This window comes from Ornithinibacillus liuyingii (genome assembly GCF_055550225.1).
Genome location: NZ_JBPWOS010000006.1, coordinates 1 through 115,343 on the forward strand (window position 1 = coordinate 1; position 115,343 = coordinate 115,343).

Annotated in this window: 117 protein-coding genes, 3 tRNA genes, 1 rRNA gene, 1 other RNA gene and 1 other annotated feature (1 of these 123 running past the window's edge); of the genes, 37 read left to right on the plus strand and 85 right to left on the minus strand. The window is 37.8% G+C overall.

All coding sequences use genetic code 11. The annotated features are described in order from the left end of the window. The 18 genes from ACSKT4_RS09075 to ACSKT4_RS09160 form a co-directional block, all read right to left on the minus strand. Positions 1-70, minus strand: a 16S ribosomal RNA gene (locus ACSKT4_RS09075); the annotation flags it as partial. A 457-nt stretch (positions 71-527) separates the two neighbouring features. Next, positions 528-2,009: a lysine--tRNA ligase gene (gene lysS / locus ACSKT4_RS09080; protein ID WP_186871142.1), complete on the minus strand. Its 1,482-nt coding sequence runs from the start codon at positions 2,007-2,009 to the stop codon at positions 528-530. Positions 2,010-2,211: 202 nt separating this feature from the next. Further along, positions 2,212-3,201 carry a tRNA dihydrouridine synthase DusB gene (dusB, locus tag ACSKT4_RS09085; RefSeq protein WP_186871141.1) on the minus strand — a complete coding sequence of 330 codons (990 nt, stop codon included), beginning with the start codon at positions 3,199-3,201 and terminating at the stop codon, positions 2,212-2,214. Between the two features lie 3 nt (positions 3,202-3,204). Further along, the gene (locus ACSKT4_RS09090; protein WP_186871140.1) at positions 3,205-3,417 is read right to left on the minus strand and encodes a helix-turn-helix domain-containing protein; all 213 of its coding nucleotides are present in this window, start codon (positions 3,415-3,417) and stop codon (positions 3,205-3,207) included. Continuing rightward, complete coding sequence (gene folK / locus ACSKT4_RS09095; RefSeq protein ID WP_186871139.1) at positions 3,399-3,899, minus strand: 2-amino-4-hydroxy-6-hydroxymethyldihydropteridine diphosphokinase; 501 nt, start codon at positions 3,897-3,899, stop codon at positions 3,399-3,401. The genes ACSKT4_RS09090 and folK overlap by 19 nt, the downstream gene beginning before the upstream one ends. Before the next feature lies 1 nt (position 3,900). Continuing rightward, a complete protein-coding gene (folB, locus tag ACSKT4_RS09100) occupies positions 3,901-4,260 on the minus strand; it encodes a dihydroneopterin aldolase (protein WP_186871138.1) in 360 nt (119 codons plus the stop codon). Continuing rightward, complete coding sequence (gene folP, locus ACSKT4_RS09105; RefSeq protein ID WP_211740759.1) at positions 4,260-5,081, minus strand: dihydropteroate synthase; 822 nt, start codon at positions 5,079-5,081, stop codon at positions 4,260-4,262. The genes folB and folP overlap by 1 nt, the downstream gene beginning before the upstream one ends. A 228-nt stretch (positions 5,082-5,309) precedes the next feature. Further along, complete coding sequence (cysK, locus tag ACSKT4_RS09110) at positions 5,310-6,236, minus strand: cysteine synthase A (RefSeq protein WP_186871136.1); 927 nt, start codon at positions 6,234-6,236, stop codon at positions 5,310-5,312. Positions 6,237-6,367: 131 nt separating this feature from the next. Beyond that, positions 6,368-7,267 (minus strand): peptidylprolyl isomerase, encoded by a 900-nt coding sequence (locus ACSKT4_RS09115; protein ID WP_186871135.1) that lies wholly within the window; start codon positions 7,265-7,267, stop codon positions 6,368-6,370. A 28-nt stretch (positions 7,268-7,295) separates the two neighbouring features. After that, the gene (gene hslO / locus ACSKT4_RS09120) at positions 7,296-8,171 is read right to left on the minus strand and encodes an Hsp33 family molecular chaperone HslO (RefSeq protein ID WP_186871134.1); all 876 of its coding nucleotides are present in this window, start codon (positions 8,169-8,171) and stop codon (positions 7,296-7,298) included. Positions 8,172-8,196: 25 nt separating this feature from the next. Continuing rightward, positions 8,197-8,964: a type III pantothenate kinase gene (locus tag ACSKT4_RS09125; RefSeq protein ID WP_211740761.1), complete on the minus strand. Its 768-nt coding sequence runs from the start codon at positions 8,962-8,964 to the stop codon at positions 8,197-8,199. 269 nt (positions 8,965-9,233) lie between these two features. Further along, positions 9,234-11,204: an ATP-dependent zinc metalloprotease FtsH gene (gene ftsH / locus ACSKT4_RS09130; protein ID WP_186871132.1), complete on the minus strand. Its 1,971-nt coding sequence runs from the start codon at positions 11,202-11,204 to the stop codon at positions 9,234-9,236. 111 nt (positions 11,205-11,315) lie between these two features. Continuing rightward, entirely contained in the window at positions 11,316-11,864 is a 549-nt protein-coding gene (gene hpt, locus ACSKT4_RS09135) for a hypoxanthine phosphoribosyltransferase (RefSeq protein ID WP_186871131.1), read from the minus strand. A gap of 10 nt (positions 11,865-11,874) precedes the next feature. Further along, positions 11,875-13,269: a tRNA lysidine(34) synthetase TilS gene (gene tilS, locus ACSKT4_RS09140; RefSeq protein WP_186871130.1), complete on the minus strand. Its 1,395-nt coding sequence runs from the start codon at positions 13,267-13,269 to the stop codon at positions 11,875-11,877. A 48-nt stretch (positions 13,270-13,317) separates the two neighbouring features. After that, the gene (locus tag ACSKT4_RS09145) at positions 13,318-14,247 is read right to left on the minus strand and encodes a protein kinase domain-containing protein (protein WP_186871129.1); all 930 of its coding nucleotides are present in this window, start codon (positions 14,245-14,247) and stop codon (positions 13,318-13,320) included. Continuing rightward, on the minus strand, positions 14,222-14,956 hold the full coding sequence (locus ACSKT4_RS09150; protein WP_186871128.1) for a vWA domain-containing protein: 735 nt from the start codon (positions 14,954-14,956) through the stop codon (positions 14,222-14,224). The genes ACSKT4_RS09145 and ACSKT4_RS09150 overlap by 26 nt, the downstream gene beginning before the upstream one ends. Positions 14,957-15,045: 89 nt before the next feature. Beyond that, positions 15,046-17,493 (minus strand): stage II sporulation protein E, encoded by a 2,448-nt coding sequence (gene spoIIE, locus ACSKT4_RS09155; RefSeq protein ID WP_186871127.1) that lies wholly within the window; start codon positions 17,491-17,493, stop codon positions 15,046-15,048. A gap of 376 nt (positions 17,494-17,869) precedes the next feature. After that, entirely contained in the window at positions 17,870-18,334 is a 465-nt protein-coding gene (locus ACSKT4_RS09160; RefSeq protein ID WP_186871126.1) for a DinB family protein, read from the minus strand. A gap of 160 nt (positions 18,335-18,494) precedes the next feature. Between ACSKT4_RS09160 and ACSKT4_RS09165 the strand changes: the two genes are divergently transcribed. Continuing rightward, positions 18,495-18,568 (plus strand) — tRNA-Met (locus ACSKT4_RS09165). Between the two features lie 213 nt (positions 18,569-18,781). On the opposite strand, the gene ACSKT4_RS09170 is transcribed toward ACSKT4_RS09165, so the two are convergent. From ACSKT4_RS09170 to metG, 27 genes are all read right to left on the minus strand, one after another. Continuing rightward, positions 18,782-19,165, minus strand: a complete 384-nt coding sequence (locus ACSKT4_RS09170) for a S1 domain-containing RNA-binding protein (protein ID WP_186871125.1) — start codon at positions 19,163-19,165, stop codon at positions 18,782-18,784. Between the two features lie 71 nt (positions 19,166-19,236). Then, the gene (locus tag ACSKT4_RS09175; protein WP_186871124.1) at positions 19,237-19,614 is read right to left on the minus strand and encodes an FtsB family cell division protein; all 378 of its coding nucleotides are present in this window, start codon (positions 19,612-19,614) and stop codon (positions 19,237-19,239) included. A 4-nt stretch (positions 19,615-19,618) separates the two neighbouring features. Next, complete coding sequence (yabQ, locus tag ACSKT4_RS09180; RefSeq protein WP_186871123.1) at positions 19,619-20,218, minus strand: spore cortex biosynthesis protein YabQ; 600 nt, start codon at positions 20,216-20,218, stop codon at positions 19,619-19,621. After that, positions 20,215-20,517 carry a sporulation protein YabP gene (yabP, locus tag ACSKT4_RS09185; protein WP_186871122.1) on the minus strand — a complete coding sequence of 101 codons (303 nt, stop codon included), beginning with the start codon at positions 20,515-20,517 and terminating at the stop codon, positions 20,215-20,217. Before yabP ends, yabQ begins: the two co-directional genes overlap by 4 nt. A gap of 53 nt (positions 20,518-20,570) precedes the next feature. After that, entirely contained in the window at positions 20,571-20,834 is a 264-nt protein-coding gene (locus tag ACSKT4_RS09190) for an RNA-binding S4 domain-containing protein (protein WP_186871121.1), read from the minus strand. A gap of 5 nt (positions 20,835-20,839) precedes the next feature. Beyond that, positions 20,840-22,288 carry a bifunctional methyltransferase/pyrophosphohydrolase YabN gene (yabN, locus tag ACSKT4_RS09195; protein ID WP_186871120.1) on the minus strand — a complete coding sequence of 483 codons (1,449 nt, stop codon included), beginning with the start codon at positions 22,286-22,288 and terminating at the stop codon, positions 20,840-20,842. A gap of 13 nt (positions 22,289-22,301) precedes the next feature. Continuing rightward, positions 22,302-23,837 carry a putative polysaccharide biosynthesis protein gene (locus ACSKT4_RS09200; protein WP_186871119.1) on the minus strand — a complete coding sequence of 512 codons (1,536 nt, stop codon included), beginning with the start codon at positions 23,835-23,837 and terminating at the stop codon, positions 22,302-22,304. Positions 23,838-23,989: 152 nt separating this feature from the next. After that, complete coding sequence (gene spoVT, locus ACSKT4_RS09205; RefSeq protein ID WP_186871118.1) at positions 23,990-24,526, minus strand: stage V sporulation protein T; 537 nt, start codon at positions 24,524-24,526, stop codon at positions 23,990-23,992. Further along, positions 24,526-24,675: a hypothetical protein gene (locus ACSKT4_RS09210; RefSeq protein WP_186871117.1), complete on the minus strand. Its 150-nt coding sequence runs from the start codon at positions 24,673-24,675 to the stop codon at positions 24,526-24,528. Before ACSKT4_RS09210 ends, spoVT begins: the two co-directional genes overlap by 1 nt. Positions 24,676-24,750: 75 nt before the next feature. Then, positions 24,751-28,269: a transcription-repair coupling factor gene (mfd, locus tag ACSKT4_RS09215; protein ID WP_465823217.1), complete on the minus strand. Its 3,519-nt coding sequence runs from the start codon at positions 28,267-28,269 to the stop codon at positions 24,751-24,753. 125 nt (positions 28,270-28,394) lie between these two features. After that, positions 28,395-28,625 carry an anti-sigma-F factor Fin family protein gene (locus ACSKT4_RS09220; protein ID WP_186871115.1) on the minus strand — a complete coding sequence of 77 codons (231 nt, stop codon included), beginning with the start codon at positions 28,623-28,625 and terminating at the stop codon, positions 28,395-28,397. 150 nt (positions 28,626-28,775) lie between these two features. Then, entirely contained in the window at positions 28,776-29,339 is a 564-nt protein-coding gene (pth, locus tag ACSKT4_RS09225) for an aminoacyl-tRNA hydrolase (protein ID WP_186871114.1), read from the minus strand. Positions 29,340-29,819: 480 nt separating this feature from the next. Continuing rightward, positions 29,820-30,443: a 50S ribosomal protein L25/general stress protein Ctc gene (locus tag ACSKT4_RS09230; RefSeq protein WP_186871113.1), complete on the minus strand. Its 624-nt coding sequence runs from the start codon at positions 30,441-30,443 to the stop codon at positions 29,820-29,822. Positions 30,444-30,572: 129 nt separating this feature from the next. Next, the gene (locus ACSKT4_RS09235; protein WP_281413729.1) at positions 30,573-31,523 is read right to left on the minus strand and encodes a ribose-phosphate diphosphokinase; all 951 of its coding nucleotides are present in this window, start codon (positions 31,521-31,523) and stop codon (positions 30,573-30,575) included. 19 nt (positions 31,524-31,542) lie between these two features. Beyond that, positions 31,543-32,928 (minus strand): bifunctional UDP-N-acetylglucosamine diphosphorylase/glucosamine-1-phosphate N-acetyltransferase GlmU, encoded by a 1,386-nt coding sequence (glmU, locus tag ACSKT4_RS09240; RefSeq protein ID WP_186871111.1) that lies wholly within the window; start codon positions 32,926-32,928, stop codon positions 31,543-31,545. 280 nt (positions 32,929-33,208) lie between these two features. Beyond that, positions 33,209-33,496, minus strand: a complete 288-nt coding sequence (gene spoVG, locus ACSKT4_RS09245) for a septation regulator SpoVG (RefSeq protein ID WP_010094877.1) — start codon at positions 33,494-33,496, stop codon at positions 33,209-33,211. A gap of 223 nt (positions 33,497-33,719) precedes the next feature. Further along, the gene (gene purR / locus ACSKT4_RS09250; RefSeq protein WP_186871110.1) at positions 33,720-34,529 is read right to left on the minus strand and encodes a pur operon repressor; all 810 of its coding nucleotides are present in this window, start codon (positions 34,527-34,529) and stop codon (positions 33,720-33,722) included. A 67-nt stretch (positions 34,530-34,596) separates the two neighbouring features. Continuing rightward, entirely contained in the window at positions 34,597-35,448 is an 852-nt protein-coding gene (gene ispE / locus ACSKT4_RS09255) for a 4-(cytidine 5'-diphospho)-2-C-methyl-D-erythritol kinase (protein WP_186871109.1), read from the minus strand. Positions 35,449-35,554: 106 nt separating this feature from the next. Then, positions 35,555-35,710: a small, acid-soluble spore protein, alpha/beta type gene (locus ACSKT4_RS09260; RefSeq protein ID WP_186871108.1), complete on the minus strand. Its 156-nt coding sequence runs from the start codon at positions 35,708-35,710 to the stop codon at positions 35,555-35,557. A 123-nt stretch (positions 35,711-35,833) separates the two neighbouring features. Beyond that, positions 35,834-36,181: an SCP2 sterol-binding domain-containing protein gene (locus ACSKT4_RS09265; protein WP_186871107.1), complete on the minus strand. Its 348-nt coding sequence runs from the start codon at positions 36,179-36,181 to the stop codon at positions 35,834-35,836. Positions 36,182-36,254: 73 nt separating this feature from the next. Beyond that, on the minus strand, positions 36,255-36,521 hold the full coding sequence (gene veg, locus ACSKT4_RS09270; protein WP_186871106.1) for a biofilm formation stimulator Veg: 267 nt from the start codon (positions 36,519-36,521) through the stop codon (positions 36,255-36,257). A gap of 211 nt (positions 36,522-36,732) precedes the next feature. Continuing rightward, a complete protein-coding gene (gene yabG / locus ACSKT4_RS09275) occupies positions 36,733-37,623 on the minus strand; it encodes a sporulation peptidase YabG (protein ID WP_186871105.1) in 891 nt (296 codons plus the stop codon). Positions 37,624-37,740: 117 nt separating this feature from the next. Beyond that, positions 37,741-38,625, minus strand: a complete 885-nt coding sequence (gene rsmA, locus ACSKT4_RS09280) for a 16S rRNA (adenine(1518)-N(6)/adenine(1519)-N(6))-dimethyltransferase RsmA (RefSeq protein ID WP_186871104.1) — start codon at positions 38,623-38,625, stop codon at positions 37,741-37,743. Further along, the gene (gene rnmV / locus ACSKT4_RS09285) at positions 38,618-39,184 is read right to left on the minus strand and encodes a ribonuclease M5 (RefSeq protein ID WP_186871103.1); all 567 of its coding nucleotides are present in this window, start codon (positions 39,182-39,184) and stop codon (positions 38,618-38,620) included. Before rnmV ends, rsmA begins: the two co-directional genes overlap by 8 nt. Before the next feature lie 194 nt (positions 39,185-39,378). Next, on the minus strand, positions 39,379-40,560 hold the full coding sequence (locus ACSKT4_RS09290) for a G5 and 3D domain-containing protein (RefSeq protein ID WP_186871102.1): 1,182 nt from the start codon (positions 40,558-40,560) through the stop codon (positions 39,379-39,381). A 248-nt stretch (positions 40,561-40,808) separates the two neighbouring features. Continuing rightward, positions 40,809-41,579 carry a TatD family hydrolase gene (locus ACSKT4_RS09295; protein WP_465823219.1) on the minus strand — a complete coding sequence of 257 codons (771 nt, stop codon included), beginning with the start codon at positions 41,577-41,579 and terminating at the stop codon, positions 40,809-40,811. A gap of 174 nt (positions 41,580-41,753) precedes the next feature. Next, positions 41,754-43,706 carry a methionine--tRNA ligase gene (gene metG, locus ACSKT4_RS09300; protein WP_465823221.1) on the minus strand — a complete coding sequence of 651 codons (1,953 nt, stop codon included), beginning with the start codon at positions 43,704-43,706 and terminating at the stop codon, positions 41,754-41,756. 358 nt (positions 43,707-44,064) lie between these two features. Between metG and ACSKT4_RS09305 the strand changes: the two genes are divergently transcribed. Further along, on the plus strand, positions 44,065-44,340 hold the full coding sequence (locus ACSKT4_RS09305; protein WP_186871099.1) for an AbrB/MazE/SpoVT family DNA-binding domain-containing protein: 276 nt from the start codon (positions 44,065-44,067) through the stop codon (positions 44,338-44,340). 117 nt (positions 44,341-44,457) lie between these two features. Here the strand turns inward: ACSKT4_RS09305 and rsmI are convergent, their stop codons facing one another. The 12 genes from rsmI to ACSKT4_RS09365 all read right to left on the minus strand — a co-directional run bounded on the left by rsmI (position 44,458) and on the right by ACSKT4_RS09365 (position 52,321). After that, the gene (gene rsmI / locus ACSKT4_RS09310) at positions 44,458-45,327 is read right to left on the minus strand and encodes a 16S rRNA (cytidine(1402)-2'-O)-methyltransferase (protein WP_465823222.1); all 870 of its coding nucleotides are present in this window, start codon (positions 45,325-45,327) and stop codon (positions 44,458-44,460) included. After that, complete coding sequence (locus ACSKT4_RS09315; protein WP_186871097.1) at positions 45,305-45,598, minus strand: GIY-YIG nuclease family protein; 294 nt, start codon at positions 45,596-45,598, stop codon at positions 45,305-45,307. The genes rsmI and ACSKT4_RS09315 overlap by 23 nt, the downstream gene beginning before the upstream one ends. Next, positions 45,591-46,331: a tRNA1(Val) (adenine(37)-N6)-methyltransferase gene (locus ACSKT4_RS09320; RefSeq protein ID WP_186871096.1), complete on the minus strand. Its 741-nt coding sequence runs from the start codon at positions 46,329-46,331 to the stop codon at positions 45,591-45,593. The genes ACSKT4_RS09315 and ACSKT4_RS09320 overlap by 8 nt, the downstream gene beginning before the upstream one ends. A 187-nt stretch (positions 46,332-46,518) precedes the next feature. Beyond that, positions 46,519-46,857: a DNA replication initiation control protein YabA gene (yabA, locus tag ACSKT4_RS09325; protein ID WP_186871095.1), complete on the minus strand. Its 339-nt coding sequence runs from the start codon at positions 46,855-46,857 to the stop codon at positions 46,519-46,521. A gap of 14 nt (positions 46,858-46,871) precedes the next feature. Continuing rightward, positions 46,872-47,699, minus strand: coding sequence for a PSP1 domain-containing protein (locus ACSKT4_RS09330; RefSeq protein WP_186871094.1), 828 nt, complete (start codon positions 47,697-47,699; stop codon positions 46,872-46,874). A gap of 5 nt (positions 47,700-47,704) precedes the next feature. Further along, the gene (holB, locus tag ACSKT4_RS09335; RefSeq protein WP_465823223.1) at positions 47,705-48,691 is read right to left on the minus strand and encodes a DNA polymerase III subunit delta'; all 987 of its coding nucleotides are present in this window, start codon (positions 48,689-48,691) and stop codon (positions 47,705-47,707) included. 119 nt (positions 48,692-48,810) lie between these two features. Then, entirely contained in the window at positions 48,811-49,251 is a 441-nt protein-coding gene (locus ACSKT4_RS09340) for a YaaR family protein (protein WP_186871092.1), read from the minus strand. A 27-nt stretch (positions 49,252-49,278) separates the two neighbouring features. Then, entirely contained in the window at positions 49,279-49,608 is a 330-nt protein-coding gene (locus tag ACSKT4_RS09345; RefSeq protein WP_186871091.1) for a cyclic-di-AMP receptor, read from the minus strand. Positions 49,609-49,621: 13 nt separating this feature from the next. Continuing rightward, positions 49,622-50,257 carry a dTMP kinase gene (tmk, locus tag ACSKT4_RS09350; RefSeq protein WP_186871090.1) on the minus strand — a complete coding sequence of 212 codons (636 nt, stop codon included), beginning with the start codon at positions 50,255-50,257 and terminating at the stop codon, positions 49,622-49,624. A 22-nt stretch (positions 50,258-50,279) separates the two neighbouring features. Further along, positions 50,280-51,692, minus strand: a complete 1,413-nt coding sequence (locus tag ACSKT4_RS09355) for an aminotransferase class I/II-fold pyridoxal phosphate-dependent enzyme (RefSeq protein ID WP_465823225.1) — start codon at positions 51,690-51,692, stop codon at positions 50,280-50,282. A gap of 88 nt (positions 51,693-51,780) precedes the next feature. Further along, positions 51,781-51,975 (minus strand): sigma factor G inhibitor Gin, encoded by a 195-nt coding sequence (locus tag ACSKT4_RS09360; protein WP_186871088.1) that lies wholly within the window; start codon positions 51,973-51,975, stop codon positions 51,781-51,783. 79 nt (positions 51,976-52,054) lie between these two features. Continuing rightward, positions 52,055-52,321: a pro-sigmaK processing inhibitor BofA family protein gene (locus tag ACSKT4_RS09365; RefSeq protein WP_186871087.1), complete on the minus strand. Its 267-nt coding sequence runs from the start codon at positions 52,319-52,321 to the stop codon at positions 52,055-52,057. Between the two features lie 356 nt (positions 52,322-52,677). Between ACSKT4_RS09365 and ACSKT4_RS09370 the strand changes: the two genes are divergently transcribed. Further along, on the plus strand, positions 52,678-53,529 hold the full coding sequence (locus ACSKT4_RS09370) for an MBL fold metallo-hydrolase (protein ID WP_186871086.1): 852 nt from the start codon (positions 52,678-52,680) through the stop codon (positions 53,527-53,529). Positions 53,530-53,670: 141 nt separating this feature from the next. Here the strand turns inward: ACSKT4_RS09370 and ACSKT4_RS09375 are convergent, their stop codons facing one another. The 6 genes from ACSKT4_RS09375 to tadA all read right to left on the minus strand — a co-directional run bounded on the left by ACSKT4_RS09375 (position 53,671) and on the right by tadA (position 57,609). Then, on the minus strand, positions 53,671-53,907 hold the full coding sequence (locus tag ACSKT4_RS09375) for a YaaL family protein (protein WP_366481265.1): 237 nt from the start codon (positions 53,905-53,907) through the stop codon (positions 53,671-53,673). A gap of 6 nt (positions 53,908-53,913) precedes the next feature. Beyond that, positions 53,914-54,510 carry a recombination mediator RecR gene (recR, locus tag ACSKT4_RS09380; RefSeq protein ID WP_186871085.1) on the minus strand — a complete coding sequence of 199 codons (597 nt, stop codon included), beginning with the start codon at positions 54,508-54,510 and terminating at the stop codon, positions 53,914-53,916. A 17-nt stretch (positions 54,511-54,527) separates the two neighbouring features. Further along, the gene (locus ACSKT4_RS09385) at positions 54,528-54,848 is read right to left on the minus strand and encodes a YbaB/EbfC family nucleoid-associated protein (protein ID WP_186871084.1); all 321 of its coding nucleotides are present in this window, start codon (positions 54,846-54,848) and stop codon (positions 54,528-54,530) included. A 98-nt stretch (positions 54,849-54,946) separates the two neighbouring features. Continuing rightward, positions 54,947-56,638 (minus strand): DNA polymerase III subunit gamma/tau, encoded by a 1,692-nt coding sequence (gene dnaX / locus ACSKT4_RS09390; protein ID WP_186871083.1) that lies wholly within the window; start codon positions 56,636-56,638, stop codon positions 54,947-54,949. A 177-nt stretch (positions 56,639-56,815) separates the two neighbouring features. Then, an RNA gene (gene ffs / locus ACSKT4_RS09395) (signal recognition particle sRNA large type) lies at positions 56,816-57,082 on the minus strand. Between the two features lie 65 nt (positions 57,083-57,147). Then, a complete protein-coding gene (gene tadA / locus ACSKT4_RS09400) occupies positions 57,148-57,609 on the minus strand; it encodes a tRNA adenosine(34) deaminase TadA (RefSeq protein ID WP_186871082.1) in 462 nt (153 codons plus the stop codon). A 90-nt stretch (positions 57,610-57,699) separates the two neighbouring features. Between tadA and ACSKT4_RS09405 the strand changes: the two genes are divergently transcribed. The 3 genes from ACSKT4_RS09405 to ACSKT4_RS09415 all read left to right on the plus strand — a co-directional run bounded on the left by ACSKT4_RS09405 (position 57,700) and on the right by ACSKT4_RS09415 (position 60,770). Next, on the plus strand, positions 57,700-58,233 hold the full coding sequence (locus ACSKT4_RS09405) for a cysteine hydrolase family protein (RefSeq protein WP_186871081.1): 534 nt from the start codon (positions 57,700-57,702) through the stop codon (positions 58,231-58,233). Positions 58,234-58,313: 80 nt separating this feature from the next. Further along, a complete protein-coding gene (locus ACSKT4_RS09410; RefSeq protein ID WP_465823227.1) occupies positions 58,314-59,603 on the plus strand; it encodes a glycoside hydrolase family 18 protein in 1,290 nt (429 codons plus the stop codon). A gap of 129 nt (positions 59,604-59,732) precedes the next feature. Continuing rightward, on the plus strand, positions 59,733-60,770 hold the full coding sequence (locus tag ACSKT4_RS09415) for an aldose epimerase family protein (RefSeq protein ID WP_465823229.1): 1,038 nt from the start codon (positions 59,733-59,735) through the stop codon (positions 60,768-60,770). 276 nt (positions 60,771-61,046) lie between these two features. Here ACSKT4_RS09415 and xylB read toward each other — a convergent pair whose 3' ends face one another. Further along, a complete protein-coding gene (gene xylB / locus ACSKT4_RS09420; protein ID WP_465823230.1) occupies positions 61,047-62,546 on the minus strand; it encodes a xylulokinase in 1,500 nt (499 codons plus the stop codon). Between the two features lie 57 nt (positions 62,547-62,603). Further along, entirely contained in the window at positions 62,604-63,926 is a 1,323-nt protein-coding gene (gene xylA / locus ACSKT4_RS09425) for a xylose isomerase (protein ID WP_465823231.1), read from the minus strand. 140 nt (positions 63,927-64,066) lie between these two features. Between xylA and ACSKT4_RS09430 the strand changes: the two genes are divergently transcribed. Next, a complete protein-coding gene (locus ACSKT4_RS09430; protein WP_465823232.1) occupies positions 64,067-64,687 on the plus strand; it encodes a YesL family protein in 621 nt (206 codons plus the stop codon). Between the two features lie 37 nt (positions 64,688-64,724). Here the strand turns inward: ACSKT4_RS09430 and ACSKT4_RS09435 are convergent, their stop codons facing one another. The 3 genes from ACSKT4_RS09435 to ACSKT4_RS09445 form a co-directional block, all read right to left on the minus strand. Then, complete coding sequence (locus ACSKT4_RS09435) at positions 64,725-65,546, minus strand: carbohydrate ABC transporter permease (protein WP_465823234.1); 822 nt, start codon at positions 65,544-65,546, stop codon at positions 64,725-64,727. 13 nt (positions 65,547-65,559) lie between these two features. Continuing rightward, the gene (locus ACSKT4_RS09440) at positions 65,560-66,438 is read right to left on the minus strand and encodes a carbohydrate ABC transporter permease (protein ID WP_465823370.1); all 879 of its coding nucleotides are present in this window, start codon (positions 66,436-66,438) and stop codon (positions 65,560-65,562) included. 382 nt (positions 66,439-66,820) lie between these two features. Beyond that, on the minus strand, positions 66,821-68,119 hold the full coding sequence (locus ACSKT4_RS09445) for an extracellular solute-binding protein (RefSeq protein WP_465823235.1): 1,299 nt from the start codon (positions 68,117-68,119) through the stop codon (positions 66,821-66,823). Between the two features lie 158 nt (positions 68,120-68,277). Between ACSKT4_RS09445 and ACSKT4_RS09450 the strand changes: the two genes are divergently transcribed. Next, on the plus strand, positions 68,278-69,453 hold the full coding sequence (locus ACSKT4_RS09450) for an ROK family transcriptional regulator (RefSeq protein WP_465823236.1): 1,176 nt from the start codon (positions 68,278-68,280) through the stop codon (positions 69,451-69,453). A gap of 417 nt (positions 69,454-69,870) precedes the next feature. Beyond that, positions 69,871-71,481, plus strand: a complete 1,611-nt coding sequence (locus ACSKT4_RS09455; RefSeq protein ID WP_465823237.1) for a glycoside hydrolase family 43 protein — start codon at positions 69,871-69,873, stop codon at positions 71,479-71,481. A gap of 52 nt (positions 71,482-71,533) precedes the next feature. Here ACSKT4_RS09455 and acsA read toward each other — a convergent pair whose 3' ends face one another. Next, entirely contained in the window at positions 71,534-73,249 is a 1,716-nt protein-coding gene (gene acsA, locus ACSKT4_RS09460) for an acetate--CoA ligase (protein WP_186871079.1), read from the minus strand. A gap of 493 nt (positions 73,250-73,742) precedes the next feature. Between acsA and ACSKT4_RS09465 the strand changes: the two genes are divergently transcribed. Next, positions 73,743-74,297, plus strand: coding sequence for a phage immunity protein (locus ACSKT4_RS09465; protein ID WP_186871078.1), 555 nt, complete (start codon positions 73,743-73,745; stop codon positions 74,295-74,297). Positions 74,298-74,498: 201 nt separating this feature from the next. On the opposite strand, the gene ACSKT4_RS09470 is transcribed toward ACSKT4_RS09465, so the two are convergent. Continuing rightward, positions 74,499-74,571, minus strand: a tRNA-Arg gene (locus ACSKT4_RS09470). Between the two features lie 177 nt (positions 74,572-74,748). Here ACSKT4_RS09470 and ACSKT4_RS09475 point away from each other — a divergent pair. From ACSKT4_RS09475 to ACSKT4_RS09485, 3 genes are all read left to right on the plus strand, one after another. Continuing rightward, positions 74,749-75,393, plus strand: a complete 645-nt coding sequence (locus ACSKT4_RS09475) for a deoxynucleoside kinase (protein ID WP_186871077.1) — start codon at positions 74,749-74,751, stop codon at positions 75,391-75,393. Positions 75,394-75,426: 33 nt separating this feature from the next. After that, positions 75,427-76,110, plus strand: coding sequence for a deoxynucleoside kinase (locus ACSKT4_RS09480; protein WP_186871076.1), 684 nt, complete (start codon positions 75,427-75,429; stop codon positions 76,108-76,110). Positions 76,111-76,302: 192 nt separating this feature from the next. Beyond that, positions 76,303-76,980, plus strand: coding sequence for a GTP pyrophosphokinase (locus tag ACSKT4_RS09485; protein ID WP_222619084.1), 678 nt, complete (start codon positions 76,303-76,305; stop codon positions 76,978-76,980). A gap of 72 nt (positions 76,981-77,052) precedes the next feature. On the opposite strand, the gene ACSKT4_RS09490 is transcribed toward ACSKT4_RS09485, so the two are convergent. The 4 genes from ACSKT4_RS09490 to guaB all read right to left on the minus strand — a co-directional run bounded on the left by ACSKT4_RS09490 (position 77,053) and on the right by guaB (position 82,245). Beyond that, positions 77,053-77,145, minus strand: a tRNA-Ser gene (locus ACSKT4_RS09490). Positions 77,146-77,403: 258 nt separating this feature from the next. Next, positions 77,404-78,678: a serine--tRNA ligase gene (gene serS, locus ACSKT4_RS09495; protein ID WP_186871074.1), complete on the minus strand. Its 1,275-nt coding sequence runs from the start codon at positions 78,676-78,678 to the stop codon at positions 77,404-77,406. Between the two features lie 45 nt (positions 78,679-78,723). Further along, positions 78,724-78,940 (minus strand) — a binding site (T-box leader). Positions 78,941-79,093: 153 nt separating this feature from the next. After that, positions 79,094-80,428, minus strand: a complete 1,335-nt coding sequence (locus ACSKT4_RS09500) for a D-alanyl-D-alanine carboxypeptidase family protein (RefSeq protein WP_465823238.1) — start codon at positions 80,426-80,428, stop codon at positions 79,094-79,096. A gap of 341 nt (positions 80,429-80,769) precedes the next feature. Next, positions 80,770-82,245, minus strand: a complete 1,476-nt coding sequence (gene guaB / locus ACSKT4_RS09505; protein WP_186871072.1) for an IMP dehydrogenase — start codon at positions 82,243-82,245, stop codon at positions 80,770-80,772. Positions 82,246-82,434: 189 nt separating this feature from the next. Here guaB and ACSKT4_RS09510 point away from each other — a divergent pair, with 189 nt between their 5' ends. Next, positions 82,435-83,391 (plus strand): YaaC family protein, encoded by a 957-nt coding sequence (locus ACSKT4_RS09510; protein ID WP_186871071.1) that lies wholly within the window; start codon positions 82,435-82,437, stop codon positions 83,389-83,391. A gap of 10 nt (positions 83,392-83,401) precedes the next feature. Here the strand turns inward: ACSKT4_RS09510 and ACSKT4_RS09515 are convergent, their stop codons facing one another. The 8 genes from ACSKT4_RS09515 to dnaA form a co-directional block, all read right to left on the minus strand. Next, positions 83,402-84,490: an HD-GYP domain-containing protein gene (locus ACSKT4_RS09515; RefSeq protein WP_186871070.1), complete on the minus strand. Its 1,089-nt coding sequence runs from the start codon at positions 84,488-84,490 to the stop codon at positions 83,402-83,404. A 70-nt stretch (positions 84,491-84,560) separates the two neighbouring features. After that, on the minus strand, positions 84,561-87,062 hold the full coding sequence (gyrA, locus tag ACSKT4_RS09520; protein WP_186871069.1) for a DNA gyrase subunit A: 2,502 nt from the start codon (positions 87,060-87,062) through the stop codon (positions 84,561-84,563). 106 nt (positions 87,063-87,168) lie between these two features. Further along, the gene (gene gyrB, locus ACSKT4_RS09525; protein ID WP_186871068.1) at positions 87,169-89,088 is read right to left on the minus strand and encodes a DNA topoisomerase (ATP-hydrolyzing) subunit B; all 1,920 of its coding nucleotides are present in this window, start codon (positions 89,086-89,088) and stop codon (positions 87,169-87,171) included. A gap of 23 nt (positions 89,089-89,111) precedes the next feature. Next, positions 89,112-89,390, minus strand: coding sequence for an extracellular matrix regulator RemB (gene remB, locus ACSKT4_RS09530; protein ID WP_186871067.1), 279 nt, complete (start codon positions 89,388-89,390; stop codon positions 89,112-89,114). Between the two features lie 32 nt (positions 89,391-89,422). After that, on the minus strand, positions 89,423-90,535 hold the full coding sequence (gene recF, locus ACSKT4_RS09535) for a DNA replication/repair protein RecF (RefSeq protein WP_186871066.1): 1,113 nt from the start codon (positions 90,533-90,535) through the stop codon (positions 89,423-89,425). Between the two features lie 20 nt (positions 90,536-90,555). After that, entirely contained in the window at positions 90,556-90,777 is a 222-nt protein-coding gene (yaaA, locus tag ACSKT4_RS09540; RefSeq protein ID WP_465823240.1) for a S4 domain-containing protein YaaA, read from the minus strand. 479 nt (positions 90,778-91,256) lie between these two features. Next, positions 91,257-92,393: a DNA polymerase III subunit beta gene (gene dnaN / locus ACSKT4_RS09545; protein ID WP_186871064.1), complete on the minus strand. Its 1,137-nt coding sequence runs from the start codon at positions 92,391-92,393 to the stop codon at positions 91,257-91,259. 189 nt (positions 92,394-92,582) lie between these two features. Further along, complete coding sequence (dnaA, locus tag ACSKT4_RS09550) at positions 92,583-93,923, minus strand: chromosomal replication initiator protein DnaA (RefSeq protein ID WP_186871063.1); 1,341 nt, start codon at positions 93,921-93,923, stop codon at positions 92,583-92,585. 809 nt (positions 93,924-94,732) lie between these two features. Between dnaA and rpmH the strand changes: the two genes are divergently transcribed. The 7 genes from rpmH (at position 94,733) to ACSKT4_RS09585 (ending at position 98,226) form a co-directional block, all read left to right on the plus strand. Then, positions 94,733-94,867, plus strand: a complete 135-nt coding sequence (gene rpmH, locus ACSKT4_RS09555) for a 50S ribosomal protein L34 (RefSeq protein WP_010094630.1) — start codon at positions 94,733-94,735, stop codon at positions 94,865-94,867. 176 nt (positions 94,868-95,043) lie between these two features. Further along, positions 95,044-95,388, plus strand: coding sequence for a ribonuclease P protein component (gene rnpA, locus ACSKT4_RS09560; protein ID WP_186871062.1), 345 nt, complete (start codon positions 95,044-95,046; stop codon positions 95,386-95,388). Between the two features lie 111 nt (positions 95,389-95,499). Then, entirely contained in the window at positions 95,500-96,264 is a 765-nt protein-coding gene (spoIIIJ, locus tag ACSKT4_RS09565) for a YidC family membrane integrase SpoIIIJ (protein ID WP_211740796.1), read from the plus strand. Next, positions 96,261-96,875 (plus strand): RNA-binding cell elongation regulator Jag/EloR, encoded by a 615-nt coding sequence (gene jag, locus ACSKT4_RS09570; RefSeq protein WP_186871060.1) that lies wholly within the window; start codon positions 96,261-96,263, stop codon positions 96,873-96,875. Before spoIIIJ ends, jag begins: the two co-directional genes overlap by 4 nt. 400 nt (positions 96,876-97,275) lie before the next feature. Then, positions 97,276-97,497 (plus strand): hypothetical protein, encoded by a 222-nt coding sequence (locus ACSKT4_RS09575; protein WP_465823242.1) that lies wholly within the window; start codon positions 97,276-97,278, stop codon positions 97,495-97,497. Positions 97,498-97,725: 228 nt separating this feature from the next. Next, a complete protein-coding gene (locus tag ACSKT4_RS09580) occupies positions 97,726-97,977 on the plus strand; it encodes a hypothetical protein (RefSeq protein ID WP_211740797.1) in 252 nt (83 codons plus the stop codon). Positions 97,978-97,995: 18 nt separating this feature from the next. Beyond that, positions 97,996-98,226, plus strand: coding sequence for a YozQ family protein (locus tag ACSKT4_RS09585; protein WP_186871057.1), 231 nt, complete (start codon positions 97,996-97,998; stop codon positions 98,224-98,226). A gap of 52 nt (positions 98,227-98,278) precedes the next feature. Here the strand turns inward: ACSKT4_RS09585 and ACSKT4_RS09590 are convergent, their stop codons facing one another. After that, positions 98,279-98,578, minus strand: a complete 300-nt coding sequence (locus ACSKT4_RS09590; RefSeq protein WP_465823244.1) for a YfzA family protein — start codon at positions 98,576-98,578, stop codon at positions 98,279-98,281. Positions 98,579-99,221: 643 nt separating this feature from the next. Here ACSKT4_RS09590 and mnmE point away from each other — a divergent pair. The 7 genes from mnmE to ACSKT4_RS09625 all read left to right on the plus strand — a co-directional run bounded on the left by mnmE (position 99,222) and on the right by ACSKT4_RS09625 (position 107,227). Then, a complete protein-coding gene (gene mnmE / locus ACSKT4_RS09595; protein WP_281413734.1) occupies positions 99,222-100,601 on the plus strand; it encodes a tRNA uridine-5-carboxymethylaminomethyl(34) synthesis GTPase MnmE in 1,380 nt (459 codons plus the stop codon). Between the two features lie 67 nt (positions 100,602-100,668). Continuing rightward, complete coding sequence (mnmG, locus tag ACSKT4_RS09600) at positions 100,669-102,555, plus strand: tRNA uridine-5-carboxymethylaminomethyl(34) synthesis enzyme MnmG (protein ID WP_186871222.1); 1,887 nt, start codon at positions 100,669-100,671, stop codon at positions 102,553-102,555. Between the two features lie 137 nt (positions 102,556-102,692). Then, complete coding sequence (gene rsmG / locus ACSKT4_RS09605; RefSeq protein ID WP_465823245.1) at positions 102,693-103,409, plus strand: 16S rRNA (guanine(527)-N(7))-methyltransferase RsmG; 717 nt, start codon at positions 102,693-102,695, stop codon at positions 103,407-103,409. Between the two features lie 266 nt (positions 103,410-103,675). After that, on the plus strand, positions 103,676-104,533 hold the full coding sequence (gene noc / locus ACSKT4_RS09610) for a nucleoid occlusion protein (protein ID WP_186871227.1): 858 nt from the start codon (positions 103,676-103,678) through the stop codon (positions 104,531-104,533). 229 nt (positions 104,534-104,762) lie between these two features. Further along, the gene (locus tag ACSKT4_RS09615; RefSeq protein WP_186871220.1) at positions 104,763-105,536 is read left to right on the plus strand and encodes a ParA family protein; all 774 of its coding nucleotides are present in this window, start codon (positions 104,763-104,765) and stop codon (positions 105,534-105,536) included. After that, positions 105,517-106,353, plus strand: a complete 837-nt coding sequence (locus tag ACSKT4_RS09620) for a ParB/RepB/Spo0J family partition protein (RefSeq protein ID WP_465823246.1) — start codon at positions 105,517-105,519, stop codon at positions 106,351-106,353. Before ACSKT4_RS09615 ends, ACSKT4_RS09620 begins: the two co-directional genes overlap by 20 nt. A 169-nt stretch (positions 106,354-106,522) precedes the next feature. Next, a complete protein-coding gene (locus ACSKT4_RS09625) occupies positions 106,523-107,227 on the plus strand; it encodes a DUF554 domain-containing protein (RefSeq protein WP_186871218.1) in 705 nt (234 codons plus the stop codon). Between the two features lie 93 nt (positions 107,228-107,320). On the opposite strand, the gene yyaC is transcribed toward ACSKT4_RS09625, so the two are convergent. Next, positions 107,321-107,938, minus strand: coding sequence for a spore protease YyaC (gene yyaC, locus ACSKT4_RS09630; protein ID WP_186871217.1), 618 nt, complete (start codon positions 107,936-107,938; stop codon positions 107,321-107,323). A 149-nt stretch (positions 107,939-108,087) separates the two neighbouring features. Here yyaC and ACSKT4_RS09635 point away from each other — a divergent pair, with 149 nt between their 5' ends. The 8 genes from ACSKT4_RS09635 to ACSKT4_RS09670 all read left to right on the plus strand — a co-directional run bounded on the left by ACSKT4_RS09635 (position 108,088) and on the right by ACSKT4_RS09670 (position 114,284). After that, a complete protein-coding gene (locus tag ACSKT4_RS09635; RefSeq protein ID WP_186871216.1) occupies positions 108,088-109,104 on the plus strand; it encodes a YkvI family membrane protein in 1,017 nt (338 codons plus the stop codon). A 40-nt stretch (positions 109,105-109,144) separates the two neighbouring features. Continuing rightward, positions 109,145-109,342: a DUF951 domain-containing protein gene (locus ACSKT4_RS09640; protein ID WP_186871215.1), complete on the plus strand. Its 198-nt coding sequence runs from the start codon at positions 109,145-109,147 to the stop codon at positions 109,340-109,342. Positions 109,343-109,554: 212 nt separating this feature from the next. Next, the gene (ychF, locus tag ACSKT4_RS09645) at positions 109,555-110,655 is read left to right on the plus strand and encodes a redox-regulated ATPase YchF (protein WP_186871214.1); all 1,101 of its coding nucleotides are present in this window, start codon (positions 109,555-109,557) and stop codon (positions 110,653-110,655) included. A 194-nt stretch (positions 110,656-110,849) separates the two neighbouring features. Next, a complete protein-coding gene (gene rpsF, locus ACSKT4_RS09650) occupies positions 110,850-111,137 on the plus strand; it encodes a 30S ribosomal protein S6 (RefSeq protein WP_186871213.1) in 288 nt (95 codons plus the stop codon). Between the two features lie 18 nt (positions 111,138-111,155). Further along, entirely contained in the window at positions 111,156-111,644 is a 489-nt protein-coding gene (ssb, locus tag ACSKT4_RS09655; protein WP_186871212.1) for a single-stranded DNA-binding protein, read from the plus strand. Positions 111,645-111,693: 49 nt separating this feature from the next. Then, positions 111,694-111,927, plus strand: coding sequence for a 30S ribosomal protein S18 (rpsR, locus tag ACSKT4_RS09660; protein WP_186871211.1), 234 nt, complete (start codon positions 111,694-111,696; stop codon positions 111,925-111,927). Between the two features lie 439 nt (positions 111,928-112,366). Then, complete coding sequence (locus ACSKT4_RS09665; RefSeq protein WP_465823249.1) at positions 112,367-112,810, plus strand: carboxymuconolactone decarboxylase family protein; 444 nt, start codon at positions 112,367-112,369, stop codon at positions 112,808-112,810. Between the two features lie 226 nt (positions 112,811-113,036). After that, entirely contained in the window at positions 113,037-114,284 is a 1,248-nt protein-coding gene (locus tag ACSKT4_RS09670) for an MFS transporter (protein ID WP_465823251.1), read from the plus strand. Here ACSKT4_RS09670 and ACSKT4_RS09675 read toward each other — a convergent pair. After that, positions 114,221-115,048 carry a helix-turn-helix transcriptional regulator gene (locus ACSKT4_RS09675; protein ID WP_465823252.1) on the minus strand — a complete coding sequence of 276 codons (828 nt, stop codon included), beginning with the start codon at positions 115,046-115,048 and terminating at the stop codon, positions 114,221-114,223. The genes ACSKT4_RS09670 and ACSKT4_RS09675 overlap by 64 nt on opposite strands. Positions 115,049-115,266: 218 nt before the next feature. On the opposite strand from ACSKT4_RS09675, the gene ACSKT4_RS09680 reads away from it, so the two are divergent. Continuing rightward, positions 115,267-115,343, plus strand: partial view of a hypothetical protein gene (locus ACSKT4_RS09680; protein WP_465823254.1) — the beginning only. 271 nt of this gene lie beyond the right edge of the window; only the first 77 of its 348 coding nucleotides appear in the window; it begins with the start codon at positions 115,267-115,269; its stop codon lies beyond the right edge, outside the window.

Below are 115,343 nucleotides of genomic sequence, written 5' to 3' on the forward strand. Positions count from 1 at the left end.
CTCGCTCGACTTGCATGTATTAGGCACGCCGCCAGCGTTCGTCCTGAGCCAAGATCAAACTCTCCAAAAAAGTTTGTCTATGATTGACACCAATCAATCATAGGTAAATTCTTAGCAAAGAAGCTGCTAGCTTCTGTAATTCTTTAATAGAAAAAACAGGGTATGTTTTTTCTTGACATACTGGTTGTTTTGTTCAGTTTTCAAGGAGCAAAAAGTTTGTTTAGCTTTTCGCGTCAACTCTTATATTATACTATTTCTAAATTCCATTGTCAACAGTTTTTTATAAAAGTTTATCGCTTTGTTTTATCGCTTTTCAAATTAGCGACTTTATTAATATATCACGCTGTTAATTTAAAGTCAACAACTTTATTAAATTAATTTGAGTAGCTATATTCTGCAAAAGCAACGTTATTTACTTTACCATGATTGTGGCCATTAATCAAGACTTTATTACTGGAAAATAGTGGATTAAAAAAAGAGACAAGCCACTCTAAATTTAAGTGCTTGTCTCTTCACCTTCTTGCAAATTATCTATTACGCATTTGCGGGAATAATAATACATCACGAATAGATGGTGAGTTCGTTAATAACATAACTAATCTATCAATACCGATACCAAGTCCACCTGTTGGTGCCATACCATACTCCAATGCTTCTAGGAAATCTTCATCCATTAAATGTGCTTCATCATTTCCTTCTGCTCTTTCTTTAACCTGTGCTTCAAAACGTTCACGTTGATCAATTGGATCATTAAGCTCACTGAACGCATTAGCATGCTCACGAGCGACAATGAATAATTCAAAACGATCTGTGAAGCGCTCGTCTTCTTCATTTTTCTTCGCTAAAGGAGAAATCTCCACTGGATGCCCGTATACAAATGTCGGTTGAATTAGTTTTTCTTCTACCTTTTGCTCAAAGAACTCATTTACAACATGTCCAAATGTCATATTGTCTTTAATTTCTACTCCATGTTCTTTCGCTAGCTCTCTCGCCTTTTCGTCACTCATATGCTCCCAGAAATCTACACCAGTATGTTCTTTTACTGCGTCAACCATGTGCACTCGTTTCCACTCAGGCTTTAAGTCTATTTCGTAGTCTCCATAGGTTACAGTTGTCGTACCTAGTACTTCTTCTGCAATATGAGCAACCATATTTTCAGTAAGGCTCATAATATCATGATAATCAGCATATGCTTCATATAACTCTAACATAGTAAATTCCGGGTTATGTCTAGTAGATACCCCTTCATTTCGGAATACTCTTCCTATTTCATATACCTTCTCCAGACCACCAACAATTAGTCGCTTCAGATGCAGCTCAATTGCAATACGCATATATAGTGGAATGTCTAACGCATTATGATGTGTAATGAATGGTCTTGCAGATGCACCACCTGGAATGCTATGCATCATCGGTGTTTCTACTTCTAGGAACCCTTGGCCATCTAAATAGTTTCGCATTGCACGAATAATTTTACTGCGCATTACAAAGGTTTCACGACTTTCCATATTCGTGATTAAGTCTAAATAGCGTTGACGGTATCGTTGTTCCACGTCTTTAAGACCGTGATACTTTTCAGGAAGTGGTCTAAGTGACTTCGTAAGTAGTTGGAATTCAGTTACTTTAATAGATAATTCACCAACATTGGTTTTGAACATTAGTCCAGTAACCCCAACAATATCTCCAAGATCAATGGAGTTGAACACTTCATACGCTTCTTCTCCAATTGCATCTTTACGTACATACAATTGAATTTGTCCACTTAAATCTTGAACATGAGCAAAGCCGGCTTTCCCTTTGCCACGCTTTGTCATAATTCTACCTGCAATCGTAACTTGATATTTTGCTTCTTCTAATTCCTCTTTAGAGAATTGTTCATATTTTTCATGTAGTTCCTTCGCTAAATCTGTTCGGACAAATTTACCTCCAAAAGGATCAAGGCCTTGATTACGGTATGTATCGAGCTTTTCGCGCCGAACGCGCATATGATCATTTAATTCTTCTGACATTAGTATCAACTCCATTAATCAATTTTTTAAGATAAAGGTATAATTGGTTCGACCTTATAAATTCATTAAACAGTATCTCAACATAACCTTCATTTTACACCCGAAATGGCTTTATAATCAACTTATCACACTATATCGTGAACTAAAAGAAAAAACTGCTGGTTTTACGCCAGCAGATTTCTTCCAATATACATTTATACATTTAGGAAACTTTCATTTCCGCTTCTACTTCTCTTACAAATTCAAGTAATATATTCACTAGCTCATCACGAGTCTCCGCTTTGTTAATTTGCTTACGCGCCTTACCATTGCCTTCAATATCTTTTAAATACCAAGCTGCATGTTTACGCATTTCCATAATCGCTACTTTTTCACCTTTTAACTTAATTAAACGATCCATATGAAGCAAACATATATCTACCTTTTCTTGTGGGGTTGGATTATCGATTAAGACACCGGTTTCTAGGTATTGAACAATTTGGTAGATAATCCATGGATTTCCTAGTGCTGCACGTCCGACCATCACAGCATCTACTCCTGTTTCCTCTAGTCGCTTCTTCGCAATTTCAGGACTATCAATATCACCATTTCCGATTACGGGAATATTAACAGCTGCTTTTACCTCTTTAATGATATCCCAGTTCGCATAACCTTCATACATTTGCTTTCTAGTACGTCCATGGAGACCGATGGCACTTCCGCCTGCCGCTTCGATAGCTTTTGCGTTATCAATAGCGTATATATGATCTTCATCCCATCCGGTACGCATTTTTACCGTTACTGGTTTATCAACATTCTCTACAACGGCCTTCACCATGTTATAAATTTTATCTGGGTCTAATAGCCAGCGAGATCCAGCATCTATCTTGGTGATCTTCGGTGCTGGGCATCCCATATTAATATCAATAATAGACGCATTTGTGTTTTGGTCAACATATTGTGCTGCTTGAACAAGGGAATCTTTATCTCCGCCAAAAATTTGGAGACTCATTGGCATCTCTTGTTCATCGATATATAGCATTTTCATTGTTTTTTGGTTTCGATTTAAGATTCCTTTATCACTAACCATTTCAGCTGTAATTAGTCCTGCACCGAATTCCTTCACGGTTAAACGAAATGCCCAGTTACTTACTCCAGCCATTGGGGCAAGTGTTACGCGGTTTGGGATCGTGATGTTCCCGATATTCCACATATCTTATTCCTCCTTCCTACCTGTTAATTCTTCTATATCTATGTTTAGCGTTTCCGCTATCTGTTGGATTAATTTTTCGGACACCTCACGTGTACCTCTTTCAATTTTACCAAGCGTATTAAGGGATATATTCAGTTCCTTAGCTAGACGGACCTGTGTATAACCTTTTAGCTTCCGGAATGCCTTTATTCTTCTTCCTATTCGGCCTTTTTCCATATACGAATCTCCTCTTTATCTTGTTCTGGAAGATTGCGTAATAACTCAGCTACTGTTTTGCTTAATACTGGTACATTCAGACCCGGTGCAATCTCGTGAAGTGGGATTAATACAAATCCTCGCTCTCCCATTCTCGGATGTGGAATAGTTAATCGATCTGTTTCCCTATTTTCGTTATTATAGACCAAAATGTCAAGGTCGATTGTTCTCGGCCCAAACCGAATCGTTCGCTCTCGTCCAAGTTCGGCTTCAATTCCTTGGCATACATCTAATAATTTTTCTGAAGGTAAATCGGTATTTACTTCTACTACCATATTTAAAAAATCGGCTTGATCGGTATATCCAACTGGCGCAGTCTCATAAATAGATGAGGCTTTGAGTAGCTGGATATGTTCATTCTGCTCTAATAGATTAATCGCTTTATCTAAATACTCTGCTCTTGGTTCTATGTTTGTTCCTAATGCGATATATGCTTTATTCATTTCATTTCTCCCGATAGATTTCAACAGCTACAGATTGGTAATGCCCTGGTATTGGTGGATCTGGCTTTATTACTTTCACTCGACATGCTTCTAGTAGGGAGAATGAACCTAATAAATCAGACGCCACTTCCTCTGCAATTGCTTCTATTAAATTTTTTGAACTGCCTTCGACGATTTTTTTTACATGCGCATAGGCTTGGCTATAATCAATCGAATCGTACATGTCATCACTTTTACCTGCTTTTTTCGTATCTAAATAGAGCTCTGCATCTACTAAAAAACGTTGTCCTAACTTTTTTTCCTCTGGTAACAGCCCGTGGTACCCATAAAATTGCATATTGGTTAAAATAATTTTATCCATTACTTATCCTCCACCCTTATCATCGCATCCATCATTTTAGCTAGCTCCACATTAACTTTCACATTATGTACTCGTACCATATGTGCGCCTTTAGCAATTCCAAGACATGTCGTTGCTCCTGTACCTGTATCTCTTTCGGCAGGTGGTACATCTAATACACTACCTATAAATCGTTTGCGTGAAGTTGCTAGTAAAAGCGGGAATCCCATTGCGGTTAATTTTTCTAGATTCTTCATAACAACGAGATTGTCTTTAGGACTTTTCGCAAAGCCAATCCCCGGGTCAAGGATGATATTTTCCTTTGGGACACCTGCTCTAAGAGCAATATCAATACTTTCCTCTAAATCCTGTTTCATATCATCGATAAGAGAAGTATAATTCTCATTCGTACGATTATGCATTAAAATAATCGGAACGTTATAATTTGCAGCAACAGAAGCAATCTCCGGATCTCGCTTTGCTCCCCAAACATCATTAATGATTTCTGCACCGGCTTCTACAGCCTGTCTTGCGGTTTCTGCTTTATAGGTATCAATAGAAATTGGTATATGGATAGACTCCTTGACCGCGTTAATCATAGGTAGTACTCGGCTGAGCTCTTCTTTAATAGAGATTGGATCATGATCCGGTCGGGTTGACTCTCCGCCAATGTCGATAATATCTGCACCTTGTTGTTCCATCACAACTGCTTGTTCAACAGCCTTTTCAACAGTAGTATAATTTCCCCCATCAGAGAAGGAATCCGGTGTGACATTTAATATACCCATGATATGTGTTCTATCGAATAAGTTATATACTTTTGATTTTGTCTTTAATATCATACCAATCGTTTCCTTTCACCCCGAAATATCTAGTATCATTCTATCATATAACAAATTAAGGTATTAATTTAATGCCGTCTTAAGTTTCCAAAACGGTTAGAGAACTTATGGTAGTCGAATTGAGGGTGTGAGTTAATTCGGATAAATATAGTTCGATATTCTATAAGAGAGAAGTAAAAATGAATAAAGGCTAGCATCAAAGAATGATGCTAGCCTCCATCTCATTGTTTATTCTTCATCAAATTGATAAAGCGCAGTGGATAAATAACGCTCCCCATTATCTGGGAATACCGCAAGTACTTTTTTCCCTTTTCCTAGTTGTTTGGCAATCTTCTTCGCAGCAGCAACCGCAGCACCTGCAGAGATACCACCTAGGATACCATTTGTTTTCGCAACTTCACGGGATGTTGCGAATGCTTCTTCATTTTCGATTTGAATAACGTCATCATAAACCGCTGTATCTAGTACACCCGGAACAAAGCCCGCCCCAATTCCTTGGATTTTATGAGGTCCAGGAGTTCCACCGGATAATACTGGTGAATCAACAGGCTCAACTGCATAAATTTTGATATCTTGGAAATGTTCTTTTAGTACTTTACCAGCACCAGTTACCGTTCCACCTGTTCCGACACCAGAAACAAATGCATCAAGACCGTCCTTCATTTGTTCCACAATTTCGTTACCTGTTGTACGAGCGTGAATTTCTGGATTAGCTTGGTTCTCAAATTGCTGTGGCATGAAGTAACCCTCTTCTTTCACAAGCTCTTCCGCCTTTTTAATCGCACCTTTCATCCCTTCAGCACCAGGAGTAAGTACTAAGTTTGCTCCATATGCACGTAATAAATTTCGGCGCTCCTGACTCATTGTATCAGGCATAACGAGTACTGCCTTATATCCTTTCGCTGCAGCCACCATCGCTAAACCAATACCTGTGTTTCCGCTAGTTGGTTCGACAATAGTGTCTCCTTCTTTTAGCTTTCCTTCTTTTTCTGCAGCTTCAATCATTGCAAGTGCAATACGATCCTTTACCGAGCTACCCGGGTTGAAGAACTCTAATTTCACATAAATGTCCGCACTGTCTCCGTCTGTTATTCTGTTTAATTTAACAATAGGTGTATCGCCGATTAAGCCAGTAATATTATCTGCAACTCTCATTCCAAATTACCTCCTCATAATTCCCACTAAACAGATAGGATTTATATATAATGTAATTCTTAAGCCAAATAATGTCAATCCAAACGCCTAGAAATGGGCTATGGAGTATACAAATAAGTTCCTACTCTAGTTTATTCGTCGTATACCCATTCTATATCAAATTTTTCCCATAACGGGTCTGCAACCAAGTTCTGATTGATTGATTGTAATGCAAGCTCATTTCGAATATATGGTTTCAACTCTTCATAACTAAATGTGATGTCCGGTAATTTTTTATGAAGGAATAAAATCGCTACACCATTGGATGTAACAAATGGTTCACTATAAGTGTATTCTTCCAGTCCCTTTGCAATATCAAAGTAATTACTAGGGATAAATTCTGTGCTCGATGAATTAAATCCTAAGTAGCCACCATTTTCTCTCGTATCCTCATCGATGGAATATTCCTTAGCAAGTAAGGAAAATGAAGCCCCTGCTTCTAATTCTTCATATACTTTATTAGCTGTTTCTCTGTTGGCAACTAGAATATGAGATAGCTGAAAGGATTCGGAAAACTGATATTGATTATCATATTTGGTGAAATATGCTTGGACATCTTCTTCAGGCACTTGAACGTCCTGGGCTAGCATTGCTTCTAATTGATAGCGATAGATGATGTCCTCTCTCCAGTTTTCTTCTAACTCTTTTAACTCTTCTTCTGTTGTCAATCCTTGCATCGTCGTTAATAAGGCAATATCACGCTCGATTACTTTTTCACTCACGGTTATATTTTGCTCTTGTGCTAGCTTTTTTACAACCTCTTGATCAATTAAAGTTTTTAGCTCTTTCTTACCATAACTTTCTCGTAACGATTTCATCCAATCTTGAAAAGAAATTTCCGTGCCACCAATAGATGCAACTGGTTTTTGAGTATCAACTTCTTCATCTTCAACTATCGATTCGTCTGACCTGTCGTTCTTCCAAAGCAACATGGTTGCGACATTTGTTATGAGAAGAACAACAATAACACTTAGTAGTAGTTTATTTGACATAGTTTACTCCTTCCAATTACCTGGTAGCTCATAGCTGTTCCATTAACTCATTTAGCTCTTCTTCTGAGAAGTGATAGTTCTCATTACAAAAATGACAAGACGCTTCCGCCCCGTGATCTTCATCAATCATGGCTTGTATTTCTTCTTTCCCTAGTCCCATAATGGCATTTGCTAACCTTTCTTTTGAACATTTACACTTAAATTGAACTGGCATCTTTTCGTGTATTTTCACTTCTTCGCCTTCAAATAGTTCGGTTAAAATTTCCTCTGGTGTTTTACCTGCTTGCACAAGAGAAGAAATAGGAGGAAATGATGTAATACGGCTCTCTAATTTATCGACAATTTCATCATCTGCACCAGGCATTACCTGTACAATAAATCCACCGCTTGCAAGAATGGTATGGTCAGGATTCACCAGCACCCCTGCACCTACTGCTGAAGGAACCTGTTCTGATGTAGCAAAATAGTACGTAAAATCTTCACTAATTTCTCCAGATACAATAGGGACTTGGCCGGTAAAGAATTCACGAAGTCCAAGATCTTTCACAACACTTAAGCTTCCTGTTGTACCAACTGCTCTTGCAACATCTAACTTACCCTTACTATTTAAATCAAAATCCACATGCGGATTCGTTACATAGGCTCTAACTTCACCCTTTGCATTTGCATCTGCAATAATAGCACCGATAGGGCCACCACCTTCAACCTTTACCGTTAAAGAATCATTCCCCTTTAGCATGGCACCCATCATAGCAGAGATTGTCATCGTACGCCCCATTGCTGCTGAAGCTGTTGCCCACGTGTCTTGTCGTCTTCTTGCTTCCTCTACCATATTGGTGGAACGAATGGCATATGCACGAACCATTCCGTTAAATGTTGTTGCTTTTATTAAGTAATCTGACATGTTGTGTTTTGCTCCTTTTCATTTGTTATTGATTAATTTTATAAATTTCATATAAGCCCTTTAATGTTAAATATGGATCAACATAATCTATCGTCTCCGAAGCTTCACCAATTAATGAGGCTAACCCACCAGTAGCGATTACTTTTGCTTCTTGACCAGCAGTTTGTTTGATTCTATTCACAATACCATCCACTTGACCAATATATCCATAAAACACGCCAGATTGCATCGCTTCGACGGTTGATTTACCAACGACATTATCTGGTGCTTCTATTTCTATTTTAGGGAGCTTAGAGGCTCGTTGATACAATGCTTCCATGGAAATATTTATTCCTGGAGAAATGATGCCGCCACAATATTCCTTCGATTCATTGATATAGCAATAGGTTGTTGCCGTTCCAAAATCGATAATAATAAGCGGTGTATCGTGCTCCTGGATTGCTCCGACTGCATTTACTATCCGGTCGGCACCAATTTCCTTAGGATTAGGGTATCGCATTTTTAAATTGGTCTTTACGGTATCTTTACCGACGATAATCGGGTTAATCTGAAAGTACGTGTTACACATTCTTTCTAAGGCAAACATAATGGGAGGTACTACGGAGGAGATAACCACGCCATCGATATCGGCAAATTTGATTCCACTAAAGTCAAATAATGATTTGATAAGCATGCCGAATTCATCTTCTGTTTTATAGCGGTCGGTTTTGATTCGCCAGTGATATGCTAGTTCTTTATCATTAAAAACGCCTAATACTGTGTTTGTATTTCCTACATCTAGAACAAAAAGCATGTTACAAGTCCTTCCTACCAAAAATATGGTCCCTTAAGAATTTAGAACCAGCTGACTTAAGGTAATGTGACATTTTCCGTACAGGACTACACTCGTACAAAAATATGAGCGAAGTGTACTTAGGCCTGAGAGTATCAATATTATTACCAGCCAGCGCTAGTGTAAAAAATTTAAGTCCTTAATAATATACCAAAATCAATTACGTAAGTGAAATTTCCTAACCCAAAACAAAAGGTAGCCTCATTAGAAGGCTACCTTTTTCGATATTGTTAGTCGTTTTTGTTCTTATCTTCTTCTATTTCTTCGCGAAGTTTTTCGTCTACTTTTTCTTTTGCTTCTTCAAAAGAGTCAACCGTTTCGTCATCTTTCTTCGCATTAATATTTACTTTCACATCATCCACTTCTTCGTATTCTTCTGGATCTGGAAGAACACCTTTATCAAATAGAGACTTAATTTGTCTTGCATCCAATGTCTCAACCTCTAGAAGTGTTTGTGCTATTAATTCTAGCTTATCGCGATTTTCTGTAAGGATTGTTTTCGCACGATCATAGCAATAGTTGATGAAGTTTTGCATTTCTGTATCGATATCATGTGCAACTGCATCACTATAGTTTTGTTCGTTATTAATATCTCTACCTAGGAACACTTCTCCACCACCACTACTGTATTGAAGAGGTCCTAGCTTGTCGCTCATACCATATTCTGTAATCATTTTGCGTGCAATGTTTGTTGCACGTTGGAAGTCATTGGATGCCCCAGTACTTACTTCGCCAAAGACGATTTCCTCGGCAACACGACCACCTAATAATCCGGTAATCTTATCGAATAGCTCTGGCTTCGTCATGAAGTAACGGTCTTCTTTCGGAAGCATTACTGCATATCCACCAGCTTGACCACGAGGGACAATCGTTACTTTATGAACAACATCTGCCTCATCGAGCACCATTCCAATAATCGTATGGCCACTTTCATGATAAGCAACGATATTTCGTTCTTTTTCTGATATAACACGTGTTTTCTTGGCAGGTCCAGCTATGACACGGTCAATTGCTTCATCCACATCGGTCATATCAATTTCCTTCTTATCTTGACGGGCCGCAACTAGTGCAGCTTCGTTTAGAAGGTTTTCTAAGTCCGCACCCGAGAATCCAGGTGTACGCATTGCAATTGTTTTTAGATCAACTGAAGCATCTAATGGTTTATTTTTCGCATGTACTTTAAGTACTTCTTGACGACCTTTTACATCTGGACGATCAACAGTAATCTGTCTATCAAAACGTCCTGGACGTAATAATGCAGGGTCTAGAATATCTGGTCTGTTCGTTGCAGCTACGATGATAATTCCTTCGTTTGCCCCGAAACCGTCCATTTCTACTAGTAGTTGGTTTAGTGTTTGCTCACGTTCATCATGACCACCACCAAGACCCGCTCCACGTTGACGACCTACCGCATCAATCTCATCGATAAATATAATACAAGGTGCATTTTTCTTCGCATTTTCGAATAAATCACGCACACGACTTGCTCCGACACCCACAAACATCTCAACAAAGTCTGAACCACTAATAGAGAAGAAAGGAACTCCTGCTTCCCCAGCAACAGCACGTGCAAGTAATGTTTTACCAGTACCTGGAGGTCCAACTAAAAGAACCCCTTTTGGAATTCTTGCCCCAATTGCTGAGAATTTACGTGGGTCTTTTAAGAATTCAACTACTTCTACTAATTCTTGCTTTTCTTCATCTGCACCAGCAACATCGGTAAAGCGAACTTTTTTCTTTTCTTCATTATACATTTTCGCTTTACTCTTACCGAAGTTCATCACTCGGCCGCCACCGCCGCCTTGTGCTTGACTAAGCAAGAAGAAGAATAAAAGACCAATAATTAAGAACGGAATCATCGTAGTTAGGAGTGTAACCCAAATACTAGGCTGATCCATTTGTTCTGTTTTTAAGGCACTTTGTTCTCTTGCCTTTGTTGTAATATCAGTAACGATATCGTTATTATCAGGTACTTGAGCAACAAATTGTTTGTCGTCTTTTAACGTACCAGTGATACGCATAATGCCATTCACAGGCTTCATCGTCATTTCTTTGACATTACCTGCTTCAAGTGATTGCATGAAATCATTCACATTTAATTCTTCTGCTTGATCATGCTGACCACTTAACATACTAATTACGGCTATAATAACCAGAAATATAATTAAGTAAAAAAACGCACTACGGAAAACTCGGTTCAATGCCCTACCTCCTCCCAAACGGGAAAAACTATTAACAATAGTATCACATGAAATTTAAATTTTACAACTAATTGCTCTTTGCATTTCAAACAATATTCATTAGACCACTTTTTATTCTTCGCCACCATAAATTTCCGGTTTTAATACCCCGATATATGGTAGGTTTCGATATTTTTCATCATAATCTAACCCATACCCAACTACAAACGCATCTGGAACCTCAAACCCAACTAGGTCGGCTTCAATTTCTGCCGTTCTTCCAGAAGGTTTATCGAGTAAGGTTACAATTTTTACTGAATTTGCTTTGCGATATTTAAATAGATCCACTAAATAGCGTAATGTATTACCACTATCAATAATATCCTCGATAATTAATACATCGCGACCTTCTACTTTCGTATTTAGGTCTTTTAAGATTTTTACCTCTCCAGAGGAAACCATACTCGTTCCACCATAACTAGATACATCCATGAAGTCCATCTCTAGATGTGTTTGTACTTGTCTTAACACATCAGACATAAATGGTAATGCTCCCTTTAATACACCAATTGCTAATGGAAAACGCCCTTCGTACTCTTTTGTTAATTGTTCTCCTAACTCTTTACACTTCGCCGCTATTTCTTCTTCTGTAATAAGTATTTCCTTAATGTCGTTATGCACGATAATCCTCCTACAATTTACCTTGTTGATAATTTAGTTGTATATATAAGGAATGTTTTTGCTTTGGTATAGAGTCGCGTTTCTTTATACCAATAAGCCATAGTATATCCCCATTATTATCCGTTACTACTGGCCATCTATTCCGATCATGTAAGGGTACTTTTGCATCAATAAAAATATCTTTTAACTTTTTACTTCCATTTAACCCATTCCATGTCATTCGGTCTCCGTCCTGCCGGTTCCTAATATGTAAAGGCAGTACTACTTGGCTTGCCAAACAAATATATGTATGTTCATTCTGTATAGCAACTTCATTTGTATATGTAGCACGTATTGTATCACCATTAGGTAATAGCACCTCACCCGGTACTGCTAACACTTCATGGAAAGGTTCATTTTCTTCTTTCTGCTGAAAATAAAAGATAAGTTTATTATATGCTTTTTCTACCTTTAAATGACGGGGAAAATCAATTTGGACATTTCCCTTTTCTTTATTCATTAACATAAAGAATTGCTCTTCATGGACATAGGATAAATCTTTTGGTACGTCCTCATGATATAGATAGTTTAATATTAGATGAAAGGCCCGCCTTTGTAAAGCAGATGCACGTGATTGAAACTGATCAATACGAAACATGACTTTTATTGGTTTTTTCTCTGCAATAACAACATCCTCAAACATCTTTTTTGCTTCCGATTGTAGGAACGTCTCATCCATTTCTAGTGATTCATTTAAATGTTGCATCGTTTTGTGTAAATTAGGGTTCTTTTCCTTTAATAAAGGGAGTACCTTATGACGAAAATAGTTCCGGGTATAATCGACAGTTTCATTCGATGGATCAAGGCGTGGTACGATGTTATTCTCCTTACAGTAATCCTCAATAGCTTTCTTTGTTACACATAGGAATGGTCGTATGATAAACCCACCAGCAAATTCTCGTTTAACTGGGATACCGGCAAGGGAGCTGGAATCAGCCATACGAACCATTCGCATTACCATCGTTTCTGCTTGGTCATCACCATGATGACCAAAAGCCAAATAATCAGCTTGGAAATGCTGCATTTTCTCTGCAAAAAAGGCATAGCGCAACTCTCTAGCTGCTATTTGTGTGCCTAAGTGCATTTTCTTTTTATATTCGTTCACATCAATCGATGTTCCCACAAATTCTATATTCCACTTTCTGCAGATATTCTCCACATAGTGAAGATCCTCCACACTTTCCTCTCCACGAAGTCCATGGTCTACAGAAAGTGCAACTATCCGTAATCTCCATTGTTTCTGCATCCTGTTGAGAAAATGTAAAAGTGCCAAAGAATCCGGCCCACCTGATACAGCAACTAATACAGTAGACTCTGGGGAAAGTAGTTGATGCTTATGAATAAAGGATTCTACTACTTCATTCACTCATGTCCACCTTCTTATTCTTAAGTACTTCTCATTTTACCACTCTAATTAAGGGATGAACAACGAAGAAAGATAAAACCCTAGCGCCACTATTAAAAACCCTACAGACTCTACTGCTAGTGAGGGATTGTCTTCTTTCCTTCTCGTTGTAGATGCTTTGGATTGCTTCTGCAATTGATAAATTACAGCAGATACTTCTTGTTTCATTTCATCACTGGTATGATATTTCCCGAGCAATGCTTTCTTGAAACATGGACTATACGGTTGAAGTGCTTTGACGTCATTAATTTTCTTAAATAACGTAGCTTGTGGATTGGACCCCTTAGGAAAATGCCTTGGATAATAAACGCTAATAAACACCATAACTAACGCAAATAGGTCATAGCTTGGCTCAGCCTTTCTCGTACCTAGCCCCCAATAGCCACGGTCGTAGAACTCCGTGTATTCTTTTATCGCTCGACCAACTTGTGTGGTACCACCTACATCAATCCATCTAAGACGCGGCGGTGCATGGCTAACCAATAAATTGTCTACCTTTAAGTCACCAAATATCCAGCCAGATTGATGTAAATTCCCAAGGTCGTCTAATAACTGCAGCATAAATACGCCAATCCATTCGTTTCCATGTTGCTTAATAAATTCTGGTAAGGTTCTCCCTTGGATATATTCCATGACATAAAAAGAAAATGTCATACCTTGGGGCGTTACCCAATCATCCACATCCAATAAATAAGGTCCAAGACTTTTCGCTTGGACCTTCCCTAGTGATTTTAACACATTGACCTCCATTGTAATGGAAGAGCTTTTATCACTAATCTTCAATGCAGCCTTTTTTCCACCTGCATCACATAGATAAACCGTCCCAATCGCACCATTTCCAATCTTTCGGATGATAACGTATCGTTTTTGATGCCATTTACCGGTGATTGTCATCCCAGGCTTTAGAAAAGTATCATGCGTTCTCGATGTCTTGTTCATGGTTTCCTCTAAAGCTCCTTAACAAGCTTTTCTTACCAAACTGATACATTGCCTCACGGATAGCTGGCCCTGTTGGCGTAATTCCACCACTTGTAAGCTTCGGAAATACAGATGAAATCGAATCCAACTTCGGAGACCAGTCTAGTACTTTATCAATATCCTTACGTTTTCCTGGGAAGTTATAAATTGCAAAGCGATTTCTTCCAACTCTGGAGTTAAGGCTGATGGATAAATCAATTAACGCTTCCTTAACGGTTGGTAATTTATCATGCATACTTGCACTTGTATCAATGAGCACCAACACCTCTAGGTCACTTGTTTCACCCAAGTCCTCCACTACTTCCATTATTTCTCCTCGTTTTTCAGGGTCTAAATCTTCTATCGTTTGCTCTTTACCTAATATTTGCTTCAGCTCCATATTAACAAATCCCTGGATTGTTTGCGTCATGGCTTGTTTAGTTACGGTTTGTACGGTTTGTGATAATGCCTGCTTATATACTAGCTGGCTTACTCCGCCACCTGATAAGGCAATTTCTTCTACCTCTTGTAGACCCTCAGGATCTTCTGTTTGATCGTCTTCCAATATACCAATGACATTAACTGTTATCCCTTGCTGAAATGCTAATGCAGCTGTTGCCGCTGGGTCTTCCCCTTTATTCGAACACCCATCTGTAATTAATAGAATTTGCTTTAAAGTCCCCTTCTTCATACGAAACACCTCCATATTATTCCTTTACCATCATTGACAACAATGCTTCGAGATATACCTTTTTCAAAGAAGGAATCTAGCAATTCTATTTAGAGCGCCTCTGTTTGGTAGATTGGAAACGTCGCCCAACGAGGAACATTCTTTTTCAACTTAGCAACTAACACGGTCATATCATCCTCTATTTCACCGGAGCGTGTCCGAATCACTTCTTCTAGTAATAGATCGGCTATCTCCTGCGGATGATCCGTCTCCATCTCGCGGATCTTTCGTTTCAGCCAAACATCTGTGTTCTCTACATGCTTAGGACCATCAAAAATACCATCACTCATCATAATCAGGATATCCTCTGACTGTAATTGTTCATTGACAATATCAACATCGAACTCCCTAATGATTCCCATTGGCAGGTTGCTCGCCTCTATTTTTAACAGCTGGTCGCCACGCTTGACAAAGCTAGGTGTCGACCCAATCTTTAGGAAGCGGACAAACGCATTATGTAAGTTAATTACAGCTAAATCTAGGGTTGCAAACATTTCATCCGTTGTCCGTAATGCTAAAATAGAATTGATTGATTTTATCGCAACTTTTTCCGGGATACCGGTTTGGAGTATTTGTTGTAATAACCGTAATGTTTCTTTACTCTCCTCATTAGCCCGTACACCATTGCCCATGCCATCACTGATGGCCATAGCATATTTTCCTTCTCCAAGCTCCATCATCGTATAACTATCTCCAGAAATAATACCTCCACCTTTTGCTGCGTGGGCGACACCGGTTTCTACCGTGTATTCCTTTGCTGAGCCAAATGCAAGGAAGGAATAACCATTTGGAAACGGCGAAATATCCTCCTCTTTGACAACAATCGTCTCATTTAAAATATCCGATAAAACTGGGGCAATTAATTTTTCTCCCTCGCCGCGATAATCATAGAATAGGGCTGTTATCTCAATATCAACGTTTCCTTTATCTAATCGATAGACATCTAGTTTCTCTAGTTCAATTCCAATCGATTTTAGTGCATGAACAATTTGTATTTCTTGTTTTTCATGGTGCTCCCGCTCCTTTAATATTTCTTTAGCAAAGTCCTCCATCACATCGGATACTCCTTGAAGCTGTTCGGCAACAAGCTTCTTACTTTCCACCACTTGCTTTCTTAGCTTGCGATTTGCTTCAAAATAGGACATTTCTTCCTTCATCGTATCGATTACCTTTCGCGATTTAATACAATGGTTTTCAAACTCACGAAGAACCTTTCTGTTCGGTTCATTTCCAGTTTCAACATTTTGTTTCAGCATATCCATTAACGAATATGTCGTGTCAAATTGCTGTTGCCAACACCTTTCTTTCATAAAGCAGGTTTGGCAGGTTTTTTCTGTAACGTTACTTAGGAAGTAATCGGTCTCTCGCTGCGATTCCTCTTCCTCAAGAGAGTAATTTTCCGCTGAGCTGAAGCTCTTGGATAACGCTTCAAAGACCTCAGAAAATTGCTCTACTCGTTTAGCAGTTACATTGCGGACCTTTTGCAAGTATTGTTGTTGTTCATTGGCATGCTCCTCTGTCCCCGGAATATATCGTGATAATTGTTTAAACCAGCTACCTGGAGTAAGTAGAAATAATAGGATAGCTACTGTTGACTCCATTAAGGAAGGAATTAATGAACTAGAATCGCCATAAATTCCTACCAAACATGTTCCGACTAATAGACCTGCTCCAACACCTATTTTTTTCCCTTCTTTTAATAGACCTCCGAGTAAGCCAGAAAAGGCTAGTAAACTCATTTGATATAAGTTTGCTACATTTGCTAGCGATAAAATTAAACCTGCCACAACCCCAACAGTAGATCCAATGGCTGCCCCACCTACAAAGCCAAATAATAAGACAAAATATCGTGATAAAACTTGTTCAATGGATGCGCCATAAAGTTCCCACCCAACAGTTCCGGTTAGAATGGAGGCGATTAAAATAATCATACAGACAATTTCTTCATTTTTTAAGGTTGGCCGGTACCTTCTTTTGGAAAGCAATGGGACACTCTGCATAAAGATTAGGACTAATACTGTTCCAAGTACTCCCTCTACTAGTATTAGCATCCATTCATAAGAAGTAAGCTGTCCATAAATAGAATATAAGAAGATTCTTGGTGCAACAGTTGCAAGAAACACAAATATAGGAATTTTGGTTTGTTCACTTTTCACGCTTTGAAAGATAGTAGAAATAATGATGAAGAAAAATAGGGAAATACCGACAAATACACCATGTGTTAACGATATAGTAAATGCACCAATCATGGTTGCTAAGAGTGTTTTAGCGGCTTTATCCTTATGCATTAGCCATAAGGTTGCTAAAAAGGCTACTGCGAAGGGTGAGACCACTGATAGAATAACAGCTCGTCCGAGTAAAAAACCTACCAGCACAAATAATAGTCCGTGATCAAGTAAGATTTTTTTCCCTTGCGTATATAATCTCATTCTTATGTTTTCCAAGAATGTGCTCTCTACTTCAATTGCTTTTGTCTGGACTCTAGTTACCGATTCCATTCAACCACTCCTCTTTGACGGTTTATTTATTTCATTTTTTTGTTCTAATTTGAGGGATTATATGCATATACTCATTATGGACAGGTGTTCTTTCATAACAGTAAACCATAAAAGGTTATTTTTTTTTGTCAAAAGAAGAGGATAGATTTTAAAAATCGTTCGACTGAAATCTAGTGGGTGATGGGTGATTCTACATATTCTTTATATTGAAGTGTCATTTTTGTCATAGACCGTCGGTGCCTTTAACGGGAGATCTCTTGTAGGTTTGTTACTAGAATATAGGGGGAATGACTAGAGAATAACCACTTCTTAAATTGGCAAATAAAAAAGAATCACGTCAGATACGAGATTCTTTTTTCGCAAATACATGAACTTATTATTGGTTTATAAACCGTTTTAGATATTGTATAGCGGTAGTATGTAGCCCTTCGTGGTAGATGGTTCGGGTTAGGACTTGTTCGATGGTGTACATGCCCATTTCGGTTGGAGGAAATTCTTCTTCTAGTCGCTCTTCATATTTCGCTTTAATATCGGTGATTTGATATGTTAATCGTTCCTTTAATTCTGCTAGATTAGGTGTTTCCTCGGTAAAGTTATTAGGACTAGTCCCAAAACTAAACCATTGATTTAATTGTTTCGTCTCTTCAGATGTTTCTTTGGTTAAAACATGAATCCAGAGATATTGATCTAAATAAATATGACCTAAGTTCCATCTAATATTGTTATGAAACCCCTCCGGTATAATGTTTGCTTCTTCCTCTGTCAAATCCTCTACTAGTCGTAATGTTTCTTTTCGGTATGCATGCAGCTGGTTAAATAATACTTCATGACGTGCCTTCACCTGTTTTCACCTCGTTTTATAACGTTTTGCTAATATATTCGACATTATCTGAAAATATCCTCTTTATTTAAAAATATTGACATGAATCGAAACGTATTGTATGATGATTTTTGTTGACTCAAAGAAACCGTCTTTGACATCAACTTAATATAGATTATATGGCGGCGTAGCTCAGCTGGCGAGAGCGTACGGTTCATACCCGTGAGGTCGTGGGTTCGATCCCCTCCGCCGCTATCATTTAAAAAACCTGTTATCTCTTTTGATAACAGGTTTTTTACTTTAAACCTACTAGCCCGCATCCACTCTACACTGTGCTATTACTTCCCACACGATGAATCATTCTTTGCGGTACATACATAAAAAAATAGCTACCTTGATGATAGCTATTTTTTCGTAACTAACCTATATGATAAAAATTCTAGAGCATTATCTGGTAGACAGCATCTACTATCCTCTTTTAGCACCTCGACCTCCACGTCTGGATTCTGTGTGCTTTTTCAAAGAGGCTAGGCGATCTTCAGAGTCCTTGAGAAAACGGTTCATTTTAGCTTCGAATGTTTCCGTACGTTCTCTAGGATTTTGACGGACTGGCTTCTTTTCCTTTGCTTTCTTTATGGATAAACCAATCTTACCATCTTTTTCAACATTAATTACTTTAACCTCTACTTGATCACCAACAGAAAGGTGTTCATTAATGTCTTTGACATAATTGTCGGCAACCTCACTAATATGAACAAGTCCTGTTGTTCCTTCACCAAGCTCAACAAAAGCCCCAAAATTAGTGATACCGGTTACCTTACCTTGCAGCTTGCTGCCTACTTCAATTGACATAAAAAAAATGCTCCTCCTTAAGAAATTAAAATACTTTACTTATATATTATAGCGAAGCCAGTAAAAGTGTGTCAATAAGACGAGTCCTCATCCGGAGTTTTAAAAATTAGCTCTCCTTCTTTTGATAGGAAGTATTTCGTACGTGCTATCTCTAGAATATAATCCTCATCATTAAGTAATTGTATCTCTTCTTTGAACTTCTTCTCTTTTTGTTCTAAATCTGCTAGTTCTTCTTGCAACTGCTTATATTCTTCCATTTTTTCCGTATGTAAGGCTCGTTGTTGAAAGTGATAGACCGCCATGCTGCCAGCAATTAATACGATAAGCGTCATAAAAAGAACCAGCCTGCGAACAAGTCTTTTCTTTTTCCGCTTCTGTCTTTCTACATGCGCATCGTATTGCTCCATATATTGAGAGTTCAGTTTCGTCACTGTTTTCTTCTTTTGCATAGCGTCACCTCCTCTTTGATGTGATATATCTTAAGCCTTTTCTACATATATTCTGTATTTTACTATAAAATCCTGCTAAATGGTGTAAAAATAATTTGAACTTTTTAGGTAGTAGCTGATATATCTTCATCAAAACCCATTTTATCGGTATAAAGAGGCATTTCATGATAAAACCAAAAACTAGCATAATCATATTAAAGAGGAAGAGTACGCTAGCTATGATTATCTTCACGATATATTTAATTGGCGTAATAAGTAGCCCATTTACTAGACTACGAACAACTTGATAAATTTTATTAACCAGGATAATTAGACTTTCCAGTACACGTTTATAGAGCTTTGCGGCAAATACTTGATATGCCGCAAACCCTAAAAAACATGCAGCGAAAACATACAATCGTAGCTCCCCAGCGTTCACTTGAAATAAAATAAAATATAAAATAAACATCTGGGTGAGCCAAAAGCTTACTTCCATCACATACACTAAAAACACATTCTGTTTCCAGTGCTTATGGAATCGGCGAAAGGTATCTAATGCCATACCAAGATAAAAGCCTCCACCTATCATGGAAACCATGGTTAAAAATTGGACACTAAGTGTCATCGGAATAGCTTGCTAAAGAACCCTTTAGCCTTCTCCTGGTGATGTTCATCTACATAGGACATCTCATAAATCTTCCCTTTAATGGAGACAACACCTTCGCCAACATCTAGATTTTTTAACTGGAGGTTTTGACCACGAATGATAAGATATCCCATCACAGTTTCTAGCAGAAATTCTTCATTATCAAAACTATCCACTTCTTTTACACCAGTAATTTCTAATAGTCTACGATTATTCAGTTTTAATTGATGATCTTGCTGTTGTACTCTTGTACTATTTTCTTTTTCATAATAGTTCATATCCGCTTCCTCCTTATCACTAATAACTTATGAAAGGAGGGACAAGTATAGAACTACTCTGATTCGATTTTTTCTTCTTTTACAATTCTATAAAGCATACTAGCTTCATCTTTTCGTACGGTTTCTTTTAATGATGTAACCTCAACCGTTACTAGTTTTTGACCGAATCGTATTTGTAACGTATCCCCTACTGCTACAGTTGAAGAAGCTTTTGCCTGATTACCGTTAATCGTGATTCTACCTTGGTCGGCTACTTCCTTTGCTAATGTTCTTCTTTTAATTAAACGAGATACCTTTAAAAATTTATCTAAACGCAATGATCTCACTCTCTTTCCTTTGCTTGATTCCAATAGTAATCCATTTCTTCTAAACTAGTTTCCATTATATCTAAGCCTCTTTCTTGTAATTGTTGCTCTATATAGGAAAAGCGTTCGATGAACTTCTGGTTCGTCAGGCTTAGGGCATTCTCTGGATTTACTCTATAATATCTTGTTAAGTTGGCTAGTACAAATAGTACGTCACCAAATTCTTTTTCTATTTCCACTTTATCATCCGCTTCAATGACCTTTTGTACTTCTTTTATTTCCTCCTCAAGCTTGTCCCAAATATCCGCTGCTTGATCCCAGTCAAACCCTACCTTTGCTGCCTTCTTTTGCAATTTATAGGCCTTTAGTAGAGCTGGTAGAGCTTTTGGTATACCATCTAATATCGACTTCCGTGTTTCTCCTTTTTCCACTCGCTTTAATGCCTCCCAATTGGACAAGACATCATCAACAGAATCGACCGTTTCATTGGAAAAAACATGGGGATGGCGGTGAATCATTTTATCGGTAATGGATTGAATGACATCATCGATCGTGAAATACCCGTCATCTTCACCGATCTGGCTATGAAGCATTATTTGCAAGAGTACATCTCCTAGTTCCTCGACAATTCCTTCGTCATCTTCCTCATTGATTGCATCGATTAGCTCATACACTTCTTCTATCGCATATTCTCTTAATGATTCATGGGTCTGCTCTTTGTCCCATGGACATCCATTTGGTCCTCTTAACGTAGCAATCACTTCTCTAAGTCGATTGAAGGTGTGATTTAATAACTGCTTCGGTGCCGGTGGAACATATACACTCGTTAAATTACTAACTTCTACAGAATGATCTAATTCCTCTAATGGAATGGTTATCTTCTTCTCCTGATCACTTCCTGCTGCATCAATAATGGTAATCTCATAGTCCGGTGGTAAATCCTCTAATAACGCTAGCTTCACCTCAGAGGCGGTAAAGCGATCGTATACCTGACAAAATACAAGATGGTGCTGGTAAACGAGCTGGCTTCGTTCAAATCCAGTTGCATCTACAAATTGGAACCCATCGATTGGATCTATTTGTAAGGAGGTAAATAATGCATCTAAATAGCTTTGTCCCCCAATAATGTCCACTTCTACTTCATCTTGCTCTAACAAAAGCTGAACGGTCTTTTCTGCTAACATAGGATGGCCTGGTACGGTATAAATTAATGAATTTTCTTTTGCCTTTTCTAAAAGAACACGAACAATCTCTTGGTAAACCGATGCAAACTCCTGATTCTGCTCATATAAAGAATCAAATGAAATAAACTGGACACCCTCTTTTTGTAACGATTCTATTACTGGGTGATCTAGTGTTCTTGCATAAAGAACCGTATTCTCCTTTGTTAGCTTACGATAAATGCCAAGCGGTAGCTGATTTATATCCCCTGCCCCAAGACCGATTACTTGAATTTTTTTACTCATAGGTAGACCTCCTTTAACGTCCTGTCAATCTCTTTCCAAACGGTATAAGCTCTATTTCCTTATCAGTAAACGCCTTAAATCGCACTAATAAAACTAAATAGATTACTGCTCCAACTCCCGATAGCATTAAAACGGTGAAAAGCAACGCCAATCTAGAGAATGATTCTGTCGGAAGAAGCCAATCAGCAATGACTAAAAAGGCGACCATGCTACTATTCGCTATCATAAAGGCCTTCCAATTGATAGAAAATACATGATGGCTATTTTTCTTCAGTTTTCTAATGGTACAGATGGCTAGAAACAACAGGCTAGCCACTGTACCAATTGCACTTCCTATAATGCCCCAATACGGAACGAGTAAGGTATTCATAACCCACTTTACGATAAATGCCATTGCAATATATAATGCTGTCCATTTAATAAAACCTAGTCCTTGTAAAATAGAGCTAGCGGTAATCACCATCGCACTTAAAAGCACCGCCACCATCAGAATCATTAACGCTACTTCCCCTTGATTGTCCTGATATAATAAGCGGTTTGTTTCCGGAAATAGGAAGATTAATCCTATACTTGCACCCCAAGCTAAATAAAAGCTAATCTTTAATGAGCTGGTAATATGGGCACGTATTGGTGCTTGATCCAATGACTGCATGCCTATTGTAATACTTGGGATTAAGGCTAAGCCAAATGATGAGCCCAATACAGCACCAATTTGTATCAGTGGCTGTCCTCGATCAAATACACCTTTTGCTTCCATTGCCTCCTGATCCGATAACCCACTTTCGATTAACCCAGGTACAACGGTAAATGAATCCGCAAATTGAATAATTAACAAAATCATATGACTTAATGCTGCAATAAACCCATATACAATAATTGTTTTACTATAGTATCTCCAAGGAACCGGACCGATTACCTTCTTCACTGGCTTATTCTTTACAAAGAAAAAAATTAATATCAAAAAAGCAATCACAGATCCAACGATAGCAGCAACCCCAGCAAAGATTCCTACCCAGTAGACATCCAGTCCATATATAGCGATTAAGCAGGCAATCCCGATAATTATCGAAACACGAGAAATTTGCTCACCAAGCTGGGAATAAGCAGTTGATTTCATTTCGGACTTCCCTTGAAATATTCCACGTAACAATGCGGTAAAAGGAATAACAATCCATAATAGACTTGCAACTTGATATCCCGTAGTAAGCTGTTCATCCCCTACGAATAGTGCCATTTCATCCGCATTTATGTATAAGAGTAGCGCAAACATCCCACATATCCCGAACAGGATCGTCAAAATAGGAAGCATAAAATACTTCATGGAAATGTCTTCTGTTTCTGCTGTTAGCTTCGAAATAGCTGTTGGAAACCCATATAAAGCTAGTATCAAAATGATACCAATAATCGGATAGATTTGTTGATAAATATAAAAACCTATATCGCCTGTAAGGTTTTGCAATGGAATTCGATACCCTGCACTTAATACCTTACTAATCACTCCTGCTAATGTAAGGATTAAAGCACCCTTAACAAATTTATTCGATTCCATTATCCATAACTTCCTTTATCACAATTCTCATGCTGGTAAAATTCCACTACATTATACCATACGTATTACAAAACACAGGGAACCGACTTGTTGACATGAAAAAAGAGTAAAAATTAGTTGCTTCATAACTAATTCTTACTCTTTTAAAAAATTTACTCCATTTGCTTCGCCAAAAAGCTAGATGCGGTTTCTAATGCCTTTTGCTCCACTTCACTTAATTTACCCCCGTCACGTGAAAACATGACGACACAGCCAATCGGGTCTCCATTCGCTATAATCGTACTGATACAGTAAGAGTTTACTTCTTCCTCTTTCCCCGGAAGTAATTCTAATGTACTTGCATCGGTTTCCAGTGTTTGCAATCTACTCTCAATTGCCTTTTCGATTTTAGGTCCAATGTTTTTGTTTAAGTAATCTTTTTTCGATTCTCCTGCTACCGCAATGATTTCATCACGATCACAAATAAATACTGGGTGATGAAGAGAATCGAATAGCGCTTGGGCATATTCTGTGGCAAAATTGCCTAATTCATTGATTGGTGAGTATTTCTTTAGAATAACCTCGCCTTCACGATCAATGAATATTTCTAATGGATCTCCTTCACGAATTCGTAAAGTTCTTCTGATTTCTTTCGGGATGACTACTCTACCTAAATCATCAATCCGTCGTACAATTCCTGTTGCTTTCATTAAAGAAGCCTCGCTTTCTTATGATGATTTCTCGTGCCAAATATAGAAGCTAAGCCTATTATGTCACTCGTACGGTAATAAATGTTGGTTAGGATGCAAAGGTTGCTCATAACCGGTACGTACACAACTTCATGCTTATTATCTGTCATGAGAAATTCTCCAGTTGTGTTTTAGTAGTATGAATCATCTTGGAAGAACTATACATGAAATACCATTTATTGTACTTAGCGATTAATTTTATCCATTTTACCAATAAAATCTTTTATTGTATCGTATCGAGTGAAGGAGGAATCTCTTGAGAAACGATAAATAACCTTTAGTTTCGTTTGCTCGGTTCCTAATAAAATTTCTCTCCCATATTCATTCGCCAGTTCAAATACTTTCGCACCATCTACTAGCTTGCTTCTCTCGTCCGATACAAGTAATTCAATTTTATTGCTTTTCTCCGTAATGGATTCGATTCGCTCTCTTTTAGCTAACCATCTAAGCTCTGAAACGATGAATAGATTTTCCACCTCGGTAGGAAAATCACCAAAGCGATCGAGTAACTCGTCCTGTAAATCTTGTATATCTTCTTTCGACGATATCGTCTGGAACTGTTTATACATATCGATTTTCTGTCTTTCATCTTCAATATAGGTATCCGGAATATACGCATCGATTGACAAGTTTAATTCTGGATCAAATGGCTTAACATCCTCAATTTCTTTCCCTTGTTTTCTTGCCTCGATTGCTTCCGTTAGCATTTGGTTATACATATCAAATCCGACAGAATCAATAAATCCATGCTGCTGGGATCCGAGTAAATTCCCTGCACCACGTATCGATAAATCACGCATGGCAATCTTGAAGCCTGAGCCTAGTTCAGTAAATTCTTTTATAGCTTGTAGTCGCTTCTCCGCCACTTCATTGAGAACTTTGTCTTTCTTATAAGTGAAATATGCATAGGCCACGCGATTAGAGCGTCCTACCCTTCCTCTTAGCTGGTAGAGCTGACTAAGCCCCATGCGATCAGCATCATAGACAATTAAGGTATTCACGTTCGGTATGTCAACACCAGTTTCAATAATGGTTGTGCTGACAAGGACATCAAATTCCCCTTCTAAAAATCCAAACATCACGTTCTCTAGCTCAGTCTCATTCATTTGACCATGAGCAAAGGTTACGCGAGCCTCTGGAACTAACATGCCAATATCGCGAGCCATCTTATCGATGTTCTCTACACGATTGTACAAGAAAAATACTTGACCATTACGAGCCATCTCTCTTTCAATCGCTTCTCGAATTAGCACCGGATTATATTCCATGACATAGGTTTGTATTGGAAAGCGGTTTTCTGGTGGTGTTTCGATAACAGACAAATCACGAACCCCTAGCATAGACATATGAAGGGTACGCGGTATTGGGGTTGCGGTTAAGGTTAACACATCAATATTCGTCTTCATCTGTTTTACTTTCTCTTTGTGCTTCACACCAAAACGCTGCTCTTCATCGACAATTAATAACCCTAGGTCATGATAGACAACATCTTTGGAAAGAAGGCGATGTGTTCCGATTACGACATCCACTACGCCACGTTTTAAGCCCTCAATCGTCTCCTTTTGTTGCTTGGGTGTTCTAAATCTACTTAATAATCCAATATTAATTGGGTAGTCCTGGAATCTTTCACGAATCGTTTCATAATGCTGTTGTGCTAAGATCGTAGTCGGTACTAGAATCGCTACTTGCTTGCCATCTGCGACCGCTTTAAAGGCAGCACGAATAGCAACCTCGGTTTTTCCATAACCTACATCTCCACAAAGTAGTCGATCCATTGGCCTTTCTTTTTCCATGTCTTGTTTGATTTCTTCAATACAACGTAATTGATCCTCTGTTTCTTGGTACGGGAAGGATGCCTCAAATTCACGTTGCATTTCTCCATCCGGTGAAAAAGCAAATCCTTTGCGAAATTCTCTTTCTGCATATAGCTTTATTAGGTCATCAGCAATATCTTCAACAGAGGACTGTACTTTTCGTTTTACTTTTGTCCAATCACTGCCACCTAATTTATATAGCTTCGGTTCTTTTCCTTCTGAACCGACATATTTCTTCACTAAATCAATCTGCTCAATTGGAACGAATAGCTTATCATCACCAGAGTATTTAATTAGCATATAATCCTTATGCTTACCTTGTAATTCTAACGTTTCAATCCCTAAATAACGGCCAATTCCGTGGTTCGTATGAACGACATAATCGCCTACCTTTAGTTCTTGGTAGTTCTGGATGCGTTCTGCATTCGAGATATTTTGTTTCTTTCTCGAGCGCTTTGTCTGTTTCTTAAAGAGCTCATTTTCTGTAATGACAGCGAGCTTATGCATTGGTAACTCAATACCACTCGTTATATTCCCAACGATGATAGTAGGCATTTCCACCGGTAACTGTATGTGATCCGAAATCGCTGCTTCAATGTCGTAATCATCCAAGATGGATTGGACCTTTTCAGCCCGATTTTTATTTGGCACAACTACAACAACAGAGTAGTCACCCTTTTCCCACCGCTTTAACTCATTTTTAAATAAATGCATTTGCCCGTGAAAATCTTGCATTGCTCTCGATGAAAGATTGACAATGTTTTGCGGGTTTGTGTTTGGAATATGCCGTAGGAACACAGACATGTAAATGCGTGTTGCATTCATCCCGCCCCATATGGTATGCCAATCAAACGAAAACTTACTATCCATGACCATCTTATTTGCTTCCAATAAACTACTGTACCATTCTGCTTCCTCATGGTCTAAATTAGTCGCAGTCTCCTGAATTCTACTCATTTCATCGAGTATGATTAAACCATTATGCGGTAAATAATCTAATAAACTAGCAGGACGATCATAGAAGTAACCGATAAACTTATGCATTTCAGGATAATGCTCGAGATTTTTTAATCGTTCAATATCCCCTTCAATTGCATCTACTAATGCTTCTTTTCCTTCTTTAGTCGTGATCTTTTTTAGCGTTTTGGAAAAGGCATCCTCTAATCGCTCCGCACCTCGAAGGATATCTTCACTTGTTACAAGTAATTCGGTTGCTGGTCCTACGGTTACCTCCTGTAAGCGGTCCATAGAACGCTGTGAATCTGCATCAAAATATCGAATCGAATCTACTTCTTCATCAAATAGTTCGATTCGGATTGGGTGTGGCTCTGTTACTGGATACACATCAATAATTCCGCCACGTCTACTGAACTCACCAGGTGCTGTTACCATGGAGGCATGTTCGTATCCCATATCGACTAAAGAGCTAAGATAGGAGTCGATTGTAATTTCTTCTCCTTCTCTAAATAATAATTGATACTTACTCCAATATTCTATTGGGGGTAAAATCCGTTTTAAGGCAGCTACAGGCGCAATTAATACACCTGATTTTTGGTTAGACCACTTCGTCAATGCTTCAATTCTGCTGCTGCGTAGCTCTGGACTTGCGATTGCAATTTCCGTTGCTATTAATTCATTTACTGGATATAAGTGTACCTGGTCCTCATCTAAAAAAGCAGTTAAATCATCATATAATTGTTGTGCCTGTACCAATTGATAGGTAATAAGCAGTATTGGGCGATGGAGCGATGCCTCAACAGCTGATACTAGCATACTTCTAGCAGAACCAGATAAACCAGCAACTAACTGTTCCTTCAAGCCACCTTCTACGCCATCTATAATAGATTGTACATCCTTTTGTGATTGTAAATATTGATTAAAATCCTTCACATCAAAACCCCCATTATGACTTCCCCTTCAAGCACGATATCTTACTAAATTAATAGCATTTAAAAATCTACTAAATAAAGCGCAAAAATGCCTTGGTTAAGAACCAAAGCTTTGCACTCTATATGCTATTGGATAAAATAATCTAATTCATGATATTCTGGATGATGTCCTAACGATTCTTGGCAATTCTCACAAATTGCATGAATTTGAACATCTCCGTTCTCTTTATACTGGATCATTTCTCTTTTTTCCTCATCTGTTAGCTTATTCCAACCTAACACGGTAGTATCGACAACTTGTTCTTTTATTTCACCGAGTTTTAGCCCACAATGTCTACAAGTATAGACAATAGCCATAGAAGTACCTCCTCGAATAAACACATGATTAGTTAATAGGTTTATCCGAAAAGAGATATTTTATACGAGTAGAACAAAATTATCCCTTATGTGTTACACATTCTAGAAGCTAACTTTTCCTTGAACATGATTTCACTTTATTTATCTTACTCAGAGAGCATTAAATTCATTCATAACTTCTTCAAATGATTGCTCCAACCATCTTTCACATGCATTAGCTGCATTTGTAATGCTTTCTTTTACTAGTGCTTCTTCCTCTTTTGGAAATGCACCTAGTACATAGTCAACTACTGGTATAGGTGATACCGGGCGACCTACGCCTAATCTGATTCGTTTAAAATCTTTCGTGCCCAGTTGATCAATAATAGAGCGGATGCCATTATGACCGCCGTGACCACCTTTTTGTCGTAATCGGATTTTTCCAGTTGGTAAGTCTAAATCATCATAGATTACGAGGACGTCTTCTAACTCAATATCGTAGTATTCCATTAACGGCCGAAGTGATTCTCCTGAAAGGTTCATATAGGTTTGTGGTTCAAGCAGTAACACCTTTTCCCCTTTCAAGGTTGTAATCGTGTAAAGCCCTTTAAATTTCGTCTTGTTAAGATCTAGGTTATGACGTGCCACTAATTCATCTATCACCATAAAACCGATATTATGCCGAGTATTTTGATATTTCTTCCCCGGGTTTCCTAAACCGACAATACATTTCATATTATTTCTTCCTTTTTTAGTATTTAATCTATCTATACAGGCTCGTAGTGTCTTTTGAACACCTACTTAACCATACAGTTATTTACCGTTAGGATGCGCTAACGTAAAACCTTCATCCCATGTAGGCTCTCTTTCATAACAAATACAACAATCGAGGCTGGGACAAAACTATTTCTAACATAGGATAAACCGAACATTAAAGTTAGCGCATCAGACCCGCCCCGGAAATATACTTGCGGTTACTTCCTGTACAGGGGTGACATCTGCTCGAAAAGACCATCGCAGTGTCTACTTTACCGTCGGGCGGCTGATGAGCCTCCTCAGAGCTAACGCTCCCCAGGGGTCTCACCGATGCCTTTCCTCCCACAGGAGTCTCCGTATATTTCCGGGGCTAATGTGGTGATGGTTCGTTTTATATTACCTTTGTTTTAGTTTTGTTCCAGCCTCGTTGTTTTGTATAGTTTTCATATGAATTGGATGTTATTCTTCGTTAGCTTCTGATTGTGCTTCTCCAGTGAATTCTGGTTCTTCACCTGTTTCCTCTTGACCTTCCATATCGGCATTTGTCGTAGGGGCAAGTACACTTGCAACTACTGTCTCTGGATCATCCGTTACTTGATAGGTCGATGATTCTCCAATCTCCGCTACTGTGACAATATCGCCGATACTTTTATTCGAGATGTCTACTGTAATTTCGTTCGGAATATGGTTTGGAGTTGCTCGTACATTTACTTCGTATAGAGGTTGTTGTACGACACCGTTCTCTGGTTCTCCAACCACACGTACTGGTACAGTTGTCTCCAATTCCTGTGACATATTCACCACATAAAAGTCTGCATGTAAGAGATCATCCGTTATTTTATCTGTTTGATAATCATGTAGCATAACATCCAAAGGTGATTCCCCTTGGATTTGCAGTGATATGACAGCATTTTTCCCTTCATCTCGAACGGTTTTAAGTAATGTTATACTATCTACAGAAATTGATTTAGAGCCATTCTCTTTCCCATAAACAACTGCCGGAACTTGTCCATTTTCTCTCAGTTGTTTTGTTGTCGACTTTGTATGATCTTCTCGTTTCATAGCATTTAAGGTTACTGACATCCATATCATCCTTCCACTCAAAAAACTAGTATATCATCTAGTACGGACAACTTTCTCGTATATGCAGGTTGTAGAGCTAAATCATTTATCTAATATAGTATATTCCCCTTAAAACCATTCGCTTAAACATTAATCAAACAAAATACTAACGGATTGTTCCTCATGTACACGGATTATTGCTTCCCCGATAAGAGGTGCAACAGACAATTGGGTAATGTTCTCTATATTCTTCTCTTCTGGTAATGGAATGGAATTTGTAATAACCAATTCTTTAATTTGTGAATTTTGAATACGTTCAATTGCTGGGCCAGATAATACCGGATGTGTACAGCATGCATACACTTCTTTTGCCCCTTGTTCAATTAAGGCATTAGCAGCTAATGTAATGGTACCGGCCGTATCAATGATATCATCAATTAAAATAGCTGTTTTTCCTTCAATATTTCCGATAATATTCATAACCTCGGCAACATTTGGACGTGGTCTTCTTTTATCAATAATACCGATTGGTGCTTTAAGACGGTCAGCCATTTTTCTTGCTCTTGTTACGCCACCATGATCTGGTGAAACAACAATAATATCATCGATGTCTTTTGCTTCAAAATAATCGGATAGTAATGGCACACCTTGTAAGTGGTCAATTGGGCTATCAAAGAAGCCTTGAATTTGTGGTGCGTGTAAATCAAGTGTAATAACACGATCTGCTCCTGCAGTTTCGATTAAATCCGCAATTAGCTTAGCTGTGATTGGCTCTCTTGCACGTGCTTTACGATCTTGTCTTGCGTAACCATAGTAAGGCATTACCACATTAACCGTTTTAGCAGAAGCACGTTTTAGTGCATCTAGCATAATAAGTAATTCCATTAGATGTTGGTTTACTGGTGAGCTTGTTGATTGCACAACATAAACATCACATCCACGAACACTTTCTTCAATGTTAATTTGAATTTCGCCATCACTAAACGATGTTACCGTACATTTTCCTAAAGAAATGCCGATATGCTCTGCGATTTCCTCTGCTAGCTTTCGGTTTGAATTAAGTGAAAAAACTTTCATATTTGAGTTCTGGTATTGAGACATGAAGATACCCCTCCGTTATTTATTTTCTTTCTTTCAATCTGTTCTTTAATCGTGATGCATATCCTTCTTTATTTGATTGTCTTGCTCGAGCAACAGACAAAGCATCTGAAGGTACATCCTTTGTGATGGTCGAGCCTGCAGCAACATATGATCCTTTGCCAATGGTTACTGGGGCAATTAGATTCGAATTGCAGCCAATAAACGCATCATCTTCGATAGTCGTTAAATACTTATTTTTGCCATCATAATTTACTGTAATCGTACCACAACCAATATTAACATTACTTCCGACTTTTGCATCACCAATATAGCTCAAATGGGATACTTTGCTTCCTTCACCTAATTCGGCTTTTTTAATTTCGACAAAGTTACCAATTTTTGCTCCATCACCTATATTAGCATCCGGTCTAATATGAGCAAAAGGACCAATATTTACCCGTGCGCCAATTTTACTGTCTGTTGCCACACTTTGCTTAATTACTGTATTTTCGCCTACTTCACAGTTATGAATTTCACTATTAGGGCCAATAATAGCATTCTCCCGTATGATGGATTTACCACCTATAATAGTTCCTGGGTATATCACAACATCTGATTCAATCACAACATCCGGCTGAATATATGTATTCTCCGGATCGATGATGGAAACGCCATTGCGCATGTGGTATTCATTAATACGACGTTTCATTGTTTTTTCAGCTTGTGCTAACGCAACACGATCATTTACGCCTAGTGTCTCATCAAAGTTAGGCATGGTATAAGCACTTACTTTTTCCGACTTTTCCTTAAGGATTTCAATCACATCTGTTAGATAATATTCTCCTTGGGAGTTATCATTTGAGACGTCTTTTAATGCGCCAAATAATGCTTTATTATCAAAGCAAAACGTTCCCGTATTAATTTCATCGACCTGTAGTTCCTCTGGACTTGCATCCTTTTGCTCTACAATTCGTTCCACTTCATTTTGTTCATTACGGATTACTCTCCCATATCCAAATGGGTTAGGGGCTTTAGCGGTTAGAATCGTAGCCTTCGAGCCTTCTTTTTCATGATGTTCAAATAACTGCTCAAAGGTTTCCTTCGTAATTAATGGGGTATCTCCACATACAACGATGGTTGTACCTTCTTTATCCATCAATAATTCTTCCGCTTGCATCACAGCGTGTCCTGTACCTAGCTGCTCTTCTTGTAAGGCAAACTTCGAATCATTGCCGAGATGTTCTTTCACTTTATCTGAACCAAATCCAACAACGGTCACAACTTCCTCTAATCCTACTGCCTTCACTTGTTCCAGCACATGCTGTACCATAGGCTTACCTAATACGGGATGAAGTACTTTATATAGCTTGGATTTCATTCTCGTACCTTGTCCTGCTGCAAGTATAATTGCATAACGCTTCTTCATGAGGGTAGCCTCCATTATCTATAATCGATGTTTTTATCAATGCTTTCTAATAAATATCCATTTTGACTATATCCTAAAAAAAGGCTAATTTCAACCAATTGAAAGCAAACCGGAGGGACTATTTTGACTCGTTGTAAATCAAAAAAGAGTTGTATTCGATGGATAACCCTCTACAGGAGGATGAGCCTGACTAATACGTTTGAGGAATTATTCGTTGGGGAACAAAAAAAGAAGGCTAATCCTTTGGAGATTAGACCTCTTGTTGAAAAGGGTTTCATTTTTAGGAAGCTCCTGCTTCCTCAAATTCCACTTCTTCACCTGCACGGCGATATTCTTCTAATACGGCATCTTGGATCTTTGCTCTCGTACTAGAGTTAATCGGATGTGCGATATCTCTGAATTCACCATCAGGAGTGCGTTTAGATGGCATTGCTACAAATAGTCCATTATTCCCATCAATTACTCGGATATCATGAACTACAAATTCCTGATCTAACGTAATAGATGCGATAGCACGCATTCTACCTTCCGTATTGACACGGCGTAATCTTACGTCAGTTACTTCCATGCTGATTCACCACCTTTTCGTCTTTGAGTTAGTTATTAAATTCTACAAAAAATTATAAATTCCTGCTTATATTTGAAAAAAGTTTAATAATTTACACAAAAAGTAAAAAATTAGGTTTTTTTTACTAGTTGTCGTAGAAAAGAACCATATACTCAAAAGCTACATTTAGCTGATTTACACCATTAAAAAAAGACCTCCCTAACTAGGAAAAGTCTTCTTTACCCTATATAAAATTTCCACGCTGTACAGAAATGAAGTTTTCTTTAATATCAACATTGGATATTTTTACTAGTGACATATAATCATTCACAACTCGTTCTTCCTCTTCATCATCCGCTTCAGCCAGAACTCCAATTGCCTTCACATTCGTGTTAAACTCTTTTAATAGACTTACCATACCGTTAATCGTTCCGCCTGCTTTCATAAAGTCATCAATAATGCATACATTAGACCCTTCTTCCAAGCTACGCTTCGGTAAGACCATTGTTTGAATTTTTCTGGAAGAGCCAGAAACATAGTTAATGCTTACTGAAGAGCCTTCTGTTACCTTAGGATCTCTTCGCACAATAACAACAGGAACATTCAAGAATGAAGCTACCGCATATGCAAGTGGGATACCTTTGGTTGCGACCGTTACGACAACATCGATATCTAGTTTGGAGAAGTTAGAAGCAAAAATTCTTCCTATTTCACGAACTGTGTGAGGTTCTCCTAATAAATCACTCATATAAAGATAACCACCGGGTAATATTCGATCTGGATCTTTCAGTCGTTCACATAACTGATCAACAAATTCCATTCCCTTTTCCATAGGGGACTCTGGAATATACATGACGCCTCCAGCTGATCCTGCTATGCGCTTTAAATGTCCTAATCCTTCCGCTCGAAACATTTGATCAATGATGTCTAGGTCTTCACTGATTGATGCTTTTGCGGCTTTATACTTTTCTGCAAATGATGGCAGATTTTTATGAACTCTCGGATTTTCTAGAAAATAGTTTGTTATTGCAACTAATCTCCCACTTCTTTTCATGATTTCACCTCTAAAACCGAATTATTTCATATAAATATACCACCATCATACGCATTTAGCAAGCACCTCAGCCGATTAATCGAACTAAATACACTTCCTGGCAAAAGCCCTTCATTCCATTATAGATTCGTTGTGCTTTACTTTGTTGTTCTACTAAGCCATATACTGTAGGACCACTACCGCTCATTAATACACCGGACGCACCCGCTTGGAGCATCTTTTCTTTAATACGTAGCACCTCAGGATGTAATGCGGTGGTGATAGCTTCTAGTGAGTTACCGATATTCTGACATAGCTTGTTAAAGTCCTTTTCATATAATGCTTCCACTACCTGATTGGTATTAGGGTGAATAATCTCGTCCATTTTTACACGTTGAAAAATCGTTCGTGTTGAGACACCAATATCTGGCTTAGCTAATACCACCCAAAACGGGGGTGGTGATGGCAGTGGTTCAATGATTTCCCCGAAGCCTTTAGCAATACCCGTTGAACCATAGACACAAAAAGGTATATCTGATCCCAAGGTTGATCCAAGCTCTGCTAGTTGCTCAATAGGAATGTCCATATTCCATAAACGGTTCAAGCCTCTTAATACAGCCGCAGCATCCGTACTGCCTCCGCCAAGCCCCGCAGAAACTGGGATAACCTTTTCAATCTTAATATGTACCCCTTTGTTTATATTATATTTTTGTTTAAATGCCTTAGCTGCCTTATAGGCTAAATTCCGTTCATCGTTTGGAACATATCTACTCCATAAAGAAACTTCGATTCGATCTTCCTCCAAGGTATTTAACTCAATTCGATCTGCTAAATCAACCGTCGTCATAACCATTTCCACATCATGATAACCATCCTCACGTTTTCGCAAAACATCAAGAGATAGATTGATTTTGGCAGGCGCTTTCTCAAAGTGAGTCATCTCCGTCACCTACTTTTTTCATGTATGGAAATTGTAACATATATTAAAATCGGTTGCGACTTGTTCTATTTACGGATTCTATGTCCATATATAAAGAGCAGATCGATTATGATCTGCCCTGTAAATTTTGCTCGGCTATTTCAATTGCTCGCTTTACCATGTTCCCGGCATCCCTTGCCTTAATACCGCCCCAGCCTTCTTTTTGAACCGTGTCGTAAAAGCCTAACTCTTTTGCAATTTCTTCTTTTAGTTGGTCTGACATAATCCCACGTCTACCCAAAGAAGAACAACCCCTTTCGTGTTATAACCTGTTACGACATGTTTATTATTTGTAGCAATCATTGGATTAGACAAGTTATATCTAGGAAACCAAGGGAAAATCTTGCTAAAATTGATATTCCTTTAACAAACTCTCTAGCTTAAGAGCTAACCCAATATTCCCATCCACTTTTAACTTACCCGTCATAAAAGCAGTCATACTATTTAGGTTACCCGCCAGAAATTTTCTAAATATAGCGTTTTTCATTTTTAGTGTACAATCTGGGTTCGACGCAGTAGTAGGCAAAATAGAAAATTCCCCATTCTCAAATTTCAATTGATAACAAACCGCTTCATCGGTAATGTGAATTTCGTATGTAGCCTTTATTTTAGCGTACGGATCTGGGTTCTCCTGTAATTTCAACTCAATCTCTTTCCAAACCTCCTGCACCGTACCACTCTCGATTAAGCTCACCATTCATCCCCCCAAAACTTTTCAAATTGTCTAATAATTATATATAAAAAATAAAGATCAGTAAACCATTGGGCTACTGATCTAATAACATTGCTTTAGTATGTTCATCATTGAAGTTTAGTTCTACTGTTTCTGTAAGTACGTCTGCATAGCTGTATGAAACACGTTCGAAAGCATTCTCATCTTGATCAAGTTCAACGATAAATACAGAAGGGTACGTTTCTGCTAAAATTCCCGTTCTTTCAATTGTCTTCCTTCTGCCACCATTAGCTTTTAACGTTAATCGCTTTCCAATTTGACACTCGAGACCTTGCTTAATTTCGGTTAATGTTTTAGCCAATACACTCCACCTCACTGTAAGTTAACTATACCATATGCTTGTTTAAAAGTCAAATAAAATCTTATATTATAACAAGATACGTTTTTTGCTGTCAACAAGTAAATTCCACTTATTGATATTATTATGACAAAATGTTGACATATTATGTATATTTTTTGCATATAATTTAAAACTCGACCTACTTCCGTTAGTAAGTCGAGTGATTTAATCTTTATTCCATTGGTATCGATTCGCTTGATTCCTCATCATCTGTTAAATAGGGTAACCCCGTACGAAGCAATCCTTTTGTCTCTACTCCGCCCATCCCCTTTTCACCTGTCATCGTATTACGTAGCGCATCCCATACACTCACCTTTTCCATAAAAGGTGTATAGGCTATCTTAGCCGCGATATAAACTGGATCTAATGCATGGATATTAATACGGTGAGGAGAACTTGCAAAATTCGCTCCGGCCCGAATTAAGGATTCGAAATGGGACTGACATGCCCCTGCAAAGATAACTAATTGATCAAGGTGTGGAACAACCTTTCTTGCTTCTCTAACGGTTTCTGCAAAATATTTTGAATGGCGATAGGCTCGTATATCCTGTTTAGCCCCTTTGCTTTTCGAAAAGGAATCATGCCCGGTAATGACAATGATATCTGGTTGGATCTTTTCAATTAGGGTCTGAATATGAAAAGACATTTCCTTTTCGTTCAAATGAACCCCATGTACTTGTAACCCTAACCGTTGATAGAGACTAATACATTTTCGCAGGTAGTTTTGATCTCCATCTAGATGTAATACTTTCGCTGGCAATTGAAAGTAATCTGCATATTGATAACCGTCTGTTGATTGATAATCACGCTTTTCCTTCATCAACTGATAATCCTGACGAAACAACCGATAGGAAAACTCTTCCTGTTCTTTTCCCTTTTGTCTTCTTTTTTCTAAATCTCGTTCTTCAACTTTAGTTAAATCCTCTAGTGGTGCATCTGCTTCTAAACGTATATCTTCCCCATGTAAGATTGCTTTATCCTGCTTGATGGATGAAACCCGAAATAACAAATCATGATGATATGATTTCCTTGTAACTAGTTCACCTACTACTCTACGCTCCATATATACACCTCACAGCCTCCATGTACCATGAAAGCATTCTCCTATATAGACTATGAGTAAGATGCCTTATACGTGCTTTAAAGCAATATAAAAAGGTGCCCTCGTAAGGACACCTAGCTAATTATGATGCTGTAGCTTATAAAAAGCGTTTGCTAAAATACTAAATTCTTGCATATCCAGTGATTCGCCACGTCTTGTTCCATCAATTCCAATTGCTTCAAGCTGCTCGTTAATCGTGTCTTTATCCAATATTCCTTTGAAATGGCTGGTGAGATTATTTCGTAATGTTTTTCTTCGTTGTGCGAATGAGGCCTGGACAAGTGTGAAAAAGTAATCCTCATCCTCCACCTCTACCGGTGGCTTGCTTCGCGTGACAAGCTGTAAGATGCTAGAATCGACATTTGGCTGTGGCATGAATACGGTTTTCGGCACATTCATTACAACCTTAGCCTCTGTATAGTACTGTATCGCTATGGTTAAGGAGCCATAGCTTTTCGTATTTGGCTGTGCAGCCATTCGATCCGCTACTTCCTTTTGGATCATAACGGTGATACTTTCAACAGGTAAACGTTCCCGGAGTAACTTCATTAAGATTGGCGTCGTAATGTAGTACGGTAAATTAGCCACGATATGGATAGGCTGATTCTCCTGGAAGTTTTCTTTAATCACGTCATGAACATCCGCTTTAAGAATATCTTGATGTACAATTCGAATATTATCATAGTCGGATAGCGTATCATCCAAAATCGGTAAGAGACGGCCATCAATTTCAAAAGCTACGACCTTATCTGAGTGGATAGCCAGTTGTTCTGTTAATGCGCCAATACCCGGGCCAATTTCCATTGTTCCTGTCGTCTTATCGATTCCTGCATGGCCAATAATATTTTTGAGCACATTCACATCTATTAAGAAATTCTGCCCGAGGCTCTTTTTAAAGGTGAAGTGATATTTTTGTAAAATCTCTTTTGTCTTTATAGGTGTTGCAATATATTTCTTATCCATGAATGTCCTCCTGCTCTATCTTTTCCATCGCTTCTTCTAACTGTGCTTTAGAAATTTGAAACATCGTGAGGCGTTTGAGTAATTGTTTTCCATTCGTATGGCCAACTTGTAATATTTCTCCAAGTCGTTCCCGTCGCTTACTTGATCCAGGCCCTCCGATTAACCGATAGTTCATTAAATCTTCTTTCGTGATATCCGTTTGTTCGATGTCGGCTAGTTCATATACATCCTCTAATGCCTTTCTAATGACTTCTACGGATGCATGCTCAATTCCTAAGCTCTTGTTATTAGGATGCTTCGCACGGGCGTTATCTTGTGTTAGGAATGCGTGCTTACACCCTGGAACAGCTTGGTCAATAATATGTCGGATACGTTCGCCTGGATAATCTGGATCGGTAAAAATAATCACACCGCGTTTTTCTTTTGCGTGCTTAATTTGTTGAATCGTTTTTTGGTTAATAGCCGATCCGTTTGTTTCGATCGTATCCGCATCGACTGCTAGTTTTATTTTCGTCGTGTCGTCTTTTCCTTCAACGATTATTATTTCTTTTATTTTCAATGAATGTTCCTCGCTTTATTCAAAATATCCCATACGCATAGCAGAATCATGTATTCTACAGAAGGCACTTCACTTTCTCGTCCGTTAGCGAATGTGTTTTTTCTTATGCTTACGGAATATATTTTTATACTTTCCTGACTGTAAATAAAAAACCATGCTCTTACCACTATAACATGGTGGGAGCATGGTTTACATTAATCTAATATTTTTACTTTTACTTTTTTCACGCCCCAATTATAGGCATCTGCTTTAGTTGGGACATGGATGTCAATACGGTTTCCTTTGATATGACCGCCTGTATCTCCTGCAATTGCTTCTCCGTAGCCTTCTACCCATACTCTAGTACCGAGTGGGATGACATTTGGATCAACCGCGATGACTCTCGTATTAGGATTATCCTTTAGGTTAATCCCAGTAGCGGTATATCCTGAGCATCCATTACACTCTGCCGTAAATGCACTTGCAGTCATCGTAATTTCTTTGCCACCGCCATCTGATAATGTAACAAGATTTTGTGGCTCTTTCGTTCCAATAGCGACAATACGGTTTTGACTTTCTTTTGTCACTTCTTCGCCTACTAGATCCCGGCTTACTTCTTTGCCATTTTCATATGTAACTTCATATGTTTTAACAACGGCACCCTCTTCACCAGGCGAAATGACTTCTTCTTGCCCTTTGTCCAATGAACTATCCTGACGTGTTTCTGTTTGGAAAGCAACTGTATCTGTTACTTCCTCCACTTTCTTTTCAACTCGAACAATGGAGATTGTCGTATCCTTCGTAATGGTTTTATCAAGAGCTGGCTTTACTTGATCAAGCTCTGATAAGGTGACTTTACTTTCGTTTAACAACTCCTGAACTGAACTACCTGTCGTCCAAATCTTCTTTTCTTTCCCACCATCATCAATCGTCACTTGAAAAGCTCTCTTGACAGAAAGATCCAAGTTATCTTTAATCACTTCGTCTAATGGGTGGGATAATTCGTCATGCTTAGCAATAGAAAGATTATTTTCTTTTAAGAATTCTTCTACTGTGTCGGCTACTGTATAATACATTTGTTCCTCGCCGTCTACTGTAACCATAACTTTATTTGCTTTTTTATATTCTATTTTCATTCCGTTTGCAATCTCTGCACTTAAATCATGTGATAGTGCATCATGCTCTCCGAATTCAATCCCTACTTCTTCTAGTAGTTCTTCTACTGTATTGGCATGGGTTGCTATTGTTCTATCTTTTCCATTCTCAGCGAATACTACTTCTTTCTGTGTTGCGTAAAATAGTATCATACTTCCAAATGCAAAAAGTGCAATTACACCAATACTTGAAATAACCAGCATCCGTTTCGAGGCCGGCAATAGCTTTGAAACAATTCGCATGCTTCTTGCCTCCTTATTCGAATTGATTATATAGACACTATTATGTAAATGTAAATGATTATAGGATTACGGTTATTTTACAGTTTTATTACAACACCCATATCCGCCCGTTGTCCAAATAGTATTGACCCCAGCTAAACCCTTGCTATTTCTAGCTTTGTCAAAAATAAAAAAGACTAGATTTTACCTAGTCTTTTTTATCTAAAAAAAATGAAAAAAATATGTTTTTTCTAGTTACATTTAACTATTTACCTCTTAATTTTGAAAATGGAGCATGCATTTTCCGTTGTTTTTTCACTTAATTCTTCTAGCGAAATTTGTCTTATTTCCGCTATCTTTTCTGCTACTAATTTTACATAGGCAGGTTCATTTCGTTTTCCCCGATTCGGATGTGGGGCAAGAAATGGTGCATCTGTTTCGATAAGTAAACGATCGATTGGTACCATAGCTGCAACTTCTTTTGGCATAGGTGCGTTTTTGAATGTTACAGGACCCCCAAGTGATATATAGAAGTTCATGTCCAAACATGTTTGAACATATTCGGCAGAGTCATTATAACAGTGCATAATTCCGCCAATTTCTTTCGCATTCTCCTCTTGAAGGATCGTAATAATATCTTCGGTTGCTTCACGGTTATGAATAATGATTGGCAACCTCACTTTTTTGGCTAATTGGATTTGTTTGCGAAATACTTCTTTTTGAATGTCTTTTGGTGATTTGTCCCAATGATAGTCTAGGCCCATTTCGCCAATCGCGACTACTTTCGGATGTTGTGATAATTCCTCAATCCATGTCAAATCTTCGTCGGTCATGTCGATAGCATCTACTGGATGCCAGCCTACTGCTGCATAAATAGTGTCATATTGCTCCGCTATTTCTATTGCTAGTGGAATCGTTTCGCGATCAAAACCTACTACAACCATGAATGTTACGCCAGTATCGAATGCACGTTTAATTACCTCGTCACGGTCTTCTAAAAATTGCCTAGCGTTCATATGTACATGTGTGTCAAATAACATGTTATCGTCCTTTCTATGAAAAAAGGTCAGGCTGCTACACGTTCGGGACGTGTAGTTTGCTGACCTTTATTTGATTCATTATCGGTCCAGATACCATTTACTAGTTTCCATCTCTCCATAAACATTGCTGTCCACTAGAATCATGGTTTACAGACCGTTTCGTTCCTATTTTTCTTACTTAACAATCGAACCGTTTGGTAGGGACTGTTCTACGGTTGCTAGTGATAGGTTACCTTGTTCATCTTCTCCTGATAGAATCATACCTTCTGACATTTCTCCGCGTAGTTTAACCGGTTTTAGGTTGGTTACACAGATTACTTTCTTTCCTACCATTTCTTCTGGTGAATAATATTTTGCAATACCAGAAATAACCTGACGTTTTTCGCTACCTAAATCTAGTTGCAGCTTTAATAGTTTGTCGGCTTTTTTCATTTTTTCGGCATGGATAACCTCTGCTACACGCATATCAAGCTTCATGAAATCATCATAGACAATTTCCGCTTTCTTATCTGCATCTTGCTCTGCTTCTTTTTCTTCTACTGCTGGACCTTGCATCATTGCTTTAATAGCTACTACTTCTTCTTCCACCTCCAGGCGTGGGAATAATGGTGCACCCTTGACAACTTTTGTACCAGGCGTAATTTGCCCTAGCTCATATACACTATCCCATTCTTTTAATGCATCATCTTGAACGCCTAGCTGTCTAAATATTTCTTCTGGCGATTTAGTTAAGAAAGGCTGAAGCATAACTGCAACAATACGTAAGGAATCCGCTAAATGTGCCATCACATTGCCAAGTCTTGCTTTATTTGATTCATCCTTCGCTAGAACCCATGGTGTTGTTTCATCAATATATTTATTCGTTCTACTAATTAATTGCCAGATAGAGGATAGTGCAACAGAGAACTGCATCTCTTCTAATGCTTCTTCTACTTGTTGAATCGTGTCTTTTATAGTCGCTTCTAGCGATTGATCGACCTCTGTTTCCGCCAAGCGATATTCTGGAAGCTCTCCATCAAAGTATTTTTCAATCATGGCTACGGTACGATTTAATAGATTACCTAAATCATTTGCTAAATCAAAGTTCGTACGCTCGACAAAACCTTCAGGTGTAAATACCCCATCTGAACCAAATGGTACTTCACGAAGTAAATAATAACGTAATGCATCCAGACCATAACGGTCAATCAAGCTTACAGGGTCAACGACATTCCCTTTTGATTTAGACATCTTACCATCCTTCATCAGAATCCAACCATGTGCAAATACTTTCTTCGGAAGTGGTAAATCAAGTGCCATTAACATAATTGGCCAATAAATGGTGTGGAATCGAACAATTTCCTTACTCATTAAATGGACATCTGCTGGCCAGTATTTCTTAAATTTCGCTTCATTTTCTGAACCATAGCCAATAGCAGTAATATAGTTGCTTAGTGCGTCAATCCAAACGTAAATGACATGCTTCGGATCCCCTGGAACTTTAATTCCCCAATCAAAGGTCGTTCTCGAAACTGCCAAATCTTCAAGTCCTGGTTTAATGAAATTATTTAACATTTCATTCTTACGGCTCTCAGGTTGGATAAACTCAGGATGTTCATCATAGTACTGAACTAGACGATCAACATATTTACTCATTTTGAAGAAATAGGATTCTTCTTTTACCATTTCTACCTTACCGCCACAATCTGGACAGTGCCCATCAACTAATTGGCGTTCTGTAAAGAAAGATTCATCAGAAGTACAATACCAACCCTCATATTGGTCTAAATAAATATCGCCTTGTTTAACTAATTGATCAAAAATCTTTGCAACTACCTTTTTATGACGTTCTTCCGTCGTACGAATAAAATCATCGTTCGTAATTTCAAGCTTTTTCCATAGGTCTTGGATTCCACTTACAATCTCATCCACATATTGTTGTGGTGTAACCCCTTTTTCCTCGGCTTTGCGTTGTATTTTTTGTCCGTGCTCATCTGTACCTGTTAAATACATAACATCATAGCCACGCATACGTTTGTAACGAGAAATAGCATCGCCAGCAACAGTGGAATAAGCATGTCCTATATGTAGTTTACCGCTTGGGTAATAAATTGGTGTTGTAATATAAAATGTTTTTTGTTCACTCATCAAATAGCCTCCTCGTAACCTGTTAAGATTCTTCTATTGTATCGATTTTATCAATAGATTTCCATATTTTCTTATTGCTATCATGACCTATACTTTGAATTATTAGCGTTAAGAGCAAATTTTAGACAAATAGGCTGTGCATAGCTTACAATTACTTCTCATAATGGAATATTTATAAATTTTTTTGTATGTTTAGGTTTATGCTAGACTGGGTATGAAAAAAAAGAATGTTAATTCATAAAATTTTCCTATAATTAGGTCAACACATTTGACAGAAACAGGAAAGGTTTGATAATATAGGCAAAGAAATATGTCGAAAAGTGACGAAATGGCTTTTATTTCGAGGAGGGGAATATTAATGAAATCTACTGGTATTGTGAGAAAGGTAGATGAGCTTGGAAGGGTTGTCATTCCTATTGAGCTACGTAGAACATTAGACATTAACATCAAGGATCCACTTGAAATTTACGTTGATAATGACAAAGTAATTTTAAAGAAATATCAACCTAATATGGCGTGCCAAATTACGGGAGAATCTTCAGATGAAAATATTTCATTGGCTAACGGTAAAATCGTTCTTAGCCCTGAGGGAGCAAAGCTTCTAATTGAAGAGATTCAATCCCGATTTAAATAGGTCAACTTATGGAAAGAGCTACAACAGGAGATTCTGTTCTAGCTCTTTTTCAAAAGATAAGAGAGTATAAAATCAAATTGAGAGCACCGTGCTTTTTCATTGCGCTTACGACTAGGCTTATTCAATATGATACGCTTGATAGACCTCTCGCTTTGGAAGATTTCTATCCTTGGCTACTTGTTTAATGGCTTCTTTACTAGAGAGCCCCTGCTGAATGTAATGTTCGACATGATCATTTACTTCCATGCCCTCCCACCAGACTTCTGCTTCCAGTTCAAGTTCTTCAGCGCTTCCTTCCACAACGATACAAAATTCACCCTTTGGCTCATTTTCATTAGCCCATGCAATGATCTCATCTGCTGTTCCACGTACATATTCTTCAAAGCGCTTCGTCAGCTCACGAGCGATTGCCATTTGACGATTACCAAGCTGCTTTTGTATAGCTTTTAAGGTCTCTTTTATTCTATATGGCGACTCATAGAGGATAATGGTTGCTTGTAGTCTTCCTAAGCGTGCTAATTCCGCTTCTTTATCCTTTGGCTTTCTAGGCAGGAAGCCATAAAATAGAAACTCCTTATTCGGCAACCCAGAGCCTACTAAAGCACATAATGCCGCATTGGCACCAGGTAAGACGACTACAGGGTATTCTTGTTCCGCACAAGCCTTCACTATCTCATAACCAGGATCTGAAATGGCCGGCATACCGGCATCACTTACTAATGCAATCGACTCACCATTTGCTAACTTTTCTAGTAGCTGGTCCTCTCGCCCGATTTTATTATGCTCATGGTAGCTGATTAACGGGGTAGAAATCTCAAAGTGATTTAATAGTCTTTTCGTATTCCGCGTATCCTCTGCAGCAATTACCGATACCGATTTTAATACAGAAAGTGCTCGGTAGGTAATATCCTCTAAATTACCAATAGGAGTTGGAACAACGTATAAAGTTCCTACATCACGGGGTTCAAAGCTCTTTTGAACGATCATACTGCATAACCTCTTTCAATTTATCTCGGATTAACTGGAATTTCCCTTTTCTCGTTAATTGCTTGATTTCATATTCTCGCTTCATCGCTTCTTCTTTCGTAGGGAATTTCTCCACAAACATTACCTGAAAAGGTCCACGTCCTCGTGTGTATTTAGCACCCTTACCAGCTTCATGCGCCTTTAGCCGATTCTCTAAATCATTCGTGTAGCCAGTATATAGTGTATTATCACTGCATTTAAGGATGTATACCGTATGTTCTTGATCACTCATAGATAATCTCCTTTGCTTCCTCTGTGTAAGTACCATCTTCATTATAAATAACTAATGGCGGCAAAATATGTAAATCTGCTTTCCCATCACGAACACCCTCAATTAGTAGCATATTCGCCTCACGACCCTTTTTCGGATAGACTAGACGGATTCGTTTCGGTTCCAACCGATAAGCGCGGAAGGTAGTTAAAATATCAACAAGCCTTCCTGGTCTATGTACCATCGCTACTTTTCCACCTGGCCGAACATGTAGCTTACATGCTTTCACTGCATCTTCTAATGTGCAGAGCACTTCATGTCTCGCAATTGTTAAATGTTCATTCTGATTATGCTCTGTACGAGATGGCGTTTTAAAATACGGTGGATTACACGTTACCACGTCAAAGCTAGAATGTCCTAATTCTTCCTTTAAGTTGCGAATATCTCCATGAATCATCGTAATCTGCTCGGTTAATTCATTTAGCTCAATACTGCGCTTTGCCATATGAATAATCCTATCCTGTATTTCAACACCTACGATTTGTGCCTGACTCTTTCTAGATAATAAAAGCGGGATCACACCATTTCCACTACATAAATCAAGAATGGACCCTCTCTTAATCGGTATTTGAGCAAAATTCGCCAACAGCACCGCATCTAACGAAAAGGAAAAAGCAGTAGGACTTTGAATAATCTGCATCCCCTCATCTGCCACTAAATAATCCAGCCTCTCATCATCAAATAATTTAACCATGCCTCTAAATCCTTTCCTACTACCTGAAACATTATGATTATTTTTCTTGTTGTTTTATAACAGTAACTCCAATTATACTTAAGCCAAGATACTCTGAAGTGTTTAACGAGTCTCTATCACGGCATAAGAACAAAAAATAAAGAAAAGCTGTCTGGATTTAATCTTCACCAGACAGCTATATTATATGTTATTTCTTTTTACTAAGAAAATCTAAACAAAACATACAGTCTTCATTCCGTCTTGGACTTCCAAATTCCAAATTACAAATATGAAAACCCTCTTCATATAATCTTGCTAAATTATCATAGCCCTCACTTGGCATCTTCGTTAACTCTTCACCTGAGGTTTCCGGATCAGACTCCAATCCATCCAATCGATTACGTAAATGATGGTTTTCCATAGCTAAGCGATGATTTTCTTCTAGTAAATCACGAAGTTTACCTTTCAAATCACCAAGCTGTTCATATAATTCACCAATTTGCTTTTCCATATCGGTTACTTGGTCAAATATTTGTCTTTTTTGCAATTCGACTCACTCCATTATTCTTGGCCCTGAGCTGTCACAATTCCTTCTTCGATGAGTTCATCCAAGGTATATTCAATAACACGTTCTTTTGATGGAATTTCTATTTGAATAACGCGATCAAGAATATTAAGACCAACCACATGCCCTCTTCCGTGTGGCGTTTTTACATGCTCGCCTAAATCCGGAAGCTCACGTTTTGCTTCTTCATATTCATCATTCTCATATTTTAGACAACACATAAGTCTTCCACATAAGCCAGATATTTTAGCTGGGTTTAGAGACAAGTTTTGATCTTTGGCCATCTTAATTGATACTGGTTCAAAATCCCCTAAAAAAGTAGAGCAACATAGCATTCTACCACAAGGACCAATCCCACCTAGCATTTTTGCCTCATCACGAACACCAATTTGTCTTAGTTCGATTCGTGTTTTAAACATTGCAGCTAAATCTTTTACTAGTTCACGGAAATCAACACGTCCGTCAGCAGTAAAGTAAAAAATAATTTTATTACGGTCAAATGTATATTCTACATCGACTAAATTCATATCTAACACATGTTCTTCAATCTTCTTAGAGCAGGCGGCAAATGCTTGATCCGCATATTCCTTATTCTCCATTACGGTAAGCTTATCTTTCTCGTTCGCAATGCGAAGTACTTTCTTTAATGGAAGAACGACATCTTCCTCATCTACCATCTTATTCGCAATGACTACTTTACCAAACTCTATCCCTCTTACCGTTTCCACGATGACATAGCTATCAGTCTCTATGTCTAGGCCGGCAGGGTCAAAATAATATATTTTACCCGCTTTTTTAAAACGGACACCAATAACCCCTATCATTTAGTTCACCTCTCTATTTGAAGTGTTAGCTGTTCCATCACAAGTGTTGGATGGACATTCTGCTTCAACTTTCTCTTTGCATCTAGCAAATCATGTAGGGTCGACGTTAATTTCCCCTGTGAAAAGTACATCCCCAAACGCTCTAATCGCTCACCCTGCTGGAAAAAGGTTAGCGATTCAACATGATCCAGATGGTAATAAAGAATATCTTTAAACGCTAAAAGCAATAAATCAATTCCTTGCTCTAACTGTTTTCTTTCTTTAAAGGTAGGAAGCCAATGATTATGTATAAATAAATACACATCATTTGAATTATCTGTAAATGCTTCTACTAATTGTACCACTACTTTTCTAGCTACGGCAAACCACTCATCTTGACTCCACTCTAATGCCTCATCCAAATTATTCGTTAGTGCACTCATTAACCTGGCTGTTGTCTCATTTAATCCCGAGTCTACTAACCTCTGTTGAAAATGCTCTGGATTTAACGGCTGAAGATCAATAATCTGGCAGCGGGAGCGGATGGTCGGTAAAATAGCCTGGCTATTCTCCGTCATCATGATAGCCGTTGTTTTTTTACTTGGATCCTCTAAGAACTTTAAAATCCGATTTGCCGCATTTGCTGTTAGAGTATCGGCACCTTTTATCATATAAACTTTCTGATCCGACTCAAGACCAGAATAGGTAAATTCCTTTTGTAAGTTTTTAATCTGCTCGATTTTAATCGATTGACCATCTGGTTCAATCCAATGGACATCGGGATGATTGCGCGAATCAATCCGCTTGCAATCCGTACACGTTAAACAAGGATCAGCTCCTGTCTTATTCTTACAGAATAGGACCTTAGCAATTAATACCGCAATGTCTTCCTTACCAGTCCCACGTGCACCTTGGAGTAAATAAGCATGTGAAATCCGATTTTTCTTTATACTATTGGTAATAACCTTACAAACCATCGGCTGAATCTCAGCCACATCAGACCACGTCTCCATAAAAACCTTCCCTTACAACTAGTCCATTTCATTCGTATGTTTGTTTATTGGTAATGACGTAGTAAAAGGATAAACCTGTATTTATAGATACGTGCTTACCATTACTTCACCATACCAATTCACGTATATATGTTAACCAATAGACCCTTAATCTCACCTATAAGCCCTAATAGATCTACTGTCTTTTTTTCCTGATTCATAATCTCTTCTGTTAGCGCTATTAACTTCTCATCAATCTCTTTCACTAACGTCAAATTCCGACTACTGCCTGTATAACTAAAACTAAGCGACTTCTGTACATCCAATCCATTCGAAACTGCTTCCTCTAAAAAACGTTTTATCAACCGCTTAAACTTGACCAAATCCTTAAAGGAACGAAATCGTGCTAATCGGTCTCCTTGAACCGTAATATCACTCATTAATCTCTGAAGTTCCGCAGCTTGCATCTTTTGGGTTTGGGACTGAACAATGGACCCAAAAGAAGGTTGATCTTGTTTCGCCGTACGAACACTTTTTTGAGAAGTATCAATCTGTTTCAGCATTTCTTGACTTATCTTCATCTGCTCAGCCCCCTTCCAAGTTCTATTTTAGAATTGAAAAAATGATTCAATCGGCAATACAAATACAGTAGCTCCACCAACCTCTACTTTAACAGGTCGTGGAATATACGAATCTGCATTTCCACCCATTGGTGAAATAGGTGCTACCATCTGTTCGCGTTGAGAACAATTTTCTTTGATGATTTGTAATACATCATCGACACGCTCATCCTCACAACCGATAATTAAAGTGGTATTCCCCTCTTTTAAAAACCCACCGGTCGTTGCAAGCTTGGTAGACTGATAATTATTTTTTCCAAGGGCATCTGTTAAGCGGTTGGAATCCTTATCCTGAATAACTGCCATGACTAATTTCATACGCTAACCTCCTTTACTCCATTGTATTTAAATATTGGGTTATTACTGATAGGCTGTCTCCCTCTACCTTTTCCATCGATTGATCGGCATTAATAACTTGAATTCTTTCTGGGAATCGCTTTACTAATAGCTGATAAGCCTCATAAACCTTTTCATGGAATTCTATTTCTTCTAAATCCAATCGATTTCTTTCTCTATCTTTATTGAGTGAGATTCTCTCCAAGCCTTTTCTCGGCTCAATATCAAAGAATAAGGTTAAATTAGGCATCGCATTCTGAATGGCAAATTGATTGATTGTGAACACTTCATCCATTCCTAATCCTCTCGCATAGCCCTGGTAAGCTAGGCTGCTATCAATAAAACGATCACATAGTACAATTTTTCCCTGTTCTAATGCTGGGAAAACCTTTTCTACTAAATGCTGTCTTCTTGCTGCTGCATACAATAATGCTTCTGTTCTTCCATCCATTGCTGTATGTAATGGATTAAGAATAATATTACGGATTTTTTCCGCTATATCAATACCACCGGGTTCACGTGTTTGAACCACGTCATACCCTAATTGTTGTAGCTTATCTGCTATAGAGTGAAGAATAGACGTTTTACCTGCTCCTTCGCCACCTTCAAACGTAATAAAATAACCACTCACGTAATTTCTTCTCCTTTAGTTTTCAGACAAAAACCTGGATGCCTTGCTCCATATCCTGATGCTGAATTGTTGCCCCTTGCTTTATTAAATGATGAATTAGTCTAATTTGTTCTTCCGTTATCCTTTCTCCTTTTAAAATAATTGGAATACCTGGTGGATACGGAATAATCGCTTCTGCCGCAATCAAGCCGATTGCCTGCTCTATTGGAACCCTTTTCTTGGGCAGAGCATACATATCAAGATAGCTAATCGCTAGTTCTTTCATCGGTTCATTAAATAATGTACTTACCTCTATTGTAGCATGATTTGTCCTATATTTATATTGTTCGTTAATCGAATTTACTATTTTCTCAACCCGTGTGAACTGGTCAAATCCTTTTAGTCCGTGAATTAGTAGCACCTGTGTATCCGTCGCTAACTCGGGATATACATGGTAATCTTCTAACACACTTGCTAAATCAAATCCAGACAGTCCTTTTCTTACTTGTAGCGTAATTTTCAATGGGTCATCACTTTCCACTATGTGCCAGTGCTTCCCTTTCTTCCATATATTCCGAAGTGTATAGACCGACTCTAATACACGTTGGATTTCATCACCTGATAAATTAGCTAGATAATGTCTCGCCATATCTAAAGAGGCCATTAATGGATAGGACGGACTACTCGATTGGATCATTTGTAAATAATGGGCAATTTGCTCCTTTGAAATATAAGATGATTGGACATGTAGGAACGAGGCCATCGTCATCGCAGGTGCCATTTTATGTGCCGATTGGACAACAACATCAGCTCCTAAAGCAAGTGCTGACTTTGGAAAAGGCTCCCCAAGCGAAAAATGGACCCCATGGGCTTCATCTACTAAGACCGGCAGCTCGTGCTCATGTGCGAAGTCAATCATCTTTTTTAAATCATAGGTTTTCCCAAAGTAATCCGGATAGGTTAATACGATTGCTTTGGCATCTGGGTGGGCCAGTATTGCTTCTTTCACTGTTCGAAAGCTTGGTGCTGTAAAACGTTCCACCTCTTCATTAAATGCAGGACTAATAAATATCGGCTTCGCACCAGACAGCTCAAGGCCATTCATAATCGATTTATGGCTATTCCGCTGAACAATTATTTTATCGCCCGGTGTGCATGTAGCAAGTATCATAGCTAAATTACCGGCCGTACTCCCGCCAACTAAGAAAAAGGTATGATCAGCGCCAAAGTATTCTGCTGCAAGTCGTTGTGCCTCTTTAATAATCCCTTGTGGAGCATGTAAATCATCTAGCCCCGATAATTCAGTTAAATCCATTGGTAAAATCGATTTAAAATAAGGCTCTGCTGCTTTAGATAGGATGTCACCACGCTTATGTCCCGGAACATGAAAGGATAGCGGATTTTGTTTATTAAAAGTAATTAAATGCTCTAGTAAAGGCATTGCTTGTTGATTCATCGGTCATTTCCCTTTCAAAAACTGATACCAATATCATAACAACTAAAAAAGCCTTTGCAAGAAATAATGCAAAGACCAATTTCACAATCTATGAAAAGAGTGAAGGTTGATTAATATTTTTTAGCTTTTGCAAATAATAATGGTATTTTTCCTCTCGAGGCTCTGTATGAATCATATTGTATTCACACTCCGTGCATATAAACATATTGTATACATGTATCCCAAGCTGCTTCTTTTCCTCACATATACCACAATGTTTTAATTCTACTATTCTTTGTTCCATGTTCCCCACCTCCGTTAAACTAGTAGCTAGTTTATCCAGAATAAACGGAAGCTATACTATAATTCTTTGAAACTTTTATTTAGGGAAGAATAATCATATGAATTGCCGCAAGCGAAGCAAGTCCAAATAATCCCAGGAATCCAGATACAATCGCTGTAAATAAATTGATTGGAATATGCAATCCAAACGAGCCACCAATCACATTGAAGAAGAATAAAAATAAAATCCCGATTCCTAATTTAACCGTACCATGCGCAAGAAGCCGCATCGGCTTAAATGAAGTACCAAAGAGAAGTAATAACACAATAACCCCAACCATGATCGAAATGACGATTGTCGGATTCACTTACATCAACTCCTTTAACTTGTCCCTTATATAAGTAAATATGATTGGAACGGTAAAAAAAGAACTAACTTAGTGGATATTGTAGAATATACATAATTCCTACATCGTGGATGGGCTTCACGTTCAAAAATAATCAATTAATAAGGAATAATTCGAAATATATTGATATAATAAATGAATTAGGCCGCGCCGCATAGTTTTTATATAGATTTTTAAATGATGCTGCACTCATTAAAAAAGCGGAGGTAACGTCCAATGGTGAAAAAATAATACGAGAAAATCTATATAATCTAACTTGATAATAAGCATGTAGATTTTCTCTTTTATCAGATAATAAAATATAGAGGAGAAGGAACATGCTAAATAAACTGAATCAATCTATCTATTATTTAGATAACGATGAAAATAAAGAAAGACCCACTTTAGGGTTGGTCTGTGGAGATAAATATAGTTTAGTAATAGACGCGGGAAATTCTGTTCAACATGCAAAAGAATTTTTAAATGAAATTAAACGTTTACATGTACCACCAATAAAATATTTGGTCATTACGCATGGACATTGGGACCATTTTCTAGGGTTAAATGAGTTTGATTCTTCCATCATCATCGTAAATAACCTGACAAATGAAATTTTAACTACATGGCAAAACTATTCGTTTGATGATGAATCTCTTCAAACATATGTAGACTCTAAATGGATGTCACCTAAATGTATGGAAATAATAAAAAGTGAAATGCCAACGAGAGAATCATTTAGATTAAATGCTCCAGATATAATTTTTGAAAAGTCGCTTACTATTGACTTAGGGAACAAAGTTTGTGTACTCGAAAAAGTCAGGAGTACTCATAGCAATGATTCAACCATTATTTATGTTCCTGATGATAAAGTTCTTTTCTTAGGAGATAGTGCTTATGGTACAACTACAAATGGTTTATTCCACATCAAACAATCAGTTTTATTGCCTATGATAGAGGATATTCAAAAATATGATGCTAATTACTACTTACTTGGACATGAATCTATTTGTGATTTGGAGGAAATGAATCTCTATTGGAAAGAACTGATTTCCACCAGCAACGTAACCAATTCCACATCATTAGAAAAGGCCGTTGCGAATTTTGAGCTGGTGTATAGTAGGACTCCAAATTCTAATGAGCATTTCTTCTTAAGAGCATTTGTAAATGACCAACGAATTCAGTCACGATAAAAATGAAACGAATCGGTATTTTATTTAAGCCAACTAAAAATCAGCTATACAACTACATCTAGTCGTACAGACAACATGCAAACAGAGCGCTCAAGTTTTCTAAGCGCTCTGTTTTATTCCTAGTATGTTACTATCTATATCTCATTTACTATATCGTATCGCACTAATATTTCGCTGCTTTGCCTCTTTTAATAAAAATAAATACTTCGACCGAGCTAGTTTTTCTGTGCTATTTCCCTCGAATGTCGGCTCTATGGAACGATCAATAAGAGATTTTATTTGTTTCCATTCCTTTTCGACGGAGAAGATAGCATCCAATAAAAGCTCATCGACCTCTCGCTTTTGCTTTTGCTTTCTCTTTTTTCCCACAAGTGTCACCTAACTTTACAGTTCTCTCCTACCCTCTAAAGCTTTTGATAATGTGACTTCATCTGCATATTCTAAATCGCCGCCAACCGGTAATCCGTGTGCAATTCTTGTTGTACGGATTCCAGAAGGTTTTACTAAACGTGAAATGTACATTGCAGTGGCTTCTCCCTCGATATTAGGATTGGTTGCCAAAATAATTTCATTCACTTGTTCATCCTTTAAACGATTTAACAAATCTGGAACATTTATATCTTCAGGACCAATTCCATCCATTGGTGAAATGGCACCGTGAAGGACATGATATTTCCCATGGAATTCCTTCATCTTTTCCATTGCTATTACATCCTTTGGATCCTGAACCACACAAATAACCGAATTATCCCGGGTTGTGTCCGAACAAATAGCGCATGGATCTTGGTCGGTGATATGACCACAGATGGAGCAATGTGTTAGTTCGCGCTTGGCATTGACGAGTGAATTAGCAAACTCTAGTACATCATCATCTTTCATGTTTAATACAAAAAAAGCCAGACGAACAGCCGTCTTTGGCCCAATACCTGGCAATTTTGTAAAGCTGTCAATCAGCTTTGAAATTGGTTCTGGATAATACATGAAGTTTCCTCCTAGAATTAGAACATGCCTGGCATGTTTAATCCTTTGGTAAATTGTCCCATTGTTTCATTTGTTTTGTCATCAACTTGTTTAATCACATCATTTGTTGCTGCAAGAATTAGGTCTTGTAGCATCTCGATGTCATCAGGATCTACTACTTCTTCTTTAATTTGAACATCGATAATTTCTTTTTTTCCGTTTGCTTTTACGGTAACCATGCCACCGCCTGCTGATGCTTCAAATTCCATTTCGAATAATTCTTCCTGTGCCTGCATCATTTTCTTTTGCATTTTTTGCATTTGTTTCATCATATTGCCCATATTTCCCATACCTTTCATGGAAAACGCCTCCTTTGATAGTTTAATTAGTAGCTCTTTACCTGATTGTTGTCTTTGTCTTTTTTCAGACTATGCAACAACCTAAAAAAGCCTCATTTTCAATCATGTATCTCAATCAAGTCATCCCCAAATAGCTTTCTTGCTTCATCGACGATTGGGTCGGTGTTCGTTTGTTCTGGGTTAGATGGTTCTTGATTATTAATATATTCACTTCGTAATTCTTGCCATGCATTATTCGGGATTGGAATAATGGTTAGTTGTTTATTTAATACACTTGTTAGTACAGATTCAACTAGCTCACGGTTATCTAAAAATAGTGAACAGTGTATTTCGTATTTAAATGCAACAACAAGAGATGTCTCGGATGCTGCTGCCGGTTTCGAATCCTGAATGGTCGCATGTGCTGGTGCACTAGTTGTTTTTAATTTACTTAAGAAGTTTGCCCACACAGATTGTACTTCTTTTAGTGCCGGCTTTTCTGCTTCCTTCAGGACATTACGAATTCGCTCATATGGAATCTTATAGCTATTCTTAGATTTACCCGTTTGTGTTCTTCGTCTTTCAGGCTGCTGAGCTACCGTTCCTGTGTTTACTTGTGGTGGAGCTTGCTTCAAGTTGGTCATTTCTTTTTCCAGATTAGCGAGCTTTTGTGTTAATTGCATAACCGCTTCTGAGGAAACAGAATCCGTTGACTCTAGTTTATCCTGATAACGATTAGAAATGGTAATAATGGCAATCTCAATAAATACTTTCGGATTATTAGACCATTTCATTTCTTGCTGGGTTTGATTTAATTGCATAATAGCATGCTGAATCCAAGGCTCTGGTACACGTTCCGATAACTGCTTAAAGTCGTCATCTATAATAGCTCTTTCTAGTATCCCTTCAAGCGACGGGGCACTTTTGTACAGTAATAGGTCCCGTAAGAAATAAATGATATCATAGACAAATCGAGCCGGGTCTTTTCCATTTTGAATAAGCTGATCTAACATTTTCAATGCTAATTGTACATTTTTCTCATGCATTGCCGCTACGATATCGGTTAGAATTTTTTGTGAAACACCACCGGTAACTGCTAGTACGTCCTCTAATTCGACCTGTTCATCACTATAGGAAATCGCTTGGTCAAGTATACTTAACGCATCACGCATTCCGCCTTCAGCAGCTAGAGCGACAGCATCTAATGCTTCCTTTGTCACCTTGACATCTTCTGCATCTATAATCGTTTGCATCCGCTCCACAATAGCTTGGTTGGAAATCGGCTTGAAGTCAAAACGCTGACATCTTGAAATAATCGTCAGTGGTATTTTATGTGGCTCTGTGGTTGCTAGTATAAACACGACATGCTTTGGTGGTTCCTCTAAGGTTTTCAGTAATGCATTAAATGCATTAACAGAAATCATGTGTACCTCATCAATGATATACACTTTATATGGGACAACACTAGAAGCATATTTCACGTTATCACGTATTTCCCTAATATCATCTACACTTGTATTAGAAGCTGCATCGATTTCAATGACATCAGAAATAGAACCGTCCTGAATGCCACGGCAGGCCGCACATTCATTACAAGGCTCTTTTACTGGGGCTTTTTCACAGTTAATGGTTTTGGCAAAAATCTTAGCTGCACTAGTCTTACCAGTTCCACGAGGGCCTGTAAATAAATAAGCATGTGAAAACTTCTGTTGCTCAATTGCATTTTGCAATGTTCTAGTTATGTGGCTTTGGCCTACAACGTCTCCAAAAGTCCTTGGGCGCCATACGCGATACAATGCTTGATAGCTCATAATTGATTCCCCTCTATGATTTCTACCTAATTATACCGATTTTAAGTTGGAATGTGAATGATAATGAAAAAGAAATCTAGTACTTAAGTAATTGGAAGTATTTTACTTGAGGATTGTAAAATGAGGTACGACAAAGCCCCTTGTACAAGACAAGAGGCTTTAAACTCATTATGTATGCCGTGCACCCAACGTCGATGAAGCGACCCCATGCGTTACTCAAGTTCATGGCTCAGTTTAGGTAACCCCACGGCACACAAGAATGACCACTTACTGCTGCTTCCTTCCGGACCTGACAGGGTTCGTGGGTTCCTGTTGCGCAGGACCTAAACGTCAACACCAATCCCTTGAGGCAGACCACACGGTCACTCACCTCGTGATGGGAATTCAGCCTCGCTACAGCGGATTGCGAGTTACAGGGCACCGCTACCTCCCCGCCTAGCACGGTAATATCCATTATAACATGTTAACCAAAAAAATCAATGGACTACTCTATAAGAATATTTTCCAGCTTATTGTTTTTTCCGCTCTCGTAAGGTTTTAAAAAAACTAGTCAGTAATTGACCACATTCCTCTTGCAGAATACCAGAACAAACCTCCACCTGATGGTTGAACCGGTTATCATCTAGCAAATTCATCAAGCTACCAGCACATCCTGCCTTGGGATCCTTAGCACCGTAAACCACCCGTTTGATTCTAGATTGAACAATAGCCCCTGCACACATTGGACAAGGTTCTAATGTCACATACAATGTGCAATCCTCCAAACGCCAGCTTCCGATTTTTTTATTGGCTTCTTGTATGGCAATCAACTCTGCGTGAGATAGCGTCTCCTGGGACAGTTCTCTCACATTGTATCCCGATGCAATGACCTCATCCTGATACACAATAATTGCTCCTATCGGTACCTCGTTTTTCTCTCTAGCCGTTTCCGCTTCTTTTATCGCCAGTTGCATATAATACGCATCATTCATGCTTATCACCGCTCTCTATCGACATCTGTATAATCTAGCCTTATTTTTACCATAATAACAACTCAAGACTATTAGGAGGTGTTCTATTGTTTGAATAACCAACTAGCGAATACTGCTGTACTTTTTATAGATTTAATCAATGATTTTAACTTTCATGGTGGTGAAAAACTTCGTGCCAACATGGAAGAAATTGTACCTAATCTATTGAAACTCAGACAATTTGCAGAAGAACATAACCTTCCTATTATTTATGTAAATGATCATTATCGGTTATGGCAATCCAATCCAGATATCATTATTCAGCATTGTACCAATGATGCCAATCAACATATTATCTTAAAGGTAAAACCAAAACCGAGTGATTACTTTCTCATTAAACCACAGCATTCTGCCTTTTTTCAAACGCCATTATTGTCTCTCCTCCGTGAGTTAGGTAAGACACATATCATCATGGCTGGTATTGCTGGAGATATATGTGTACTATTTTCAGCTAAGGATGCTTATATGTATCAATTTTCCATGCATATTCCGAAAAATTGTATGGCTTCGGAAGAGAAAGAAGGCAATGAATATGCATTGTATTTAATGAATACGGTCATGAAGGCTAATATCGACCCTATCTAAAAGCATAACGTACATGCTCCCTTCATAAAGTTGAATATAGATCATATTCAACTTTTTGAATGACTTTAAGGAGGGAGATTATGCAAATCCATGTTGTCTCACAAGGAGATTCCTTATATACCATTGCCAGTACATACGGCACAACAATCGATGCGCTCGTTAACGCAAATGAATTAGATACTCCAAATCAGTTAGTTGTTGGGCAAGCTTTAGTCATTCCAATTGCCGGACAGTTCTATTTCGTGCAACCTGGAGATAGCCTCTATACCATCGCACAGCGGTTTGGGATGAGCTATCAGGAACTTGCTCGTGTCAATAATATTTCCGTTAATGGGATTTTACCTGTAGGATTACGATTATATATTCCCCAAGGACCGAGACCTGAAATCATTTCCAATGCTTATATTGAGCCACTAGGTGGAACTGTATCAGAAGCATTAGAAAACGCCGCAAGAAAAAACGCCCCATATTTATCCTACTTGGCACCATTTAGCTATCAAGTCAATCGAGATGGCAGTTTAAATGCCCCACCACTAAATGATTTCAAACAAATTGCCGATGCCAATAACGCTAGTTTAATGATGGTGGTTACCAATCTAGAAGAAGGAGCTTTTAGTGCGGAACTAGGGCATATTATTGTCACCGTTCAAGCCGTACAAAATACGTTGTTAGACAATATTGTCAATACAGCCCGTCAAGTTGGATTTTCAGATGTGCATTTTGATTTTGAGTTTTTACCACCGGAAGATCGTGACGCCTATAATACTTTCTTAGCAACCGCAAAGGAACGTCTTTCCCAGGAGGGGCTACTCATGTCCACTGCCCTTGCTCCAAAAACTAGCGCTACACAAGAAGGGGCGTGGTATGAGGCGCATGATTATGCAGCCCACGGGGCAGTTGCAGACTTTGTGGTGCTCATGACCTATGAATGGGGATATAGTGGTGGACCTCCCATGGCAGTATCTCCGCTAGATCAAGTGCGTAGAGTAGTGGAATATGCGTTAACGGAAATGCCATCGAATAAAATATTACTAGGTCAAAACTTATATGGGTACGATTGGACATTACCATACGAACCAGGAGGAGAATATGCTCGTGCGGTAAGTCCACAACAAGCGTTTGCCTTAGCTCGGCAGTATAATGCCTCCATTCAGTATGACACTACGGCGCAAGCACCACATTTCAACTATTGGGATGAGGAAGGTAATGAACATGAGGTATGGTTTGAGGACGCACGGTCCATCCAAGCAAAATTTGATTTGATTAAGGAGCTTAATTTACGAGGGATTAGCTATTGGAAGTTAGGTCTTGCATTCCCACAGAACTGGCTGTTGCTACAGGATAATTTTACGATTTCCAAATCTGGTTAAGTTTGGATTATGCGAGAATCGTACAGCACTTATTTTGTACGATTCTTTTTTATTTTATCGTCAGACTATTCCATTTCCTATGTGATACAATTAACATACAGAGAGATGAGAAAGCAAGGAGCAAAGAACGTGAAAATAAAGACAAAGCAATTTCAAAATAATTGGAAACTATTCACCCTAATGAATAGCAATGGAATAACGATAGAAGTTTTAAATTTTGGTGGTATTATTACAAAAATCATCACCCCAAATAAAGATGGACTGATGGAAAACATTGTATTGGGATATAAGGATATTCTTGATTATCAACATGACCCAAACTACTTTGGAGCACTAATTGGTCGTGTTGCTGGGAGGATCCATAATGCAACATTTGAGTTGAACGGCAAAACATTTAATTTAGGGGAAAATGAGGGGACTAATCATTTACATGGTGGTCATAACGGGCTGCATAAAGTGATTTGGAATGTGGAACCTTTTGAAGGTGATGAAATAATTGGCTTAAAATTGTCTTACTATAGTAAGCAAGAAAATAACGGATATCCAGGCAATGTAGATATAACCGTCACATATACACTTACAAATAAAGACGAGTTCATCATCGATTATTCAGCAACAACGGATAAAACTACCGTACTTACATTAACGAATCATACTTATTTCAATTTATGTGGCAATATAAAAGAAACGATTCATCACCATCACGTGACAATGGATAGTAGTCGATTTGTACAATTAGATGAAAGGCTAATCCCTACTGGCAACATTCTCGATGTTACCAATTCAACTTTTGATTTCCGTTCAGTCAGAGCGCTAGCGGATGGGATCCAAAGCACGATGGATCAGCATAACATAGTAGGAAATGGCTATGACCACTATTTTATTTTTGACCAAAAGAAGCCATATGCTGTTGTTGCAACAGAGTCTACTAGTGGTCGCGTACTTAAGATAAAAACTACCCAACCAGGTATGGTCATGTATACTTCCAATAATTTAGGTCCTAATTACATACTAAACGAGGGGCGGTCCAAGAATTATCTCGGTGTATGCTTCGAAACTCAAAGCTCGCCTGCATCCTTACACCACGACGGTTTTCCTTCTGTTATCTTGAATGCTGATGAAAGGTATCAGGAACGGACAGTATTTCAATTTGAGACGATAACATGAGCTTAAAAAGAAACGATATTACTTCTAATATCTAATGGTTAACTCTAATGCTAAACCTAATCTAAGCACTAATGCTAACAACCGATTTTTTTCTTATACATATTTTCCAATATACCCCAGTACAGAACTCATACAAATGATAAAGGCTCCTAAAATCATAAATGTTCCCGTTTTCCCCCTATACTAGTACTTGAACTGTAAAAATAGCGAAGGTGCGTGCACCCTCGCTATTATAGTAGTGATTACAAGTTTTTAGTTCAACCACTTCTTTTCATGTTACTTACGAAACGCTGCTAACCGGTAATTCATTTCTTTAGTATTCAAATAAATCTCTTTATAAATACGATCCAATTCCTGATACTTTACTACATTATCCGGAATTGGTGTAAAAGTTTTATCGACTTGTAAAAATTTATCCGCACATTCGTTTAGTGAATTAAACCATCCACTGCCATATGCTGCGAGCATTGCTGCGCCCATTCCTGGACCTTGTTCACTTTTAAGTCGAACGATTTCTGCATTAAAAATGTCCGCTTGCATTTGGAGCCATGTTTCGTTTTTTGCACCGCCACCGCTGGATATAATCGTATCTATCTTTTTACCGTTTTTTCTAAAAATATCAATCGATTCATTTAAGGAAAAGGTAATTCCCTCTAAAACAGCTCGGACAAAGTGCTTTCTTTCATGTGAGCTATCCATACCAATAAAGCTCCCGCGAATATTAGCGTCGACATAAGGGACTCTTTCTCCGACAATATACGGCGTAAATAATAGCCCGTTTGCGCCTATATCAACAGAACCTATATCGGCAAGAAGTGCTTCAAATGTTTCATCCGCAGCAAAAACATCCCTAAACCAAGTTAAACTATACCCTGCTGCAAGGGTTACCCCCATGGTGTAGAAAGCATCTACTACAGCATGGTTAAAATAGTGTACTTTCCCTGCATAATCTTTATGGCGACCTGATTCATAAGAAAGGATAACACCTGAAGTTCCAATACTACATAATGTTTTGCTGTCTTCTAAAATCCCTGCACCAATTGCACCACAAGCATTATCGGCACCACCAGCAAACACTGCTGTTGAAGCAGAAAGTCCCGTAGAATCTGCAACCTCCTTTAGTATAGTTCCCACTTTTTCATGAGATTCAACTAACGGAGGACATAGGTTCAGATTAAGTCCAAACAGTTCACAAATTTCCTTGCTCCACTGCTTCTCACTTACATTTAGTAATAATGTCCCTGCTGCGTCAGAATACTCCATATGCAATTCTCCTGTGAGTCTATACCGAACATAGTCCTTAGGCAGAACAAACTTCCTCGCCTCCTGGAAAATTTCTGGTTCATAGTTTTTCACCCAAAGTAATTTCGGTAACGTAAACCCTTCTAATGCTGGGTTTTTCGTGATATTAAGTAGACGTTCTTCACCAACAACATGATAAATTTCCTGACATTCAGTCGTTGTCCGAGTATCATTCCAAAGAATCGCATTTCTTAGCACCTTTCGCTCTTCATCAAGTAATACAAGACCATGCATTTGTCCGGAAAAGCTAATTCCTTCTATATCATCATGGTTCCCATCGAACCCCTCTAGCAATTCCTTTAATCCTGCAATCGTCTGAACGACCCAGTCTTCTGGGTTTTGTTCACTATACCCTGATTTTTCTTGTATTAAAGGATATGCTTTAGATACTTCTTGGATAACTGCACCATCTTGATTCACGAGTAAAATTTTCACTGCACTTGTTCCTAAGTCCACACCAATTACATATTTCATCGTAGCACCTCACTTAAGTTAATTCCCACTGGGGCTAACCACCAGTGGGAAACAGGTTTAATCTGCAAATGCTCGTAATAGATATTGGTTAATCGTCGCTTTGATGAATTCAGTTCTGCCAGATGTATGAGTAATGTCAGTTAAGGATAAAGCATACTCTTCTAATGTGTGGAAGTCTGCTCTACCTTCCACAATATCAAGGCCGATTCCTTCTTTAAAACTTCTATACCGTTCTTCGATAAAATCATCTAGCACGTTATCATCTACTAATTGCTGGGCAACTTTAAGTCCTACAGCAAAGCTATCCATTCCTACTATATGGGCATGGAATAAATCTTCCGGAGTAAACGATCCACGGCGAACCTTTGCATCAAAGTTCAATCCACCTTGACCTAACCCATTATTTTTAATAATTTCATACATTGCTAGTGTTGTAGAATATATGTCTGATGGAAACTCATCTGTATCCCAGCCTAGTAAAGGATGACCTTGGTTTGCATCAACTGATCCTAACATACCATTAACTCTTGCATATCGAAGCTCATGCTCAAAACTATGACCAGCAAGTGTCGCGTGGTTTGCTTCAATATTGAATTTAAAATGCTCTTGTAATCTGTAGTGCTGTAAAAAAGCATAGCCACTTGCAACATCGAAATCATATTGGTGCGTTGTTGGCTCTTTTGGCTTAGGCTCGATGAGAAACTGTCCATCAAAACCAATTTCTTTAGCATAATCTACCGCCATATGGAAGAAGCGACCTAAGTTATCTAATTCTAGCTTCATATCGGTATTGAGTAATGTATCATAGCCCTCACGTCCACCCCAGAACACATAATTTTCCGCACCTAATTCCTTACCAATTTCTAAGCCCTTTTTTACTTTTGCAGCGGCATATGCAAAGACATCGGCATGATTAGATGACGCAGCACCATGAACAAAACGCGGATGGGTGAAATTATTAACCGTATTCCATAGCAATTTTGTTTTACTATCTTTCATATAGTCCTTTATCATGGCAACAATCGTGTCTAGGTTTTGATTGGATTCTCGTAATGTATCGCCTTCCGGTGCAATATCTACATCGTGGAAACAAAAATATGGAACACCTAGTTTTTCAAAAAATTCAAAGGCTGCTTCTACTCGGGCCTTCGCTAAATCTAATCCAGAAAATTTATCCCAAGGTCTGATTGCTGTACCTACACCGAATGGATCAGATAAATCCTCAGTGAAAGTGTGCCAATACGCTACCGCAAAACGTAAATACTCTTCCATTGTACGGACACCAATTTTTTCTTCTGGGTTATAAAATTTAAATGCATAAGGATTTTTAGATATTGGACCTTCATACGTAATGTTATGGATGGTTGGAAAATAGGACATTGTATTACCTCCTAGTATTGGATAATAATTTTCAAAGCTTTTAAAATAGATATATACCTTTGTTCATCTATTCGATATACTAAGTTTGTTGAATATTCACTCGTAAGCATTCTAAGGTAGCCTTAGAGGAGGTTTCAAACATGAAATATACAAACACAACGATATATATCATTTTAGAATGGATTACTAGATTTGCTTTTGTAAATTTATTATGGATTTTGTTCACGTTATTAGGTGGCATAATATTCGGACTTTACCCTTCTACTATTGCTTTGTTTACCATTACGAGAGAATGGTTAAAAGGCAAACATGATATACCTGTTTTTATGTCGTTTTGGAAATACTATAAACGTGAATTCTTCGCTAGCAATAAGCTAGGTATTATCATAACGTTAGTACTTGTGTTAATCGGATTAGATTTCTTATTTATCCAATCGATTCAAGATGAATCTTATTCATGGTTAGCGATTCCGTTATTTGCATTTATGTTTTTGTTTCTAATCTATCTTTTTTATTTATTTCCTGCTTTTGTACATTATGATTTGAAGTTGTTTCCTTTGATGAAAAATGCGTTTTTAATTATGCTTATTCATCCGTTACATAGTTTACTAATGCTCTTTTGTTTCTTTTCGATTTACTTCCTGATGAGCTTTGCACCATCGCTTTATTTTATTTTTGGTGCTAGTACATACGCTTTTATAACCATGTGGCTAGCGTATCATGCTTTTCAGAAAATAGAACGGAAAAAGATAGATTCATAGGCTGTTCACCTCATCCATTGCAAGATGAGGTGTTTTTTTAGCCCTTTACTGCACTTGCTGATATTCCTTCTACTACTTTGTTACTAAAGAAAATAAACGCTAATAAAATAGGTAGCACACTAATGATTAGGGTTGCACCTATTGCGCCCCAATCGGTCATGTATTGTCCAATAAAGTTTTGGATGCCGACTGTAAGGGTTTTATACGCATCCGAACTGATAAACGTATTAACAAATACAAATTCATTCCAATTGTAGATCATATTAATGATGACCGTTGTTGATAGAACAGGTGCGGTCATAGGTAATATAATTTGAAAAAACATCCGGTTAACGGAGCTACCATCAATAATAGCTGCTTCCTCAATCTCCTTTGGAAGCGTGTAATAAAAACCTAGTAAAATCATAATCGTAATTGGTAGATTATACGTTGTATACGTAATGACTATCGACCACGGATTATCGATTAAGTTCACATTTAAAAACATACTAAACAGCGGGATAATCGCCGAATGAATTGGAATCATTAGCCCAATCATAAACAATCCTAAAACAAGCTTACTAAACTTCCATTTCATCCTGGTAATCGCAAACGTAGCCATCGATGCAAACAGAACCGTAAAGGCAATCGCAACTGCCGTAATCCATAAACTATTCCAGAAGTACGTACCGATACCACTTTCCCAAACCTTTAAATAGTTCTCCCATCTGAGCTCTTGTGGTAATGCAAACGGGGATCCAGAAAAGATTTCACGATTATCTTTTAGCGAGAATAGGAATAACCAAATAATCGGGAATATCTGAAATACAGCGACAAGCCCTAAACAGATGTACAAAGTAAAATAGCCAATACGTTTCATCAGACACACCCCCTTAATATTGAATTTCTTCTTTCGATGCTGTTACCTTCCGAATGATAACCGTAATAATCAATGTAATGATAAGTAGTAAAAATCCAATCGCACTTCCATAACCAAAATTATTACTAGAGAAGGCTAATTTATACATATACGATGCCATAACCTCACTAGCCCCATTTGGCCCTCCACCTGTCATAACATAAATCAAATCGAAATACTTCAAAGACCCAACGACAGCTAACACAATGGTCACCTTTATAACACCCATGATTAATGGTAATTTGATTCGAAAAGCAATTTGTATCGGAGAAGCACCATCAATCCGAGCCGCCTCCACGATTGATTCAGGGATGTTTTTCAATGCTGCATAATAAATTAAAATATAGAAACCTGCATATTGCCATAAAATCGGGACAAAGATGGCATATAACACAATGGAAGTATCTGCCAACCATGCAGGGGGATTTTCAATTCCAATAAACGTCAGGATATGATTTAACATACCATTTGTTGGATTAAACACTTTGATCCAAAGCTGAGCAATCGCAACAGACGATAAAAGCATTGGGATTAAGTAAATCTTTCTGAGTAGACTTGCGCCCTTTATTTTGGATGCTAAAATGAGCGATATGATTAAATAGATCACTAAGCTAAGTGTAGAAAATATTGCTAATAAGAATGAATGCCATGCACTATCCCAGAATTTTAAGTCTTGGAGGGCTGTTATATAGTTCTGTAGCCCAATAAAATTCATTTCTCCTATTCCGTCCCATTTAAATAGCCCATAGTAACCGGTTAGGAGTAATGGGATGAAAATAAGGATGGTGACTAATAGGAGTGCGGGAAGAACGTAAAATGCAATTATCCATTTGTTGGACATGACTTTGTTCATTTCATTCAACCCCATATCGTTAAAGTGGAAAAGTAACTGGTAATGACTCACCACCCCCGCTCCTGAAATATACTGCGCTTTCACTTCCAGTACCAGTGCTACATCAGCTTGAAACAGCCCTCGCGGTGTCTGCTTTGCCGCGGGCGGCTGGTGATCCAGGCTACTACTTGAATAAACATCTCTGCAACCTTGCACCGGGGAAGCCCACTGCGTAGCGCTACTTGCTGACGCAGGTGCATCACCGGGTCTCACCTTTGCCTTTCCTCACGCTGGAGTCTCCGTATATTTCAGGAGCTAGTATGGTTTAAGGATAGGTAATAATTAACCAAAGGTAATACCAGTCTCTTTTCCTTTTTTACAAATTTTTTAGAATTCTAGATGATTATTCCTCTGCTGATAATGCGTCTTCGTGTGCTTTAGTGAATTCTTCTGGTGTTACTTCGTTGCCGAATATTGCTTGGATCATGTCTAAATGAACTTGTGCTGCGTCTGGGCTCATTTGAACGTCAGCGAATAATGTTAGATTACTTGCTGAATTTAAGTCTTCTAATACGTCTACATACATTTGTGGTAACTCTAAAGAGTTAGTATCTAGCTTTGTTGCTGGAATTACACCTGCTTGGGTAACGGATTTTTCACCCCATTGTTGAACGAAGAATGAAGCAAATTCTTTTGCTTCTTCTTTTACATCCGAGTTTTCCGCTACGAATAATCCTACCCCTGGTCCACCCACAAAACTATTCATATCTCCTTTTCCATCAACAGTAGGGAAATGGAAATAGCCTACAGAATCTCTAAATTCCTGTGGTACGTCTTCATTTGTTGTGTAGTTAGGTAAATCCCATGTAGCAATTAAATACATGGCTGCCTGTTCGTTCATAAACATACTTTTTGCTTCTTCATCCGCTAAACCATTAAATCCCTTTACGAATGCATCCATGTTTACTAGCTTTTGCACTTCTTCTGCTGCTTGCACTAATGCAGGATCCTCAAATGTACCAGTACGGTTTATCGCATTCGTTAATACATCTGCCCCACCAATTCGGTCTGCTAAATACATGTACCATAAAGAACCTGTCCAACGGTCTTTATTTCCAAGTGCAATTGGAGCGACTCCATTATCACTTAATGTTTGGATAATCGTTTCTAGTTCTTGTAACGTACTTGGCTCTTCAAGACCATATTGATCAAAAATCTGCTTATTATAGAAGATCGTAGCAATATTAAGTTCTAATGGTAAACCGTACGTTTTTCCATCAATAGCATAAGCCTCAGCGGTACCAGAGACAAAGCTGTCCGCTAAATCGCCTTCTAATAGATCATCTAAGGGTGTGAATTTGTTACCGTTTACATATGGATCCAAATAACCTGCTGCCCAAGTCATCCCTACATCTGGTAATTCATCTGATGTGGATAATACTTGGATTTTATCCTTGTACTGTTCGTTACTTAATACTTCTAATTCAACTTTTACCCCTGGGTTTCCATCTTCAAATTCTGCGATGATTTCGCTTACAATTTCATTATGTGTTTTTGAGCTGCCCTCTGGCCATAGATGCATAAATTTGATTACTTTTGAATTACCATCAGAGCCAGAAGCACCATTATCACCACATGCTGCTAATAAGAACATTACAGATAGTAAAGCAACTAATAATGTAATCGCTTTCTTCCTTTCCATCACTAACCCCCCTAAATTTTAAAAATATTTAGGCTTATCACTAAGCTTACATAAAGAATATCAAAAAACATTTTGTTTGTCTAGTGGATAAACTAAGTTTATAATGGCATTATTACATGCTATACTTATACTAATATAAAAAGAAAGTGGTAGTGCAGATGATTAAGAATAAAACGTGGAATCAGCATGAAGTAAAGAAAGAGAATAAATCATTAGTATTGGAAACAATACGCACCAATTACCCCATATCAAGAGCATCCATTGCCAACATGACCGGCTTAAACAAAGGAACGGTGTCATCCCTTGTGAGCGATTTAATGGAGGAAAATCTAATCCATGAATCTGGTCCTGGGGAATCGAGTGGGGGAAGAAGACCTGTAATGCTTTTATTTAACCAACTTGCAGGTTATTCTATTGGGCTTGATCTCGGTGTTAACTATCTACTTGGCATACTAACGGATTTAGAGGGTAACATTTGTCTAGAAAAACAGGTGAAATTTAACAACTTAACCTATGATGAAATACTAGATGAACTATTCCAAATGGTTGATTATTTGATTGAAAACGCTCCTCCTAGCCCATATGGAATTATCGGCATCGGAATTGGGGTCCCAGGTACAGTAAGTAAAAGTGGAGAGATCTTACTTGCTCCTAATCTTGGTTGGAAGAATGTTGATTTACTTTCCATTATGGAAGAAAAGTATTCCTTACCAGTCATCATTGAAAACGAAGCAAACGCCGGTTCGTATGGGGAAAAGAAATTTGGGGCTGGAAAAGATTATCACCATATTATCTATGTAAGTGTTGGAATAGGGATTGGGGTCGGTCTCATTCTAAATGGCGAGTTATATAAGGGAAGTAATGGCTTCAGTGGGGAATTAGGACATATGACGATCGAAATGGACGGGATGAAGTGTGGATGTGGAAATGAAGGATGCTGGGAACTGTATGCATCGGAAAAAGCATTGGTAAAAAATGCTCAAGAAAAAGGATTAACTATCCCCCATGACCGAGAACTTACACTAGAAAGTCTCATTACCCTTGCGGAAGAAGGTAATCAAGAGGCAATTGAAATATTCCATCAAATAGGAGATTACCTTGGTGTTGGAATTAATAATATTTCGAATATCTTTAATCCTGAATTAGTTATTATTGGAAACCGAATAGCTTATGCGAAAGATTGGTTAATGGAACCGTTAATGAATCGTATTAAAAGCCAAACATTATGGTTTCAACAACAAAACTTAGTTATTAACTTTTCCGAACTCTCAACCCACTCCACAGCCCTAGGAATCGCAGCATTCTCCGTAGAGAAATTTTTACTTACGATTTAATGAATAGTAAATCTTGTTTTATATAAATTGTAAAGCTTTCAAGGAAAATAAAACTTGGTCCTATCTCTGAGCAGTCAGTATACACGGAGCCTGTGGGAGGAAAGACATCGGTTAGACCCGCTGGTGCACCTGCGTCTGCATGTTACAATTCGTAGCAGGCTTCCTCAGCGCAAGGCTGCAGAAAAGTTTATTAAGTAGTAGCCTGGCTCACCAGCGCCCGTGGCAAAGAAGACACCGCGAGGGTTCTTTCAAGCGGATGTCGCACTTGTACTGTGAAGTGCAAAGTAGAAACTACGAGGTACCTTTGAGCGATGTCCCCCTGTACTGGAAGTGAAAGCGGAATGTATACAGGCTGAGGACCCCATTAGAAATTTTAAATATATATGTAAACGCATTCAATTTTAAAGGAGGAATAACATGACAACCATTAAAAACCCAATTTTAACCGGATTTAATCCAGATCCAAGTATTTGCCGAGCTGGAGAAGATTATTACATTGCCGTTTCCACATTTGAATGGTTTCCAGGTGTCGGAATCTATCATTCCAAAGACTTAAAAAATTGGAAACTAGTATCTAGACCTCTAAATCGACTAAGCCAACTGAACATGATGGGAAACCCTGACTCTGGTGGAATATGGGCACCTGCTCTTTCATATAGTGACGGGAAGTTCTGGCTTATCTATACCGATGTAAAGGTAACTGAAGGACAGTGGAAAGACTGTCATAACTATCTCGTAACCTGCGAAACTATTGATGGAGAATGGACTGAACCAATCCATATGAATAGCTCAGGATTTGATCCATCTTTATTCCATGATGACGATGGGAGAAAGTATTTTGTGAACATGGTTTGGGATCATCGAATTGGCCATCATAATTTTTACGGGATTGTATTACAGGAATATAGTGTGAAACAGCAAAAGTTAATTGGTCCATCCAAGGTTATTTTTAAAGGAACGGATATTAAATTAACCGAAGCACCTCACCTTTACAAGATGAACGGTTATTACTACTTATTAACCGCTGAAGGTGGAACAAAATATGACCACCAAGCAACGATAGCACGTTCTAAAGATTTATGGGGCCCATATGAAGTACATCCAGAAAACCCACTTATTACATCGTTCATGTATCCAAGAAATCCTTTGCAAAAAGCAGGACATGCATCTATGGTGCAAACCCATACCGATGAATGGTTTTTAGTACATTTAACTGGACGTCCTCTTCCTAGAGAAGGGCAACCATTATTAGACCCCAGAGGATTCTGCCCACTAGGTCGAGAAACGGCTATTCAGCGATTAGAGTGGCATGATAATTGGCCATATGTTGTTGGGGGGAATCAGCCTGCTTTAGAAATAGAAGGACCGAATATTCCAGAAGTGAAATGGGAACCAGATTATGAAGAAAAAGATGATTTTCATTCTGATATATTGAATTTACACTTCCAAAGCTTGCGCATTCCTTTAGGGGAAGATATCGCCTCCTTGAAAGACAATCCAGGGCATTTACGTCTTTACGGTAGAGAATCGCTTACTTCGAAATTTACGCAAAGCTTTATTGCAAGAAGATGGCAGCATTTTAAATTTACCGCAGAAACGAAGGTTGCTTTTCATCCAGATACATTCCAGCAAGCAGCAGGACTAGTAAACTATTACAACACACAAAACTGGACAACACTTACCTTTACGTGGAACGAGGAAAAAGGGCGAATTCTCGATATTCTGACATGTGATAATTTCACCTTTGGACAGCCCTTGAAAGGGAACGAAATTAACGTTCCTGATGGTGTGGAATATGTTTATCTAAGGGTTGATGTTAACACCCATCTTTATGCGTATTCCTATTCCTTTGACAGGGATACATGGGTGAAAATCCCACTATCCTTTGAATCTTACAAGCTATCAGATGATTATATTCAAGGTGGGGGATTCTTCACAGGAGCATTTGTCGGAATGCATTGTCAGGATACATCTGGTAGAAATAAGCATGCTGATTTTGATTATTTTATTTATAAGCCTGACAATTAATTCGGTTAATAAAAAGTATCCCTCCAGATAAAATTACCTGGAGGGATATTTTTTATGATTCTAATGTAGATGTGTCTCCAGTAGGTAGCCCTAGTTCCCAAGATTTAAGCAGACGACGCATGATTTTACCGCTTCGTGTCTTTGGAATCGAATCACGTACTTCAATCTCACGAGGTGCAGCATGTGCACTTAATCCCGTTTTCACAAATTGGCGAATATCCTCTAATAACTCATCCGATTCCTGATATCCAGGATTTAATGTGATGAATGCTTTAATAATTTCCCCACGCTGTGGATCTGGTTTACCGATAACACCAGCTTCGGCTACTGCAGGGTGTTCAATTAGCTTACTTTCTACTTCAAACGGACCTACACGCTCACCAGATGTATTAATGACATCATCTAAACGACCTTGGAACCAGAAGTAGCCATCTTCATCACGGTAAGCACTATCTCCTGATACATACCAGCCATTGATAAAGTAGCTATCATATTTACTAGGATTATTCCAAATCGCACGCATCATGGAAGGCCATCCTGCTTTAATCGCTAAATTACCCATTTGATTTGGAGGGATTTCATTCCCCTCATTATCGACAATCGATGCTTCAATACCTGGAATTGGTTTCCCCATCGAACCTGGGCGAATCTCCTCAGAAGGTAGATTCACAATTAATTGTGCACCCGTTTCGGTCATCCACCATGTATCATGAATACGTAAATCAAATGCCTTCAGTCCCCATGTCACCACTTCTGGGTTCAATGGTTCCCCAACACTCAAGACATGGCGCAGTGAAGAGAAATCATATTTTTTTACTAGGCCTTCACCAGCACTTACGAGCATACGTAATGCAGTAGGTGCCGTATACCAAACGGTTACGTTGTGTTTATCTAATGTTGAATACCAATCCTCTGGTGTAAAGCGGCCTCCACGAATAACATTGGTAACCCCATTTAGCCATGGTGCAAACACGCCATAACTGGTGCCTGTCACCCAACCAGGATCAGCTGTACACCAATATACATCGTCATCCTTTAAATCAAGTACCCATTGACCCGTTACATAGTGCTGAATCATCGCATTATGCACATGGTATACCCCTTTTGGCTTACCAGTAGATCCAGAGGTATAGTGAATTAACATTCCATCCTCTAAATCTACCCATTCGATATCAAAGCTTTCACTTGCTACTTCCATTTCCTCATAAAAATCGATATATTTATCGGATGGCTCACTACGATTACCAACTAAGATGATTTTCTCTAAGTCTGGTAAATCCTCTTGTGGTACACGTTCTAATAAATCAGGTGTCGTAATCAGCACTCTTGCCTCACTATCTTGAAGACGATCGCGAACCGCCTGTTCCATAAAGGCTTCAAATAATGGACCCGCAATTGCACCTGTCTTTAAAATTCCGAAAAAGCTTACATAGAACTCCGGGCTTCTTGGCATGAACAAAAATACCCGATCCCCTTTTTGAACATCGTATTTCTTAAGTACATTAGCAAATTGATTACTTTTTTTACTAATATCGGAAAAGGTTAAGGATTCCTCTCTCCCAGGCGCTGAGTATAAAAGTGCAACTTTATCTTTTTTCTCTGGGTTTTCCGCATGGCGATCAATTGCTTCATATGCAATATTCACTTTTCCTGTTTCATTCCACGAAAAGTGCTTATGCACATCTTCCCATTTGAAGGTAGATCGTAATTCATCATAGTTCTTTAAATTATAATTTCCTTCTCTTGCCGGTACACGTTGCATATCCATCCTTTATCACCTCATCTACAAAATTTGCAACCGATTACATTTCTTAAATTATGAAATATTTAAAATGTTTATTAGTATTTTAGAACATTTTGTGAATTTTTTAAAGTGTTTAGCACTAATTTGATAGAATTTTATATCAATTAGTGAAAAGAAGGGGCAATCCCCATAAAAAATCAGCGGCTTTCCGTAAATGTTCACTTATTTCGTATATAGTTCTAATTTACCATTATATTTTGTAAATAATGGTATTAATGGTATACTATATGTAGTTATTTGTTGTAAGCAGAATTGTGTTATTTTTTAGAAGTATATAAAATAACAATCCAATACTGATCTAATGTTTATGAACAAACTGACATAACTAATGAACATCTAATAGAATTATATGAATCTATTTAATTTAAGAGAAGTCAAAAAGGATCATATAATTATATGGTTGTTATCAACTATGTATTACATAGATGATATAAAAAAATAAAAAGGGGAAAAAAATATGAAAAAATTCTTGTTACTATTTGTAGCAATCCTACTAACTGTCACTTTAGTTGCTTGTACTGAGGATGAATCATCTTCAAGCGATAAGGGCAACCAAGATTCTGACACAAACGCCAGCGAAACTGAGAATAATTCTAGTGAACCGGAAGATGAGGAAGATTCTGATGAGCAAGAGTCTAGCGAATCACAAACCCTCTCTATTGGAGATACTGCCGAAGTTGATGGAATCAAATATACATTGAAAAGCGTATCACTTACAGAAGAACGCAACCAGTTCGCAGATACTGAACCAGCTATGGTTGTAAAAGTGGAATATGAAGTAGAAAATGGAAAAGAAGATGAGATTCCTGTTGGTGCAGATTTAGAAGTATATGATGGAACTGGCAACAAAATGGATTCTTACCCATTAGATAACTCAATGGGTAGTTTACAACCAGGAAAGAAAATGCAGGCTACTCAACACTTTGGAATTGAAGAAGGTCCTATTGAAATCTATTTTAAACCTTTGATTTCTTTTGAAGATCCAGCTATTTTCAGTGCTGATGTTGAATAATTAATATGGTGTGCTATTGAGCACACCATATTTTTTTATATAAAACGAACTTACATTCTTATACGCATTTAAAAGCTTTATAAGATGGAATTACTTAATTGACTTATAGCATCTATTCCTTGGCCACTTCTGATTTACTTCATAAAAAAATAGCAAGAGGTGAAATGGATTAACCTCTTGCTATTAATACGTTTTTACGAGTGCCCACGGCAGGATTCGAACCTGCGACACACGGTTTAGGAAACCGATGCTCTATCCCCTGAGCTACGAAGGCATATGGTTAGGAACATTCCTTATTATACAAAAATCCGTAATAAATTCAAAGTCCAAAATCTTAACCCCTATACCAAATTTTACTTTCTAATCCTTTAAATCGAGTATAGATAGCGCTTTTGTAGTATGATAAAATTAAAAGATATCTGTCTGATTTCATTTGATTGGGGGAACTAGAATGACAGAGGTCCCATTTATTGCAATAGAAGGACCAATTGGTATTGGTAAAACATCGTTAGCCAAACGACTATCAGATCATTTTAACTTCTATTTATTAAAAGAGATTGTAGAAGAAAATCCATTTCTAGGAAAATTTTACGACGACATCGATGAGTGGAGCTTTCAAACAGAAATGTTCTTTCTTTGCAATCGATTTAAACAACTAGAAGATATTGAAACAAAGTATTTGTCACAACGAAAACCTGTTGTTGCAGATTACCATATATCGAAAAATATGATTTTTGCCAAACGTACCTTACAAGCGGATAAATTTGAGAAGTACGAAAAAATTTATCATATCCTCACCGCAGACATGCCTGTTCCAAATATGATGATTTATTTACATGCAAGCTTGGATACCATCTTAAATAGGATCCAAATGCGCGGTAGAGAAATTGAGCAAAATATTAAGGCATCCTATTTAGCTCAGCTTGCAGAGGATTATGAAGCCTATATGAATGAATTTGAAGTGATGCACCCTGATATTCCAGTCATCCGTATCAATGGTGATGAAATGGATTTTGTTCAATACGAGGATGATTTAACGAAGATTATCGAGCAAGTACAAAAGCAATTGAAGTCTTTTGAAATAGTATCTAAATAATAACTTTTAACCTTTAATAAGAGGAGATTAACGATGAACTTACGCGAAAAATATCATATCCCAAATGATAGTATCATTACAATCGCTGGTACGGTTGGAGTAGGGAAATCTACGATGACAAAAGCATTAGCCAATGCATTAAACTTTAAAACATCCTTTGAAAAAGTGGATACTAATCCATACTTGGAAAAGTTCTATGCAGACTTCGAACGATGGAGCTTCCATCTACAAATTTATTTCTTAGCAGAACGTTTTAAGGAACAGAAGAAGATATTTGAATATGGTGGAGGTTTCATCCAGGACCGTTCGATTTATGAAGATACTGGAATCTTCGCCAAAATGCATTATGAAAATGGAACGATGTCAAAAACAGACTATGAAACATACACTAGCCTATTTGAATCCATGGTGATGACACCATACTTCCCACACCCAGATTTACTCATTTATTTAGAAGGTTCTTTTGAAGAGGTACTGAAACGAATTCAAGAGCGTGGGCGTGAAATGGAAAAGAGTACACCGATTTCTTACTGGGAAGAAATGTACAATCGCTATGAAAACTGGATCAATAACTTCAATGCTTGTCCTATCCTAAGAATTAACATATCGGACTATGATTTAATGGAAGATGATACTTCAATCGAACCAATTTTAGAGAAGATTGGCCATTTCATTCAGCAGTCAAGACGTTGGGAAACAAGAGAACTTATTAAATAAGCAAGACAAATGGTACATCCTAAGCGATGTATCATTTTTATTTGGAAAAAATTCTTATCTACTTTAAAACGGTATTAACCCATGCTTTGCAGTATAATAAAACTATCATGTGGGAAAGGAAGAAATGCCTTGCATACAGGAGAAAGTAATATTCAGAGCCTAAAAGAGATCCGTAAAGAATTAACTCGTTTTATGATGTCTTATAAATTTGGTCTCGATGAAATGGATACAAAAATACAAATTTTAAAAGAGGAATTTCAACATATACATGACTATAATCCAATTGAACATACGAAAACAAGATTAAAATCTCCAGAAAGTATTTTTAAGAAAATTACGAGAAAAAATATTGATTTTAATCTCGAATCTATTGAGCATGCTATACGGGATATTGCGGGAATTCGGATTGTTTGTTCCTTTATTTCCGATATATATAAAATTAGTGATTTATTGCAGAATCAAAAGGACGTTACAGTTGTAGAATGTAAGGATTATATCAAAAATCCAAAGCCTAATGGGTATCAAAGTCTTCATTTAATAGTTAAGATACCGGTTTACCTATCTGATCAAATGAAAGAGGTTTATGTTGAAATACAAATTAGAACGGTTGCGATGGATTTCTGGGCTAGTTTAGAACATAAGATTTTTTATAAATATAGTAAGAATGTTCCAGAAGATTTAACGAAGGAGTTAAAGTTTACCGCAACTGTAGCCTCTGAATTAGATTATCGGATGGAGAAGCTTCATAAAGAAATCAATAAGCTGAAGGAAAGCGAAGCGAATGAGTTTGATTTACTACATTCGGAGCTTAATAACGAGAAATATCATATCCCAATCGCCTTATTAGAATCATTTCTGGGGAAAGAATAGTGCAAAAACGAAAAAAACCGCTACAATATAGCGGTTTTTAATATCTCCAATATTTATGCGCTTTGTTTAAAATGGAGGAGGTAGAGGGATTCGAACCCCCGCGCGGTTTGACCCGCCTGTCGGTTTTCAAGACCGATCCCTTCAGCCAGACTTGGGTATACCTCCGTTAACGACAAATATTAATATACAGGATTTGATTTTTAATGTCAACATGATTATAACGTTTTTTTAACGAAACAAAAATAAAAGACTTTTCCAATTTGAGCAACAATTACTAAACGCATTGTAAAGGAGTTATGAAGCTGTTTAGGCAGTTTATTCTAGACATTTCCTCTCTAAAAGAGGAAGGATACCTACTAACCAGTAGGTATCGGAATCATCCTCCATTGCTAGATTTTCCTAACCTAGACAGCTCCAATCCATTTATCTAATAAACTCTACTCCACCCATATAAGGAACCAGCACTTCTGGCACTTTGACAGAACCGTCTTCTTGTTGGTAATTTTCTAAGATTGCTGCTATCGTACGGCCGATTGCAAGACCTGAACCATTTAAAGTATGAACGAATTCTGGCTTACCATTTGCTTCTCTTCTGAAACGAATGCCAGCGCGTCTTGCTTGGAAATCTTCAAAATTAGAGCAAGAAGAAATTTCACGGTAGGTATCTTGGCTAGGAATCCAAACCTCAAGATCATATTTCTTCGCAGCGGTAAAGCCTAAGTCACCAGTACACATGCTCATGACGCGATATGGTAATTGCAGTAGCTTGAGTACTTTTTCCGCATGTCCGGTTAGTTCCTCTAATGCTTCATAAGAGTCCTCTGGTTTAACAAATTGAACCAACTCTACTTTATTAAATTGGTGCTGACGGATTAGACCACGTGTATCACGACCAGCAGAACCCGCTTCAGAACGGAAGCTTCCACTAAACGCAACATACTTAGTCGGTAGGTCTTCTACACGAAGGATTTCTTCGCGATGATAGTTTGTCACCGGTACTTCAGCAGTTGGTACCATGAAATAATCCCAGCCTTCTAATTTAAACGCATCCTCTTCAAATTTAGGCAGCTGACCAGTTCCTGTCATGCTTGCACGATTGACGATGGTTGGAGGGAGCATTTCTACATAACCATGCTCATCGGCATGTAAATCCATCATAAAGCTCCATAATGCACGCTCTAGTCTAGCTCCAAGACCTTTATAGAATACAAAGCGGCTTCCAGTTACTTTTCCAGCTCGTTCAAAATCAAGAATATCTAAATTAGTTGCAATATCCCAGTGTGGTTGTGCTTCAAATTTAAATGCTGGTACTTCTCCCCATTTACGAGCTTCTATATTGTCATCTTCACTTTCACCGACTGGCACACTTTCATGTGGAATATTGGGAATAGATAGCATGATTGTTTGTAATGTTTCTTCAATCTCTCTTAATTCATCATCGTATTCTTTTATTTGGTCACCAACTTGACGCATTTCTTTAATCGCTTCATCAGCATCCTTTTTTTCCTTTTTCAGCTGTGAGATTTGCTTGGTTACTTCATTTCGTTTTGCTTTAAGTGCCTCCGTCTTGGTAATTAACTCACGACGACGTTCATCTAGTTCACCAAAGCGATCGAGCTCAGATAGGTCTTCACCGCGATGCTGCAGCTTTCCTTTTACTTCTTCAAAATTATTGCGTAAATACTTCATGTCTAACATTTACATTTCCTCCTTTTATAAATACAAAAAAACCCTCATCCCAAAAATAGGGACGAGAGTTTATATTCCCGCGTTGCCACCCTTGTTGAAGAGTAATCTCTTCCGGCTCTAATCGTGTTAACGGTACATAACCGGGTTTACTTACTATTATTTCGGTAAACCAGTTCAAGGATGGATTCACAGCAGATTTTCATCGATTCGCACCAACCATCGACTCTCTTTGGAAAATAATACTGTTACTATTTCCTATCATAACTTTTCTAAGTTCATTTTTTAGTTAATCATTATATTAGCTAATTTTTGTAAAAAGTGCAAGTTTTATTCTTAGACTGTTTTAGTTAACCATCATTCATTAAAAAAAATCACTCACCATAATTGATTATGACGAGTGAACATAATTACACATTATTATTTTTTAAGAAAACCAACCTTTAACCATATCGACAACAGAGGAGAAGATTCCGCTAAAGAAGTCACCAACTGCACCTAGTGCTAGCATGAACCAGTTGGATTTTTCAACTGCCTCGTCCGCGATTAAATCTACTGATAGATTAGTAGTATTCGTGATATATCCATAATCATTATCACCAGTAAATACTAGTTGTGCTGTACCGATTTTATCGCCTTTTTTAACTGGTGCTACTAATTCGCCATCTTCATTTAGCTTATCTTCATCGATGTTGTATTCTAATTTATACAGCTCTTCGTCTCCCTTTTTAATTGGAAGGGAGATTTCTTCACCGATGGAGACTGCTACTTGATCTTCTTTCCCTTTTGCTACAGGAATTGTTTCTTTATCCTTCAGCTGATAGCCAGCAGCAAATAGTTCTTTATTTTCAAATTGACTGAAACCGTAATCCATTAATCTAGCAGTCTGCTCAAATCGAGCTTCCTTACTATCTGTACGCATGACAACAGTAATCAATCTTCTTCCGTCACGTTCTGCTGTACCAGTAAACGTATAACCTGCTAGACCAGTGTAACCTGTCTTCAATCCATCGATTCCTTCATAGTAGAACTGCTTGAGATATGTTGCTTCATGTGGCAGCATCCAGTTCAAGTTCTCTACTTTATATCCTTCGAATTCAGTCTCGATTTGACTAGAAATATCCAGTGCGTGTGGATAATCATTAATTAAGTTATAAGCTAACAGTGCTAGAGAGCGAGCTGAAAGCATGTCTGTTCCGTTTGGATCCGTACCTTTTGGATAGTTATCTCCAAGCGAGCTATTATCTAATCCAGTAGAGTTAACAAATTGGAAATCAGGAAGGCCCATTTCTTCCGCCTTTTGATTCATTCGTTTTACAAATTCACCTTCAGAACCAGATACTAGTTCAGCAAGGGCAATGGTTGTCCCATTATCAGAGAAGATGGCCATTGCTTCATATAATTCCTTTACGGTATACGGTTTATCTTGTGTTAGACCAATACCGGAAAAATCAGGGTTAGCTGAGATGCTATATGCGTAATCACTAATTTGTGTTGTTGTTTCCCATGTGATTTCCCCATTTTCAATCGCTTCCAAAACAAGATATTCTGTCATAATCTTTGTCATACTTGCTGGTGGAAGGGCAATATCAGGGTCTTTGGCATAAAGAACTTTCCCTGTATCCGCATCAACTAAAATAGCTGATTCAGCATCTAATTCTAATTCTTGAGCTTGTATATTCGTAGGTTGTGCTATAAATGATGTCATGGCTACTAGAATTGCTAGAGACACCATTAATAATTTTGAATAGATCTGTTTCAATGTTGTGACCTCCACCCTATATTTCAATGCTTTTATTTTTATAGAACACCTTTCCTATTTTATCATAAATTTAGCTATTATATAAACCCTCATCTCGCTTATTCTGTCGTAAATAGGTAGTTTTACTTATGCGTAATTTTTACCAATTACTAGAGTTACTGGCTTATGCTTTTAGTAACATAATGAGAAATGCGCAGGGTACCCAAAGAGACCGCTTTGATTACATACTTTCCTATCCCCAAAAGAAAAAACCGAACTTAATTGAATTCTAAGAAAGAATTACAATATCAGTTTGGTTTTTTCATAGGTACGATTATTTTTCAGCCTATTCCCTTCAAAAATTACCCTTTCAAGGAATAATTCGGTGCTTCTTTTGTAATTTGAACATCATGTGGGTGACTCTCTGTTAGGCCAGCATTCGTAATTCGGATGAATTGTCCTTCATTGCGTAGTTGGTCTATTGTCGGTGTTCCACAATAACCCATACCCGAACGTAATCCGCCTAGTAATTGATGAATGGTATCTGCAAGTGGTCCTTTATAGGCCACTCTTCCTTCAATGCCCTCTGGTACTAGTTTTTTCGCATCGGCAGATTCTTGGAAGTAACGATCCTTCGAGCCTGCTTTCATCGCGCCTACAGATCCCATACCACGGTATACTTTATATCTTCTACCTTGATAGATTTCCGTTTCACCAGGGCTTTCAGATACCCCTGCAAACATACTTCCAAGCATTACCGCATGTGCTCCTGCTGCAATAGCCTTTGTAATATCACCAGAATATTTAATTCCACCATCTGCAATGACTGGAACACCATATTCTGCCGCTGCTTCTGCACAATCATAAACTGCTGTAATCTGAGGAACGCCAACACCGGCAACAACTCTTGTCGTACAAATCGATCCAGGACCAATTCCAACTTTTACAATGGTTGCACCTGCTTCAATTAATGCTTTCGTTCCTTCTGCTGTTGCAACATTCCCCGCAATAATATCCAGTTCTGGATAAGCATTTCGGATTTTTCTCAATTGATCTAATACACCTTGAGAATGACCATGTGCTGTATCGATAACTACGACATCCACACCAGCCTGAACTAGTGCTTCGATTCGTTTCACGGAATCTCCTGTAACCCCTACAGCTGCACCTACTAATAAACGACCTTGTGCATCCTTAGCAGCGTTTGGAAACTCAATTACTTTTTCAATATCTTTAATGGTAATTAATCCTTTTAAAATACCATGTTCATCTACTAAGGGTAATTTTTCAATTTTATATTGCTGAAGGATTTTTCCAGCTTCATCTAATGTCGTTCCAACTGAAGCAGTTACGAGGTTTTCACTAGTCATGACCTCAGAAATTTTAATAGAGTAGTCTTGGATAAAACGTAAATCACGGTTCGTAATGATACCAACAAGCTTCTGCTCTGTTTCATTATTGACTACCGGTACACCGGAAATGCGATATTTCCCCATTAAATGTTCTGCGTCAAATACTTGATGATCTGGTGTTAGGAAGAATGGATTGGTTATAACACCACTTTCAGAGCGTTTTACACGATCAACTTGTTCTGCTTGCTCTTCAATCGACATGTTCTTATGAATGATTCCTAAGCCACCCTGTCTAGCCATTGCAATCGCCATTGTTGCTTCGGTCACGGTATCCATTCCAGCACTAATTAAAGGCGCATTTAGCTTGATATTCTTACTTAAAACCGTACTGACATCTACCTCACGTGGTAGAACCTCTGACTTAGCAGGAATTAATAGAACATCATCAAACGTTAATCCTTCTTTCTGAAACTTATCCTTTCTCATATAAAATCCTCCTTCAATTTAGTAGTGAAAACAAAGGTAAAAGAATATTATATCTATCTCTGGGAAAGCTAATACGTATATCTATTGTTATATACAATACGCCAACCGAATCATAATTTCAATAAGAGATTGCTGGTAATTTAATGTTCATATTTTCAAATTTTTCTATCAAAAAAGAGGAAGTATTTTATGCGTTTTTCGGAAGATATTCAGTCGTTTTACACCTATTTACAATCACAGCAAACCGCCCAGAAATATTTATATCACTGCTACCTGCAATTAGAAGATGTCGATGCCGAGCGGAAAAGCTACGAAAATTGTAATGTCTTTATGTATTGCTTAAACCATGGAAAAGAATATTATCGTGCAGGTGAACAACTTGATTTAGTTTTAAAACCTGTCATGTTTTTTTATGGGATGGCCCATCTATTAAAAGCATGCTTACTAACGAAAAGACCGGATTATCCTGAATCTACCTCTGTGCTAGCACACGGTGTATCAGCAAGAAAGCGGAAAAAGAAGGACTATAGCTTTTTAGAAGATGAGGTTAAGCTACAGCATAAAGGATTATTTCCATACTTTTCACAGCATCTCTTCGGCATCAAACAGCTGCCGTTTGAAAAAATTACGATGAGAAGTTTATTTAGCCTTATTCCAGAGCTAATCACTTACTTTGCGTTAGAACAGGATCAAAGCTTGATCCCAATTGGGAAAAGGGGGGATAGATTAATCCGTATCCCAAAAGAAGTTTGCGATCATTATCATATGACAGAAAATGCGTTAATCAAACGGATGAAAGATTATCTGTCTTTCCAGGAAAGCCAGATAGATTCCGAATCGATTACGATCCACTTAACAGATACCCTTATCCAAACCGTAAGCCCTTTTCAAATGGACCTGGATGGCATGATCTATCTCCCTACTGATCGACAACTCTTTTTTCCACTATCGGAAATAATGGTACACTATTTGCTTTTATACAATCTTAGTATGCTATCCCGTTATGAAGCAGAATGGTGGGGAGAATTATTAGCAACGAAGCCGGATGCGGATTATCCATTCATCTCAAGCTTTTTAACGATTACCCAAAAGAAGATTCCACTCTTAATTGGAGAATATCTTCATAAGAAAATAGAGGGGCAGTAAGCTGCTCCCTCTATACTATTTCCTTAATATGCAAATTATGATGATTGCTTAACGTAATGATTTCTCCATTGTCTAATCGAATAATCGGTCTAGTAGGTTGTTTCTGATCAATAAAGACAATCTCTCCAACCTGCTCATTCGATAACACAATTCTCGTTCCAATAGAAAAATTAGCAATAGCATCGACGAAGACTTGAACAACGCGATGATCTAGCTTGCTAAATTGATCCTGTTGTAATGCTTCAATCACTTTAAATGGTGATTGCTTCTTTCGATATATCCGCTCACTTGTCATCGCATGGTAAATATCACATACGGCAATAATTCTAGCAAATCCGTGAATTTTGTCTTGTGATAAGCCTAAAGGGTATCCACTTCCATCTATTCGCTCATGGTGCTGAAGAACTGCTAATTTAACGGTATAAGGGAATGTTGAAATCTGTTCCAACATACGATAGGAGTAGGTTGGATGTTTTCGCATTTCTTTGATTTCCTCTTTCGTCAATTCGCCTTCTTTATGGATGGAATAGGTATCTAATTTTGCCATACCAGCATCGCATAATAACCCAGCCATCCCGATTTGATACCATTCCCCTTTTTGATATCCCATCTTCTTGCCTAAATAAGCACTAAGAATGGACACAGAGACACTGTGGTGGAAAAAATAATCCTTTTTATTCGCATACTGATGGAGGGTGTATATTTCGGAACCAATATCGTCCATTCGGTCAATTAACGGTAAAATTAGATTACGAACTGCCAAGCTATCAATAGGGATACTGTTACACCAAGAATGATACAGCTTTTTGTATTCCGCTACGACATGCAGATAATGTTCTTTAAATGATAACTGTGGTGCGAGGTGGTTTGATGTTGGGCTAGGTGATTCCACTTTTTCATCTGTGGTCTTGGGCTTAAATGGTGTACCATCCTTTAGCCGTTCCGAAACATCAACCTGTTTAATTAAAAATTTATGTAATATCTTAATATGCTTTTCATCTAATACGGTATTTTGGGGGATAATTGGACGGTTTGTTTTCCCTCTAACTTCACGTAAGAGAACACAACCAGGAACTATTTGAGTTGGTGTAACACGCATGTTATTCCCTCCCTTTGATGAATATTGGTGACGAAGGAAATTAATTTCTTCGTCACCTCATTTTTATCTATTATTCATCTTCTGAACTAGTTTCTCCTGAAACATTTGATTCTTCTTCATTAGGAGCCTCTAAATCTTCTTCATCCTTATCAATCTTCGCTACCGTCGCTACTTCTTCGCCTTCTTGTAAACGGATTAGACGAACACCGCGTGTGTTTCTTCCTGTTTGTGATATTCCTTCTACTGGAATACGGATTAACACACCAGCTGCTGTAATTAACATAATATCTTCATCACCTGTAACCGCTTGTACAGAGACAATATGACCAGTTTCTTCTGATATTTTCGCTGTGAAGATCCCTTTACCACCACGATTGGTAATACGGTATTGGTCTTCTGGTGTACGTTTTCCGATACCCTTATTCGTAACATGCAGAATTTGTAAGCCTTCTTCTAGTATTTCCATCGACACTACTTCATCATCGTCACGTAAGGAGATACCACGAACACCTGTAGCAGTTCTACCCATTAGTCTTACCTGATCTTCAGGGAAGCGAATTAAATAGCCTTCCTTCGTAGCAATCATAATATCCTTCGTTCCATCTGTTAAACGGACGGAGATTAGCTCGTCATCATCACGTAAACCAAGTGCGATTAGACCGCCTTTACGAATATTAGCAAATTGCGATAGGCTAGTCCGTTTTGAAATCCCTTGCTTCGTCGTGAAGAAGAAGTTTAGGTCCTCACTAAATTCACTAACAGAGATGACCGCATTAATCCATTCTTCTTTTTCAATTTGAAGGAGGTTAATAATTGGTAATCCTTTTGCAGTTCGGCTATATTCCGGAATTTCGTATCCTTTTACCTTGTATACCTTCCCTTTATTCGTAAAGAATAAAATCGTATCGTGGGTGGATGTTGATACAAGATGCTCCACAAAGTCATCTTCATTTGTACCCATTCCCTGAATTCCACGGCCACCACGCTTTTGAACACGGTAGGTGGAAGAAGGTAGACGTTTAATATAGCCTTTATGGGTTAGGGTAATCACGATATTTTCTTCAGGAATTAAATCTTCATCCTCAAAGAAATCAGAGCCACCAACGGTAATTTCGGTTCGGCGATCATCACCGTATTTCTCTTTGATTTCGGTTAGTTCTTCACGGATGATTTCTAATACTTTTTCTTCATCCGCTAGAACAGCCCTTAATTCTTGAATAAGCTTTTGTAACTCATTGTATTCATTTTCTATCTTTTCACGCTCTAAACCAGTTAAGCGTTGTAATCGCATGTCTAGGATTGCTTGTGCTTGTTTTTCAGTTAAGCTAAAGCGTGTCATTAAGCCTTCACGAGCTACATCTGCCGTTTTGGAATTACGGATTAAAGCAATCACTTCATCCAAATGATCTAAGGCAATACGTAGACCTTCTAAAATATGAGCTCTTGCTTCTGCTTTTCGTAATTCAAATTCCGTACGACGTCGAATGATTACTTTTTGATGGTCTAAATAATGAATGAGGCATTCTTTAATATTTAGTACCTTTGGAATACCGTTTACAAGTGCTAATGTATTGACCCCAAATGTAGTTTGTAATGACGTATATTTGTAAAGGTTGTTTAGTAATACATTCGCATTGACATCACGACGTAACTCCATCACAATACGCATACCATTACGATCGGATTCATCACGTAGGTCGGTAATTCCTTCAATTCGCTTATCACGAACTAACTCAGCAATTTTTTCAATTAGCTTCGCTTTATTTACTTGGTATGGTAGCTCTGTTACGAGAATAGTCGATTTACCATTTGCTTGTTCTTCTATTTCCACTTTAGCGCGAACAGTAACCGAGCCTTTACCAGTTTCATAGGCTCTACGAATACCACTTCTGCCTAAAATAATCCCTGCAGTAGGGAAGTCCGGTCCTGGTAAGTAATTTTCCATAATGTCATCAATGGTGATTTCTGGATCCTTACTCACGGCTAAAACGGCATCAATCGTTTCGCCTAGATTATGTGGCGGAATATTAGTAGCCATCCCAACGGCAATCCCTGATGCTCCATTAACTAATAGGTTTGGAAAACGGGAAGGGAAGACTGCTGGCTCTCGTTCGGAACCATCATAGTTATCTTGATAATCAATGGTGTCTTTATTAATATCACGCAGTAGCTCCATCGATATCTTTGACATTCTCGCCTCTGTATAACGCATTGCAGCAGCTGAGTCGCCATCGACAGAACCGAAGTTACCATGTCCATCCACTAATGGGTAACGATAACTAAATGGCTGTGCCATACGTACCATCGCTTCGTAAACAGCAGAGTCACCATGCGGGTGATACTTACCGATTACTTCCCCAACAATACGTGCAGATTTTTTATATGCTTTATCGGAATGCATTCCTAGATCATTCATCGCATATAATATTCTTCGGTGTACAGGCTTCATTCCATCACGTACATCAGGCAATGCACGTGCAACAATTACACTCATCGCATAATCTAAAAAGGATGTCCGCACTTCTTGGCTTATATTTATTTCTTTTACGCTTTGACGTTCCTGATCCGCCATCGATTAAAAACCTCCTGATAATGTCTAGACCATCTATATCGTTTTAGACATTTATGGAAACCGAATGAATCGGTTTCCGAATTCTATTACATTTTATTTAGCTAGCTTAAATATCCAAGTTTTTCACGTATTGAGCATTCTCTTCAATGAATTGACGTCTAGGTTCTACTTTATCACCCATCAACATATCAAATACCTGATCCGCTTCAATCGCGTCTTTTAACTCCACCTGTAGCAAGGTACGGTTGTTTGGATCCATCGTTGTTTCCCAAAGTTGTTCGGCATTCATCTCACCAAGACCTTTGTAACGTTGGATACCAGGTTTTGGCACCTCTGGTAATTCTCTTAAAATCCTATCCATCTCAGCATCATTATACGCATAATGTACAGCCTTACCTTGTTGGACCTTATAAAGAGGTGGTTGGGCGATATAAATATAGCCATGTTCAATTAATGGACGCATAAAACGGTAGAAAAATGTTAATAGTAATGTTCGTATATGTGCACCATCAACATCGGCATCGGTCATAATGACGATTTTTTGATATCTTGCTTTTGTTATATCAAAGTCATCGCCAATACCGGTTCCCATCGCTGTAATCATAGAACGTACTTCCAGATTAGATAAAATACGGTCTAAACGCGCTTTTTCCACGTTTAAGATTTTACCTCGTAACGGTAAAATTGCTTGGAAATGTCTATCTCTACCTTGTTTTGCAGATCCACCCGCAGAGTCACCCTCTACGATATATAGTTCACTAATGGAAGCATCCTTCGATGAACAGTCAGCAAGCTTACCTGGTAAATTCGAAATTTCAAGGGCACTTTTTCTTCTCGTTAGATCACGTGCTTTTTTCGCAGCAGCACGTGCACGGGAAGCCATTAATCCTTTTTCTACAATGGTTTTACCAACGGAAGGATTTTCAAGTAAAAACGTAGAAAATAACTCACTAAAGATCGAGTCTGTAATCGCACGAACCTCGCTATTTCCTAGCTTCGTTTTCGTTTGCCCTTCAAACTGTGGATCTGGGTGTTTAACTGAAACGATTGCTGTAATTCCTTCTCGTACGTCATCCCCAGTTAAATTAGGCTCACTTTCCTTCATAAGACCATTTTTTCGAGCATAATCATTAATGACACGGGTTAAGCCTGTCTTAAATCCAGACTCATGTGTACCGCCTTCATACGTATGAATATTATTCGCAAAAGAGTAAATGCTGCTATTAAAGCCTTCGTTGTATTGAACCGATACTTCAACACTTATCCCTTGATCTTCACCTTCTGCATAGAAAGGCTCATGTAGTACCTCTTTATTACGGTTGATATATTCCACATACTCACTAATACCACCCTCATAATGGAAGGACTGTGGCTCTTCTCCCGTACGTTTGTCCTCAATGGTGATACGAATACCTTTATTCAAGAAAGCAAGCTCACGTACACGTTGTACGAGCGTATCTAAATCATACGTAGTCGTTTCTGTAAAGATTTCTGGGTCTGGTTTAAAGTGTGTGGTCGTACCAGTGTGATCGGTCTCCCCAACTATCTGAAGTTCATTTGTCGGTACACCACGTTCAAATCCGATATAGTGAATTTTCCCATCACGATGGACATATACTTCTAATTTAGTTGATAGTGCATTTACTACGGAAGCACCTACACCATGAAGTCCACCAGACACTTTATAGCCGCCACCGCCGAATTTACCACCGGCATGGAGGACAGTCATGATGACTTCAACTGCTGGTTTACCTGTCTTTTTTTGAATATCGACTGGAATTCCACGACCATTATCTTTCACTGTAATACTGTTATCCTCTTCGATAATGACTTGGATATGATCACAATAGCCTGCTAATGCTTCATCAATACTGTTATCAACGATTTCCCAAACTAAGTGATGTAGTCCCTTTACACTTGTAGAACCAATATACATCCCTGGTCTTTTTCGTACTGCTTCTAAACCTTCTAATACTTGTATCTGGTCGGCATTATACGACTGATCTGCTTTTACGTTTTCTTCCATTGCTTTTTCCACCTACATTCTAATTATTCAAGCTCTAGATCCTCTGAATAATCATCGAGTTTACTGATAGTTGATTTAATACTTGCCCGCTTTTTTAATGTTGCAACAGACAATGTACTCAAATACAACTGATTATTCGTGATAACGACTGACTTTGCACCTTCCTTAGGTCCAATAATATGTTTTTGGTTAGCTGTTATCATCTCGTCCATGATTGTTGATGACGAAATAATATTATGGTCAACAATGGAAATAATATCGCTTGACCGGATAACATTGCCATTTCCAATATGAATAAACAATTTCTATTCCCCCAACAAGTCACCTATTGTCATTACCTAGTGACTGTTCCATTATGGACCCTGAAAATATCTGCTTTCTCCAAGGTTTCGTGATGAATGCCATCAACACTAGTTGTCGAAACAAAGGTTTGAACCTTACCTTGAATGGTATTTAGAAGATGCGATTGCCTAAAGTCATCTAATTCACTTAGGACATCGTCCAGTAGTAGGATTGGATATTCTCCTACTTCGCTATATATAAGATCGATTTCAGCAAGCTTTAAAGACAATGCGGTTGTCCGCTGCTGACCTTGTGACCCATAGGTTTGAACATTTTTTCCGTTCACATAAAAAAGGATGTCATCCCGATGTGGTCCTAAAAGCGTTGTTCCACGTTCAATCTCTTTTTCTATAATTTGATTAAATTTATCTTGATAACTACTTTCTATTTTCTCCTTAGATGCGCCTTCTAATACTTCAATTGATGGTGAATAAACAATCTCTAACTCTTCTAGTTCATGACTTATTCCATGATGAATTGGCTTTGCCCATTTTCTTAATAGCTCAATAAAGGCAAAGCGTCTTTCTAAAATCGTACTGGCATGCTCTATTAGTTGCTCGGTTAGAATACCAAGCATCACCCGATCCATACTTCGATCTCGCTGCATTTGCTTCAACAAATGATTCCGCTGCTTGAGTACTTTTTGAAATTGTCCAAGGTGATAGATATATCGTGGCTGGATTTGCCCCAGTTCCATATCGATAAATCTTCTACGAATTTGTGGAGGTCCTTTTACGAGTGTCAAGTCTTCAGGGGCGAACATGACGACGTTTAAGTTACCAATATAATCACTTAATCTTCTTTGCTCTAAGTGATTCAACTTAGCTTTTTTGCCTTTGGCAGAGATGACGATCTCAAGTGGAATCGACTGATTTCGTTTTTTTACTCTACCTTCTATTTTAGCATACTCTGTATCCCAACGGATTAATTCTTTTTCTTTTGGTGTTCGGTGGGATTTCGTAAAGGCGAGAAGGTAGATGGATTCCATCAGGTTGGTTTTCCCTTGCGCATTTTCACCTATGATGACATTTACTTTATTGGCAAAGCTAAGCTCTAATTTTTGGTAATTTCTATAATTGTTTAGTATTATTTCTTCAATATGCATGTAGATTCCTCATTTAGGAACTAATCTTTCTTAACCACAATAAAAGACCCAGCACCCTCAATTTCTACAACATCATTCGGGTAAAGCTTTCTTCCTCGACGTTGTTCTCTTTCCCCATTGACAATTGCACCTTGATCTTGTAAAAATGTTTTTACCATACCACCAGATTCTAATATGTTGGTCAGTTTTACAAATTGGCCAAGGGTGATATATTCCGTATTAATTTCAATTTCTGTATGCAAGTTGATCACCAGTTTCTCATTGTTTATTTGAAATCATCGCTTATTATCATTTTACTAAAGTTTTTGCTTTAAGGAAAGGTATGCCCCTTAAATTATAATTAAAACGGTTATATAGGCTTATAAATGCTTTTATGTGCATGAAAAAATGGCTTTTATCATTCATTTTGGTGATAAAAGCCATTTTTTATTCTAGCCAGAACCACAGCCGGCATACACAACTCTTTCTAACGGGTTGCCCATAAACCCTTTTTGCTACTTCTTAAGGGGTGTCATGGAGGTTCATTAATCCCGCGGAGCCTTCGTGTATGCCGACCGTTCCGTTTCATTATGATTATTTTCCAAAGAGTACTTTATATCCTTACAATGGAAACACTTTTCCTCTAAACCGTCCTTATACATTGATAGAGTGTTTAGGATCCTAGTGCTTCAATAGGAAATTTACCAAAACTAAACTTTATGAAAAAATAATTATCCACATGTTAATAAGTTCGTACTGGCAAGATTAATTGGATCATGGCTGGATCGTTGATAGGGCGGATGATGAATGGTCTCATTGCCCCAGTGAAGTCTACCATCACTTCATCAACATCCATTACTTTTAGTGCATCTAGCATATATTTAGAGCTAAACGAAATCTTCAGTTCTTCTCCTTCGATGGATTGTACGGTCAGTTCTTCCGATACATGTCCAACTTCAGGGGAATTACTTGTGATTTCTACAATATTTTGATCTAAAGTAGATAATTTTACGACGTTATTTCGTTCCTCACGTGCTAGTAAAGAAGCACGATCAATACTAGAAATTAAGTCTTTTGTTTTAACTTGTAGAACGGTTTTACTTTGTTCAGGAATTAATCGAGAAGTCTCTGGATAGTTACCGTCAAGGATTCTCGATAGGAAGTTTAAGTGTTTCGTTCTAAATAAGATTTGGTTATTTGTTACACTAATTTCTACCATTTCTTCCGAGTCATCTAGAATTTTATTTAATTCATTTAAACTTTTTCCTGGTACGACGATGCTTTCGAATTGAACCTTTGTTGAATTAACAGGAACTTCTCTAGATGCTAATCGGTGACTATCTGTTGCGGTAAAGGATAATTTATTATCGACAAGTGATAAATTGACACCAGTTAGAATTGGTCTAGTTTCCATGGATGAAACTGCAAATACAGTTTGTTTAATTAAGCTTTTTAATAAATCAGTAGGTAGTTCAAAGCTATCATCTGTTTGTAATTTTGGTAATTGAGGGTACTCTTCTGCATCTTGACCATTTAGATGGAATTCTGCTTTACCAGAACGAATTGTGACGCTAAGATTCTCATCCGCTTCAATTTCTACATGTTGTTCAGGTAATTTCCGTACAATATCAGGGAAGTATTTCGCATGTAATACAATACTTCCTTCTTCAATATTTTCTACATTAACCATTCCTTCTTCTTCAGCTGGAATATAAGATTCAATCGAAATATCGGAGTCACTACCAGTTAACGTAATGCCATGAGATTTCGCCTCAATTTTCATTCCAGTTAAAATTGGAATCGCTGTTCTTGAAGATATGGCTTTCATTACATCTTGAACACTATCGATTAATTGATCACGTTGAATCGTAAATTTCATGAAAAAATCCTCCAATGGATGGTTCTATATATATTTATTTTTATTATAAAAAGATAGTAATAATAGTAATAAGGGCTGTGATTATGTGGATAACCCGTTTGAACCTAGATAGAATATAGTTATCCACATGTGAATAAACTGTTTGTAACTGTGTATGTGTTATCCACGCTATAAACAGGGGATAACATCTTAAAGAGCGTGTAATTGTTGTTTAATTTCTTCGATCTCTTTTGCAAAAAGAGAATCCTTATCTAACATGCCTGCTATTTTTTCATGGGCATGGATGACAGTTGTATGATCACGACCGCCAAATTCTTCCCCGATTTTAGGTAAGGAATAATCTGTTAGTTCTCTAGATAAATACATCGCAATTTGTCGTGGAAAGGCAATGGACTTTGTACGTTTCTTAGCCAAAAAGTCCTCTTTTTTGACATTATATTTCTCACCAACCACTTCCATAATCGTAGCAATTGTAATCACTCGTGGTTTATTGTTAGGAATTATATCTTTTAATGCATCTGCTGCTAATGCCGCATCAATATCTTGATTAACAAGTGATGAATATGCCACAACGCGAATTAATGCCCCTTCAAGCTCACGAATATTCGTATCAATTTGATTAGCAATATAGAGCATGACTTCATTTGGGATATCAAGACCTTCAGCCTTAGCCTTTTTCGTTAAAATGGCGATCCTGGTTTCCAAGTCAGGAGGGGTGATATCCGTTATAAGTCCCCATTCAAATCGAGAACGAAGGCGATCTTCCAGTGTTGGTATTTCCTTTGGTGGCCGGTCACTAGAAATAATAATTTGTTTATTTGCTTCATGAAGCGCATTAAAGGTATGGAAAAATTCTTCCTGGGTTGACTCTTTTCCAGCAATAAATTGGATGTCGTCGATTAGCAATACATCAACATTACGGTATTTATTACGGAAGTTAGTCGTTTTGTTTTCCATAATGGCGTCGATAAATTCATTCGTGAACTTTTCAGACGAAATATATACCACCTTGGCATCTTTATTATGTTCTAGTACATAGTGGCCAATCGCATGCATTAAGTGGGTTTTCCCCAAACCAACGCCACCATAAATAAATAATGGGTTGTAAGCTTTAGCAGGTGCTTCGGCAACAGCTAAGGATGCTGCATGCGCAAAACGGTTTCCCGATCCAATTACAAATGTATCAAATGTATATTTAGGATTTAACATCGTTTTTCCGTCATGGGTATCATGAACATTTGCTTTTGGCTTTGGTTTCTGCTTTATTTCTTCTTCTATGACAGTATCTAGAATAATAATTTTTATATTAAGCTTTGACCCTGTTACTTCTAGTAAAACCTTTTGAATTAGCTGGGAGTATTGTTCTTCTAACCAATCTCTAGCAAATTCGGTTGGAGCAGATATCGTTAGCGTATTTCCTTCTAAATTCTCTGCTTTCGTCTCCTTTAACCATGTATCAAAGCTAGGTTTACTGATTTTTTCCTCTATCTTTTCAAGAGTAGCATTCCATAAATCATGGATATTTTCCAATTCGTTCCCCCCTTTCAAATAACGATAATAGATTAGCCTAAATTAAGAATAAAAAACCTCTCTCAATCTTTTCCGCATATTTTAAAAAGATGCTTCATAATATTTTAAAAAGATGCTTCATAAGATGGAAAGGTACATACTCTATTATTTTTTTCGCAGATAGAACAAGGTTAAACTATTTCCAGCTTGCAATAGAAAAACAATCCCATTTGCTATTAAAATGTGACGTTTTCTAACTATAACTACAAAAAATAGTTACATGTGGTTGTGGATAATTTACATTATACAGTACAAGTACGGAAAAGAGTTATTCGCAGATTATATAAATTTGTGGATAAGGTTAAAAACAGATTGTGAATAATTGTCCACAGGATATCCACAAATTGTGTATAAGTTTTACTAGAGAAATACTTATTAACATGTTAAAACACAACTATAATATCAAAAAAAAGCAAGCTCTGCAATGGTTTTTCGACACTTATCCACAATATCTAGTGGTTGTAGACATTTTTTATTCACACCACTATATTTTGTGATTATCTTGTCGACAAATGTTGTGGATAGAAAATTGGGCGTAAAAATTCATGAACAAGGTGTGTGGATAAGTGTTTTTTGTTGTAAAAGGGGGAATAAGTATCGTACTTGTTTGTGAAAGAAATGAAATCGGGATTGTTAAAAGAGGAATAAATGTAAGTTTTTCTGAAAATGCAAGTTGACGTTGGTGGATTTTTTCAGTATAATTGCATGGATGTCTATTGGATTAGATTTTGTTTTGGAGAAATAAGATCCCTCGGGGAGGTGCAACATAAATGAAAAGAACGTTTCAACCAAATAACCGTAAGCGTAAAAAGGTACATGGCTTTCGCGCACGTATGAGCACTAAAAACGGTCGTAAAGTTTTAGCTCGTCGTCGTCGTAAAGGAAGAAAAGTATTATCTGCATAGGCCACTGAAGCGTCAGTGGTCTTTTTTACGCTAGAGAGAGAATGAACGGTGTAAAACGGAATTCTAAATTGGATAGAATAAACTTTAAAGCAGTGGTTCACAATGGATATAGACCCACCTGCTTTTTTACATAAAGAACAGGGGAACTTGGCTTTTTTAGTGTTAGGTGATGAGTGATGAAGAAAGAATATCGGGTGAAGGACAATAAAGATTTTCAAGCTATTTTTAAAAAGGGAAAATCTTTTGCGAATCGACAGTTGGTTATCTATTATATGAAGAAAAAGGATCAGGAACATTTTCGAATTGGCTTATCTGTAGGAAAAAAGATTGGGAATGCGGTAGTACGGAACCGGATTAAACGTTATTTACGTCAAGCATTTCATGAGCTAGAAAATGATATTGAAGCTTCCTATGATATGATTATCATTGCGAGGCAGCCAACTAAGGCGATGGATTTTTTTGAGATAAAGAAAAGCTTAACGCACTTATTGTCGAAAGAAAGACTATTAAAGCGTAGGTAATGTGTTAGATTAAGATAGAATCTAATGCTCGTTTATTGTAAAATATGTGTTATAAAAGTTTATGATAGATGTAAGCGATTTTTTTGTTGGACTAGTTAGGAGGAGCAGAAGTTGCGTAAGAAGATATTTTTTATAGCAATACTAATTGGATTGCTAGTAGTATTATCTGGTTGTACAGAAATAGATCAGCCAATTACAGAGGAAAGTGAAGGAATATGGAATAGTTATTTTGTTTATCCGTTATCATGGTTAATTATGTATTTTGCTGATTTATTTAACGAGAACTATGGATTAGGAATTATTTTAGTGACAGTAATTATTCGTACCTTATTACTTCCACTAAATATTAAGCAATTAAAAAGTTCTAAAGCAATGCAAGATATTCAACCGGCTTTAAAGGAATTACAAGCGAAATATAGCTCAAAAGATGCGAATACACAGCAGAAATTACAGCAGGAAACGATGGCACTATTTCAAAAGCATGGTGTTAACCCACTAGCAGGTTGTTTACCAATCTTTATTCAAATGCCAATCTTACTTGGTATTTATCATGCGATTATGCGTACTGAGGCAATTGGTGGGCATACATTCCTTTGGTTCCCATTGGATCAAGTGGATTATGTATTACCGATTATTGCTGGTTTAACAACATTCTTACAGCAAAAACTAATGATGGCAGGAAGCCCTGCAGCAGCAAACCCACAAATGACGGTTATGCTTTATATGATGCCGATCATGATTACGGTATTTGCATTCTTCTTCCCAGCTGCACTAGCACTTTACTGGGTAATCGGTAACTTATTCATGATTGCACAAACCATTTTCATTCGTAAGCCAATGATGAAGGATACGAATTCTGGGGGAGACAAAAAGTGAGAGAAGTAACTGCTACTGGACAAACAGTTGACGAAGCGGTCCAATCAGCATTAGAGCAGTTAAACACATCTAGGGACCAAGTAGAAGTGGATATTATTGATGAGGGGAAAAGAGGAATTCTAGGTGTATTCGGTGCTAAGCGTGCCATTGTAAAGGTGAGGCTTGCTAAGAATCCAATACAAGAAGCTGAAAAATTCATCCTTAATGTTGTGAAAAATATGAATGTAGAAGTGGATATTACCACTACTGTTGATGGGAACCATGTTAATTTTGATTTAAGTGGAGAGAAAATTGCTCTCTTAATCGGAAAACGTGGACAAACCTTGAATGCATTACAATATTTAACACATTTAGTCATCAATAAAGAAGGCAATCAGTACTATACGGTTACATTAGATGCGGAAGGCTACCGCGGGCGCCGTAAGGAAACTCTTGAAACTTTAGCGTTACGTATGGCAGACAAGGCAAAGCGCTTTAATAAAAAGGTTGCACTTGAACCAATGCCAGCCTATGAAAGAAAAATCATTCATAGTGTATTACAAAATAAACAAGATATATCGACATATTCCGATGGAGTAGAACCACATCGACATGTCGTTATTAAACCATAGTAAGTAAAAGACCTCTGGGGAACCAGGGGTTTTTTTTGAAATAAGAAAGTATAAAAATCTCCGCTCTACCACAGTGTTTCTAACTGTGGTATTTTTATGCGAATGGGATGGAGGTGGGCAGTTGGTGCCCTATTTCGGTTGGGTGAGAGTAGAGAGGGCGAACGGAGGATGTCTGTCGATGCCCTTATTAGGTTGAGTGAGCTTCAAAAGGTAATAGAGAGAAGCTGTTAGTGCCTTTTTTCGGTTGAGCGAGGTGAGAAAGGTAACAGAGGAAGAGTGTCAGTGCCCCTTTTTAGTTGGGCGAGGAGAAAAAGGTAACAGAGAGAAGGTGTCAGTGCCCCTTTTTTGATGGTAGCGGGGATAAAGGTAACAGAGGGATAGTGTCAGTGCCCATTTTCAGTTGGGCGAGACGAAAAAGGTAACAGAGAAAGAGTATCAGTGCCCATTTTCAGTTGGGCAAGCCGAAAAAGGTAACAGAGAAGAGCATCAGTGCCCATTTTCAGTTGGGCAAGCCGAAAAAGGTAACAGAGAAGAGCATCAGTGCCCATATCAGGTTGAGCCGAGAAGAAAAAGTAACAGAGGAAGTATATTAGTACCTTTTTCCGGGGAAAAGAGGTGGTGATTCTGCACCAATCGTAGATAAGGGGAATGAAGTGATCGATAGGGTATTTTAATTAAATGAAGCGGTAGTGAAGGAAGAAGTAAACAATAGAGGATCCCAAGTAGTGAATAAAAGCAGAGGTTAAGATTAACGTTTGAGAGCAGTAAGTAAGCAAATATCCTCATGTATGTTTTAAGGAAAGTGTTCCATACTAATGAATAATGTCTGGATGTAAAAGGAGAAGGACAAGTGGAACAATTTAATGGAATCGTATTTCATGGAGAAATTGAACATAATAGCTTCTATTTAACCCAAGTCAAGAATATTTCCACTGCATCAACCTTGTCTTTGGAACAGTTAGTTAAAATGGTTTCTTATTTAGATAGACAGAACGATTCTTGTTATATTACCGTAAATGATCAAGTTCCCATTTTGTTAAATGATGATGATATGAAAAATCTGCAAAGGGATCTAGAAGTAATCGTGAAGCAAATACATTAACATAGGAAGGAAGATTTGATGGGTAAAGATAAGAAAGAGTTAAATAAATCTAATGACGTGGCAGAAAAGTATTTTGATGTATCGGGATATCAGAGTAATAATCAAGCGGAAAAGGGTATGGCTATTACACATGAGCAAGCAACCGATGCATATACAGAAGGTACCATTGATGGCAGCATTGATCAGCTAGATGAGCAAGGGGAGTTAAAGAGTTATCACGGGGAGGAACTAGACAAGGATAATTTCTAGTAGAGATAATGCATATTATATGAAAAAAGGCTAAGTACCCTAATATAGGAACTTAGTCTTTTTGCTTACGGATCACGTACCTTATAGCGCCTATTATTCCAGGTATGAGAAATGCGATACCGAAGAATAAGGTAAGTAAATTGAGATGTGGTGTTTCATAATAGGTGAACCATTCTTTGAAAAAAGCAGCTTCCATGATGTTTCCCAAAAGTTTCCCATCCATTTCACGATAATTAGGCATCCATCCAGTTGCTTCCAACGTGATAAAAATTAGTTGGGATAAGATAAATACACCAATGGAGGACACCCAACTCTCCCTCCAAAACGGCCGAGAATTTTGCTTCGTAACCAATTGCGTTCTCCCCCTTTATTCTCATAGTAGCAATACGACAGAATAAGATAAAAAGTTTCAAAATTCGTCTCCTATTGGTTAGGAACGATTGAATGCTGCTGTATGTAGTAGCGTTAAAAGGATTATCAGAGGCTGGGACATAACTAAAACAAAGGTAATAAAATACGAACAATCACTACATTAGCCCCGGAAATATACGGAGACTCCTGTGGGAGGAAAGGCATCGGTGAGACCCCGGAAGAGCTTTAGCTCTGAGGAGGCTCACCAGCCGCCACGGAAAGCGTAGTATATTTCCGGGGCGGATTTGATGCGCTAACTTTCATGTTCGGTTTATCCTATGTTAGAAATAGCTATGTCCCAGCCTCAGTAAATTCTCTCCAGCTTGTGCATAAATTTTATACACAAGCTATTTTTACTACAAAACAATGTTGTGTATAACTAATTTTTTTATCTCTACTCAACTTATCCACATGTTAGTAAGTAGTGAAAGGATAAAATGAAAAAATATTATTGTGGATAAGTTTATTTTTGTCTGAAGTTGTGTTATTCTATTAAGTTAGTGACGGTAAAAATCCGTTGCTATACAATTGTGGATAAAAAATAGCGTTTATATAGATAGAAAATGTTAGTGGAGGTGAAAAGAATGTTGGAGACAGATACGATTACGGCGATTTCAACCCCGATAGGTGAGGGAGCAATTTCGATTGTTCGTTTAAGTGGACCAGATGCATTAGAAATAACGGATAAGATTTATCAAGGGAAAGATATTACGAAGGTAGATTCGCATACGATTCATTATGGTAAAATAATCGATCCAGAAACGAATGAAGTTGCGGAAGAGGTAATGGTAACCGTAATGCGTGGACCAAAAACCTTTACCCGTGAAGATGTAGTAGAAATTAATTGTCATGGTGGATTAGTTTCCGTTAATCGTGTGCTTGAAATTGTATTATCGCAGGGTGCGCGTTTAGCAGATCCTGGTGAGTTTACAAAACGTGCCTTTTTGAATGGACGTATTGATTTATCACAGGCTGAAGCGGTAATGGACTTGATTCGTGCCAAGACAGATAAAGCAATGAATGTAGCATTAAAGCAAATGGATGGCCGTTTATCTGCTTTAATTAAGAAATACCGCCAATCTTTATTGGAAACCGTCGCACATGTAGAGGTTAATATCGATTATCCAGAATATGATGATGTAGAAGAAATGTCTCATGAGATGATGCGACAAAAAACGAAAGAAGTGCATGGAGAGATAGAAGAGCTATTAAGTGTAGCTAAACAAGGAAAAATCCTTCGGGAAGGAATTGCTACTGCGATTATTGGTCGTCCAAACGTAGGTAAATCCTCCTTACTCAATGCATTAGTACAAGAAAACAAAGCGATTGTTACCGATATTCCAGGTACGACACGAGATATTATCGAGGAATATGTAAATGTACGAGGTATTCCTTTGCGCTTAGTCGATACCGCTGGAATTCGGGAGACAGAAGATATTGTAGAGCGAATTGGTGTGGAGCGTTCTCGCCAGGCCTTAAAAGAAGCGGATTTAATTCTATTTGTTTTAAATAATAATGAAGAATTGACCGAGGAAGATTTACGATTATTTGAGGCGGTTAAAGGGCTCGAATATATTGTGATTGTGAATAAAACAGACTTAGAGCAAAAGCTAAATATGGATGAAGTGCATGCATTAGTTGGTGATAAGAAAATTGTTACGACTTCCTTATTGAAGGAAGAGGGAATTGAGCAATTAGAATCAGCTATTGCAACGTCTTTCTTTGCGGGAGATATTGATTCAGGCGACTTAACCTATGTCTCTAATGCAAGACATATTCAGCTATTAAGACAGGCGAAACAAGCGTTAGAGGATGCGATGAATTCTCTGGAAATGGGAATGCCACTTGATATTGTTCAAATTGATGTGACAAGAACATGGGAGTTTTTAGGTGAAATTATTGGAGATACAGCAAGTGATAGTCTTATCGATCAACTCTTCTCGCAGTTTTGTTTAGGAAAATAGAGCTTGGAAGAAGCACTAATCTTACTGAATGATTATGAATGCTAAAATAACGAAAGGATGAACAGTTATGGTATATGATGCAGGGCGATATGATACGATTGTTGTCGGTGCAGGTCATGCAGGTGTTGAAGCTGGTCTTGCTGCTGCGAGAATGGGTGTAAAAACACTAATGCTGACGTTAAACCTTGATATGATTGCTTTTATGCCATGTAATCCATCAGTCGGTGGTCCAGCGAAAGGTATCGTGGTACGTGAAATCGATGCCTTGGGTGGGGAAATGGCTAAAACAATTGATAAAAGCTATATTCAAATGCGTATGCTAAACACAGGTAAAGGCCCTGCAGTTCAAGCATTACGCGCACAAGCAGATAAACCTATTTATATTAAAGAAATGAAGCAAACCCTTGAAAATCAAGAGAATCTTACCATTCGTCAAGGAATGGTTGACTCTCTCATTATCGAGGACGGCATATGTAAAGGGGTTCTGACCGAAACCGGTGCTGCTTACCGTGCTGAAACAGTCATTATTACAACTGGTACATTTATGCGTGGAAAAGTATTAATGGGAGATTTAGAGTATGAAAGTGGACCAAATAACCAACGTCCATCTATTAAGCTTTCAGAGAATCTTGAAAAACTAGGAATCGAATTAACTCGATTCAAAACAGGTACACCACCACGAGTAAATAGCCATACGATTGATTATTCTAAGACAGAAATTCAACCAGGGGATGAGAAGCCTCAAGGTTTCTCTTATGAAACGACGAAGTTTATTACGGATCAAATTCCTTGCTGGTTAACGTATACGAATGAATTTACCCATAAAATTATTAATGAAAATCTAGGACTTTCTGCTATGTACTCCGGTGCTAAGCGTGGTACTGGACCTCGTTATTGTCCATCCATTGAGGACAAAATCGTGCGTTTCAATGATAAACCACGTCACCAAATTTTCCTTGAGCCAGAGGGTAGAGATACAGAAGAGGTATATGTGCAAGGACTATCTACGTCATTACCTGAATCCGTACAGCATGATATTCTTCGTTCTATTCCAGGTTTAGAAAAAGCAGAAATGATGCGTCCTGGTTATGCGATTGAGTATGATGCTGTTGTACCAACTCAGCTATGGCCGACATTAGAGCTTAAGAAAATTCCTGGTCTTTATACAGCTGGGCAAATTAACGGTACTTCTGGTTATGAAGAAGCTGCTGCACAAGGTATTATGGCTGGTATTAATGCTGCAGCCAAAGTTCTAGGCAAAGACCCTGTTATATTAGATCGCTCCCAAGCGTATATCGGTGTGTTAATTGATGATTTAGTGACAAAAGGTACGAGAGAGCCTTACCGTCTATTAACATCTCGTGCAGAATATCGTCTATTATTACGTCATGATAATGCGGACTTACGTTTAACCGATATTGGCTATGAATTAGGCTTAATTTCGGAAGAGCGCTATAAGCAATTCGAATTGAAGAAACAACAAGTAGAAGCAGAAAAGAAACGTTTAAGCAAAATTACCATTAAACCAACTCCTGAAGTGCAAGCAATGCTAGAAGGAGCAAATGCTACACCATTAAAAGAGCCAATGAAGGCATATGATTTAATGAAGCGACCAGAGTTAAACTACGATTTAATCGATTCTGTGATAGAATCCGATGACTCACTTCCTGCTGATGTAAAAGAGCAAGTAGAAATACAAATTAAGTATGAAGGGTATATTAAGAAGGCGAATGAACAAGTGGAACGTATGAAGAAAATGGAAGATAAGAAAATTCCAGATGATCTTGATTACGATGCAATTAGTGGTCTTGCAACAGAAGCAAGACAAAAACTGAAAATGGTTCGTCCACTATCCGTTGGCCAAGCATCTCGTATTTCTGGTGTAAACCCTGCAGATATTTCTATTTTACTGGTTTACATTGAGCAAGGGAAAATAGCTAAAGTAGCCAATTAAATTTATTTCAAGGGTCAGACCTTTTGCGAGAGAAGGATACCTTCCTTGCTGTATTTAGATAAACTCGCATAAGAGTGCGTTTATCTAAAGGGTCTGACCTTATGTATACATAATGATGAATAAAGGAGTTAGTAAAAATGAATCCAACGCAATTCGCAGCTGAACTGGAGAAGCAGGGGATTGTTTTAACCGATCGGCAGTTAGAGCAGTTTCGAATTTATTTTGAAACGTTAGTAGAGTGGAATGAAAAAATTAATTTAACCGCATTGACGGCAGAAGAAGATGTCTATTTGAAGCATTTTTATGATTCCATATCAGCTGCCTTTTATCATGACTTCACTACAGCGCAACAGATTTGTGATGTCGGTGCAGGTGCTGGATTTCCAAGTATTCCATTGAAAATTTGTTTCCCACATTTGAAGGTAACGATTGTAGACTCCTTACAAAAGAGGATCGGCTTCCTTAATCATCTAGCTGCTCAATTGGAGTTAACCGATGTAGCATTCTACCATGATCGTGCAGAAACCTTTGGCAAGAATAGCAGGTTCCGGGAGTCATTTGATACGGTAATGGCAAGGGCGGTTGCGAGAATGTCCGTTTTAAGTGAATTATGTATTCCATTAGCGAAGAAAGATGGCGTGTTTATCGCGATGAAGGGTGCACAAGCTAATGAGGAGCTTCAAAGTGGAAAAACTGCCATCGAGGTTTTAGGGGGAGAGATAGAATCAACCCACACCTTTACATTACCAGAAGAGAATAGTGAGCGATCCATTGTGATTATTTCAAAGAAAAGACAAACACCAAAGAAATATCCACGTAAACCGGGGACACCTAATAAAGAACCAATCGAATAGGTTATAAAACAGGAAAATATCACTTTTCCTGTTTTTTTGTCGAAGGAGTATATCATTCATGTCCAAGCTTAATAGATTGTGATAAAATAGGCTTAGCGTTAATTCTATGGTAAACTAGAATAGATTTCGTGTAGGACATAGGCGAGAATATACATAGTTTCAGGCTACAATGTTTCACGTGAAACATTTCATATAGAGGAGAGATTTATAGATTATAGGTACAGAACTATTAATCTATCTTATAAAGATAAAGGTGGTGTCTGATGATGGTAAGTCCATTTAACCGCATATTTGGTATTGGTGAAAAGGAAAATGAAGTAGTTGAGGAAGAGAACTATCATCCAGATGAAGTCATACAGCTTCCAGTTAAACAGATTCAACCAAATAGGTATCAACCAAGATCCGTATTCAATGAAGAAAAGATAGAAGAGCTAGCAAAGACGATTAATACGCACGGAATCATCCAACCTATTGTTGTTCGAAAAATAGATACTGACAGCTATGAGATTATTGCCGGAGAACGTCGTTGGAGAGCCGTTCAATTACTAGGCTGGGACAATGTGTCTGCTATTATTCGCGATATGAATGATACGCAAACTGCGTCCGTAGCACTGATTGAAAACTTACAACGTGAGGAACTAACCGTAATTGAGGAAGCAATGGCCTATGCGAAGCTACTAGAGCTTCAAGAGCTGACACAAGAGGCGTTAGCACAGCGACTAGGGAAAAACCAATCAACCATTGCGAACAAACTTCGCCTTCTTAAGCTACCAGAGCCAGTACAAGAAGCGTTATTACAAAAACTTATTACAGAGCGACATGCAAGAGCACTGATAAAATTAAAAGACGAAACGCTTCAGCTAAGATTATTACAAGATATCATAGAACATGACTTAAATGTAAAACAAACAGAAGAACGAATTGATACGATTAATAATGCAAAAGAAAAACCAAAGAAAAGAAAACCAAAATTAAAAGGTGTCAACAAAGATATCCGAATCGCCATGAATACGATTAGACAATCGTTAAATATGGTGTCTGATACCGGAATCGACATAGAATCTGACGAGCAAGACTTAGATGATTATTATCAAATTACAATTAAAATACCAAAAAAGAAATAATCACTTCCCCCATCTACTAAGATGGGGATTTTTATGGTTTGCTGGGAGGATTTGGAGGAAGTGAGCGGATGTCATTCCTTTTACTGGAAGAAACTAGCCTGTTCTTCTAGTAAAAACACTAGTAGAATAGGCTTAAATCACTCATTTCCACAAAAAATATAAATTTAATAGTTTTTAACTCCAAAAAAGTGATAAAATAAAAAGTATATTGTTTTAGGTAGGTGGAAAAATGGGGAAGATTATGTCTGTCGCTAACCAAAAGGGTGGCGTTGGAAAAACAACTTCATCAGTTAATCTAAGTGCCTGCTTAGCTCACTTAGGAAACAAAGTGTTGTTAGTAGACATAGATCCACAAGGTAATGCAACCAGTGGGGTTGGAGTTAATAAAGCTGACATGGATAAATGTGTATATAACGTGCTAGTAGAAGACCTACCAGCCCGTGAAGTTTGTGTACCAACTAATGTTGAAAATCTCGATATAATTCCTGCGACAATTCAGCTTGCGGGAGCAGAAATAGAATTAGTACCAACGATTTCGCGTGAAATAAGATTAAAAAAAGCGTTAGAAGAGGTAAAGGATGAATACGATTATATTATTATCGATTGTCCTCCATCACTTGGGCTATTAACATTGAACGCGTTAACTTCATCGGATTCCGTACTAATTCCAGTTCAATGCGAATATTACGCATTAGAAGGATTAAGCCAATTGTTAAACACGATTCGTTTAGTGCAAAAACATTTAAATAAAGAGCTAATGATAGAAGGAGTACTTCTAACCATGCTTGATGCGAGAACTAATTTAGGTATTCAAGTAATTGAAGAAGTGAAAAAATACTTCCAAGACAAAGTCTATAATTCTATCATTCCAAGAAATGTGCGGTTAGGCGAGGCACCAAGTCATGGCCAACCAATTATTACGTACGATCCAAAATCGAAAGGTGCAGAAGTTTATCTTGAATTAGCGAAGGAAGTGGTGGCTAATGGCACGAGGGTTGGGTAGAGGATTAGATGCATTTTTCCCAGAAATAGAGGAAAAAGCGGATGATGTTGTTCAGCATTTGCCGATAAAGGAGTGTAGACCAAATCCTTATCAGCCAAGAAAGACTTTTCATTCGGATTCAATTGAAGAATTAAAGGAATCGATCTTAGAATATGGCATTATTCAACCTTTAATTGTTCGCAAAAGCATTAAAGGCTACGAAATCGTTGTAGGGGAGAGACGCTTCCGTGCTGCTAAAGAAGCTGGATTAACCGAAATCCCTGCAGTTGTTAAAGAATTAACCGATGAAAAGATGATGGAATTAGCATTACTAGAAAACCTTCAGCGTGAAGATTTATCTCCAATCGAGGAAGGACAAGCGTATGCTAATTTAATGAAAGAGTTAAACATTACACAAGAAGAGCTAGCAAAACGACTCGGTAAAAGTCGCTCCCATATTGCGAATTTGGTTAGACTACTTGGGTTGCCTGATCAAGTAATTGCATATATAAATAATGGTGAATTATCAATGGGTCATGGGCGTGCATTACTTGGGTTAAAGGATAAAGAAAGGCTAATCCCAATCGTTAATAAAATCCGTAGTGAAAAACTAAACGTTAGACAAGTTGAAAAACTAATCATTGCCTTAAATGAAAAGCCAGTTAAGAAAAAAGTAAAACCGAAAAAGGATATCTTTATTCAAGAAAGAGAATCTGTCCTTCGTGATAGGCTTGGAACTGCAGTAAATATCCAACGTGGAAAACGTAAAGGAAAGATTGAAATTGAATTTTATACGGATGATGATTTAGATAGAATCATCGAAGTGTTGGAAGGGTAGGATATACCTTTCAAAGGACTAGGAGGTCATACACCTCCAGTCCTTTTTCTATATGAGACAAACGAATAAATGACATAGTATGATAAAGGTCTTATGAAATTGTTTCACGTGAAACATCATTAGAAAAGTTTAGTTTAGAAGAGTTCCAGCAGGAGAGAGGGTACATAGAATGGCGTTATTTGGTACATTAGTAAATGGAGCATTAATTGTTATTGGTAGTTTATTAGGGTTAGTATTTACCAAAATCCCAGAGCGTTTTAAGGAAACCGTGATGCATGGGATTGGCTTAGCAGTCATATTAATTGGACTGCAAATGGCGTTTTCGACCGAGGATATTATTGTCGTGCTATTGAGCTTGCTGTCTGGCGCTATTATTGGTGAGCTTCTAAGGGTAGAGGATAAACTGAATCAGTTTGGAAATTGGATAGGAAGTAAATTTAGAACCAAGTCGGATAAGAATTCTGTTTCTCAAGGATTTGTTACGGCTTCATTAATCTTTATAGTTGGTGCGATGGCGATTATAGGTGCCTTGGATAGTGGGATTCGAGGCGATCATGAAGTGTTAATAACGAAAGGCATCCTCGATGGCTTTGTAGCCCTTGTATTAACGAGTACACTAGGTATAGGTGTTGTACTATCAGTCGTTCCAGTCGTGGTATATCAGGGGGCTATTGCATTATTGGCTACCCAGATTGAACGATGGGTTCCAGACTACTTTTTGAACGGGCTAATTGTGGAGTTAACAGCAGTTGGTGGTTTGCTAATTGTCGCAATAGGATTAAATATGTTAAAGGTTGTTCAAATTAGGGTAGGGAATCTATTACCTTCTATTATAACAGTAGGGGTAATCTATTATATCTATCAATTGTTTTAATATGTTCTATTTTACGTGTAAGCAGAAAATATATGGTCAAGGATAAAAAATCCTATCACAATGTGGAGTGGTAGGATTTTTTTAATAGGATAATTAAATTGGTTTCTTTTTTTGCTGTTGCATTAATACTGCCGGTGTAACATAGCTGGAGGTTAGTTGTTGGTCTATGGTATCTATGACATTTGCGATTTTTTTAGCCATCTCGACGACAATGGATAGTCTTGTGTTCTGTAACACAGAGTATTCCATAAAACCGCTAATATTAACTACTCCAGTAATATGCACATCACCAATCGGCGGAAGAGGTTTGTTTAATGCTGCTCCTGGCTTTAATGCGCCTTCACAGGCAATGATTTGTCCGACAGAACTTGTCTTTCCTAAACAAGCGTCCACAGCAATAATAAATGGATGCTTATGCTGATTATGAATTAAGGTTATATAATCCTCTAAATTTGTCGCGTGGACTGGGTCATGCAATGTTCCATATACAGTCATATGCTTCAGTTTTTTATCCATCAAATAGGTACCGGTTAAAGGGCCTAACGCATCACCTGTAGAACGATCGGTACCGACACAAACAACAATATATTCCTTTGGTATTTTAGGAAACCAGGATACAATTCGCTCAGGTACGGCGTCCATAAGGGTTGGGTCAGTATGTAACATCCTTATTGCTTCGTTTTTTTGTGATAAACGACTCTTTAGATTCATAGGTTCTCCTCCGCATACATATTGTTATTAGTATACGGATTAGATTTTTATTTTATACATGTGTAACCGTATAAAATTCTGTGTGTTACGGGACGGTTGTATGTTAGTACATGTAGTTAATTCATAGGAATGTAATTGGGGGAGAAGCAATGTGGAAATCAGGATTTAAATGGATGTTCCTTATTATTGGGACAACCATCGGAGCAGGGTATGCATCAGGAAGGGAGCTATGGGAGTTTTTTGGCCATGGAAGTGGACTAGCTATTGTGTTGTTTGTTATCTTTTTCTCCGTTTCGTGTTATGTTATCATGTCGATTAGCTATCATAAGCAGTCAACAGAGTATCGACCGGTATTACAAGTGATAGTGGGGGATAAGATATCACCTATCTATGACGTGATGATATTTCTGTATCTCTATACAACAACGGTTGTGATGATGTCTGGGAGTGGTGCAGCTGGACAGGCATTTAATCTTCCTTACTGGGTTGGAATCGTATTTATTGTGGTCATGCTTGTTTTACTTTTTTTTAGGGATATAAGTGGACTGTTATCTTTTAATCAAGTCATTCTACCAGTGTTAATACTTGGACTATTGTATGTATTATTTACCTTCACCTTTGATCAGAGGTTACATTTATTCTCTCATTGGCATGAGCAATTTAACTGGACAGCAGCATTTCCGTTTACGGCTTTAAATGTATTGCCATTGATTGCGGTGCTTGGGGCGGTAGGGAATAAGATGACCTCCAAAAAGGAGATATGGATAGCAAGCCTTGGAAGTGGAGCAATTCTTGGGGTCATTACTTATATCTATAACAATAGTCTCATTCAAATCTCCGAACAAATTCTGTTATATGAAATTCCACTTTTTGCGATATTAAGTAATTATCCATTTTATATGGTCCTATTTATGACTATCCTATTATGGTTTGCGATATTTACGACAGCAGCATCGGGTGTGTTAGGGTTAACAACTAGGTTAACAGGCTATTTTAAATTGCCATTTTGGTTGCTTGTTTTAGTAATATTAGCTACAATGATACCATTAACAACACTAGGATTTTCTACGTTAATCAGCATTTTATACCCACTGTACGGTTTGCTTAACTTATATGTCTTAACTAGGTTATTGCTGTATCCGTTATGGGTAAAAAGAGACAAATAATCGATATTTCAAATAATATTTAATATAAGGGGCAGTACAAATGGTGGATAAGGATTTTCAATTACATGATGTTGTACAAATGAAAAAACCCCACCCATGCGGGGAGAATCGTTGGAAAATAATTCGAATGGGAATGGATATTCGAATTAAGTGTATGGGTTGTGAACATAGTGTTATGATTCCACGAAAAGAGTTTGCCAAGAAGCTAAAAAAAGTATTGGAAAAGGCAGCAAATTAAAGCTTTTTTTATGGACGAAATTCCAAAAAAATGGTAAATTATTTCATAGATAGATAGAGAAAAGCATTAATAATAGGGTAAGAACGCAAAAATAGGCTTCAGCACGAAGCCTATTTTTGCGTTTTACTGGCTTGTCTTTTTTTATACGTAAATCTATAATTGAACTATTGAACGCGTTCTATATGAATGGAATCCTTAAGGAGTGGAATGAAATGGCTTTAACAGCAGGAATCGTCGGACTTCCAAACGTAGGAAAGTCTACATTATTTAATGCAATTACCCAAGCAGGAGCAGAAGCTGCAAACTATCCGTTTGCGACCATCGATCCCAATGTAGGCATGGTGGAAGTACCTGATGAGCGCTTAAATAAATTAACTGAATTAGTAAATCCGAAGAAAACCGTCCCAACAACATTTGAATTTACCGATATTGCCGGAATTGTTAAAGGTGCAAGTAAAGGGGAGGGGCTAGGAAACCAATTCCTTTCACACATCCGCCAAGTAGATGCAATATGCCAGGTTGTTCGTTGCTTCGTGGACGAGAATATTACCCATGTATCAGGTAAAGTGGATCCGATTGATGATATTGAGATCATTAATTTGGAGCTTATTCTAGCAGACTTAGAGACAGTGAATAAACGTTATCAACGTGTCGAAAAGCTAGCAAAACAAAAGGATAAGGATGCACTAGTAGAATTTGAAGTGCTATCTAAGTTAAAAACAGGTCTGGAAGAAGAAAAGCCAGCTCGCGCAATTGAGTTTACAGAAGAGCAGCTAAAAATCGTAAAAGGGCTTCATTTACTAACTAGTAAGCCAATGCTCTATGTAGCCAATGTTGGGGAAGATGAAGTGGCAGATCCAGAATCGAATCCTAACGTACAAAAAGTGAAGGAATATGCAAGCAATGAAGGTGCAGAAGTAATTGTTATTTGTGCTCGAATTGAAGAGGAAATTTCGGAACTAGATCAAGAAGAGAAAGAAATGTTCCTAGATGAATTAGGTATTACAGAATCAGGGCTAGATAAGCTAATTAAAGCCTCTTACAGCCTATTAGGACTTGCGACATACTTTACAGCTGGAGAGCAAGAAGTGCGTGCTTGGACGTTCCGTAAAGGGATGAAAGCACCACAAGCTGCAGGGATTATTCATTCGGACTTTGAGCGAGGATTTATCCGAGCAGAAACGGTATCATACGATGATTTAGTTGAAGCAGGATCTATGACTGTTGCACGTGAAAAAGGAAAAGTACGCCTAGAAGGAAAAGAATACATCGTAAAAGATGGCGATGTTATCCACTTCCGATTTAATGTATAAAAAGTTTATTTACACGGACTAGGTCAAAGGGAAATATAACGTAAAAAGGATTCTATCGAAGACTTGTTATTTCATATGAGGTTTGGTATAATACACTATTGTGAGTAATGAATTTTAAGATTACTCCTTGCTCTTATTGCGAAAGTCTACTTTCAAGAAATAAGGGCCGCTAAGACCAAAAGGAGGTGTAACGGATGAGAAAATATGAAATCATGTACATCATCCGCCCAGACATGGAAGAGGAAGCGCAAAAAGCTTTAATCGAGCGTTTCAATGGTATCTTAACTGATAATGGCGCGGAGATTGAAAAAGTTGAAGAAAAAGGCAAAAAACGCCTTGCATATGAAATCAACGATTACCGTGATGGATACTATGTTTTAATTAACTTCGCTGGCGATGAAAAATCAGTTAATGAATTTGATCGTTTAGCTAAGTTTTCTGAAGACATTATTCGTCACATTGCAGTTCGTATAGATGAATAATAATAAGGAGTGGTTCTGATGTTAAATCGTGTCGTACTTGTCGGCAGGTTAACGAAGGATCCTGATTTACGTTATACACCAAATGGAGTTGCGGTTGCCAATTTTACAGTAGCTGTAAATCGTCCTTTTTCTAACCAACAAGGAAATAGAGAAGCCGATTTCATTAACTGTGTCATTTGGAGAAGACCTGCAGAAACATTAGCTAACTATATGAAAAAAGGTAGCTTAATTGGTGTGGATGGAAGAATCCAAACGCGTTCTTTTGAAGGTCAGGATGGAAAAATGGTATATATCACAGAGGTTGTGGCTGATAGTGTACAGTTCTTAGAATCCAAAGGTTCTTCCCAAGGGCAAGGACGTGGAGGACAAGACTCTTATTCACCAGGATTCCAACAAAATCAGAACCAAAATAGAAACCAAAATCAGAATCAAAATCAATTTGAGGATGATCCATTTAAAGATAATGGAGAGCCAATTGATATTTCTGATGATGATTTACCATTCTAATATAATTCGTTTAAATAAAATCAAATGTAACTAAAAGGGAGGGTTTCGCATGGCAGCTCGTCGTGGACGTGGTGGTAAACGCCGTAAAGTGTGTTATTTCACAGCTAACGGTATTACACACATCGATTACAAAGACGTTGATCTTCTAAAACGTTTCATTTCTGAACGTGGAAAAATTCTTCCTCGTCGTGTAACTGGAACTTCTGCAAAATATCAACGTAAACTTACAATTGCAATTAAACGCGCTCGTCAAATGGCTTTATTGCCTTACGTAGCAGAATAAGCATGATTCAAAGGCACTGCAAGGATATACTTGTAGTGCCTTTTTTTATTGTGAATGAATTAATTTTCAAAACTGGATAAAAGCTTACTGAAATACATACATTTAATGGAGAACATGGATTTAGCGACCCATGCTCTCCTAATTTTAATTCAAAATCAGTCTTAGATGCTTTTGATAAAATGCTCAACTTTATTAAAAGACATTGATTGATAACTGAGAGTTATTCAAGAATCGGGTGCAAAAGTGAAACAAGGTAATGAAAATGGTGTCGCAGTATGGTTTAAAATTCTAAAATATATTGGGATATTGTGGTAATATTTAGATAGAAGTTATGAAGCTAACAGGTAGACGGATAAACAATGTTAATGGTCGATTACTTTAGTCTTTAATTAGAATCTAAAATACAATTTATTGGACAAATAATGGGGAGGGAATGAGATTGGGACAACGAATTGATTATTACCATGTAGCACCAGAAGCACTTAAAATAATAATGGAAATGGAAAAGTATACGAAAACCACAGGTATAGACCGTAAACTTCGTGAACTTATTAAAATACGGGCTTCTCAAATAAACGGCTGTGCATATTGCTTGAATATGCATACAGCAGATGCTCGAAAGATGGGTGAAACAGAACAAAGAATATACTGCATTAGTGCTTGGCAGGAGTGTGAATTCTATACAGAAGCAGAAAAAGTAGCTCTAGAGCTGACAGAGCATGTGACATTGATTCCGACAAAACGTGTTCCAGATGAGCTTTATCAAAGAGTGCGTGAACATTATGACGAGAAACAGTATGTTGACCTTGTTCTAATAATTAATCAAATTAACAGTTGGAATAGAATTTCTATTTCAATGGGAAATACAGCAACTGACGAATAAATGATCCCCACCGAAGTCGTATAGTGTTGTCTTTCATGTAGGCAAAGAGCATCCAATGAACCAGTTTGGATGCTTTTTTATTTATGTTTATTTCTACTTGTGAATAGCTCAGTTTTTATGAAATCTAAACACCGTTAAGTACATCATCATCTTGCGAGAAAAGCTAGCAATATTAGTAAAGTAATCACCTCAATTGATAAGTACACTCAATATGAGGTGATGTAATATGTATTTAAACGTTTTAAGAAATAATAGAAATGTATTATTTTACTTGTTAGGAGCCGGGACTTCTAGTTTTGGGAATGTTATATCTGGTTTAGCCTTCCTATTTATAGCGTATCAGATGACAGAATCAAGTTTACATACAACTGGTGTTGCGATTTCACAAGTAGTACCGTATCTTTTATTTGGATTAATTGGGGGAGCGATTGCTGATTGGGTAGATAAAAAAAGGATATTAATAATAATCGACCTTATAAGAGTACCTCTACTATTATCACTAGTGCTATTTCACCAATTAGCATTGCTTAACTATTGGCATTTAATAGTAGTGAGCTTTCTTATTCAGTGCCTGGGTTGTTTTTTTAATCCTGCCCATAGGGCTATACTACCCATTATTACAAAGGAAGAGGAAAGATCCTCTGTTAATAGTTTGCTTGACACCGTTACAAGGGGCATTACGGTATTAGGACCTATTGTTAGTATAGGTTTAATGAATACAATTAACGTGATTCATTTTTTTACCTTCGATGCACTAACATATCTTATAAGTGCGATTCTTATTTATAAAATCCAATTTACAGAAATAAATACAACAAGTGAAAGTTCAAATCAAAGGAAAATAAGTGGTATAGTTACCTCAATAAAGGACTTTTCTATTTGGGTGAAAAAGCAAACGACAATTAGAACCTTATTTTTAGTTACAGTAATCATTGTGTTTTTAAATACTTGGGTTTGGCAAGTCGGTTTATTATTACAACTAGTAGAAACAACCCCAAATGGGGAGAAATTATATAGCCTACTTTTAGGGTGGTATGGTGCTGCTGTAATTGCAGTAAACCTGCTTATCCCATTAATTTGGAAAAAGTTAAGTTTGAAAATTTATTTATTTGGTTCACTGATTTGGGGTATAGGCATTCTCTTATTAGGATTTGCGTATACTTTGCCAATTTATTTTATAGGAATATTAGTTGCAGCAATAGGCTTACCTATATCTGGCTTATCACGAGTATATTTGTTACAGAAATATCTTCCCTCAGAAAAACTAGGTAGGGGCTTTAGTTTTAATGCATTTCTTCTATATGTATCAAATGCTGTATCTCTAGGTGTATTTGGATTCATCTCTTCATTCTTGTCTACAAGAATCTTGTTTATAATATGTGGCATTATGATGGTTATTTGTTCAGTTGTTTACTTATTAATCATTTCTCGAAAGACACCAGGAGTAATACCATATAACCGCTTAAATAATTGATTGTAAACAGTAACAGATGAAAAACCACAGTCCATGGCAATTTTTAATACCGTGTTATTTGTTTTTTTTAGCATTTCCTGACTTCTGACGACTCGGTAAGTTTGTAACCAAGAGTAAGGGGAAATCCCTAAGGTGTCTTTAAAGTAATGGGCAAATTGAAATTTACTTAAACCCGCTACTTTTGCCATCTCATCTAAGGTCCAAGAATGCTGATAATCTTCTTTTAAAGCTAGTATTGTTTTGTATATTTGTGGATCTAATGTTTTATAGGTATTTAAATTTATATCTTGTGAATGGGTACCAACCGTACTTTTCAATAACAGTAAAGCCAATTGGGTGAAGCTGTGTTCCAAAAATATCTCCATTGATCTTGTGTCATCTTTTTCAAGTTGTGCAAAATCTAATACGAACCTGACCCAATTTGAAATTTGAGGGTTTTTCTGGATATGTAAAGCAAACTGGATATCATGGTGTACAGGGTAAAGATCTTGAGAAACTTCACTAAGAAAAGAAGGGTTTAATTCAATTAAAAATTTCTTGTCATCTATTGCTAATTGTTTATGTTCAGCTAGGGGGTTGAATAAAATAAATTGTTGACTATTAAGGGTAAGCTGATTTCTGTTCGTTTGGTAATCTATATCTCCTTTTAGGGAGTAAATAAACTTATAACAATCGTCTGAACGCCAGTTGCTCTCTTGGCTGAAATCTCTCTTATATAATAAAACGCCATTCTTGTTTTCTAGTAATAGTTTTGTTGAGCTCACCGAATCACCTTCCTAGTTATTATAAAAATTGTATCATAATGGAGGAGGGAATTTAATGAAGCAAGCATTAGTAGTGGAGTTCAATTGTGAGTTGTATTATACGGTGCAGGCATCATAAAACAATATGATGCTTGTTAATAATTTTACTAAAGCTAGCTGGTGGATAGTCAAGAAGGCATCACCAATTCTTATTAAAAGTAAAGAGGTGGCAGTATTTTATGGGGAAAATGATAGAAGATGAACATTATTATAATAATAGATATACTGTAGAAAATGGAATTGTCGATTTTGAAAG

Excerpts from the sequence above, each read along its gene's own strand:
- lysS (WP_186871142.1), bottom strand. The coding sequence starts at position 2,009 with ATGTCAGAAGAATTAAATGATCATATGCGCGTTCGGCGCGAAAAGCTC.
- dusB (WP_186871141.1), bottom strand. The coding sequence starts at position 3,201 with ATGTGGAATATCGGGAACATCACGATCCCAAACCGCGTAACACTTGCC.
- ACSKT4_RS09090 (WP_186871140.1), bottom strand. The coding sequence starts at position 3,417 with ATGGAAAAAGGCCGAATAGGAAGAAGAATAAAGGCATTCCGGAAGCTA.
- folK (WP_186871139.1), bottom strand. The coding sequence starts at position 3,899 with ATGAATAAAGCATATATCGCATTAGGAACAAACATAGAACCAAGAGCA.
- folB (WP_186871138.1), bottom strand. The coding sequence starts at position 4,260 with ATGGATAAAATTATTTTAACCAATATGCAATTTTATGGGTACCACGGG.
- folP (WP_211740759.1), bottom strand. The coding sequence starts at position 5,081 with ATGATATTAAAGACAAAATCAAAAGTATATAACTTATTCGATAGAACA.
- cysK (WP_186871136.1), bottom strand. The coding sequence starts at position 6,236 with ATGAGAGTTGCAGATAATATTACTGGCTTAATCGGCGATACACCTATT.
- ACSKT4_RS09115 (WP_186871135.1), bottom strand. The coding sequence starts at position 7,267 with ATGTCAAATAAACTACTACTAAGTGTTATTGTTGTTCTTCTCATAACA.
- hslO (WP_186871134.1), bottom strand. The coding sequence starts at position 8,171 with ATGTCAGATTACTTAATAAAAGCAACAACATTTAACGGAATGGTTCGT.
- ACSKT4_RS09125 (WP_211740761.1), bottom strand. The coding sequence starts at position 8,964 with ATGCTTTTTGTTCTAGATGTAGGAAATACAAACACAGTATTAGGCGTT.
- ACSKT4_RS09145 (WP_186871129.1), bottom strand. The coding sequence starts at position 14,247 with ATGAACAAGACATCGAGAACGCATGATACTTTTCTAAAGCCTGGGATG.
- ACSKT4_RS09150 (WP_186871128.1), bottom strand. The coding sequence starts at position 14,956 with ATGAAGAAGGGGACTTTAAAGCAAATTCTATTAATTACAGATGGGTGT.
- spoIIE (WP_186871127.1), bottom strand. The coding sequence starts at position 17,493 with ATGGAATCGGTAACTAGAGTCCAGACAAAAGCAATTGAAGTAGAGAGC.
- ACSKT4_RS09170 (WP_186871125.1), bottom strand. The coding sequence starts at position 19,165 with ATGTCAATTGAAGTAGGCAGCAAGCTGCAAGGTAAGGTAACCGGTATC.
- ACSKT4_RS09175 (WP_186871124.1), bottom strand. The coding sequence starts at position 19,614 with ATGCAAAAGAAGAAAACAGTGACGAAACTGAACTCTCAATATATGGAG.
- yabQ (WP_186871123.1), bottom strand. The coding sequence starts at position 20,218 with ATGACACTTAGTGTCCAATTTTTAACCATGGTTTCCATGATAGGTGGA.
- yabP (WP_186871122.1), bottom strand. The coding sequence starts at position 20,517 with ATGAACTATTATGAAAAAGAAAATAGTACAAGAGTACAACAGCAAGAT.
- yabN (WP_186871120.1), bottom strand. The coding sequence starts at position 22,288 with ATGAGTAAAAAAATTCAAGTAATCGGTCTTGGGGCAGGGGATATAAAT.
- ACSKT4_RS09200 (WP_186871119.1), bottom strand. The coding sequence starts at position 23,837 with ATGGAATCGAATAAATTTGTTAAGGGTGCTTTAATCCTTACATTAGCA.
- spoVT (WP_186871118.1), bottom strand. The coding sequence starts at position 24,526 with ATGAAAGCAACAGGAATTGTACGACGGATTGATGATTTAGGTAGAGTA.
- ACSKT4_RS09210 (WP_186871117.1), bottom strand. The coding sequence starts at position 24,675 with ATGACAGATAATAAGCATGAAGTTGTGTACGTACCGGTTATGAGCAAC.
- ACSKT4_RS09220 (WP_186871115.1), bottom strand. The coding sequence starts at position 28,625 with ATGGCTATTGTCTATACTTGTAGACATTGTGGGCTAAAACTCGGTGAA.
- pth (WP_186871114.1), bottom strand. The coding sequence starts at position 29,339 with ATGAAATGTATTGTCGGTTTAGGAAACCCGGGGAAGAAATATCAAAAT.
- ACSKT4_RS09230 (WP_186871113.1), bottom strand. The coding sequence starts at position 30,443 with ATGTCAGTAACCTTAAATGCTATGAAACGAGAAGATCATACAAAGTCG.
- ACSKT4_RS09235 (WP_281413729.1), bottom strand. The coding sequence starts at position 31,523 with ATGTCTCAATACCAGAACTCAAATATGAAAGTTTTTTCACTTAATTCA.
- glmU (WP_186871111.1), bottom strand. The coding sequence starts at position 32,928 with ATGAAGAAGCGTTATGCAATTATACTTGCAGCAGGACAAGGTACGAGA.
- spoVG (WP_010094877.1), bottom strand. The coding sequence starts at position 33,496 with ATGGAAGTAACTGACGTAAGATTACGCCGTGTCAATACGGAAGGTAGA.
- purR (WP_186871110.1), bottom strand. The coding sequence starts at position 34,529 with ATGAAAAGAAGTGGGAGATTAGTTGCAATAACAAACTATTTTCTAGAA.
- ispE (WP_186871109.1), bottom strand. The coding sequence starts at position 35,448 with ATGACTCACTTTGAGAAAGCGCCTGCCAAAATCAATCTATCTCTTGAT.
- ACSKT4_RS09260 (WP_186871108.1), bottom strand. The coding sequence starts at position 35,710 with ATGTCAGACCAACTAAAAGAAGAAATTGCAAAAGAGTTAGGCTTTTAC.
- yabG (WP_186871105.1), bottom strand. The coding sequence starts at position 37,623 with ATGGAGCGTAGAGTAGTAGGTGAACTAGTTACAAGGAAATCATATCAT.
- rsmA (WP_186871104.1), bottom strand. The coding sequence starts at position 38,625 with ATGGATAAGAAATATATTGCAACACCTATAAAGACAAAAGAGATTTTA.
- ACSKT4_RS09290 (WP_186871102.1), bottom strand. The coding sequence starts at position 40,560 with ATGCGAATTGTTTCAAAGCTATTGCCGGCCTCGAAACGGATGCTGGTT.
- ACSKT4_RS09295 (WP_465823219.1), bottom strand. The coding sequence starts at position 41,579 with ATGTTATTTGACACACATGTACATATGAACGCTAGGCAATTTTTAGAA.
- metG (WP_465823221.1), bottom strand. The coding sequence starts at position 43,706 with ATGAGTGAACAAAAAACATTTTATATTACAACACCAATTTATTACCCA.
- ACSKT4_RS09305 (WP_186871099.1), top strand. The coding sequence starts at position 44,065 with ATGAAATCTACTGGTATTGTGAGAAAGGTAGATGAGCTTGGAAGGGTT.
- rsmI (WP_465823222.1), bottom strand. The coding sequence starts at position 45,327 with ATGATCGTTCAAAAGAGCTTTGAACCCCGTGATGTAGGAACTTTATAC.
- ACSKT4_RS09315 (WP_186871097.1), bottom strand. The coding sequence starts at position 45,598 with ATGAGTGATCAAGAACATACGGTATACATCCTTAAATGCAGTGATAAT.
- ACSKT4_RS09320 (WP_186871096.1), bottom strand. The coding sequence starts at position 46,331 with ATGGTTAAATTATTTGATGATGAGAGGCTGGATTATTTAGTGGCAGAT.
- ACSKT4_RS09330 (WP_186871094.1), bottom strand. The coding sequence starts at position 47,699 with ATGATAGGGGTTATTGGTGTCCGTTTTAAAAAAGCGGGTAAAATATAT.
- holB (WP_465823223.1), bottom strand. The coding sequence starts at position 48,691 with ATGGAGACGTGGTCTGATGTGGCTGAGATTCAGCCGATGGTTTGTAAG.
- ACSKT4_RS09340 (WP_186871092.1), bottom strand. The coding sequence starts at position 49,251 with ATGAAGATAAGTCAAGAAATGCTGAAACAGATTGATACTTCTCAAAAA.
- ACSKT4_RS09345 (WP_186871091.1), bottom strand. The coding sequence starts at position 49,608 with ATGAAATTAGTCATGGCAGTTATTCAGGATAAGGATTCCAACCGCTTA.
- ACSKT4_RS09355 (WP_465823225.1), bottom strand. The coding sequence starts at position 51,692 with ATGAATCAACAAGCAATGCCTTTACTAGAGCATTTAATTACTTTTAAT.
- ACSKT4_RS09360 (WP_186871088.1), bottom strand. The coding sequence starts at position 51,975 with ATGGAACAAAGAATAGTAGAATTAAAACATTGTGGTATATGTGAGGAA.
- ACSKT4_RS09370 (WP_186871086.1), top strand. The coding sequence starts at position 52,678 with ATGCTAAATAAACTGAATCAATCTATCTATTATTTAGATAACGATGAA.
- recR (WP_186871085.1), bottom strand. The coding sequence starts at position 54,510 with ATGTATTATCCAGAACCAATTTCAAAGCTGATTGACAGCTTTACAAAA.
- ACSKT4_RS09385 (WP_186871084.1), bottom strand. The coding sequence starts at position 54,848 with ATGAAAGGTATGGGAAATATGGGCAATATGATGAAACAAATGCAAAAA.
- dnaX (WP_186871083.1), bottom strand. The coding sequence starts at position 56,638 with ATGAGCTATCAAGCATTGTATCGCGTATGGCGCCCAAGGACTTTTGGA.
- tadA (WP_186871082.1), bottom strand. The coding sequence starts at position 57,609 with ATGAATGATGCGTATTATATGCAACTGGCGATAAAAGAAGCGGAAACG.
- ACSKT4_RS09410 (WP_465823227.1), top strand. The coding sequence starts at position 58,314 with ATGCAAATCCATGTTGTCTCACAAGGAGATTCCTTATATACCATTGCC.
- xylB (WP_465823230.1), bottom strand. The coding sequence starts at position 62,546 with ATGAAATATGTAATTGGTGTGGACTTAGGAACAAGTGCAGTGAAAATT.
- xylA (WP_465823231.1), bottom strand. The coding sequence starts at position 63,926 with ATGTCCTATTTTCCAACCATCCATAACATTACGTATGAAGGTCCAATA.
- ACSKT4_RS09430 (WP_465823232.1), top strand. The coding sequence starts at position 64,067 with ATGAAATATACAAACACAACGATATATATCATTTTAGAATGGATTACT.
- ACSKT4_RS09435 (WP_465823234.1), bottom strand. The coding sequence starts at position 65,546 with ATGAAACGTATTGGCTATTTTACTTTGTACATCTGTTTAGGGCTTGTC.
- ACSKT4_RS09440 (WP_465823370.1), bottom strand. The coding sequence starts at position 66,438 with ATGAACAAAGTCATGTCCAACAAATGGATAATTGCATTTTACGTTCTT.
- ACSKT4_RS09445 (WP_465823235.1), bottom strand. The coding sequence starts at position 68,119 with ATGGAAAGGAAGAAAGCGATTACATTATTAGTTGCTTTACTATCTGTA.
- ACSKT4_RS09450 (WP_465823236.1), top strand. The coding sequence starts at position 68,278 with ATGATTAAGAATAAAACGTGGAATCAGCATGAAGTAAAGAAAGAGAAT.
- ACSKT4_RS09455 (WP_465823237.1), top strand. The coding sequence starts at position 69,871 with ATGACAACCATTAAAAACCCAATTTTAACCGGATTTAATCCAGATCCA.
- acsA (WP_186871079.1), bottom strand. The coding sequence starts at position 73,249 with ATGGATATGCAACGTGTACCGGCAAGAGAAGGAAATTATAATTTAAAG.
- ACSKT4_RS09465 (WP_186871078.1), top strand. The coding sequence starts at position 73,743 with ATGAAAAAATTCTTGTTACTATTTGTAGCAATCCTACTAACTGTCACT.
- ACSKT4_RS09475 (WP_186871077.1), top strand. The coding sequence starts at position 74,749 with ATGACAGAGGTCCCATTTATTGCAATAGAAGGACCAATTGGTATTGGT.
- ACSKT4_RS09480 (WP_186871076.1), top strand. The coding sequence starts at position 75,427 with ATGAACTTACGCGAAAAATATCATATCCCAAATGATAGTATCATTACA.
- ACSKT4_RS09485 (WP_222619084.1), top strand. The coding sequence starts at position 76,303 with ATGATGTCTTATAAATTTGGTCTCGATGAAATGGATACAAAAATACAA.
- serS (WP_186871074.1), bottom strand. The coding sequence starts at position 78,678 with ATGTTAGACATGAAGTATTTACGCAATAATTTTGAAGAAGTAAAAGGA.
- guaB (WP_186871072.1), bottom strand. The coding sequence starts at position 82,245 with ATGAGAAAGGATAAGTTTCAGAAAGAAGGATTAACGTTTGATGATGTT.
- ACSKT4_RS09510 (WP_186871071.1), top strand. The coding sequence starts at position 82,435 with ATGCGTTTTTCGGAAGATATTCAGTCGTTTTACACCTATTTACAATCA.
- ACSKT4_RS09515 (WP_186871070.1), bottom strand. The coding sequence starts at position 84,490 with ATGCGTGTTACACCAACTCAAATAGTTCCTGGTTGTGTTCTCTTACGT.
- gyrA (WP_186871069.1), bottom strand. The coding sequence starts at position 87,062 with ATGGCGGATCAGGAACGTCAAAGCGTAAAAGAAATAAATATAAGCCAA.
- gyrB (WP_186871068.1), bottom strand. The coding sequence starts at position 89,088 with ATGGAAGAAAACGTAAAAGCAGATCAGTCGTATAATGCCGACCAGATA.
- recF (WP_186871066.1), bottom strand. The coding sequence starts at position 90,535 with ATGCATATTGAAGAAATAATACTAAACAATTATAGAAATTACCAAAAA.
- dnaN (WP_186871064.1), bottom strand. The coding sequence starts at position 92,393 with ATGAAATTTACGATTCAACGTGATCAATTAATCGATAGTGTTCAAGAT.
- rpmH (WP_010094630.1), top strand. The coding sequence starts at position 94,733 with ATGAAAAGAACGTTTCAACCAAATAACCGTAAGCGTAAAAAGGTACAT.
- rnpA (WP_186871062.1), top strand. The coding sequence starts at position 95,044 with ATGAAGAAAGAATATCGGGTGAAGGACAATAAAGATTTTCAAGCTATT.
- ACSKT4_RS09585 (WP_186871057.1), top strand. The coding sequence starts at position 97,996 with ATGGGTAAAGATAAGAAAGAGTTAAATAAATCTAATGACGTGGCAGAA.
- mnmE (WP_281413734.1), top strand. The coding sequence starts at position 99,222 with ATGTTGGAGACAGATACGATTACGGCGATTTCAACCCCGATAGGTGAG.
- mnmG (WP_186871222.1), top strand. The coding sequence starts at position 100,669 with ATGGTATATGATGCAGGGCGATATGATACGATTGTTGTCGGTGCAGGT.
- rsmG (WP_465823245.1), top strand. The coding sequence starts at position 102,693 with ATGAATCCAACGCAATTCGCAGCTGAACTGGAGAAGCAGGGGATTGTT.
- noc (WP_186871227.1), top strand. The coding sequence starts at position 103,676 with ATGGTAAGTCCATTTAACCGCATATTTGGTATTGGTGAAAAGGAAAAT.
- ACSKT4_RS09615 (WP_186871220.1), top strand. The coding sequence starts at position 104,763 with ATGGGGAAGATTATGTCTGTCGCTAACCAAAAGGGTGGCGTTGGAAAA.
- ACSKT4_RS09620 (WP_465823246.1), top strand. The coding sequence starts at position 105,517 with ATGGCACGAGGGTTGGGTAGAGGATTAGATGCATTTTTCCCAGAAATA.
- ACSKT4_RS09625 (WP_186871218.1), top strand. The coding sequence starts at position 106,523 with ATGGCGTTATTTGGTACATTAGTAAATGGAGCATTAATTGTTATTGGT.
- yyaC (WP_186871217.1), bottom strand. The coding sequence starts at position 107,938 with ATGAATCTAAAGAGTCGTTTATCACAAAAAAACGAAGCAATAAGGATG.
- ACSKT4_RS09635 (WP_186871216.1), top strand. The coding sequence starts at position 108,088 with ATGTGGAAATCAGGATTTAAATGGATGTTCCTTATTATTGGGACAACC.
- ACSKT4_RS09640 (WP_186871215.1), top strand. The coding sequence starts at position 109,145 with ATGGTGGATAAGGATTTTCAATTACATGATGTTGTACAAATGAAAAAA.
- ychF (WP_186871214.1), top strand. The coding sequence starts at position 109,555 with ATGGCTTTAACAGCAGGAATCGTCGGACTTCCAAACGTAGGAAAGTCT.
- rpsF (WP_186871213.1), top strand. The coding sequence starts at position 110,850 with ATGAGAAAATATGAAATCATGTACATCATCCGCCCAGACATGGAAGAG.
- ssb (WP_186871212.1), top strand. The coding sequence starts at position 111,156 with ATGTTAAATCGTGTCGTACTTGTCGGCAGGTTAACGAAGGATCCTGAT.
- rpsR (WP_186871211.1), top strand. The coding sequence starts at position 111,694 with ATGGCAGCTCGTCGTGGACGTGGTGGTAAACGCCGTAAAGTGTGTTAT.
- ACSKT4_RS09670 (WP_465823251.1), top strand. The coding sequence starts at position 113,037 with ATGTATTTAAACGTTTTAAGAAATAATAGAAATGTATTATTTTACTTG.